107 protein-coding genes, 1 tRNA gene and 1 pseudogene (2 of these 109 cut by a window edge) are annotated in these 112,785 nt (G+C 72.4%); 72 read left to right on the top strand and 37 right to left on the bottom strand.

Annotation, left to right across the window (positions count from 1 at the left end; translation table 11 throughout):
* The 12 genes from murF to OOK31_RS23250 all read left to right on the top strand — a co-directional run.
* A protein-coding gene (gene murF / locus OOK31_RS23305) for a UDP-N-acetylmuramoyl-tripeptide--D-alanyl-D-alanine ligase (protein ID WP_267089245.1) crosses the window boundary here: on the top strand, positions 1-1,086 show its 3' portion. It extends 339 nt beyond the left edge of the window; only the last 1,086 of its 1,425 coding nucleotides appear in the window; its start codon lies off the left edge, out of view; it ends in the stop codon at positions 1,084-1,086.
* Entirely contained in the window at positions 1,083-2,153 is a 1,071-nt protein-coding gene (mraY, locus tag OOK31_RS23300) for a phospho-N-acetylmuramoyl-pentapeptide-transferase (protein ID WP_267089244.1), read from the top strand. The genes murF and mraY overlap by 4 nt, the downstream gene beginning before the upstream one ends.
* Entirely contained in the window at positions 2,135-3,583 is a 1,449-nt protein-coding gene (gene murD, locus OOK31_RS23295; RefSeq protein WP_267089243.1) for a UDP-N-acetylmuramoyl-L-alanine--D-glutamate ligase, read from the top strand. Before mraY ends, murD begins: the two co-directional genes overlap by 19 nt.
* Before the next feature lie 68 nt (positions 3,584-3,651).
* Complete coding sequence (ftsW, locus tag OOK31_RS23290) at positions 3,652-5,013, top strand: putative lipid II flippase FtsW (protein WP_267089242.1); 1,362 nt, start codon at positions 3,652-3,654, stop codon at positions 5,011-5,013.
* 6 nt (positions 5,014-5,019) lie between these two features.
* A complete protein-coding gene (gene murG, locus OOK31_RS23285; RefSeq protein ID WP_267089241.1) occupies positions 5,020-6,114 on the top strand; it encodes an undecaprenyldiphospho-muramoylpentapeptide beta-N-acetylglucosaminyltransferase in 1,095 nt (364 codons plus the stop codon).
* A gap of 16 nt (positions 6,115-6,130) precedes the next feature.
* Positions 6,131-6,970: an FtsQ-type POTRA domain-containing protein gene (locus OOK31_RS23280; protein WP_323188243.1), complete on the top strand. Its 840-nt coding sequence runs from the start codon at positions 6,131-6,133 to the stop codon at positions 6,968-6,970.
* 279 nt (positions 6,971-7,249) lie between these two features.
* A complete protein-coding gene (gene ftsZ, locus OOK31_RS23275) occupies positions 7,250-8,452 on the top strand; it encodes a cell division protein FtsZ (protein ID WP_267089240.1) in 1,203 nt (400 codons plus the stop codon).
* Entirely contained in the window at positions 8,449-9,180 is a 732-nt protein-coding gene (gene pgeF, locus OOK31_RS23270) for a peptidoglycan editing factor PgeF (protein ID WP_267089239.1), read from the top strand. Before ftsZ ends, pgeF begins: the two co-directional genes overlap by 4 nt.
* Positions 9,181-9,183: 3 nt before the next feature.
* On the top strand, positions 9,184-9,903 hold the full coding sequence (locus OOK31_RS23265) for a YggS family pyridoxal phosphate-dependent enzyme (RefSeq protein WP_267089238.1): 720 nt from the start codon (positions 9,184-9,186) through the stop codon (positions 9,901-9,903).
* A gap of 170 nt (positions 9,904-10,073) precedes the next feature.
* Positions 10,074-10,691 carry a cell division protein SepF gene (locus OOK31_RS23260; protein WP_267089237.1) on the top strand — a complete coding sequence of 206 codons (618 nt, stop codon included), beginning with the start codon at positions 10,074-10,076 and terminating at the stop codon, positions 10,689-10,691.
* A gap of 60 nt (positions 10,692-10,751) precedes the next feature.
* Positions 10,752-11,048, top strand: coding sequence for a YggT family protein (locus OOK31_RS23255; protein WP_267089236.1), 297 nt, complete (start codon positions 10,752-10,754; stop codon positions 11,046-11,048).
* An 82-nt stretch (positions 11,049-11,130) separates the two neighbouring features.
* On the top strand, positions 11,131-12,366 hold the full coding sequence (locus OOK31_RS23250) for a DivIVA domain-containing protein (RefSeq protein ID WP_267089235.1): 1,236 nt from the start codon (positions 11,131-11,133) through the stop codon (positions 12,364-12,366).
* A 365-nt stretch (positions 12,367-12,731) separates the two neighbouring features.
* Here OOK31_RS23250 and ileS read toward each other — a convergent pair whose 3' ends face one another.
* The gene (gene ileS / locus OOK31_RS23245) at positions 12,732-15,878 is read right to left on the bottom strand and encodes an isoleucine--tRNA ligase (protein ID WP_267089234.1); all 3,147 of its coding nucleotides are present in this window, start codon (positions 15,876-15,878) and stop codon (positions 12,732-12,734) included.
* A 555-nt stretch (positions 15,879-16,433) separates the two neighbouring features.
* Between ileS and OOK31_RS23240 the strand changes: the two genes are divergently transcribed.
* The 4 genes from OOK31_RS23240 (at position 16,434) to OOK31_RS23225 (ending at position 20,955) form a co-directional block, all read left to right on the top strand.
* Positions 16,434-17,216, top strand: a complete 783-nt coding sequence (locus OOK31_RS23240; protein ID WP_267089233.1) for a TraR/DksA family transcriptional regulator — start codon at positions 16,434-16,436, stop codon at positions 17,214-17,216.
* Positions 17,217-17,497: 281 nt separating this feature from the next.
* A complete protein-coding gene (gene lspA, locus OOK31_RS23235) occupies positions 17,498-18,064 on the top strand; it encodes a signal peptidase II (protein WP_267089232.1) in 567 nt (188 codons plus the stop codon).
* Positions 18,065-18,116: 52 nt separating this feature from the next.
* Positions 18,117-19,058 (top strand): RluA family pseudouridine synthase, encoded by a 942-nt coding sequence (locus OOK31_RS23230; protein ID WP_267089231.1) that lies wholly within the window; start codon positions 18,117-18,119, stop codon positions 19,056-19,058.
* A 304-nt stretch (positions 19,059-19,362) separates the two neighbouring features.
* On the top strand, positions 19,363-20,955 hold the full coding sequence (locus OOK31_RS23225) for a Na+/H+ antiporter (protein WP_267089230.1): 1,593 nt from the start codon (positions 19,363-19,365) through the stop codon (positions 20,953-20,955).
* Positions 20,956-20,988: 33 nt separating this feature from the next.
* Here OOK31_RS23225 and OOK31_RS23220 read toward each other — a convergent pair whose 3' ends face one another.
* The gene (locus OOK31_RS23220; protein ID WP_267089513.1) at positions 20,989-22,026 is read right to left on the bottom strand and encodes a mechanosensitive ion channel family protein; all 1,038 of its coding nucleotides are present in this window, start codon (positions 22,024-22,026) and stop codon (positions 20,989-20,991) included.
* 70 nt (positions 22,027-22,096) lie between these two features.
* On the opposite strand from OOK31_RS23220, the gene OOK31_RS23215 reads away from it, so the two are divergent.
* Positions 22,097-22,666, top strand: a complete 570-nt coding sequence (locus tag OOK31_RS23215) for a dienelactone hydrolase family protein (protein ID WP_267089229.1) — start codon at positions 22,097-22,099, stop codon at positions 22,664-22,666.
* 84 nt (positions 22,667-22,750) lie between these two features.
* On the opposite strand, the gene OOK31_RS23210 is transcribed toward OOK31_RS23215, so the two are convergent.
* From OOK31_RS23210 to OOK31_RS23190, 5 genes are all read right to left on the bottom strand, one after another.
* The gene (locus tag OOK31_RS23210; RefSeq protein WP_267089512.1) at positions 22,751-23,704 is read right to left on the bottom strand and encodes a zinc metalloprotease; all 954 of its coding nucleotides are present in this window, start codon (positions 23,702-23,704) and stop codon (positions 22,751-22,753) included.
* 223 nt (positions 23,705-23,927) lie between these two features.
* The gene (locus OOK31_RS23205; RefSeq protein WP_267089228.1) at positions 23,928-25,610 is read right to left on the bottom strand and encodes an alkaline phosphatase; all 1,683 of its coding nucleotides are present in this window, start codon (positions 25,608-25,610) and stop codon (positions 23,928-23,930) included.
* Positions 25,611-25,715: 105 nt separating this feature from the next.
* Complete coding sequence (locus OOK31_RS23200) at positions 25,716-26,510, bottom strand: DsbA family protein (RefSeq protein WP_267089227.1); 795 nt, start codon at positions 26,508-26,510, stop codon at positions 25,716-25,718.
* Positions 26,511-26,563: 53 nt separating this feature from the next.
* Positions 26,564-27,253, bottom strand: a complete 690-nt coding sequence (locus tag OOK31_RS23195) for a hypothetical protein (RefSeq protein WP_267089226.1) — start codon at positions 27,251-27,253, stop codon at positions 26,564-26,566.
* A 62-nt stretch (positions 27,254-27,315) separates the two neighbouring features.
* Positions 27,316-28,641, bottom strand: a complete 1,326-nt coding sequence (locus OOK31_RS23190) for a DUF2252 domain-containing protein (protein ID WP_267089225.1) — start codon at positions 28,639-28,641, stop codon at positions 27,316-27,318.
* A gap of 257 nt (positions 28,642-28,898) precedes the next feature.
* On the opposite strand from OOK31_RS23190, the gene dnaE reads away from it, so the two are divergent.
* Positions 28,899-32,441: a DNA polymerase III subunit alpha gene (gene dnaE, locus OOK31_RS23185; RefSeq protein ID WP_267089224.1), complete on the top strand. Its 3,543-nt coding sequence runs from the start codon at positions 28,899-28,901 to the stop codon at positions 32,439-32,441.
* Positions 32,442-32,530: 89 nt separating this feature from the next.
* Here the strand turns inward: dnaE and OOK31_RS23180 are convergent, their stop codons facing one another.
* Positions 32,531-32,701: a hypothetical protein gene (locus OOK31_RS23180; protein WP_267089223.1), complete on the bottom strand. Its 171-nt coding sequence runs from the start codon at positions 32,699-32,701 to the stop codon at positions 32,531-32,533.
* Positions 32,702-32,914: 213 nt separating this feature from the next.
* Between OOK31_RS23180 and OOK31_RS23175 the strand changes: the two genes are divergently transcribed.
* From OOK31_RS23175 to OOK31_RS23160, 4 genes are all read left to right on the top strand, one after another.
* On the top strand, positions 32,915-34,243 hold the full coding sequence (locus tag OOK31_RS23175) for an NYN domain-containing protein (RefSeq protein ID WP_267089222.1): 1,329 nt from the start codon (positions 32,915-32,917) through the stop codon (positions 34,241-34,243).
* 91 nt (positions 34,244-34,334) lie between these two features.
* Positions 34,335-35,309 (top strand): ABC transporter ATP-binding protein, encoded by a 975-nt coding sequence (locus OOK31_RS23170; RefSeq protein WP_267089511.1) that lies wholly within the window; start codon positions 34,335-34,337, stop codon positions 35,307-35,309.
* Entirely contained in the window at positions 35,306-36,070 is a 765-nt protein-coding gene (locus OOK31_RS23165; protein ID WP_267089221.1) for an ABC transporter permease, read from the top strand. Before OOK31_RS23170 ends, OOK31_RS23165 begins: the two co-directional genes overlap by 4 nt.
* Positions 36,071-36,104: 34 nt before the next feature.
* On the top strand, positions 36,105-36,740 hold the full coding sequence (locus tag OOK31_RS23160) for a hypothetical protein (RefSeq protein WP_267089220.1): 636 nt from the start codon (positions 36,105-36,107) through the stop codon (positions 36,738-36,740).
* A 13-nt stretch (positions 36,741-36,753) separates the two neighbouring features.
* Here OOK31_RS23160 and ybaK read toward each other — a convergent pair whose 3' ends face one another.
* From ybaK to OOK31_RS23145, 3 genes are read right to left on the bottom strand one after another with little or no spacing between them, the layout of a single operon-like run.
* Positions 36,754-37,248: a Cys-tRNA(Pro) deacylase gene (ybaK, locus tag OOK31_RS23155; protein ID WP_267089219.1), complete on the bottom strand. Its 495-nt coding sequence runs from the start codon at positions 37,246-37,248 to the stop codon at positions 36,754-36,756.
* An 11-nt stretch (positions 37,249-37,259) separates the two neighbouring features.
* The gene (locus OOK31_RS23150) at positions 37,260-38,000 is read right to left on the bottom strand and encodes an LON peptidase substrate-binding domain-containing protein (protein WP_267089218.1); all 741 of its coding nucleotides are present in this window, start codon (positions 37,998-38,000) and stop codon (positions 37,260-37,262) included.
* A 34-nt stretch (positions 38,001-38,034) separates the two neighbouring features.
* A complete protein-coding gene (locus tag OOK31_RS23145) occupies positions 38,035-39,624 on the bottom strand; it encodes an oxidoreductase (RefSeq protein ID WP_267089217.1) in 1,590 nt (529 codons plus the stop codon).
* A 125-nt stretch (positions 39,625-39,749) separates the two neighbouring features.
* On the opposite strand from OOK31_RS23145, the gene hisD reads away from it, so the two are divergent.
* Genes hisD through OOK31_RS23125 form a run of 4 tightly spaced genes read left to right on the top strand, consistent with a single transcriptional unit; the run spans position 39,750 to position 42,941 of the window.
* On the top strand, positions 39,750-41,072 hold the full coding sequence (gene hisD / locus OOK31_RS23140) for a histidinol dehydrogenase (protein WP_267089216.1): 1,323 nt from the start codon (positions 39,750-39,752) through the stop codon (positions 41,070-41,072).
* The gene (locus tag OOK31_RS23135) at positions 41,069-42,181 is read left to right on the top strand and encodes a histidinol-phosphate transaminase (RefSeq protein WP_267089215.1); all 1,113 of its coding nucleotides are present in this window, start codon (positions 41,069-41,071) and stop codon (positions 42,179-42,181) included. Before hisD ends, OOK31_RS23135 begins: the two co-directional genes overlap by 4 nt.
* The gene (hisB, locus tag OOK31_RS23130) at positions 42,178-42,771 is read left to right on the top strand and encodes an imidazoleglycerol-phosphate dehydratase HisB (RefSeq protein ID WP_030155936.1); all 594 of its coding nucleotides are present in this window, start codon (positions 42,178-42,180) and stop codon (positions 42,769-42,771) included. The genes OOK31_RS23135 and hisB overlap by 4 nt, the downstream gene beginning before the upstream one ends.
* A gap of 2 nt (positions 42,772-42,773) precedes the next feature.
* A complete protein-coding gene (locus OOK31_RS23125; RefSeq protein ID WP_267089214.1) occupies positions 42,774-42,941 on the top strand; it encodes a hypothetical protein in 168 nt (55 codons plus the stop codon).
* Positions 42,942-42,954: 13 nt separating this feature from the next.
* On the opposite strand, the gene OOK31_RS23120 is transcribed toward OOK31_RS23125, so the two are convergent.
* Positions 42,955-44,154: an RNA-guided endonuclease TnpB family protein gene (locus OOK31_RS23120; protein WP_267089213.1), complete on the bottom strand. Its 1,200-nt coding sequence runs from the start codon at positions 44,152-44,154 to the stop codon at positions 42,955-42,957.
* A gap of 163 nt (positions 44,155-44,317) precedes the next feature.
* Here OOK31_RS23120 and hisH point away from each other — a divergent pair, with 163 nt between their 5' ends.
* The 4 genes from hisH to hisF are packed head-to-tail and all read left to right on the top strand — an operon-like array spanning position 44,318 to position 46,840.
* A complete protein-coding gene (gene hisH / locus OOK31_RS23115) occupies positions 44,318-44,977 on the top strand; it encodes an imidazole glycerol phosphate synthase subunit HisH (RefSeq protein WP_267089212.1) in 660 nt (219 codons plus the stop codon).
* On the top strand, positions 44,977-45,705 hold the full coding sequence (priA, locus tag OOK31_RS23110; protein WP_267089211.1) for a bifunctional 1-(5-phosphoribosyl)-5-((5-phosphoribosylamino)methylideneamino)imidazole-4-carboxamide isomerase/phosphoribosylanthranilate isomerase PriA: 729 nt from the start codon (positions 44,977-44,979) through the stop codon (positions 45,703-45,705). Before hisH ends, priA begins: the two co-directional genes overlap by 1 nt.
* Positions 45,702-46,088, top strand: a complete 387-nt coding sequence (locus OOK31_RS23105) for a RidA family protein (protein WP_267089210.1) — start codon at positions 45,702-45,704, stop codon at positions 46,086-46,088. The genes priA and OOK31_RS23105 overlap by 4 nt, the downstream gene beginning before the upstream one ends.
* Positions 46,085-46,840 (top strand): imidazole glycerol phosphate synthase subunit HisF, encoded by a 756-nt coding sequence (gene hisF, locus OOK31_RS23100; protein ID WP_267089209.1) that lies wholly within the window; start codon positions 46,085-46,087, stop codon positions 46,838-46,840. The genes OOK31_RS23105 and hisF overlap by 4 nt, the downstream gene beginning before the upstream one ends.
* 372 nt (positions 46,841-47,212) lie before the next feature.
* Here the strand turns inward: hisF and OOK31_RS23095 are convergent, their stop codons facing one another.
* Positions 47,213-47,845: a TIGR03085 family metal-binding protein gene (locus OOK31_RS23095; protein ID WP_267089208.1), complete on the bottom strand. Its 633-nt coding sequence runs from the start codon at positions 47,843-47,845 to the stop codon at positions 47,213-47,215.
* 84 nt (positions 47,846-47,929) lie between these two features.
* Between OOK31_RS23095 and hisI the strand changes: the two genes are divergently transcribed.
* The 11 genes and pseudogenes from hisI to lgt all read left to right on the top strand — a co-directional run.
* Positions 47,930-48,295, top strand: a complete 366-nt coding sequence (gene hisI / locus OOK31_RS23090) for a phosphoribosyl-AMP cyclohydrolase (protein ID WP_267089207.1) — start codon at positions 47,930-47,932, stop codon at positions 48,293-48,295.
* 20 nt (positions 48,296-48,315) lie between these two features.
* A complete protein-coding gene (locus tag OOK31_RS23085) occupies positions 48,316-49,806 on the top strand; it encodes an anthranilate synthase component I (protein WP_267089206.1) in 1,491 nt (496 codons plus the stop codon).
* 14 nt (positions 49,807-49,820) lie between these two features.
* A complete protein-coding gene (locus OOK31_RS23080) occupies positions 49,821-50,459 on the top strand; it encodes a TIGR02234 family membrane protein (protein ID WP_267089205.1) in 639 nt (212 codons plus the stop codon).
* Positions 50,460-50,564: 105 nt separating this feature from the next.
* Positions 50,565-50,816, top strand: coding sequence for an HGxxPAAW family protein (locus OOK31_RS23075; protein ID WP_267089204.1), 252 nt, complete (start codon positions 50,565-50,567; stop codon positions 50,814-50,816).
* Between the two features lie 96 nt (positions 50,817-50,912).
* Positions 50,913-51,392 carry a DUF2752 domain-containing protein gene (locus OOK31_RS23070; RefSeq protein WP_267089203.1) on the top strand — a complete coding sequence of 160 codons (480 nt, stop codon included), beginning with the start codon at positions 50,913-50,915 and terminating at the stop codon, positions 51,390-51,392.
* Positions 51,393-51,575: 183 nt separating this feature from the next.
* The gene (gene trpC / locus OOK31_RS23065) at positions 51,576-52,385 is read left to right on the top strand and encodes an indole-3-glycerol phosphate synthase TrpC (protein WP_267089202.1); all 810 of its coding nucleotides are present in this window, start codon (positions 51,576-51,578) and stop codon (positions 52,383-52,385) included.
* 7 nt (positions 52,386-52,392) lie between these two features.
* Positions 52,393-52,602 carry a tryptophan biosynthesis modulator TrpM gene (trpM, locus tag OOK31_RS23060; protein ID WP_267089201.1) on the top strand — a complete coding sequence of 70 codons (210 nt, stop codon included), beginning with the start codon at positions 52,393-52,395 and terminating at the stop codon, positions 52,600-52,602.
* A 209-nt stretch (positions 52,603-52,811) separates the two neighbouring features.
* Positions 52,812-54,068, top strand: a complete 1,257-nt coding sequence (trpB, locus tag OOK31_RS23055; protein ID WP_267089200.1) for a tryptophan synthase subunit beta — start codon at positions 52,812-52,814, stop codon at positions 54,066-54,068.
* Positions 54,065-54,880, top strand: a complete 816-nt coding sequence (gene trpA, locus OOK31_RS23050; protein ID WP_267089199.1) for a tryptophan synthase subunit alpha — start codon at positions 54,065-54,067, stop codon at positions 54,878-54,880. The genes trpB and trpA overlap by 4 nt, the downstream gene beginning before the upstream one ends.
* A 95-nt stretch (positions 54,881-54,975) precedes the next feature.
* Positions 54,976-55,926: a thioredoxin domain-containing protein gene (locus OOK31_RS23045; protein WP_267089198.1), complete on the top strand. Its 951-nt coding sequence runs from the start codon at positions 54,976-54,978 to the stop codon at positions 55,924-55,926.
* 89 nt (positions 55,927-56,015) lie between these two features.
* A pseudogene (gene lgt, locus OOK31_RS23040) lies at positions 56,016-56,996 on the top strand (prolipoprotein diacylglyceryl transferase); the annotation flags it as partial.
* 366 nt (positions 56,997-57,362) lie between these two features.
* Here the strand turns inward: lgt and OOK31_RS23035 are convergent.
* The 7 genes from OOK31_RS23035 to OOK31_RS23005 are packed head-to-tail and all read right to left on the bottom strand — an operon-like array spanning position 57,363 to position 65,392.
* On the bottom strand, positions 57,363-58,172 hold the full coding sequence (locus OOK31_RS23035) for a CoA ester lyase (RefSeq protein WP_267089197.1): 810 nt from the start codon (positions 58,170-58,172) through the stop codon (positions 57,363-57,365).
* Complete coding sequence (locus tag OOK31_RS23030; RefSeq protein ID WP_267089196.1) at positions 58,169-59,395, bottom strand: CaiB/BaiF CoA-transferase family protein; 1,227 nt, start codon at positions 59,393-59,395, stop codon at positions 58,169-58,171. The genes OOK31_RS23035 and OOK31_RS23030 overlap by 4 nt, the downstream gene beginning before the upstream one ends.
* Positions 59,392-60,408 (bottom strand): ribokinase, encoded by a 1,017-nt coding sequence (gene rbsK, locus OOK31_RS23025; RefSeq protein WP_267089195.1) that lies wholly within the window; start codon positions 60,406-60,408, stop codon positions 59,392-59,394. The genes OOK31_RS23030 and rbsK overlap by 4 nt, the downstream gene beginning before the upstream one ends.
* Positions 60,405-61,937: an ADP-ribosylglycohydrolase family protein gene (locus tag OOK31_RS23020; protein WP_267089194.1), complete on the bottom strand. Its 1,533-nt coding sequence runs from the start codon at positions 61,935-61,937 to the stop codon at positions 60,405-60,407. The genes rbsK and OOK31_RS23020 overlap by 4 nt, the downstream gene beginning before the upstream one ends.
* Positions 61,934-63,079 carry an ADP-ribosylglycohydrolase family protein gene (locus tag OOK31_RS23015; protein ID WP_267089193.1) on the bottom strand — a complete coding sequence of 382 codons (1,146 nt, stop codon included), beginning with the start codon at positions 63,077-63,079 and terminating at the stop codon, positions 61,934-61,936. Before OOK31_RS23015 ends, OOK31_RS23020 begins: the two co-directional genes overlap by 4 nt.
* 7 nt (positions 63,080-63,086) lie before the next feature.
* Entirely contained in the window at positions 63,087-64,409 is a 1,323-nt protein-coding gene (locus tag OOK31_RS23010; protein WP_267089192.1) for an ADP-ribosylglycohydrolase family protein, read from the bottom strand.
* Positions 64,406-65,392, bottom strand: a complete 987-nt coding sequence (locus OOK31_RS23005) for an ADP-ribosylglycohydrolase family protein (RefSeq protein WP_267089191.1) — start codon at positions 65,390-65,392, stop codon at positions 64,406-64,408. Before OOK31_RS23005 ends, OOK31_RS23010 begins: the two co-directional genes overlap by 4 nt.
* Before the next feature lie 260 nt (positions 65,393-65,652).
* On the opposite strand from OOK31_RS23005, the gene OOK31_RS23000 reads away from it, so the two are divergent.
* From OOK31_RS23000 to OOK31_RS22990, 3 genes are all read left to right on the top strand, one after another.
* Complete coding sequence (locus OOK31_RS23000; RefSeq protein WP_267089190.1) at positions 65,653-66,384, top strand: VIT1/CCC1 transporter family protein; 732 nt, start codon at positions 65,653-65,655, stop codon at positions 66,382-66,384.
* Positions 66,385-66,779: 395 nt separating this feature from the next.
* On the top strand, positions 66,780-71,333 hold the full coding sequence (gene gltB, locus OOK31_RS22995; RefSeq protein ID WP_267089510.1) for a glutamate synthase large subunit: 4,554 nt from the start codon (positions 66,780-66,782) through the stop codon (positions 71,331-71,333).
* Positions 71,326-72,786, top strand: a complete 1,461-nt coding sequence (locus OOK31_RS22990; protein ID WP_267089189.1) for a glutamate synthase subunit beta — start codon at positions 71,326-71,328, stop codon at positions 72,784-72,786. Before gltB ends, OOK31_RS22990 begins: the two co-directional genes overlap by 8 nt.
* Positions 72,787-72,919: 133 nt before the next feature.
* Here OOK31_RS22990 and OOK31_RS22985 read toward each other — a convergent pair whose 3' ends face one another.
* Positions 72,920-73,333: a hypothetical protein gene (locus tag OOK31_RS22985; RefSeq protein ID WP_267089188.1), complete on the bottom strand. Its 414-nt coding sequence runs from the start codon at positions 73,331-73,333 to the stop codon at positions 72,920-72,922.
* A 44-nt stretch (positions 73,334-73,377) separates the two neighbouring features.
* Positions 73,378-74,340 carry a GlxA family transcriptional regulator gene (locus tag OOK31_RS22980; protein WP_267089187.1) on the bottom strand — a complete coding sequence of 321 codons (963 nt, stop codon included), beginning with the start codon at positions 74,338-74,340 and terminating at the stop codon, positions 73,378-73,380.
* Positions 74,341-74,452: 112 nt separating this feature from the next.
* Here OOK31_RS22980 and OOK31_RS22975 point away from each other — a divergent pair, with 112 nt between their 5' ends.
* Positions 74,453-75,403, top strand: a complete 951-nt coding sequence (locus OOK31_RS22975) for an NAD-dependent epimerase/dehydratase family protein (RefSeq protein WP_267089186.1) — start codon at positions 74,453-74,455, stop codon at positions 75,401-75,403.
* A gap of 359 nt (positions 75,404-75,762) precedes the next feature.
* Positions 75,763-77,181, top strand: a complete 1,419-nt coding sequence (locus OOK31_RS22970) for a DUF1906 domain-containing protein (RefSeq protein ID WP_267089185.1) — start codon at positions 75,763-75,765, stop codon at positions 77,179-77,181.
* Here OOK31_RS22970 and OOK31_RS22965 read toward each other — a convergent pair.
* Genes OOK31_RS22965 through OOK31_RS22950 form a run of 4 tightly spaced genes read right to left on the bottom strand, consistent with a single transcriptional unit; the run spans position 77,178 to position 81,141 of the window.
* The gene (locus OOK31_RS22965; RefSeq protein WP_267089184.1) at positions 77,178-77,693 is read right to left on the bottom strand and encodes a pyridoxamine 5'-phosphate oxidase family protein; all 516 of its coding nucleotides are present in this window, start codon (positions 77,691-77,693) and stop codon (positions 77,178-77,180) included. The two genes, OOK31_RS22970 and OOK31_RS22965, sit on opposite strands and share 4 nt — an antisense overlap.
* 36 nt (positions 77,694-77,729) lie before the next feature.
* On the bottom strand, positions 77,730-78,458 hold the full coding sequence (locus tag OOK31_RS22960) for a VWA domain-containing protein (protein ID WP_267089183.1): 729 nt from the start codon (positions 78,456-78,458) through the stop codon (positions 77,730-77,732).
* Positions 78,455-79,555: an acyl-CoA dehydrogenase family protein gene (locus OOK31_RS22955; RefSeq protein WP_323188242.1), complete on the bottom strand. Its 1,101-nt coding sequence runs from the start codon at positions 79,553-79,555 to the stop codon at positions 78,455-78,457. The genes OOK31_RS22960 and OOK31_RS22955 overlap by 4 nt, the downstream gene beginning before the upstream one ends.
* Entirely contained in the window at positions 79,552-81,141 is a 1,590-nt protein-coding gene (locus OOK31_RS22950; RefSeq protein WP_267089182.1) for a FadD3 family acyl-CoA ligase, read from the bottom strand. The genes OOK31_RS22955 and OOK31_RS22950 overlap by 4 nt, the downstream gene beginning before the upstream one ends.
* 127 nt (positions 81,142-81,268) lie before the next feature.
* Between OOK31_RS22950 and OOK31_RS22945 the strand changes: the two genes are divergently transcribed.
* Positions 81,269-81,904 carry a flavin reductase family protein gene (locus OOK31_RS22945; protein WP_267089181.1) on the top strand — a complete coding sequence of 212 codons (636 nt, stop codon included), beginning with the start codon at positions 81,269-81,271 and terminating at the stop codon, positions 81,902-81,904.
* On the opposite strand, the gene OOK31_RS22940 is transcribed toward OOK31_RS22945, so the two are convergent.
* Complete coding sequence (locus tag OOK31_RS22940) at positions 81,793-82,422, bottom strand: PadR family transcriptional regulator (protein ID WP_267089180.1); 630 nt, start codon at positions 82,420-82,422, stop codon at positions 81,793-81,795. The genes OOK31_RS22945 and OOK31_RS22940 overlap by 112 nt on opposite strands.
* Positions 82,423-82,533: 111 nt before the next feature.
* On the opposite strand from OOK31_RS22940, the gene OOK31_RS22935 reads away from it, so the two are divergent.
* The 3 genes from OOK31_RS22935 to OOK31_RS22925 are packed head-to-tail and all read left to right on the top strand — an operon-like array spanning position 82,534 to position 85,298.
* Entirely contained in the window at positions 82,534-83,685 is a 1,152-nt protein-coding gene (locus OOK31_RS22935) for an LLM class flavin-dependent oxidoreductase (RefSeq protein WP_267089179.1), read from the top strand.
* Positions 83,686-83,688: 3 nt separating this feature from the next.
* The gene (locus OOK31_RS22930) at positions 83,689-84,417 is read left to right on the top strand and encodes an SDR family NAD(P)-dependent oxidoreductase (RefSeq protein ID WP_267089178.1); all 729 of its coding nucleotides are present in this window, start codon (positions 83,689-83,691) and stop codon (positions 84,415-84,417) included.
* Positions 84,414-85,298, top strand: coding sequence for an alpha/beta hydrolase (locus OOK31_RS22925; protein ID WP_267089177.1), 885 nt, complete (start codon positions 84,414-84,416; stop codon positions 85,296-85,298). Before OOK31_RS22930 ends, OOK31_RS22925 begins: the two co-directional genes overlap by 4 nt.
* A gap of 1 nt (position 85,299) precedes the next feature.
* On the opposite strand, the gene OOK31_RS22920 is transcribed toward OOK31_RS22925, so the two are convergent.
* Positions 85,300-85,374 (bottom strand) — tRNA-Ala (locus OOK31_RS22920).
* Between the two features lie 65 nt (positions 85,375-85,439).
* Here OOK31_RS22920 and OOK31_RS22915 point away from each other — a divergent pair.
* From OOK31_RS22915 to OOK31_RS22905, 3 genes are read left to right on the top strand one after another with little or no spacing between them, the layout of a single operon-like run.
* A complete protein-coding gene (locus OOK31_RS22915) occupies positions 85,440-85,772 on the top strand; it encodes a hypothetical protein (protein WP_267089176.1) in 333 nt (110 codons plus the stop codon).
* A gap of 46 nt (positions 85,773-85,818) precedes the next feature.
* Positions 85,819-86,544: a class I SAM-dependent methyltransferase gene (locus tag OOK31_RS22910; protein WP_267089175.1), complete on the top strand. Its 726-nt coding sequence runs from the start codon at positions 85,819-85,821 to the stop codon at positions 86,542-86,544.
* Positions 86,545-86,600: 56 nt separating this feature from the next.
* Positions 86,601-86,957, top strand: coding sequence for a YrdB family protein (locus tag OOK31_RS22905; RefSeq protein WP_267089174.1), 357 nt, complete (start codon positions 86,601-86,603; stop codon positions 86,955-86,957).
* Here OOK31_RS22905 and OOK31_RS22900 read toward each other — a convergent pair.
* The 3 genes from OOK31_RS22900 to OOK31_RS22890 are packed head-to-tail and all read right to left on the bottom strand — an operon-like array spanning position 86,939 to position 89,912.
* Complete coding sequence (locus OOK31_RS22900) at positions 86,939-87,922, bottom strand: acyl-CoA dehydrogenase family protein (RefSeq protein WP_267089173.1); 984 nt, start codon at positions 87,920-87,922, stop codon at positions 86,939-86,941. The genes OOK31_RS22905 and OOK31_RS22900 overlap by 19 nt on opposite strands.
* Complete coding sequence (locus OOK31_RS22895; RefSeq protein ID WP_267089172.1) at positions 87,922-89,067, bottom strand: acyl-CoA dehydrogenase family protein; 1,146 nt, start codon at positions 89,065-89,067, stop codon at positions 87,922-87,924. The genes OOK31_RS22900 and OOK31_RS22895 overlap by 1 nt, the downstream gene beginning before the upstream one ends.
* On the bottom strand, positions 89,067-89,912 hold the full coding sequence (locus OOK31_RS22890; protein ID WP_267089171.1) for an enoyl-CoA hydratase: 846 nt from the start codon (positions 89,910-89,912) through the stop codon (positions 89,067-89,069). The genes OOK31_RS22895 and OOK31_RS22890 overlap by 1 nt, the downstream gene beginning before the upstream one ends.
* 96 nt (positions 89,913-90,008) lie before the next feature.
* On the opposite strand from OOK31_RS22890, the gene OOK31_RS22885 reads away from it, so the two are divergent.
* The 6 genes from OOK31_RS22885 (at position 90,009) to OOK31_RS22860 (ending at position 96,074) form a co-directional block, all read left to right on the top strand.
* The gene (locus OOK31_RS22885; protein ID WP_267089170.1) at positions 90,009-91,157 is read left to right on the top strand and encodes an acyl-CoA dehydrogenase family protein; all 1,149 of its coding nucleotides are present in this window, start codon (positions 90,009-90,011) and stop codon (positions 91,155-91,157) included.
* Entirely contained in the window at positions 91,154-91,939 is a 786-nt protein-coding gene (locus OOK31_RS22880; protein WP_267089169.1) for an SDR family oxidoreductase, read from the top strand. Before OOK31_RS22885 ends, OOK31_RS22880 begins: the two co-directional genes overlap by 4 nt.
* Positions 91,940-91,954: 15 nt before the next feature.
* The gene (locus OOK31_RS22875) at positions 91,955-92,605 is read left to right on the top strand and encodes a TetR/AcrR family transcriptional regulator (protein ID WP_267089168.1); all 651 of its coding nucleotides are present in this window, start codon (positions 91,955-91,957) and stop codon (positions 92,603-92,605) included.
* Positions 92,606-92,621: 16 nt separating this feature from the next.
* On the top strand, positions 92,622-93,779 hold the full coding sequence (locus OOK31_RS22870) for an acetyl-CoA C-acetyltransferase (RefSeq protein WP_267089167.1): 1,158 nt from the start codon (positions 92,622-92,624) through the stop codon (positions 93,777-93,779).
* Positions 93,780-94,059: 280 nt separating this feature from the next.
* The gene (locus OOK31_RS22865) at positions 94,060-94,263 is read left to right on the top strand and encodes a cold-shock protein (RefSeq protein ID WP_007502648.1); all 204 of its coding nucleotides are present in this window, start codon (positions 94,060-94,062) and stop codon (positions 94,261-94,263) included.
* Between the two features lie 131 nt (positions 94,264-94,394).
* Positions 94,395-96,074 (top strand): DEAD/DEAH box helicase, encoded by a 1,680-nt coding sequence (locus tag OOK31_RS22860; protein WP_267089166.1) that lies wholly within the window; start codon positions 94,395-94,397, stop codon positions 96,072-96,074.
* An 82-nt stretch (positions 96,075-96,156) separates the two neighbouring features.
* Here the strand turns inward: OOK31_RS22860 and OOK31_RS22855 are convergent, their stop codons facing one another.
* Genes OOK31_RS22855 through OOK31_RS22835 form a run of 5 tightly spaced genes read right to left on the bottom strand, consistent with a single transcriptional unit; the run spans position 96,157 to position 100,518 of the window.
* Positions 96,157-97,098: a tyrosine-protein phosphatase gene (locus OOK31_RS22855; RefSeq protein WP_267089165.1), complete on the bottom strand. Its 942-nt coding sequence runs from the start codon at positions 97,096-97,098 to the stop codon at positions 96,157-96,159.
* Between the two features lie 28 nt (positions 97,099-97,126).
* Positions 97,127-98,185: a nitronate monooxygenase family protein gene (locus OOK31_RS22850; protein ID WP_267089164.1), complete on the bottom strand. Its 1,059-nt coding sequence runs from the start codon at positions 98,183-98,185 to the stop codon at positions 97,127-97,129.
* A gap of 16 nt (positions 98,186-98,201) precedes the next feature.
* Entirely contained in the window at positions 98,202-98,924 is a 723-nt protein-coding gene (locus OOK31_RS22845; RefSeq protein ID WP_267089163.1) for a CoA-transferase subunit beta, read from the bottom strand.
* Positions 98,921-99,772: a CoA transferase subunit A gene (locus OOK31_RS22840; RefSeq protein ID WP_267089162.1), complete on the bottom strand. Its 852-nt coding sequence runs from the start codon at positions 99,770-99,772 to the stop codon at positions 98,921-98,923. The genes OOK31_RS22845 and OOK31_RS22840 overlap by 4 nt, the downstream gene beginning before the upstream one ends.
* Positions 99,769-100,518 carry an enoyl-CoA hydratase family protein gene (locus OOK31_RS22835; protein ID WP_267089161.1) on the bottom strand — a complete coding sequence of 250 codons (750 nt, stop codon included), beginning with the start codon at positions 100,516-100,518 and terminating at the stop codon, positions 99,769-99,771. The genes OOK31_RS22840 and OOK31_RS22835 overlap by 4 nt, the downstream gene beginning before the upstream one ends.
* Before the next feature lie 56 nt (positions 100,519-100,574).
* On the opposite strand from OOK31_RS22835, the gene OOK31_RS22830 reads away from it, so the two are divergent.
* The 11 genes from OOK31_RS22830 to OOK31_RS22780 all read left to right on the top strand — a co-directional run bounded on the left by OOK31_RS22830 (position 100,575) and on the right by OOK31_RS22780 (position 109,697).
* Positions 100,575-101,339, top strand: a complete 765-nt coding sequence (locus tag OOK31_RS22830; RefSeq protein ID WP_267089160.1) for an SDR family oxidoreductase — start codon at positions 100,575-100,577, stop codon at positions 101,337-101,339.
* A gap of 1 nt (position 101,340) precedes the next feature.
* Complete coding sequence (locus OOK31_RS22825; protein WP_267089159.1) at positions 101,341-102,249, top strand: SDR family oxidoreductase; 909 nt, start codon at positions 101,341-101,343, stop codon at positions 102,247-102,249.
* Positions 102,250-102,337: 88 nt separating this feature from the next.
* Positions 102,338-102,721, top strand: a complete 384-nt coding sequence (locus OOK31_RS22820; RefSeq protein ID WP_267089158.1) for a VOC family protein — start codon at positions 102,338-102,340, stop codon at positions 102,719-102,721.
* A gap of 268 nt (positions 102,722-102,989) precedes the next feature.
* A complete protein-coding gene (locus tag OOK31_RS22815; RefSeq protein WP_267089157.1) occupies positions 102,990-103,643 on the top strand; it encodes a DUF4360 domain-containing protein in 654 nt (217 codons plus the stop codon).
* Positions 103,644-103,690: 47 nt separating this feature from the next.
* Complete coding sequence (locus tag OOK31_RS22810) at positions 103,691-104,347, top strand: DUF4360 domain-containing protein (RefSeq protein ID WP_267089508.1); 657 nt, start codon at positions 103,691-103,693, stop codon at positions 104,345-104,347.
* Positions 104,348-104,497: 150 nt separating this feature from the next.
* A complete protein-coding gene (locus OOK31_RS22805) occupies positions 104,498-105,280 on the top strand; it encodes a 2-keto-4-pentenoate hydratase (RefSeq protein ID WP_267089156.1) in 783 nt (260 codons plus the stop codon).
* Positions 105,281-105,337: 57 nt separating this feature from the next.
* Positions 105,338-106,231, top strand: a complete 894-nt coding sequence (locus tag OOK31_RS22800; RefSeq protein ID WP_267089155.1) for an acetaldehyde dehydrogenase (acetylating) — start codon at positions 105,338-105,340, stop codon at positions 106,229-106,231.
* Complete coding sequence (gene dmpG / locus OOK31_RS22795) at positions 106,228-107,262, top strand: 4-hydroxy-2-oxovalerate aldolase (RefSeq protein WP_267089154.1); 1,035 nt, start codon at positions 106,228-106,230, stop codon at positions 107,260-107,262. The genes OOK31_RS22800 and dmpG overlap by 4 nt, the downstream gene beginning before the upstream one ends.
* A gap of 53 nt (positions 107,263-107,315) precedes the next feature.
* The gene (locus OOK31_RS22790; RefSeq protein ID WP_267089153.1) at positions 107,316-108,452 is read left to right on the top strand and encodes a Rieske 2Fe-2S domain-containing protein; all 1,137 of its coding nucleotides are present in this window, start codon (positions 107,316-107,318) and stop codon (positions 108,450-108,452) included.
* Entirely contained in the window at positions 108,452-108,682 is a 231-nt protein-coding gene (locus OOK31_RS22785) for a hypothetical protein (RefSeq protein ID WP_267089152.1), read from the top strand. The genes OOK31_RS22790 and OOK31_RS22785 overlap by 1 nt, the downstream gene beginning before the upstream one ends.
* Positions 108,675-109,697 (top strand): ferredoxin--NADP reductase, encoded by a 1,023-nt coding sequence (locus OOK31_RS22780; protein ID WP_267089151.1) that lies wholly within the window; start codon positions 108,675-108,677, stop codon positions 109,695-109,697. The genes OOK31_RS22785 and OOK31_RS22780 overlap by 8 nt, the downstream gene beginning before the upstream one ends.
* 91 nt (positions 109,698-109,788) lie before the next feature.
* On the opposite strand, the gene OOK31_RS22775 is transcribed toward OOK31_RS22780, so the two are convergent.
* Positions 109,789-110,658: an IclR family transcriptional regulator gene (locus OOK31_RS22775; RefSeq protein WP_267089150.1), complete on the bottom strand. Its 870-nt coding sequence runs from the start codon at positions 110,656-110,658 to the stop codon at positions 109,789-109,791.
* A 241-nt stretch (positions 110,659-110,899) separates the two neighbouring features.
* Between OOK31_RS22775 and hsaA the strand changes: the two genes are divergently transcribed.
* Both hsaA and hsaD read left to right on the top strand, forming a co-directional pair.
* Positions 110,900-112,069 carry a 3-hydroxy-9,10-secoandrosta-1,3,5(10)-triene-9,17-dione monooxygenase oxygenase subunit gene (gene hsaA / locus OOK31_RS22770; RefSeq protein WP_267089149.1) on the top strand — a complete coding sequence of 390 codons (1,170 nt, stop codon included), beginning with the start codon at positions 110,900-110,902 and terminating at the stop codon, positions 112,067-112,069.
* Positions 112,069-112,785, top strand: partial view of a 4,5:9,10-diseco-3-hydroxy-5,9,17-trioxoandrosta-1(10),2-diene-4-oate hydrolase gene (hsaD, locus tag OOK31_RS22765; protein ID WP_267089148.1) — the 5' portion only. It continues 147 nt past the right edge of the window; only the first 717 of its 864 coding nucleotides appear in the window; the start codon lies at positions 112,069-112,071; its stop codon lies off the right edge, out of view. The genes hsaA and hsaD overlap by 1 nt, the downstream gene beginning before the upstream one ends.

Below are 112,785 nucleotides of genomic sequence, written 5' to 3'. Positions count from 1 at the left end.
ACCTCCACCAAGGACCTGATCGCCCAGGTGCTCCAGCACCACGCACCCACCGTGTGGACTCCGGGCTCCCTCAACAACGAGATCGGCCTGCCGCTCACGGCCCTGAAGGCCACCGAGGACACCCGGCACCTGGTCCTGGAGATGGGCGCCCGAGGCATCGGGCACATCGCCTACCTGACCGGCCTGACCCCGCCGCGCATCGGCCTCGTCCTGAACGTCGGCACCGCCCACATCGGCGAGTTCGGCGGCCGCGAGGCCATCGCGCAGGCCAAGGGGGAACTGGTCGAGGCCCTGCCGTCCGAGGCCGACGGCGGGATCGCCGTACTCAACGCCGACGACCCGCTGGTGCGCGCCATGTCCGCCCGCACGAAGGCCCGTACGGTCCTCTTCGGTGAGGCCGCGGACGCCGAGGTACGCGCCACCGAAGTACGGATGACGCCCGGGGGACAGCCCGCCTTCACACTCCACACACCTACCGGGTGCGGCGAAGTGACCTTGCGGCTGTACGGTGAGCACCACGTGTCGAACGCGCTTGCCGCGGCGGCCGTCGCCCATGTACTGGGCATGTCCGCCGAGGAGATCGCCACCGCGCTCTCCGGGGCGGGCACGTTGTCCCGGTGGCGGATGGAGGTCACCGAAAGGGCGGACGGCGTCACGATCGTCAACGACGCCTACAACGCGAACCCCGAGTCCATGCGGGCCGCTCTGCGCGCACTCGCCGCGATGGGCGGCGCCGCACAGGCGAAGGGGGGACGTACGTGGGCGGTGCTCGGTCCCATGGCCGAGCTCGGTGACGCGTCGCTGGCAGAGCACGACGCGGTGGGACGGCTTGCCGTCCGGCTCAACGTGAGCAAGCTCGTAGCAGTCGGGGGCAGGGAAGCGTCCTGGCTGCAACTGGGCGCATATAACGAGGGTTCGTGGGGTGAGGAGTCGGTGCTCGTGTCCGACGCGCAGGCGGCGGTCGACCTGTTGCGCAGTGAACTGCGCCCGGGGGACGTCGTGCTGGTGAAGGCATCCAGGTCGATCGGCCTGGAGCGGATCGCGCAGGCGCTGCTCGACAGCGAGGGCGAGGTCGCCGGCCGATGAGGCAGATCCTGTTCGCGGGTGTCATCGGTATGTTCCTCACCGTCATCGGCACCCCTCTTCTGATCAAGCTGCTCGCCCGCAAGGGCTACGGCCAGTTCATCCGCGACGACGGCCCCCGCGGCCACGCCGGGAAGAAGGGCACGCCCACCATGGGCGGCATCTCCTTCATCCTGGCGACGGTCATCGCGTACGCCCTGACGAAGGTCATCACGGGCGAGCAGCCGAGCTTCTCGGGCCTGCTCGTGCTGTTCCTGATGGCGGGCATGGGCGTGGTCGGTTACCTCGACGACTACATCAAGATCGTCAAGCGCCGTTCGCTGGGCCTGCGGGCCAAGGCGAAGATGTCCGGCCAGCTGATCGTCGGCATCGCCTTCGCGGTGCTCGCGCTCCAGTTCAAGGACTCCCGCGGGCTGACCCCGGCCTCCGACAAGCTGTCGTTCGTCACGGACTTCGGCTGGTCGATCGGCCCGGTGCTGTTCGTGGTCTGGGCGCTGTTCATGATCCTGGCGATGTCCAACGGCGTGAACCTCACCGACGGTCTCGACGGCCTCGCCACCGGCGCCGCCGTGATGGTCTTCGGCGCCTACACCTTCATCGGTGTCTGGCAGTTCCAGGAGTCCTGCGCCAACGCGGTGACCCTGACCAACCCGAACGCCTGCTTCGAGGTCCGCGACCCGCTCGACCTCGCGGTCGTCGCCTCCGCCCTCATGGGAGCCTGCTTCGGCTTCCTGTGGTGGAACACCTCGCCCGCCAAGATCTTCATGGGTGACACGGGCTCGCTCGCCCTCGGCGGCGCGCTCGCGGGCCTCGCCATCTGCTCCCGTACGGAGTTCCTGATGGCCCTGCTCGGCGGCCTCTTCGTGCTCATCACGATGTCGGTCGTCATCCAGGTCGGCTCCTTCAAGCTGACCGGCAAGCGAGTCTTCCGGATGGCCCCGCTCCAGCACCACTTCGAGCTCAAGGGCTGGTCCGAAGTCCTTGTCGTGGTCCGCTTCTGGATCATCCAGGGCATGTGCGTGATCGTGGGCCTCGGTCTCTTCTACGCGGGATGGGCAGCAGACAAGTGACCTCCTGGCAGGACAGGAACATCACCGTCGCCGGCCTCGGCGTGAGCGGCATCAGTGCCGCCCGCGCCCTGGCCGGCCTCGGCGCGGTCGTGACGGTCGTCGACAACGGCGACGGCGACGCGCACCGCGCGCGGGCCGCCGAGCTCGCCGAGCTGGGAGTCGAGGTCCGCCTCGGCCTGCTGGACGACGGCGCGCGCGCCGGTGACGTCCTGCCCGAGGGCACCGACCTGGTGGTCACCTCGCCCGGCTGGAAGCCCGACAGCCCGCTCTTCGCGGCCGCCGCCACGGCCGGCGTGGACGTCGTCGGGGACGTCGAGATCGCCTGGCTGCTGCGCGGCGAGAACGCCGCCCCCTGGCTCGCGATCACCGGCACCAACGGCAAGACCACCACCACCCAGATGCTCGCCTCGATCCTGCGGGCGGCGGGCCTGAAGACCGCGGCCGTCGGCAACATCGGCACCCCGATCATCGACGTGGTCACCGGCGACGAGAAGTACGACGTCCTCGCCGTCGAGCTCTCCAGCTACCAGCTGCACTGGGCGCCCTCCGTACGCGCCCACTCGGCGGCCGTGCTCAACCTGGCCCCGGACCACCTCGACTGGCACGGCTCGATGGAGGCCTACGCCGCCGACAAGGGCCGCATCTACGAGGGCAACCAGGTCGCCTGCGTCTACAACGTCGCCGACAGGGCCACCGAGGACCTCGTCGTCGAGGCGGACGTCGAGGAGGGCTGCCGCGCCATCGGCTTCACCCTGGGCGCCCCCGGCCCCTCCATGCTCGGCGTCGTCGACGGCATCCTCGTGGACCGCGCCTTCGTGGAGAACCGGCAGAAGAACGCCCAGGAACTCGCGCACGTCGAGGACGTGAACCCGCCGGCCCCGCACAACATCGCCAACGCCCTCGCGGCGGCGGCCCTGGCCCGCGCCTTCGGCGTCGAACCGCGCGCCGTCCGCGACGGGCTGCGCGACTTCCGCCCCGACGCCCACCGCGTCGCGCACGTGGACGAGGTCGCCGGGGTCACCTACATCGACGACTCCAAGGCCACCAACACGCACGCCGCCGAGGCCTCCCTCGCGGCCTTCGAACCGGTCGTCTGGATCGCCGGCGGCCTCGCCAAGGGCGCGACCTTCGACGAGCTCGTGCGCAAGTCCGCGAAGCGGCTGCGCGCCGTCGTACTGATGGGCGCCGACCGGGCCCTGATCGCCGAGGCGCTCGCGCGACACGCGCCCGAGGTCCCGGTGAGCGACCTCGAACGGACCGACACTGGGGCGATGCTCGCAGCCGTCCGTGAAGCGGCCCGGCTCGCGGAGCCCGGCGACACCGTCCTCCTGGCGCCCGCGTGTGCCTCGATGGACATGTTCGCGAACTACAACAAGCGCGGGGACGCGTTCGCCGACGCGGTGCGCGAACTGGCCGCCGAGAGCGCCTAGGCCGATCCAGGGCAGGTTTCCTCCCCGACCCGGCTTCGCCCTCGCACGAGTGGAGGGGAAGATCACAGATGCCGGCGAAGCAAGTGCTGCCGGGGAGGCGGCCGTCCGCAGTGAAGCCACGGGGCCGGCTGCGCCCCGCCCCCGGCCCCCGGCGGCCCGCCCGGCGCGGGCCGCTGGAGCGGCTGCGGCGCACGCAGCGGCAGTTGCGCAAGGCCTGGGACCGCCCCCTCACCGCGTACTACCTGATCTTCGGCAGCTCCCTGCTCATCACCGTGCTCGGCCTCGTGATGGTCTACTCGGCCTCCATGATCAAGGCGCTCCAGCTCGGCCTGGGCGACGCGTACTTCTTCAAGAAGCAGTTCCTGGCCGCCCTGATCGGCACCGTCCTGCTCCTCGCCGCCTCCCGCATGCCCGTCAAACTGCACCGGGCGCTGTCCTACCCCGTGCTCGCCGGCACCCTGTTCCTGATGGTCCTGGTCCAGGTCCCCGGGATAGGGGTCTCGATCAACGGCAACCAGAATTGGATCTCCCTTGGTGGTCCGTTCATGCTCCAGCCCAGTGAGTTCGGCAAACTGGCGCTGATCCTGTGGGGCGCCGACCTGCTGGCCCGCAAGGGCGACAAGGGGCTGCTGAGCCAGTGGAAGCACCTTCTGGTGCCGCTGGTGCCAGTGGCCTTCCTGCTGCTCGGGCTCATCATGCTCGGCGGGGACATGGGCACCGCGATGATCCTCGGAGCGGTTCTGTTCGGGCTGTTGTGGCTGGCGGGCGCACCGACGAGGATGTTCGTGGGCGTGCTGGCCTTCGCTGGTGTGATCGTCGCACTACTGATCAAGACCAGCCCGCACCGTATGGACCGGCTCGCCTGCCTCGGAGCGACAGAACCGGGCAAGAACGACCTTTGCTGGCAGGCCGTCCACGGAATCTATGCCCTGGCCTCCGGCGGATGGTTCGGATCCGGCCTGGGTGCCAGTGTGGAAAAATGGGGGCAACTGCCCGAAGCCCACACGGACTTCATCTTTGCCATCACAGGTGAGGAACTGGGGCTGGCGGGGACGCTGTCGGTGCTCGCCCTGTTCGCGGCTCTAGGCTATGCGGGTATCCGCGTGGCCGGACGCACGGAGGACTCCTTCGTACGGTATGCCGCGGGAGGCGTGACAACCTGGATCACGGCACAGGCCGTGATCAACATCGGTGCGGTGCTCGGTCTGCTGCCGATCGCAGGGGTCCCCCTCCCGCTGTTCTCCTACGGAGGGTCCGCCCTGCTGCCGACCATGTTCGCGGTCGGACTGCTCATCGCCTTCGCGCGGGAGGAGCCGGCGGCGCGAGCGGCGCTCGCGATGCGTCAGCCGAGGTCCGGCTGGAAGCGGAGCGGGCCGATATGGAAGTCGATGAGACGGCGCGTCAAGAAGCGTCCGTCCGGAGAGCGGTGAATTTCGGTGCATGTCGTACTCGCCGGTGGGGGGACCGCCGGCCACATCGAGCCGGCGCTCGCCCTCGCGGACGCCCTGCGCAGGCAGGACCCGACCGTGGGCATCACCGCCCTCGGTACCGAACGCGGACTGGAAACACGGCTGGTCCCGGAGCGCGGCTACGAGCTGGGTCTCATCCCCGCCGTACCGCTGCCCCGCAAGCCCACGCCCGAGCTGATCACCGTCCCCGGACGGCTGCGCGGCACGATCAAGGCCGCGGAGGAGATCCTCACGCGGACCAAGGCCGACTGCGTCGTCGGCTTCGGCGGCTACGTGGCGCTGCCCGGCTACCTCGCCGCCAAGCGGCTCGGGGTGCCGATCATCGTTCACGAGGCCAACGCCCGGCCCGGACTGGCCAACAAGATCGGCTCCCGCTACGCGCACGCGGTCGCGGTGTCCACCCCGGACAGCAAGCTGCGCGGCGCCCGCTACGTGGGCATCCCGCTGCGCCGGTCCATCTCCACCCTGGACCGGGCCGCCGTCCGCCCCGAGGCGCGCGCCGCCTTCGGCCTGGACCCCAACCTGCCGACGCTGCTGGTCTCCGGCGGCTCGCAGGGCGCCCGCCGCCTCAACGAGGTCATCCAGCAGGTCGCTCCGGTCCTCCAGCGCTCCGGGATCCAGATCCTGCACGCGGTCGGCCCGAAGAACGAACTGCCGCGTGTCGACAACATGCCCGGGATGCCGCCGTATGTGCCGGTACCGTACGTGGACCGGATGGACCTCGCGTACGCCGCCGCCGACATGATGCTGTGCCGCGCGGGCGCGATGACCGTCGCCGAACTCTCCGCCGTCGGACTGCCGGCCGCCTACGTACCGCTGCCCATCGGCAACGGCGAACAGCGGCTCAACGCCCAGCCGGTGGTCAAGGCCGGCGGTGGCCTGCTCGTCGACGACGCGGAGCTGACCCCCGAGTGGGTCCTCGGCCAGGTCCTGCCGGTGCTGTCCGACCCGCACCGCCTGTACGAGATGTCCCGCGCCGCCTCCGAGTTCGGCCGCCGGGACGCCGACGACCTGCTCGTCGGCCTGGTCTACGAGGCGATCGCGGCCCGCGGTAACCGCTGACCCAGGAGGCACAGGAGTGGCCGGAGCGACGACGGCGCGGCGCGGCACGTCCGGCCGGGCGGGCCGGGGCGGCAAGGGCGCAGGCTCCACCGAGCCGCCCGGGCCCCCCAAGTCGTCGAAGAGGTCCGGCCCGCGGGGCCCCGGTGGCGGAAGATCGCGCCGGGTCCCCGTACTGGCCTCCCTGGCCGCCGCCGTGCTCCTCGCCGGCGGCGGCACCTGGGTGCTCTACGGCTCCTCCTGGCTCCGCGTCGAGAAGGTCACGACCTCCGGCACCGGGGTGCTCACCCCCGAGCAGGTCCTCACCGCCGCGGCCGTGCCCGTCGGCGCACCCCTGGTGGGCGTCGACACCGACGAGATCGCGGACCGGCTGCGCAGGCGGCTGCCCCGCATCGATTCGGTCGACGTCGTGCGGTCCTGGCCGCACACGATCGGGCTGAAAGTGACGGAACGCAAACCCGTCCTGCTCATCAAGAAGGACGCGGAGTTCGTCGAAGTGGACGCGTCGGGTGTGCGATTCGACACGGTGCGACAGGCGCCGGCCGGAGTCCCGCTCCTCGACATGGCCGCGGAGGGCTCGCCCAGCGCCCGCCGCTTCGACGCGCAGCGGCTGCTGCGCGAGGCCGTCGGCATCGCCGGAGCCCTTCCCGAGGCCGTGGCCAAGGAGACCGTGCAGGTCAAGGTGCGGTCCTACGATTCGGTCGTTCTGGAGCTCACGAAGGGCCGGACGGTGGTGTGGGGGAGCGGCGAACTGGGTGAGGCGAAGGGGCGGGCGCTGACCGCTCTGCTCAAGGCCGCGCCCAAGGCCGACCACTTCGACGTGAGCGTTCCCACCGCCCCTGCGGTGTCCGGGAGTTGACGTCGGGTCCAACACCGACGCACCCTGGTTGGCCACCGATACGGGTGATCACATAGGGTGAAAAGAAAAACGGGAGGTTCGGCGTGTTCGTTGAACACGCGCTACTTGTCGACTTAGTGTCCTGTTCGGAAGAGTCCAAGGAACAGACACACCCCTAACCCTAAACTTCAGGGTGAGGGTTCGGGTCGGCGCGTACGGACCGTCCCACTTTCGGCATCAGTCGTCGCAACGCAGGCCCGCGAGGCGGCGACACGTAACTCGAGGCGAGAGGCCTTCGACGTGGCAGCACCGCAGAACTACCTCGCAGTCATCAAGGTCATCGGTGTCGGCGGCGGTGGTGTCAATGCCATCAACCGAATGATCGAGGTCGGTCTCAAGGGCGTCGAGTTCATCGCCATCAACACGGACGCCCAGGCGCTGTTGATGAGCGACGCCGACGTCAAGCTCGACGTCGGCCGGGAACTCACCCGGGGCCTCGGCGCCGGAGCCAACCCGGCCGTCGGTCGCAAGGCGGCAGAGGACCACCGCGAGGAGATCGAGGAGGTCCTCAAGGGGGCCGACATGGTCTTCGTCACCGCCGGTGAGGGCGGCGGCACCGGTACCGGTGGCGCACCCGTAGTCGCCAACATCGCGCGCTCGCTCGGCGCCCTGACGATCGGTGTGGTCACCCGGCCGTTCACCTTCGAGGGCCGGCGTCGCGCGAACCAGGCGGAGGACGGCATCGCCGAGCTCCGCGAAGAGGTCGACACCCTCATCGTCATCCCCAACGACCGGCTGCTGTCCATCTCGGACCGCCAGGTCAGCGTCCTCGACGCCTTCAAGTCGGCCGACCAGGTCCTGCTGTCGGGCGTCCAGGGCATCACCGACCTCATCACCACCCCGGGTCTGATCAACCTCGACTTCGCCGACGTCAAGTCCGTGATGTCCGAGGCCGGCTCGGCCCTGATGGGCATCGGCTCGGCCCGCGGCGACGACCGCGCGGTGGCCGCGGCCGAGATGGCGATCTCCTCGCCGCTGCTGGAGGCCTCCATCGACGGCGCGCGCGGCGTGCTGCTCTCCATCTCCGGCGGCTCGGACCTCGGTCTCTTCGAGATCAACGAGGCCGCGCAGCTGGTCAGCGAGGCCGCGCACCCCGAGGCGAACATCATCTTCGGCGCCGTCATCGACGACGCGCTCGGCGACGAGGTACGCGTCACCGTGATCGCGGCCGGCTTCGACGGCGGACAGCCCCCGGCCCGCCGGGACAACGTCATCGGTGCAGCGTCCACCAAGCGCGAGGAGCCGGCCCCGGCACCCGTCCGCGCCCCCGAGCCGGTACGCCCGGCTTTCGGCGGACTCGGCACGGTCACCCCGCGTGAGGAGCCCCCGGCTCCGGTGGAGATCCCGGTCGAGGCCGCGGCTCCCGCGCCGCAGGTCCCGACGGCCCGGCCGTACCAGGACAGCCCGGCCGAGGAACTGGATGTCCCGGACTTCTTGAAGTGACACTGGGGCAGCACATCGAGAACGGCGCCCATTTCGCCTTCACCGACAGGTGGGGCGGAGTGAGCGCCGTTCCGTACGAGGAGCTCAATCTCGGCGGCGCGGTCGGAGACGACCCGGCCGCCGTTCGCGCGAACCGGGCCGCCGCGGCCGGGCAGCTGGGCATCGACCCGGACCTGGTCGTCTGGATGAACCAGGTCCACGGCCGTGACGTCGCGGTGGTGGACGGTCCCTGGGGGCCGGGCCAGGAGATCCCGGCGGTGGACGCGGTGGTGACCGCCCGTCGGGGGCTCGCCCTCGCGGTCCTCACCGCCGACTGCACACCGGTCCTGCTGGCCGACCCCGTCGCCGGGATCGCCGGAGCCGCCCACGCCGGGCGGCCGGGGCTGGTCGCCGGGGTGGTGCCGGCCGCCGTCGAGGCGATGGTGGCCCTGGGCGCGGACCCCGCGCGCATGGTCGCCCGTACCGGACCGGCCGTCTGCGGGCACTGCTACGAGGTGCCGGCGCAGATGCGGGAGGCGGTCGCCGAGGTGGTGCCGGCCGCGTGGGCCGAGACCAGCTGGGGGACACCCGCCGTCGACGTGGTCGCCGGGGTGCACGCGCAGTTGGCGGAGGCGGGGGTGGTGAACGGTCACCGCTCCCCGGTCTGCACACTGGAGTCGCGGGACCACTTCTCGTACCGCCGCGACCGGGTGACCGGGCGGCTCGCCGGATATGTCTGGTTGGACTAGGGAATGACAGAGCGTAAGTCGGAGCTCGCCGAGAACCTCGCGCGGGTGGAGGAACGTATCTCGTCCGCCTGCGCGGCCGCCGGCCGCCGGCGGGAGGAGGTGGCCCTGATCGTGGTCACCAAGACCTACCCGGCGAGCGACGTACGACTGCTGGCGGACCTGGGTGTCCGTCATGTTGCGGAAAACCGCGACCAGGATGCCGCCCCCAAGGCCGCGGCCTGCGCGGATCTGCCGCTCAGCTGGCACTTCGTGGGCCAGTTGCAGACGAACAAAGTCCGTTCCGTGGCGGGATACGCGCAGGTGGTGCAGTCGGTCGACCGGCCGAAGCTCGTCACCGCACTGTCGGCGGCCGCGGAGAGCCAGGGCCGCGAGATCGGCTGCCTCGTGCAGATCGCCCTCGACGCGGAGTCGGGGGAGCGCGGGAGCCGCGGCGGCGCGGCCCCCGATCTGCTGCCGGAGTTGGCGGACCTCCTGGCCGCCGCGCCGGGGCTGCGGATCGACGGCCTCATGACGGTGGCTCCGCTGTCCGGCCCCTACGCGGGACGCGAACAGGCTGCCTTCGAGCGGCTGATGGAATTGTCATCCGGCCTGCGCGCGGACCATCCGGCTGCCACGATGGTCTCGGCCGGAATGAGCGCGGACCTGGAACAGGCCGTGCTGGCGGGTGCGACACATGTACGCGTCGGCACTGCGGTACTCGGCGCGAGACCCCGGCTCGGGTAACGTCGCGAAGAAAGTCGGACCACAGCAGAAAATATGGTCATTTCCGCAGATGAGCGGACAGACCACGTGGATCGCGGGCAGTTGGTGACTTTGGTGACACAGCTAACTGGCTGACTGACACAGCGACACCTGCGACAGGGCGATCCACCACAGAGCGGAGGACTCGGAGAATGGCCGGCGCGATGCGCAAGATGGCGGTCTACCTCGGCCTCGTGGAGGACGACCGGTACGACAACCCGGGGTACGACCCCGATGACGAGTTCGAGCCCGAGCCGGAACCGGAGCGTCCGCGGGAGCGGGAGCGCCGGCAGCAGCCCGTGCACCAATCGCCCGTATCGGACGAACCGGTACGAATCACTCAGCCTCCGGCGCAGCGGGAGCCCCTCCCAATTCCGTCAGAAAACGGACGTCCCGCGCGAATTGCCCCCGTGGCATCCATCACACCTGACCGCACCAACCTGGAGAAGAACGCCCCCGTGATCATGCCCAAGGTCGTCTCCGAGCGGGAGCCGTACCGCATCACGACGCTGCACCCCCGGACCTACAACGAGGCCCGTACCATCGGGGAACACTTCCGTGAGGGCACTCCGGTGATCATGAATCTCACGGAGATGGACGACACGGACGCGAAGCGTCTCGTGGACTTCGCCGCCGGCCTCGTCTTCGGCCTGCACGGCAGTATTGAACGCGTGACACAGAAGGTGTTCCTGCTGTCGCCTGCTAACGTCGATGTCACGGCGGAGGACAAGGCCCGCATCGCGGAGGGCGGGTTCTTCAACCAAAGCTAGACCGATCCGTCAGATACGGGACCGGGAACAGAGCGGAAGCAGGGGAGAGGGAAGCGCGGGATGGGCGTCGCACTGCAAGTGGTCTACATCGCGCTGGTGTGCTTCTCCATCGTGCTGATCTTCCGACTGGTCATGGACTACGTGTTCCAGTTCGCACGTTCATGGGCACCCGGCAAGGCGATGGTGGTCGTTCTGGAGGCCACCTACACTGTCACCGATCCACCGCTCAAGCTTCTTCGGCGATTCATTCCGCCGTTGCGTCTCGGGGGCGTGGCACTCGACCTGTCCTTCTTCGTTCTGATGATCATCGTTTACATCCTGATCAAGCTCGTCGCCGTCGCTGCGAGCAGCGTGTGAACGACGAGCTTCCCCGCAGGCGCGGGGACAGTCCCGATACGGTCTTGCCGACTGCCGACGACTACGTAGAGGTGAAGAAGACATGCCGCTGACTCCCGAGGACGTGCGGAACAAGCAGTTCACGACCGTCCGCCTGCGAGAAGGCTATGACGAGGACGAGGTCGACGCCTTCCTCGACGAGGTCGAGTCCGAACTGACGCGCCTGCTGCGCGAGAACGAGGACCTGCGCGCCAAGCTGGCCGCCGCGACGCGTGCCGCCGCGCAGAACCAGCAGCAGCAGCAGCAGAACATGCGCAAGCCCGAGCCCCAGGACCAGCGCGGCCCGGGTGCCCCCGTGCCGGCGGCCATATCCGGCCCGCCGCAGCAGCAGCAGCCGCAGATGGGCCCGCCGCAGCTGCCGGGCGGCCAGCCGCAGCTGCCCCCGGGCCCCGGCGGACACGGACCTCAGGGTCCGGGCCCGATGGGCAACCCCATGCAGCAGCAGTCCATGGGCGGCCAGCAGTCCATGGGTGGCCAGAACCCGATGCAGCAGCAGATGGGCCAGCAGATGCAGCCCATGCAGCAGCAGCAGTCGATGGGTGGCCAGAACCCGCTCGGCCAGCCCATGGGGCAGCAGATGCAGCCGATGGGCCAGCAGATGCAGCCCATGGGTCAGCAGATGCAGCAGATGGGCCAGCCGCAGCTCCCGCAGCAGGGCCCCGGTGGCGACAGCGCCGCCCGCGTCCTGTCGCTCGCGCAGCAGACCGCCGACCAGGCGATCGCGGAGGCCCGTTCCGAGGCCAACAAGATCGTCGGCGAGGCGCGCAGCCGCGCCGAGGGCCTGGAGCGGGACGCCCGCGCCAAGGCCGACGCGCTGGAGCGGGACGCGCAGGAGAAGCACCGCGTCGCGATGGGCTCCCTGGAGTCCGCCCGCGCCACGCTGGAGCGCAAGGTCGAGGACCTGCGGGGCTTCGAGCGCGAGTACCGTACGCGACTGAAGTCCTACCTGGAGTCGCAGCTGCGCCAGCTGGAGACCCAGGCCGACGACTCCCTGGCGCCGCCGCGCGGGCCCTCCGGCCCGGCGCTGCCGCCGTCGCCGTCCCCGTCGATGGCGCCCGCCGGTGCGATGGGGCACTCCATGGGGGGTCCGTCCATGGGCGGCCCGTCCCCGATGGGTGGTCCCTCCCCGATGAACGGTGGCCCGTCCTACGGCGGCCAGCAGCAGATGTCCCCGGCGATGACGCAGCCGATGGCTCCGGTGCGGCCGGTTGCTCCGCAGCCGATGCAGCAGGCGCCGTCTCCCATGCGGGGCTTTCTGATCGACGAGGACGACAACTAAGCGCCGCCGCCGCGTCTGTCGGCAGTCTTACGGGCCGGGCCCGGGTTCCTTTGGGAACCCGGGCCCGGCCCGTTCCCGTACCCGGGTGGTACCGGTGCGTGCCGCTGCGCGGGCCCGTTCCCCTACCCGCCCTTCCACCGTTCCCTGGGGCTCCGCCCCAGACCCCGCGCCTCAAACGCCGGCGGGGCTGGATGTGGCCGGCGTAGCCGTTTCAGCCTCGCCGGCGTTTGAGGCGCGGGCGCGGAGCGCCGTGTCTTGAGCCGCGCCGGCGATTGAGGCGGGAACGGAGGAAGGGTGGGGCGGGGAGAAAGCAAAGCGGCCCGTACCCCCCTCGGAGGGAGGGGTACGGGCCGCTGGGCCGGGGGTTATGCCTTGCGGAGGCGGAAGGTCAGGGACAGGGGCTCGTCCGTGAAGGGGTCGCCGTAGGTCGCGTCGGCCTCGCCGGAGGCGAAGTCCGTGGACAGGACCTCGTCCGCGATCAGGGCCGCGTGGTCCGTCAGGGCCGTCACGACCTCCGGGTCCGCCGAGGACCACCGCAGGGCGATGCGGTCCGCGACGTCCAGGCCGGAGTTCTTGCGGGCCTCCTGGATCAGGCGGATCGCGTCACGGGCCAGGCCCGCGAGCCGCAGCTCCGGGGTGATCTCCAGGTCCAGGGCGACCGTCGCGCCGGAGTCGGACGCCACCGACCAGCCCTCGCGCGGGGTCTCCGTGATGATGACCTCCTCCGGGGTGAGGGTGACCGGCTCGCCGTTCACCTCCACGGACGCCTCGCCGGAGCGCAGGGCCAGGGACAGCGCCGCCGCGTCGGCCGCGGCCACCGCCTTCGCCACGTCCTGGACGCCCTTGCCGAAGCGCTTGCCCAGCGCACGGAAGTTCGCCTTCGCCGTCGTGTCCACCAGGGACCCGCCGACCTCCGACAGGGAGGCCAGGGAGGAGACGTTCAGCTCCTCCGTGATCTGCGCCTGGAGCTCCGGGGAGAGGGCGTCGAAGCCGACCGCCCCGACCAGCGCCCGCGAGAGCGGCTGGCGGGTCTTGACCCCGGATTCCGCGCGGGTCGCGCGGCCCAGCTCCACGAGGCGGCGTACCAGCAGCATCTGCTGGGACAGGGCCGGGTCGATCAGGGCGGGGTCCGGGACCGGCCACGTGGACAGGTGCACCGACTCCGGGGCCTCCGGGGTGACCGGGACGATCATGTCCTGCCAGACCCGCTCCGTGATGAAGGGGGTGAGGGGGGCCATCAGGCGGGTGACCGTCTCCACGACCTCGTGCAGGGTGCGCAGCGCGGCCGCGTCGCCCTGCCAGAACCGGCGGCGCGAGCGGCGCACGTACCAGTTCGACAGGTCGTCGACGAAGGAGGACAGGAGCTTGCCGGCGCGCTGGGTGTCGTACGCCTCCATCGCGTCCGTGACCTCGGTGACGAGGGTGTGGAGCTCGGACAGCAGCCAGCGGTCGAGGACCGTGCGGTCGGCCGGGGCCGGGTCCGAGGCCGACGGGGCCCAGTTCGCCGTACGGGCGTACAGGGCCTGGAAGGCCACCGTGTTCCAGTACGTGAGGAGGGTCTTGCGGACCACCTCCTGGATCGTGCCGTGGCCGACGCGCCGCGCCGCCCACGGGGAACCGCCGGCCGCCATGAACCAGCGCACCGCGTCCGCGCCGTGCTGGTCCATGAGCGGGATCGGCTGGAGGATGTTGCCCAGGTGCTTGGACATCTTGCGGCCGTCCTCGGCGAGGATGTGGCCCAGGCAGACCACGTTCTCGTAGGAGGACTTGTCGAAGACGAGGGTGCCGACCGCCATCAGGGTGTAGAACCAGCCGCGCGTCTGGTCGATGGCCTCCGAGATGAACTGCGCCGGGTAGCGCTTCTCGAAGATCTCCTTGTTCTTGTACGGGTAGCCCCACTGCGCGAACGGCATCGAGCCCGAGTCGTACCAGGCGTCGATGACCTCCGGCACGCGGACCGAGGTCAGGGAGCAGCCCTCGTGCGTGCAGGTGAAGGTGATGTCGTCGATGTACGGGCGGTGCGGGTCCAGGGCGGACTGGTCCTGCCCGGACAGCTCGCTCAGCTCGGCGCGGGAGCCGACGCAGGTGAGGTGGTTCTCCTCGCAGCGCCAGATCGGCAGCGGGGTGCCCCAGTAGCGGTTGCGGGACAGCGCCCAGTCGATGTTGTTGTTCAGCCAGTCGCCGAAGCGGCCCTGCTTGACCGAGTCCGGGAACCAGTTCGTCTTCTCGTTCTCCCGCAGCATCGCGTCCTTGACGGCGGTGGTGCGGATGTACCAGGACGGCTGCGCGTAGTAGAGCAGCGCCGTGTGGCAGCGCCAGCAGTGCGGGTAGCTGTGCTCGTAGGCGATGTGCTTGAAGAGCAGGCCGCGCGCGTCGAGGTCGGCGGTCAGCTTCTCGTCGGCCTTCTTGAAGAACACGCCGCCGACCAGCGGGACGTCCTCCTCGAAGGTGCCGTCGGGGCGGACCGGGTTCACGACGGGCAGGCCGTACGCGCGGCAGACCGCGAGGTCGTCGGCGCCGAAGGCGGGGGACTGGTGGACCAGACCCGTACCGTCCTCGGTCGTGACGTACTCGGCGTTCACGACGTAGTGGGCCGGCTCGGGGAATTCCACCAGCTCGAAGGGGCGCTGGTACGTCCAGCGCTCCATCTCCTTGCCCGTGAAGGTCTGGCCGGTGGCCTCCCAGCCCTCGCCGAGGGACTTCTCCAGCAGCGGCTGGGCGACGACCAGCTGTTCCTCGCCGTTCGTGGCGACGACGTAGGTGACCTCGGGGTGCGCGGCGACGGCGGTGTTGGAGACCAGGGTCCAGGGGGTCGTCGTCCACACCAGGAGGGCGGCCTCGCCCGCGAGGGGGCCGCTCGTCAGCGGGAAGCGGACGTAGACCGAGGGGTCCACGACCGTCTCGTAGCCCTGCGCCAGCTCGTGGTCCGAGAGGCCGGTGCCGCAGCGCGGGCACCAGGGGGCGACGCGGTGGTCCTGGGTGAGCAGGCCCTTGTTGAAGATCTCCTTCAGCGACCACCACACGGACTCGACGTACTCGGGGTCCATGGTGCGGTAGGCGTCGTCCAGGTCGACCCAGTAGCCCATGCGGGTCGTGAGCTCGGTGAACGCGTCGGTGTGGCGGGTCACGGACTCGCGGCACTTGGCGTTGAACTCGGCGATGCCGTACGCCTCGATGTCCTGCTTGCCGTTGAAGCCGAGCTCCTTCTCGACGGCGAGCTCGACGGGCAGGCCGTGGCAGTCCCAGCCGGCCTTGCGGGCCACGTGGTAGCCGCGCATGGTGCGGAAGCGGGGGAAGACGTCCTTGAAGACGCGGGCCTCGATGTGGTGCGCGCCGGGCATGCCGTTCGCGGTCGGCGGGCCCTCGTAGAAGACCCATTCGGGGCGGCCCTCGGACTGCTCCAGCGTCTTGGCGAAGGTCTTGCTCTCGCGCCAGAAGTCGAGGACTGCGTGCTCCAGGGCAGGCAGGTCGACCTGGGCGGGGACCGGGCGGTACTGCGGCGGTGTGGTCATGAGGCTGAACTCTTCCTCCGGCGGGGTGTCACTTCCGTCCGGAGGGACGAGAGCACTGACTGCTCCCGCGGTACCACCCTCCTTGGCCCCCCGGACGTGCCGGACGGCCCCCTCATTGGGGTGCGAAGCCGGTTCTACAGGCCCTACGGGGATCCGTACGGGCTTTCTTCCGGCGGCTCCGGGGTGATCCTTCGCATCGCGCTCGCCCCCGGGCTCTCACCGTCCCCGGGTCGCTCCTGGCTGCGTCCGACGCTACTCGTCCCCATCCATGCCTCTCGCTGCGCCCAGTGTACGGGCCGGGGCGCGGGACGGCAGACCGGTTTACGCCGACGGGGCCGGGGCGCGGAGGGCGTTCCCATATGACCCGAATGGTCTGATCGTTCCCTCCTGGATCCACTGGGGCGGGTGGGGCGGATTACCGGGCTTCCCGCTGGGCACAACGGATGCAGGTTGACCTCGCTGGACGCGTGCCCCGTTGCCGTCGGGTCGGCGCCGATTTATCGTTCCGGCACGATTCGCGAACAAGATCACAGTATGTGAAAAGGGGCCGCGGCCATGGTGGCGAAGAAGACGGCGACGCAGGAGGTGGCTGCTGTGCCAGGCTCCACGCCTGCCGCCAAACGGGCTGCTCCGGCCAAGAAGGCGGCGGCGAAGAAGGCCGCGGCGGCCGAGCGGACCCCGGCGGCGAAGAAGGCCCCGGCGAAGAAGGCCGTGAAGGCCGCTGCGAAGAAGGTCGCGGCGGCCGACGGGACGGCGGCGGCCGTGAAGAGCACCACGAGCAAGGCAGCGGCCGAGGCGGCCGGGGCCGAGGGGGCGGCCCCGGCCGCGCGGAAGACGGGAGCTCGGAAAGTGGTTGCCAAGAAGACTGCGGGTACGGCCAGGAAGACGGCGTCGGCCGGCGGCGGGCTCCCCAAGGCGCGGGGCGCCCAGGCCACGCCCCCCGGGGAGCTCGCCGTCCGTCCGGGGGAGGACCCCTGGACGGAGACGGAGGTCGAGGAGGCCCGTACGGAGCTGCTGTCCGAGGTGCTGCGGCTGCGCGCCGAGCTCGACGCGTCCGAGGTGGCCATCACCGGCCTGATGCGGGACTCGGGCGACGGCGCGGGCGACGACCAGGCCGACACCGGCACCAAGAACATCACCCGGGAGTCCGAGCTCGCCCTGGCGGCGAACGCGACCTCGATGCTGGAGCAGACCGAGCGCGCCCTGGAACGGCTGGAGGCGGGCACGTACGGCCTCTGCGAGAACTGCGGCCAGCCCATCGGCAAGGCGCGGATGCAGGCCTTCCCCCGGGCGACGCTCTGCGTGGACTGCAAGCAGAAGCAGGAGCGGAGGCACTAGGGCCTGTCGTCGAACTCGCGTCGTCGCCCGGAAGGCGGCCCCGCGGCGTCTGGTGCGTGCTCTCGGCGTGCCGGGCGGAAGCCCGCGTACCGGACGTACTCGGTCTTTCGCCCGGTGCGGCGAGAGCGCGTGCCAGGCGTCGAGGGGCAGACGGGAGTTTGACGACAGGCCCTAGGCGGGATGTGCGGACCCTGACGTACTCTCGTCGTGTCTCGTCAGGGTTCGAACCTGGCTGGGCTGATCGTCGGCAAGCTGGTTCGAAGATAGTTCGAGGGACTCACGTGGCAGAGGCGGAGCGCATCATCGGTACGCCGGAGGTCGGGGACGACGCCGAGCCCCAGTCGGAGCCGGCCGCGCCCAGGGGGCACCGGCGGATCGCCGCGCTGCTGGTGGTGGCGGTACTCGCGTACCTGCTCGACCTCGGCAGCAAGATGGTCGTCGTGGCGAAGCTGGAGCACCAGCCGCCGATCGAGATCATCGGTGACCTGCTGAAGTTCGAGGCGGTCCGCAATCCCGGCGCCGCCTTCGGCTTCGGCGAGGCCTTCACGATCATCTTCACCTGCATCGCGGCCACCGTGATCGTGGTGATCGTGCGGCTGGCCCGCAAGCTGTACAGCCTGCCGTGGGCGATCGCGCTCGGCCTGCTGCTGGGCGGGGCGCTGGGCAATCTGACCGACCGGATCTTCCGTTCTCCGGGCGTTTTCCGGGGGGCGGTCGTCGACTTCATCGCGCCCGCCCACTTCGCGGTGTTCAACCTGGCCGACTCGGCGATCGTGTGCGGCGGCATCCTGATCGTCCTGCTCTCTTTCAAGGGCCTGGACCCGGACGGCACCGTCCACAAGGACTGATCGCGCACTGATCGCGGGAATCGTCGGCGGTCGAGTCCTGCATACTCGACGGGTGAGTACGATTCCCGAGATCCGCACCCTGCCCGTTCCCGATGGCCTCGAAGGCGAGCGGGTCGACGCCGCAATCGCCCGTATGTTCGGTTTTTCCCGGACGAAGGCGGCCGAGCTGGCATCGGAGGGGAAGGTCTCGGTCGACGGCAGCGTCGTCGGCAAGTCGGAACGCGTGCACGGCGGCGCCTGGCTCGAAGTCGAGATGCCCGCCCCGCCGCGCCCGGTCGAGCTCGTCGCCGAGCCCGTGCCCGGCATGGAGATCGTCCACGACGACGACGACATCGTGGTCATCATGAAGCCGGTCGGCGTCGCCGCCCACCCCAGCCCCGGCTGGACCGGCACCACCGTCATCGGCGGCCTCGCCGCCGCCGGCTACCGGATCTCCACCTCCGGCGCGTCCGAGCGCCAGGGCATCGTGCACCGCCTCGACGTCGGCACCTCCGGCCTGATGGCCGTGGCCAAGTCCGAGCGCGCCTACACCTCGCTGAAGAACCAGTTCCGCGAGCGGGTCGTCGACAAGCGCTACCACGCGCTGGTGCAGGGCCACCCGGACCCGATGAGCGGCACCATCGACGCGCCGATCGGCCGCCACCCCAGCGCCGACTACAAGTGGGCCGTGACGCAGGAGGGCAAGGCCTCCGTCACCCACTACGACCTCATCGAGGCCTTCCGCGCGGCGTCGCTGCTGGACATCAAGCTGGAGACGGGGCGCACGCACCAGATCCGCGTGCACATGTCCGCGCACCGCCATCCCTGTGTCGGCGACCTCACCTACGGCGCCGACCCGACCGTCGCCAAGCGGCTCGGGCTGACCCGGCAGTGGCTGCACGCGGTGCGGCTCGGCTTCGAGCACCCGGGCGATGGGCAGTGGGTGGAGTTCGAGAGCACCTACCCGGCGGACCTTCAGCACGCGCTGGACGTGATCCGGGCCGAGAGCCAGTAGTAGCGCCTTCTGACGCGCCGCCGGTCCCGGTGGCTGGCGCCCGTCTGCCGTCTGCGGGTGTGTGCCGCTGCGCGGGGCTGGTCCCCTGCCCGCCCTTCCACCGTTCCCGCCTCAAACGCCGGCGCGGCTCACTACACGGCGCTCCGCGCCCGCGCCTCAAACGCCGGCGGGGCTGGGTAGATCCAGCCCCGCCGGCGTTTGAGGCGCGGGGTCTGGGGCGGAGCCCCAGGTCTTGAGCCGCGTCGGCGGTGCCGAGGGGCGCGTCAGGGGACGGCCTGGCGCAGCGGGCTGGCAGGGTGGGGGAGTGGATCAGCTTGCTCTGCTGTTCGTGCTGTTGCTCGGGGCCGTGGTGACCGTTCCGCTCGGGGACCGGCTCGGGCTGCCGGCGCCCGTGCTGATGACCATCGGCGGTGTGGCGCTGGCGCTGGTGCCGGCCGTGCCGAACGTCGACGTGCCGCCCGAGTACATCCTGCCGCTGGTGCTGCCCCCGCTGCTCTACGCCTCCGTACAGCGGACCTCCTGGCGGCAGTTCGCCGCCAATGTCCGGCCGATCCTGCTGCTCGCGGTGGCCCTGGTGTTCGTGACGACCGCCGCCGTCGCCGCCGTCGCGCACGCCGTCGTCCCCGGGCTGCCCGTGGCCGCGGCCGTCGCGCTCGGCGCGCTCGTCGCCCCGCCCGACCCCGTGGCCGCCACGGCCGTCGCCGGACAGCTGGGGCTGCCGCGCCGGATGGTGTCCATCCTGGAGGGCGAGGGGCTGTTCAACGACGTCACCGCCATCGTGCTCTACCACGTGGCCGTCGCCGCCGCCGTGAGCGGCAGCTTCTCCTGGCCGGACGCGCTCGGGGAGTTCGTGCTGTCCGCCGTGGTCGCGGTGGCCGTCGGGCTCGCGCTCGGCTGGGCCGCGAGCCGGCTGATGGGGCGGCTCGGCGACGCCACCCTCCAGATCGGGCTGACGCTGCTGGTGCCGTTCGTGGCGTACGTGCTCGCGGAGGAGCTGCTCGGGTCGGGGGTGCTGGCCGTGCTGACGACGGCCCTGTTCCTCGCCGAGTACGCCACCGACGCCGACGACGTGCTGGGCCGCCTCGCCGGGCACACGTTCTGGGAGGTCGTCGACACCCTGGTCACCGGTGTGGCCTTCGGGCTGATCGGGCTCGAACTGCACAACGTCTTCGGCGTGGCCGAGGGGCGGGCCTGGGAGATGGCGGGCTGGGCGGCGGTGGTGGTCGCGGTGGTGGTCGTCGTACGGCTGGTGTGGCTGCTGCCGGCGGGCTGGCTGGCGCAGCGGCTGCACCGGCGGCGCGACTACGACGAGGAGATCCCGCTGAGCTGGCGGGAGAGCGTGGTGATGTGGTGGGCCGGGATGCGCGGGGTGGCCTCGGTGGCGCTGGCGCTGGCCGTCCCGCTGCGGACGGACGCCGGTGAGCCCTTCCCCGCGCGGGACGAGATCATCTTCATCGCCTTCGCCGTGATCATGGCGACCCTGGTGTGCCAGGGCCTGACACTGCCGTGGCTGGTGCGGCGGCTGGGGGTGGAGGCGGACGCCGACGCCGGGCGCGAGACCGAACGGCAGCTGGCGGTGCGGGCCGCGAAGGCCGCCAAGCGACGCCTCAAGGAGATCGAGCAGGTCGAGGACCTCCCCGAGGACCTGGTGGAGACCCTCTACCGGCGGGCGTACGACGTGGGGGCCCGCATCAGCCCCGAGATGGTGGACGAGGAACGGCGCGAGGCGTACGCCCAGCGGGTGGAGCGGATCCGCGACGTCCAGCGGATCCAGCGGGAGATGATGTCGGCGGCCCGGCACGAGGTGCTGGCGGCGCGCAGCGAGCCGGGGGCCGACCCGGAGATCGTGGACCGGGTCCTGCGCCACCTGGACGTCCGCAGCCTGCGCAGCCCGTAGCCACGTACGTGGCCCCGTACCGCCCGCGTGCGCTCACGGACGGGGGTCGGTCTCCGAGGTGGTGACGCGGGGGAAGGCGTACGGGTGTTGCGCGGACAGCCAGACGATCAGCTGCTCGCGCACCGCGCAGCGCAGGGTGAACACCTCGTCGGCGTTCTTCGCGGTGACCACGGCCCGGACCACGATGGTGTTGGGGGTGGTGTCGGTGACGGCCAGGGAGCCGCTGCGGCCGTCCCATTCGGGGATGTCCTTGAGCAGCTCGTCGAGCTTGTCCCGCATGAGGGCGACGGGCGCCGAGTGGTCCAGGTGCCAGAAGACGGTGCCGGTCATCTCGGCCCCGCCGCGCGACCAGTTCTCGTAGGGCTTGCTGGTGAAGTACGACACGGGCATCGTGATGCGGCGTTCGTCCCAGGTGCGGACCACGAGGAAGGTCAGGGTGATCTCCTCGACGGTGCCCCACTCCTTGTCGACGACCACGGTGTCCCCGATGCGGACGGTGTCGCCGAAGGCGATCTGGAGTCCGGCGAAGAGGTTCCCGAGGGAGGACTGCGCGGCGATGCCGGCCACGATGCCCAGAACCCCCGCCGAGGCCAGCATCGAGGCCCCGGCCACCCTCATGGCGGGGAAGGTCAGCAGCATCGCGGCGACGGCCACCACCACCGCCACGGCGGTGAGCACCCGCTGGATCAGGGCGACCTGGGTGCGGACCCGGCGGACCCGGGGCTCGTCCGGGGAGGCGGCGGCATAGCGGGCGTACGCCGAGTCCACTATGGCCGTGGCGATGCGCACCAGCAGCCAGGACGTCGAGGCGATCATCACCAGGGTCAGGACGTGGCCCACCCCGGCGGAGTGGCCGGGCAGGATCCGGGCCTGCCGGTGCGAGCTCTGCAGCAGGGCCGTGGCCAGCACCAGCCGGAAGGGCGGTACGCAGCGGCGCAGCCGGCCCCACAGGGGGGTTTCGCGGTGCCGGGCGTCCGCCTTGCGCAGCAGCAGGTCGAGCAGCCACCCGGCGAGCAGGGTGATGACCAGTGTGGCGACGACGAACACCACGGGACGTACGACGTTCTCCATCTCCATACGGGAGAACGTAACCGCGCGGAGCCCTCGTATCCCTCTGTTCGGCGAATGGCACGATGGAGGGATGAACATCATGCTCTTCCACTCCACGTACGGGCTGCGGCCCGCGGTGCACGCGGCGGCCGACCGGCTGCGCGCGGCCGGGCACCAGGTGCAGGTGCCCGACCTCTTCGAGGGCCGTACGTTCGCGACGGTCGAGGAGGGGATGGCCTTCCAGGAGGAGACCGGCCGCGACGAGCTGCTCAAGCGGGCCGTCCTGGCCTCCGCGCCCCACTCCGACCAGGGCCTGGTCTACGCGGGCTTCTCCTTCGGCGGCTCCGTCGCCCAGCACCTGGCGCTGGCCGACGACAAGGCGCGCGGGCTGCTGCTCCTGCACGGTACGGCGGACCTCCAGGAGGACGCCTCGGCCGACGAGCTGCCGGTGCAGCTGCACATCGCGGACCCGGACCCCTTCGAGCCGGGCGACTGGCTGAACGCCTGGTACCTGCGGATGCGGCGGGCCGGGGCGGACGTGGAGGTCCACCGCTACCCGGGCGCCGGGCACATCTTCACGGACCCGGACCTGGACGACTACGACGCGGAGGCCGCCGAGGAGACCTGGCGGGCCGCGCTCGGCTTCCTCGACAGCCTGTAGGGCGGGGAGAAGAGCAGCGGAGAACAGCAGGGGCACGGTCCGGCGGGAGAGCGCCGGGCCGTGCCCCTGGTGCGTGGTGCGGGATCAGGCGCGGTACGCCGTCCACATGCTCTTCATCCGCGACACCTGGCCGGCGGTGAACTGGTACATGCAGGAGTCGTACGTGTAGTCCATGAAGTTGTGGATCGGGTCGACGCCCGCCTTGCTGGCGCAGGAGTCACGGCCCGTGGGGCACTCGAAGGCCGCGCTCTTCTCGGCCGGGGTGTCGGCGACGGAGTCACCGCTGCCCGTGCAGCCGCCCTGGAAGGTGTGGTAGAGGCCGAGCCAGTGGCCGACCTCGTGGGTGGCGGTGTCGCCCTCGTTGTAGTTGGCGGCGGAGCCGCCGGGCAGCGAGGAGTTGAGCAGGACGACGCCGTCCATCTTGGGCTGCGAGGCGTAGGAGCTGGGGAAGGTCGCCCAGCCGAGCAGGCCGCCGCCGAGGTTGGCGGTGTAGATGTTCAGCGCGTTCTTGTCACCCTTGCGCAGGGTGTTCTTCATGTCCTTCTCGGCCTGGGTGCCGTCGGAGACGTTGTACCAGGCCGAATTGTCGGTGTAGTCGGTACCGGCCAGGGAGAACTGGAAGCCGGAGTCGACGTTGCCGGTGCCCTGGCCCGCGTAGGCGGCGTTGAGGACCGAGATCTGGCTGTTGATCTGGGTGGCCGTCAGCTTGCCGGTGGTCCCGGAGTGGATGACGTGCACGTAGACCGGGATGGAGGTCGCGGCGGCGGCGCCGGCGACGCCCTCGGTCCGCTGCGGGGACAGCTGGAGCTCGCCGAGCTTCTTCTTCAGGTCGGCGTCCATGGCCTTGACCTGGGCCTCGCTGACCTCGTTGGGCTCGGCCGCGTGCTGGTCCTTGGGGCGGGCGACGCGGGCGTTGGCCGCGCCGGAGGACTCCTCGGCACAGACCTCGGCGCCGGTCTTGGCGGAGGCGGCGGCGGCGCCGGCGGGCGCCGTGAGGGGGGCGAAGGCCAGGGTGGACGCCAGGACTGCCGTGCCCATGAGGCGGCGGCGGAGAAGGGGGGATATGCGGGCAACAGCGCGCACGTTGACTCCTCGCGAAGCGTGGTGGGGGGTGAGGTATTTCCTCACGCTGGCCGGAATCTTACGTGTGCATGTCATTCAATTGGCAAGTACTCGTAGGTTAAAGATTTGTTGCCGATGATGCAGGAGGGGCCCCTGGTCTGCACCAGGGGCCCCTTCACGCAGGAAATTTGACGGACTGTCAGTAAACCGGACGGTCGGCCCGTTCCACCTTCTGCGTGCCGGTCAGAGTGCGGTAGGAGCGCGACCAGGAGGCGGTCGCGTCCTGCCGCCGCTTGTCCGAGACGACGTAGTAGTCCATCTGCGAGCGCTCGGCCGTCACGTCGAGCACGCCGTAGCCGTGCGCGTCCATGTCCAGCCACTTGACGTGCCAGTTCGCCGCCTTGATGGCCGATTCCGCGACCAGCGAGACGGTGTCCGGCAGCACGTGCAGCATGTCGTCGAGGTTGTCGGAGGTCACCGACGTGACCACGAACTCGGTCGCCGCCGTCCCCGAACCCGGGTACGTCGCCATGTTCACCGGGACCTCGTTCGCCCACGCCATGTGGATGTCGCCGGTCAGGAACACGGTGTTCTTGACGTTGCGGTCCTTCAAGTGGCCCAGGAGCTCCTTGCGATCGTCCGTGTACCCGTCCCACTGGTCCACATTGATCGCTATTCCGCCCTCGGGCAGGCCGAGCAGCTTGGCGAGCGGCTTCAGCAGGTGCGCGGGCAGCGAGGCGAAGGCCACCGGCGAGATCATCACCGAGGTGCCGACCAGCTTCCAGGTCGCGTCCGAGCCCGCCAGCCCGGCCTTGAGCCAGTCCAGCTGGGCGCGCCCGGTGATGGTGCGCTCCGGGTCGTCCACCCCGCCGTTGCCGACCTTGGACTGCTGCGAGCGGAAGGACCGCAGGTCCAGCAGGTGCAGATCGGCGAGGGTGCCGAAGCGCAGGCGGCGGTAGACGGTGCCGGCGATCGAGGTGCGGACGGGCATCCACTCGAAGTACGCCTGCTTGGCGGCGGCCGCGCGGGCCGCCCACGCGCCCTCGGCGTCCGGGGTGTGGTTCTCGGCGCCGCCCGACCAGGCGTCGTTCGCGAACTCGTGGTCGTCCCAGATCGCGACGATCGGGTGGGCCGCGTGCAGGGACTGGAGGTCGGCGTCCGTCTTGTACTTGCCGTGCCGGGTGCGGTAGTCGGCCAGCGAGACGATCTCGTGCTTCGGCTCGTGCTGGCGCACGACGTACTTCGCCTCCGGGTAACCCCCGCTCTGGTACTCGTATATGTAGTCGCCCAGGTGCAGGACCGCGTGCAGGTCGCTACGGGCGGCCAGGTGCCGGTACGCCGAGAAGTACCCCGACTCCCAGTTGGCGCAGGAGACCACACCGAAGCGGATCCCGGGCGTGGCCGCCTCGGTGGCCGGGGCGGTCAGGGTGCGCCCGACGGGGGAGACTGCGGAGCCGGCGGTGAACCGGTACCAGTACGGGGTCTGCGGGCGCAGGCCGCGCACGTCCGCCTTGACCGTGTGGTCGGAGGCGGTCGAGGAGGTGACCGAACCGCTCGCCACGACACGGGAGAAGGCCTTGTCCTCGGCCACCTCCCAGCCGACGGCGGTGGCCTGGCCGAGGCCTGAGCCCGGTACGGCCTCGGGAGCCGGGGTGACACGGGTCCACAGCAGGACCCCGTCGGGCAGCGGGTCGCCCGAGGCGACGCCGTGCAGGAAGGCGGGGGCCGCCTCCGCCGCGTGGGCGGCCGAGGAGCCCAGGGCGGAGATCGGCGCGAGCGCGGCCGTGGCGGCGGCGGCCAGGACGACCGTACGGCGGCGCGGGCGTGCCGGGCGCGCGGCGGAGCCGGCGGCTTCGGCAGAAGGGATGAGATGACTGGTCACGGATGGTCATATTACTGAGGGGTACGGGTTTGAGACAGTCTCGAAAAGACAACGGACGGGCGAACTCTGAGAGTTCGCCCGCCCGTCGGTCCGTCAGGGGGAGTGTCAGCCGGCGACGGCCTTGTCCACCGCCGCCGTGAACGCGTCCGCCGTCTGCGGGGTCTCTATCTTCTTGCCGTCCATCTTCAGCGTGGGAGTGCCCTTCACGTCCGACGCGTTGAAGGCCTTCGACATCTCCATCGCCCACCGGTCGTACGTACCGTCCTCGACGGCCTTCTTGAACTCGGCGTTGTCCTTGAGCGCCGGCACCGTGGCCGCGACCTTGAGCAGGTAGTCGTCCTTGGCGAAGGAGTCGACGGTCTCCTCCGGGTGCAGCTCCTTCGAGTACAGCGCGCCCTTGAAGTCGAGGAAGGCCTGCGGGCTCACGTTCAGCGCCGCGCCCAGCGCGCTCAGCGCGTTCTTCGAGCCCTCGCCCTTGGCCATGTTGTCGATGAAGGTGGCACCGAAGTAGCGGAGCTTGTACTTGCCCGCGTCCACGTCCTTCTTGACCTGCTCGCCCACCGCCTGCTCGAACTGGGCGCACGCCGGGCAGCGCGAGTCCTCGTACAGCTCGAGGGTCTTCTTCGCGTCGGCCTTGCCGATGACGACCGTGGTGCCGTTCTCGCCCTCGGTGTTCTTCGGCTTCACCAGGGCGGCCTCCTCGGCCTTCTCCCAGTAGCCGGGCTGGTTGGCCTGGACGACGGCGTAACCGACGCCGCCCGCCAGGGCCAGCACACCGACGACCGCGCCGGCCACGACCAGCTGCCGGCGGGCCCGGTCCTTCTTGGCCTGCTTCTCGCGCTCGGCGCGCAGCTTCTCGCGGGCCGCCTGCTTGTTGGCCTGGCTGTTGCGTGAACTCATGGTGATCTCCGTGGGAGGTGAAAGAGGGAAGAGGGGTGACTGCCGTACGCGTCTCAGGCGCTCGCGAGCGCCGTGCGTACGGGAGGTCCCCGCCGTCCCACGGAATGTGCCGGGAAGCGGGTACGGGCCCCCGCGCGCGCCAGGAGCGGACGCAGCGCCCGCCCGGCCCGGCCGGCGGGCACCGCCACCGAGGCCACCGCCAGCAGCAGCGGCCGGAACGCGCAGACGGCCGCCGCGCGCAGCAGCCGGGCCAGCGCCCGCTCGCCGTGGCGCAGCCAGGCGGCGGCCAGCAGTCCGACCGTGACGTGCCCGCCGAGCAGCAGCCAGGGCGTCCACGGCCCCGGCGCGGCCAGCAGCGCCGCCGGATCACCGGCGGGCCCGGCCACCCCGGGCAGCGAACCGCCCACCGGGGTCCCGCCGCACAGCTCGTCCAGCCCCATCGCGCGCAGCGGCCCGGAGACCGGGCCGCCCGCGGGGCCGTAACAGACGTGCTGCCCGGCGGTGAAGACGGTGTCGGCGGCGAGCTCCAGCGGAACGAGCAGCGCGGCGATCGGGCCGAAGCCCCGCTCCCGGCCGGCCAGCGCGAAGGAGAGCGCGAAGACCGTGGCGAAGGCCCCGCCGATCAGCGCGGGCGGCAGCGGCACCTGGGACATCAGCACGTGGGTGCCGGCCGAGAGCAGCACGACGAGCGCGCTGAACAGCGCGGCCCGCAGCCCCCTCAGCCCTGCCCCTGATATGTCCATCGCCGCGAGTCTGCCATGCCTCCCTGTGAAACCAGGGCCCAGGGTCTGGTACTCCCCGGGACCTACGGCGTGATCCGGCCGTTGCGGAAGAGGTCCACGAAGATCTGGTGGTCGGCCCGGGCCCGCGCCCCGTAGGCGTGCGCGAAGTCCACCAGCAGGCTGGGGAAGCCCTCCTCGTCGGCGGCGATGGCCGCGTCGATGGCGCGTTCGGTGGAGAACGGCACCAGGGACTGGCCGCTCTCCGCCGCGTCGGCCGCCGCGTGCATGGTGGCCGTGGCCCGGCCCAGGTCCGCGACCACCGCCGCGATCTCCTCAGGGTCGTCCAGGTCGGACCAGTCCAGGTCCACCGCGTACGGGGAGACCTCCGCCACCAGCTGCCCGGCGCCGTCCAGCTCGGTCCAGCCCAGCCACGGGTCGGCGTGCGCCTGCAGGGCCCGCTGGGAGATCACCGTGCGGTGCCCCTCGTGCTGGAAGTACTCGCGCACCGCCCGGTCGGTGACGTGCCGGGACACGGCGGGGGTCTGCGCCTGCTTGAGGTAGATCACGACGTCGTTCTCCAGGGCGTCGCTGTGCCCCTCCAGCAGGATGTTGTACGAGGGCAGGCCGGCCGAGCCGATGCCGACGCCGCGGCGGCCGACCACGTCCTTGACCCGGTAGGAGTCGGGGCGCACCAGCGACTCCTCCGGCAGGGTCTCCAGGTACCCGTCGAAGGCGGCCAGCACCTTGTAGCGGGTGGCCGCGTCCAGCTCGATCGCCCCTCCGCCCGAGGAGAAGCGGCGCTCGTGGTCGCGGATCTCGGTCATCGAGTCCAGCAGGGAGAAACGGGTACGGGAGCGGGCGTCGCGCAGGGCGGCCAGCAGCGGGCCGTCGGCGGTGTCGAGGGTGAAGGAGGGGACCTCCTCGTGCTTGGCCCCCGCGGCCAGGTGGTGGATGCGCTCCCGGTAGGCGCCCGCGTAGATCCGCACCAGCGCGCTGATCTGCTCGTCGCTGAGGGCCTTGGTGTAGCCGATCAGCGCGATCGAGGCGGCGAAGCGCTTGAGGTCCCAGGTGAACGGGCCGACGTAGGCCTCGTCGAAGTCGTTGACGTTGAAGACCAGCCGGCCGTTGGAGTCCATGTAGGTGCCGAAGTTCTCGGCGTGCAGATCGCCGTGGATCCACACCCGGCCGGTGCGCTCGTCCAGGTAGGGGCCGCCGTGCCGGTCGCGCTCCAGGTCGGCGTAGAAGAGGCAGGCCGTGCCCCGGTAGAAGGCGAAGGCGGAGGCCGCCATCTTGCGGAATTTGACCTGGAAGGCGGCCGGGTCTGCGGCGAGCAGCTCACCGAACGCGGTGTCGAACACGTCGAGTATCTGCTCGGCGCGCTGCTCGTCGGTGGTCTCGGGGACCGCCATGGGTGCCTCCTGGCGCTGGAACGGTAGCTGGGCCGGGACCCGTCCGCGCTGCCGCCGGTGCGGCGGGCGCGGGCAAGGGCCCCGCCCCTCCAGACGGCAGCCGGGGGGTTCCGGTTCTGTGCCCGTAGAAGGTATCGGGCCACGGCCGGAACGTGGCGGTCGACTTCGGCGCGGAGGCTCGCGAGGCCCGCGTCCGCAGCCGCTGAGACGTAGACTTCGAGGCTGCCCCCCTCACCCGCCGCCGGAGGTACCGCGCCGTGACCAAGACGCCGTTCACGCACCTGCACGTCCACACCCAGTACTCGCTGCTGGACGGTGCCGCGCGGCTGAAGGACATGTTCAACGCGTGCAACGAGATGGGCATGTCGCACATCGCGATGTCCGACCACGGCAACCTGCACGGGGCCTACGACTTCTTCCACACCGCCCAGAAGGCCGGGATCACGCCGATCATCGGCATCGAGGCGTACGTGGCCCCCGAGTCCCGGCGCAACAAGCGGCGCATCCAGTGGGGCCAGCCCCACCAGAAGCGCGACGACGTGTCCGGTTCGGGTGGATACACCCACAAGACGATCTGGGCGGCGAACGCCACCGGTCTGAACAACCTCTTCCGGCTGTCCTCCGACGCGTACGCCGAGGGCTGGCTCACGAAGTGGCCGCGCATGGACAAGGAGACCATCTCCAAGTGGTCGGAGGGCCTGATCGCCTCCACCGGCTGCCCCTCCGGCGAGCTCCAGACCAGGCTGCGCCTCGGCCAGTTCGACGAGGCCCTGAAGGCCGCCTCCGAGTACCAGGACATCTTCGGCAAGGGCCGGTACTTCCTGGAGCTGATGGACCACGGCATCGAGATCGAGCGCCGGGTCCGCGACGGCCTGCTGGAGATCGGCAAGAAGCTGGGGATCCCGCCCCTGGTGACGAACGACTCGCACTACACCTACGCCAGCGAGGCCGGCGCCCACGACGCCCTGCTCTGCATCCAGACCGGCAAGAACCTCTCGGACCCGGACCGGTTCCGCTTCGACGGCACCGGCTACTACCTGAAGTCCACGGAGGAGATGTACGCCATCGACTCCTCGGACGCCTGGCAGGAGGGCTGCGCCAACACCAAGCTGGTCGCGGACCAGATCGAGACCGAGGGCATGTTCCAGTTCCGGAACCTGATGCCGAAGTTCGACATCCCGGACGGCTACACCGAGGTCACGTGGTTCCGCGAGGAGACCATGCGCGGCATGCACCGCCGCTACCCCGGGGGCATCCCGGACGACCGGATGAAGCAGGCCGAGTACGAGATGGACACGATCATCTCGATGGGCTTCCCCGGCTACTTCCTCGTGGTCGCCGACTTCATCATGTGGGCCAAGAACCAGGGCATCGCGGTGGGCCCGGGCCGAGGCTCCGCGGCCGGCTCGATCGTCGCGTACGCCATGGGCATCACCGACCTCGACCCGATCACCCACGGTCTGATCTTCGAGCGGTTCCTGAACCCCGAGCGCGTCTCCATGCCCGATGTCGACATCGACTTCGACGAGCGCAGGCGCGTCGAAGTGATCAGGTACGTGACCGAGAAGTACGGCGCCGACAAGGTCGCCATGATCGGCACCTACGGCACCATCAAGGCCAAGAACGCGATCAAGGACTCCGCGCGCGTCCTCGGCTACCCGTACGCCATGGGCGACCGGCTCACCAAGGCCATGCCCGCCGACGTCCTCGGCAAGGGCATCCCGCTCTCCGGCATCCTCGACCCCAAGCACCCGCGCTACGGCGAGGCCGGCGAGATCCGCGGGATGTACGAGAACGAGCCGGACGTCAAGAAGGTCATCGACACCGCGCGCGGTGTGGAGGGCCTGGTCCGCCAGATGGGCGTGCACGCCGCCGGCGTGATCATGTCCAGCGAGACGATCACCGACCACGTGCCCGTCTGGGTGCGGCACACCGACGGCGTCACCATCACCCAGTGGGACTACCCGAGCTGCGAGTCGCTCGGCCTGCTGAAGATGGACTTCCTCGGCCTGCGCAACCTCACGATCATGGACGACGCCGTCAAGATGGTGAAGGCCAACAAGGGGATCGACATCGACCTCCTGGCCCTCCCGCTCGACGACCCCAAGACCTTCGAACTGCTCGGCCGCGGCGACACCCTCGGCGTCTTCCAGTTCGACGGCGGGCCCATGCGCTCCCTGCTGCGCCTGATGAAGCCCGACAACTTCGAGGACATCTCCGCCGTCTCGGCCCTGTACCGGCCGGGCCCGATGGGCATGAACTCGCACACGAACTACGCCCTGCGCAAGAACCTGCAGCAGGAGATCACCCCGATCCACCCGGACCTGGAGAAGCCCCTCGAAGAGGTGCTCGCGGTCACCTACGGCCTGATCGTCTACCAGGAGCAGGTGCAGAAGGCCGCCCAGATCATCGCCGGGTACTCCCTCGGCGAGGCCGACATCCTGCGCCGCGTGATGGGCAAGAAGAAGCCCGAGGAGCTGGCGAAGAACTTCACCATCTTCCAGGAGGGCGCCCGGAAGAACGGGTACACAGACCAGGCCATCCAGGCCCTGTGGGACGTCCTGGTCCCCTTCGCCGGCTACGCCTTCAACAAGGCCCACTCGGCCGCGTACGGCCTGGTCTCCTACTGGACCGCCTACCTCAAGGCGAACTTCCCGGCCGAGTACATGGCGGGCCTGCTCACCTCGGTCAAGGACGACAAGGACAAGTCCGCGATCTACCTGAACGAGTGCCGCCGCATGGGCATCAAGGTGCTCCCGCCGAACGTGAACGAGTCCGAGCCGAACTTCGCCGCCCAGGGCGACGACGTGATCCTCTTCGGCCTCACCGCCGTCCGCAACGTCGGCCAGAACGTCGTCGAGTCGATCATCAAGACCAGGAAGGCCAAGGGGAAGTACTCCAGCTTCCCCGACTTCCTGGACAAGGTCGAGGCCGTCGTCTGCAACAAGCGCACCGTCGAGTCCCTGATCAAGGCCGGCGCCTTCGACGAGATGGGCCACACCCGCAAGGGCCTGGTCGCCCACCACGAACCGATGATCGACAACGTGGTCGCGGTCAAGCGCAAGGAGGCCGAGGGACAGTTCGACCTCTTCGGCGGAATGGGTGACGAGGGCGCGAGCGACGAACCCGGCTTCGGGCTCGACGTGGAGTTCTCCGACGTCGAATGGGAGAAGTCCTACCTGCTCGCCCAGGAGCGCGAGATGCTCGGCCTGTACGTCTCCGACCACCCGCTCTTCGGCCTGGAGCACGTCCTCTCCGACAAGACCGACGCCGGGATCTCCCAGCTCACCGGCGGCGAGCACTCCGACGGCGCCGTCGTCACCATCGGCGGCATCATCTCCGGCCTCCAGCGCAAGATGACCAAGCAGGGCAACGCCTGGGCGATCGCCACCGTCGAGGACCTGGCCGGCTCCATCGAATGCATGTTCTTCCCCGCGACCTACCAGCTCGTCTCCACCCAGCTGGTCGAGGACACCGTCGTCTTCGTCAAGGGCCGCCTCGACAAGCGCGAGGACGTCCCCCGCCTGGTCGCCATGGAGATGATGGTCCCCGACGTGTCCAACGCCGGCACCAACGCCCCCGTCGTCCTCACCATCCCCACCGTCAAGGTCACCCCGCCGATGGTGACCCGACTGGGCGAGATCCTGCGCCACCACCAGGGCAACAGCGAGGTGCGGATCAAGCTCCAGGGGCCGCGCACCACCACCGTGCTGCGCCTCGACAAGCACCGGGTCAAGCCCGACCCCGCGCTCTTCGGCGACCTCAAGGTCCTCCTCGGGCCGTCCTGCCTGGCCGGATAACCCCGCCACCGCGTACGGAAGGGCTCGTCCGGCACCGCCGGACGAGCCCTTCCGTCTTCACCGCACGCGACGCGGCCGACCGGGTGGGGTCAGTTGTGGCCGAAGCGCTTCTGCTTGCTCTTGTGGGCCATGTCCAGCGGACTCGGCGACTGCGAGGTGCGCTCCTCGGGTGACGACTCCACCGAACCCTTCGACGTGTCCTGCCCGCCCGGACGCGGTTGCTGCTTCGCCGGCTGCTTCTGGTTCTTGTTCTTGGCCATGGAATGCCTCCGTGGGGGGTGTAGGGGCCAGGGCCGCCTTCACACTCACACACCACCATAAACCCCGCATTTTGGATCATTACTGCGTGTAGTGAAGGTCCCTTCACCGCGCCCGCGCGAGATCCGCCACGCCGATGATCGAGTTCCGGCCGTCAACACCCTTGTGGTCGGGCAGACTCGGGGAAAACCTTGAGTGGACCCCCAGGGAAGAGGGTGGAACGCGTGGACCGCTGCGTCGTCCTGGTGGACGCCGGATATCTGCTGGGCGCCGCCGCGAGCCTCCTCGCCGGAGAGCCCTCCCGCTCCCGCATCACCGTGGACCACGCCGCCCTCATCCAGGGCCTGCGAGAACGGGCCGAGGCCGACACCGAACAGCCCCTGCTGCGCATCTACTGGTTCGACGGCGCACCCGACCGGGTCCCGCAGCCCGAACACCGGCGGCTGCGCGTCATGCCCCGCGTGACCGTCCGCCTCGGCGCCCTGACCCGCAGCGACGGCCGCTGGGCGCAGAAGGGCGTGGACGCCGCCATGCACGCCGAACTCACCGAACTCGCCCGCAACCGGGCCTGCTCCGACGTGGTCCTCGTGACCGGCGACGGCGACCTGCTGCCCGGCCTGATGTCCGCCAAGGAACACGGCGTCGCCGTCCACCTCTGGGCCGTCCAGGCCGCCGACGGCGACTACAACCAGTCCGAGGACCTCGTCGCCGAGGCCGACGAACGCCGCGTCCTGGACCGCGCCTGGATCACCCGGGCCGTCCGCGCCAAGGACCTCACAGGACTGTGCTCCCCGCCGCCCGCACCCCGCCCCGAGATCGCCGCGATCCTCTCCGCGCCGCTGCCCGAGGCCGCCCTCGCCGAGGCCGCCCGCAACGGCAACGGCGGCCGGCCCGCCACCGGGAACCCCCCGAACGGAGCACCCGTACCGGCGCCCGCCACCGAAGCGGCCAAGCCCGTCCCCACCCCCAAGGACCTCGCCTCCCTGCGGGCCCCCGGCCAGAGCACCGCCATGGCCCCCGCCGGCGCCGCGCCCAGCGCCCACAACGGCCACGCCCCGGCCGGCAGCGCCCTGCGCTGGTCCTCCGACAAGGGCTGGATCGACCGCGCCGGCCCCCTCGGCGAACCGGCCGAGACCGCCTCCCTGCCCACCCTCGCCCAGCTCACCAGCGCCGAACAGCGCTGGGCGGACCGCGAGGAGGACATCACCACCGTCGGCGGTGACCCGTTCGAGGTCGGCCAGGTGTTCGCCCGCCGCTGGATGGAACGCCTCCCGGAGACCGTCCACCTCCAGAAACTGGCCACCATGTACCCGCGCGTCCCCCACCGCATCGACGGGGAGCTGCTGCGCTACGCCGCCCGCTTCGGGCTCCTCGCCCACAAGGACGACCAGATCGACGAACACGACCGCTACGCCATCCGCGCCGGGTTCTGGCGGGAGATCGACGTCCGCGCCGCCGCCGAACACGTCACGACCGCACCCGGCGGACCCGGCGCGGGGACCGGCTCCCCGCCCGCGACCCCGGCGACCCCGGCGGCCGAGTAGGGGCGGAAGCCGCGTAGGCTGCTCCCTCGTGAGTACGGGCACAGCACAGGCAGGGCACCCCACGGCAGCAGCCGCCGGAGCGGCTTCCGACGTGGTCTGCGCGGTGCGTGACCTGGTCAAGACGTACCCCGCCGTACGCGGCCGGCGCGGCGCCCCCGCCCTGCCCGAGACCCGCGCCAACGACGGCATCTCCCTGGACGTCCGGCGCGGTGAGATCTTCGGCCTCCTCGGCCCCAACGGCGCCGGCAAGTCCACCCTGGTCCGCCAGCTCACCGGACTGCAACGCCCCGACTCCGGCACCGTCACCCTGCTCGGCCACGACCTCGTACGCCACCCCGAGCGCGCGGCCCGGCTCCTCGCCTACCTCGGCCAGGAGTCCACCGCCCTCGACGAGCTCACCGTCTCCCTCGCCGCCGAGACCACCGGCCGGCTGCGCGGGCTCACCGCCCCGGCCGCCCGCACCGCCCGCGACGAGGTGCTGGAGGAACTCGGGCTGACCGGGATCGCCGCACGCCCCCTGAAGAAGCTCTCCGGCGGCCAGCGCCGCCTCGCCTGCTTCGCCGCCGCGCTGGTGGGGGAGCGGGCCGTACTCGTCCTCGACGAACCCACCACCGGCATGGACCCCGTCGCCCGGCGGGCCGTCTGGGAGGCCGTCGACCGGCGCCGGGCCCGGCACGGCGCGACCGTGCTGCTCGTCACCCACAACGTCATCGAGGCCGAGACCGTCCTCGACCGGGTCGCCGTCATCGACCAGGGCAAGGTCATCGCCTGCGACACCCCGGCCGGACTCAAGGCCACGATCTCCGACGAGGTCCGCCTGGAACTCGTCTGGCGCACCGCCCCGCCGCTGGAGGTGCCCGAGGTCGCGGCGCTGGCCCCGCTGGCCGACGGCTCCGGACGCCGCTGGGTGCTGCGGCTGGCACAGGACGAGGCCCGCGCGGCCGTCGCCGCCGTCACCGGGGGCCCGGCCTTCGCCGCCCTCGACGATTTCACGTTGGCCACCCCCAGCCTCGAGGACGTCTACCTCGCGCTGGGCGGCCGGATGAAGGGTCTGGTCAAGTCGTGACCACCGTTGGTGTCCTGGCCCCGCGGGCGCGGCTCTTCCCCGCCCTGGCCGCCGTCTACCGGGCGCAGCTGTCCCGGGCGCGGGTGGCGCGGATCCCGCTGCTGTTCGTGGCCACCTTCCAGTCCGTCGGGATCATGGTCCTCATGCGGGGCGTCGTGGACGGGGGCTCCGAGGCCCGGGCCGTCGTCGCGGGCTCCTCGGTGCTCGTCGTCGCCTTCGTGGCGCTGAACCTGCTCGCGCAGTACTTCGGGCAGCTGCGGGCCGGCGGCGGACTCGACCACTACGCCACCCTGCCGGTCCCGCCCGCCTCCGTGGTGCTGGGCGCGGCCGGCGCGTACGCCTCCTTCACCCTGCCGGGGACCCTGGTCACCGCCGTCTTCGGATGCGTGCTGTTCGGGCTGCCGATGGGCGGGCTGTGGATCCTGGCCGCCGTCGTACCGCTGGCCGGGGCCGCGCTCGCCGGGCTGGGCGCCGCGCTCGGGCTGCTCGCGCCGCGCCAGGAGCTGGCCACGCTGGCCGGGCAGCTCGGCATGTCGGCGGCGCTGCTGCTGGGCGTACTGCCGGCCGAGCGGATGCCGGACGTCGTCGTGTGGGCGCGGGACCTGCTGCCCTCCACGTACGGGGTGGAGGCCTTCGCGGAGACCTTCGCCCCGCACCCCGACTGGGCGGCGGTCCTCCTCGACCTCGGCGTGTGCGGGGCCGTCGGCGTCCTGTCGCTGGCCGTCGCCACCTGGGCGTACCGGCGGGCAGCGGTCCGCTGACGCCTCCGGCGCGCGCACCTGGCACGATGTGGGGGTGACCGAAGCCGTGACCCCGCCCCCGTCCCCCTTCGACGCGCCGCCGCTCCCCCCGGAGCCGGCCTCCGACGCGGGGACCAGCCCGGCGGACATCCGAGACGGAGCCGCCGTCGCCCTCGTGGTGGGGGTGGCCGGGGTGCTCCTCGGACTGCTGTGGGCCTGGCTCGCGCCGCGCGTGCAGTACGTGTCCAACGGGGAGGCCGTCTTCCTGAAGAACACCGAGAGCGAGGCGCGGATCGGCGCCGACGGCACCTTCTTCCTGCTGGCCCTGGGGCTCGGCGTGCTCAGCGCCGTCGGCGTGTTCCTGTGGCGCCGCCGCGGGGGCGTCGCGCTGGTGATCGGCCTGGCCGTCGGCGCGTGCTTCGCCTCCCTCGTCGGATGGCGGCTGGGCCTGTGGCTCGGCCCGGACGCCGACCTGGTGACGGCCGCGGGCAAGGCGGGCAAGGGAGTCGCCTTCGACGCCCCGCTCCAGCTGCTCGCGCAGGGGACGCTGCTGGTGTGGCCGATGGCCGCCGTCGCCGTCCACCTCGGCCTCACGGCCCTGTGGTCCCCCCGGGACCCGTCCCCGTCCACCGAGTGGTACGGCACCTACCCGCCGCCGCACGTCCACGCGGAGCCCTCGGAGAAGGCCTGACCGCCTAGACGGCCTAGCCCCGGCCGATGGGCGCCAGGACGGCGTCCGTGAGGGCCGCCAGGTCCGCCGGGGAGAGCTCGACCTCCAGGCCGCGGCGGCCCGCCGACACGCAGATCGTGGGATGGGCCGTCGCCGACGCGTCCAGGACCGTACGCAGCCGCTTGCGCTGCCCCAGCGGGGAGATCCCGCCCCGGACGTAGCCCGTGGTGCGCTCCGCCAGCGCCGGGTCGGCCATCGCCGCCCGCTTGCCGCCGGCCGCCGTGGCCAGCGCCTTCAGGTCCAGCGAACCCGACACCGGGACCACCGCCACCGTGAGGACCCCGTCGACCTCCGCGACCAGGGTCTTGAAGACCCGGTCCGGGGAGACGCCCATGGCCTCGGCGGCCTCCTCCCCGTACGAGGAATGGGCCGGGTCGTGCTCGTAGGCGTGGGTGGTGAAGGGCAGCCCGGCCGCCGTCAGGGCGACGATCGCCGGGGTGCCCGCCGTCTGCTGCTTCTTCTTCGCCATGCCGCTCCGGGTCAGTTGGGGCTCGTCGGGGCGCGGGTCAGGTCCACCGCCGGGAGCGACGGCAGGTGGCGGATCACCGCGGTCTCCGCGCGCAGCAGCTTCAGCTCCTCCGCGAGCCGGGTCGCGGTGTCCGGGGCCTGCAGGAGCCGCTGCTTCGCCGGGATGTCCAGCACCGCGGCCGCCGCCACCAGGTACGACACCACCGACGGCTCGTCCGGCAGGTCCGGAGCCGGAGCCAGCGTCCGCTCCCGGGCCCCCGCGAGGCGCTTCTGGTAGCTGCGGAAGGCCCTCAGCACCCCCTCCGACAGGGCGCCCGCGCCGTCGCCCGGGTCCTCGGCCAGCTCCTCCAGCTCCGCCACGAGGAACGGCCCCGACGCGTCGACCGACAGCAGCCGCACCCGGGTCGTGCCGGTGGCGAGGACCTCGAAACTGCCGTCCTCCCGCTCCCGGACCGTCGCCGCGTCCGCGATGCAGCCCACCCGGTGGAACGCCTGGATCGGGTCCGCGCCGAAGCCCGCGGCCGGGCCCCGCTCGGGCAGGGCCGTCTGGTCCGGCAGGCCGGGCGCGGTCGGGGCGACCTCCCGGCCGTCGCGGATCGCGACCACGGCGAAACGGCGCGGCTCGTCGTCACCGGTCTTCAGCAGCTCGCGCATCATGGCGCGATAGCGCTCCTCGAAGATGTTCAGCGGCAGCACGAGGCCCGGGAACAGCACCGAGTTCAGCGGGAAGAGGGGCAGGCGAACGGTGGTCACGAGGCACAGGGTAGTGGCCGGACGGCCGAAGCCGTCACCCCCGCCTCAGCAGCCGGGACGCCCCGGCCGCCACCGTCGTGGCCAGGATCCACCCCAGCAGCACCAGCGCCGCCGCGCCCCACTGCCAACCGCCGGACACGTCCCACTGGCCTTCCTGCCCGAGGTCGATCACCGGGAGCAGCAGGTCCAGCGCGTACAGAGCGGCACTCCAGTGAGGGTGTTCCCCCGGTTTGATGGGATCCGGCTGGTGGCGCAGGAACAGCAGGGTGCCCGCCGCCCACAGCACCGCCATCCACAGCGCCGCCCGCCCCGGCCGGTAGCCGTAGACCACCGTCCAGTCCTGGAGGTACCCCCAGGCCCGGGCCGCCGGAGCCAGCGTGGCCCGGCGGCGGCGCTGCTTGGCCAGCAGCACCCCGCGGGCGTCCGAGTCCTCACCGCCCGCCCGCAGCACGGCCGCGAGCCGCTCGTACGGCTCCGGCGAGTACTCGGGCGTGGCCGCCTCCACCCACTCCAGGCGGCGGGAGAGCGGGAAGTGGCCGCGGGGCGCGAGGTTCTCGTAGACGAAGCCCTCCATGGACACCTGGCCGCGGCCCGGCCAGCTCGTCGAGCGGTCGACGAGCTTGACCACCTTCGCCCCCGACAGCACCACCCGGCCCCGCTCCGGCGCCTCGCCCACGAACCTGAACTCGGGCGTCTGCATCCGGCGCAGCGATATCTCCTGGTCCGCCTGCAGCTCGAAGCGGGCCCCGTAGAAATCGACCGAATCCCCGAAGCGGCCGTCGTCGAGGCGCAGCCCGCCCCGGCACTCGAAGTGCTGCGTCGGCCCGCCGCGCGTGGGCGTCTGCCCCCAGTCGTACGCGCGGTTCGTGTCCCCCGTGGAGGGCGCCAGCGCGATCGAGGTCAGGTACAGGGTCCGTTCGACGGTCAGGGTCGGGGCGTTCAGGGCCCGGCGGCCGTAGGGGTTGAGCAGGCGCGCCCCGCGCATGCTCATCGACACGCCGACCTTCGCCCCGCGCAGGCTGACCTCCCCGTACGTCTCCAGCATGTCGGCCTGGAAGTCCTGCGCGACCGACATCCCGTCCCCGGCTATCGCCCGCCCCCGGTTGTCCCGCTGCACGACCGCATGGCTGACCAGCAGGTCCGTGCCGATCTGGGCATCGGTCAGCCGGATGCCGCGCGCGACCCGGCAGTGCGCGAGGTGCAGGTCCCCCTCCGTGTGCAGCCGGGCCCCCTCCAGCCGGGGCACCGCGCAGTTGTCCAGCCGCAGCGTGCCGAAGCGGGTCTCCGACAGCTGTATCTCACCGTCGAAACGGCACGAACGGATCTCCACGTACGGGCCCACCGTGCCCCCCGACAGGTCCAGGCGCCCGGTGATCCGTACGCCCCGCAGCTTCAGCGAGGCCACCCGGCCCGGGACCGGCGCCGGCCCGGCCAACAGCAGCAGCGCCACGACGTCCGCCCGGACGCTGCGCTCCGGGCCCCACACCTGGTCGGAGTGCGGATCGTCCTGCCCGGTGACCCGGGCGCTGAGGTCGCAGACGCTGCCCGTGCGGAACGCCTGCCACATGCGGTGCTCCGGATCGGTCAGATCACCCGGTCGTCCGTCCTCGTACGTCTCGGTCATGGCGGCCCCCCTCCGCGATCACTTGCGTGTAGGGGAACGCTAAGGGGAGCCACTGACATCCACGGCGTGTATCAGCCAGTGATACGGGCGGACGGTGGCGGGAGACGGTCTGAGAGAATTGGGAGGTGATCTCTCGTATCGACCTGCGCGGTGACGCCCTCCCCGAGGGTGGCGCCCTGCGCGATCTGCTGCCCCGTGCCGAGTTCGACGTAGAAGCTGCCCTGGAGAAAGTGCGGCCCATCTGCGAGGACGTCCATCATCGTGGCACGGCGGCACTGATCGAGTACGCGCGGAAGTTCGACGGCGTCGAGCTCACCTCGGCCCGTGTTCCCGCGGAGGCCATCACGGCCGCCCTGGAACAGCTGGATCCGGCCGTCCGCGCCGCCCTGGAGGAGTCCATCCGGCGCGCCCGGATCGTGCACCGCAACCAGCGCCGCAGCGAGCACACCACCCAGGTGGTCCCCGGCGGCACCGTGACCGAGAAGTGGGTTCCGGTCGAGCGCGTGGGCCTGTACGCCCCCGGCGGCCGCTCCGTGTACCCGTCGTCCGTCGTCATGAACGTCGTACCGGCGCAGGAGGCGGGCGTCGAGTCGATCGCGCTCGCGTCCCCGCCGCAGAAGGAGTTCGGGGGCCTGCCGCACCCGACGATCCTCGCCGCGTGCGCGCTGCTCGGCGTGGACGAGGTGTACGCGGCCGGCGGCGCCGTGGCCGTCGCGATGTTCGCGTACGGCACCGAGGAGTGCCTGCCCGTCAACATGGTGACCGGCCCCGGCAACATCTGGGTCGCCGCCGCCAAGCGCTACTTCACCGGGAAGATCGGCATCGACACCGAGGCCGGCCCGACCGAGATCGCCGTCCTCGCCGACTCCACCGCCGACCCGGTGCACGTCGCCGCCGACCTGATCAGCCAGGCCGAGCACGACCCGCTGGCCGCCGCCGTCCTCGTCACGGACTCCGCCGAGCTCGCGGACGCCGTCGAGCGGGAGCTGGAGCCGCAGGTCGCGGCCTCCAAGCACATCCACGACCGGATCAAGCCCGCCCTGGCCGGCAAGCAGTCCGCGATCGTGCTGGTCGACAGCCTGGAGGACGGCCTGAAGGTCGTCGACGCGTACGGCGCCGAGCACCTGGAGATCCAGACCGCCGACGCCGCCGCCTGGGCCGCCCGCGTCCGCAACGCCGGCGCGATCTTCGTCGGCCCCTGGGCCCCGGTCTCCCTCGGCGACTACTGCGCAGGCTCCAACCACGTCCTGCCCACCGGCGGCTGCGCCTGCCACTCCTCGGGCCTGTCCGTGCAGTCCTTCCTGCGCGGCATCCACATCGTCGACTACACCCGCGACGCCCTCGCCGAGGTCACCCACCACGTGGTGACCCTCGCCGAGGCCGAGGACCTGCCCGCGCACGGCGCCGCCCTGAAGGCCCGCTTCGGATGGAAGGTGCCGACCGTATGACCCGCATCGGCATCGACGACCTCCCCATCCGGGAGGAGCTGCGCGGCAAGACCCCGTACGGCGCCCCGCAGCTCGACGTGCCCGTCCAGCTGAACACCAACGAGAACCCGTACGAACTCCCCGAGGAGCTCGTACGGCGCATCGCCGAGCGCGTGGCCGACGCCGCCCGCACCCTCAACCGCTACCCCGACCGGGACGCCGTCGAGCTGCGCACCGAGCTGGCCGCCTACCTCACCCGTACGGCCAAGCACCCGGTCGCCCGCGAGAACGTCTGGGCCGCCAACGGCTCCAACGAGGTCCTCCAGCAGCTGCTCCAGACCTTCGGCGGGCCCGGCCGCACCGCGATCGGCTTCGAGCCCTCGTACTCGATGCACGCCCTGATCGCCCGGGGCACCGGGACGGGCTGGATCTCCGGCCCGCGCCGGGAGGACTTCACCATCGACGTGGAGGCGGCCGAGCAGGCCATCGCGGAGAACACACCCGACGTCGTCTTCATCACCTCGCCCAACAACCCCACGGGCACCGCGGTCGAGGCGGAGACGGTCCTGGCCCTCTACGAGGCCGCGCAGGCGGCGAAGCCGTCCCTGGTCATCGTGGACGAGGCGTACGTGGAGTTCAGCCACCGGGACTCGCTGCTGCCCCTCATCGAGGGCCGGCCGAACCTGGTGGTCTCCCGGACCATGTCCAAGGCCTTCGGCGCCGCCGGCCTGCGCCTGGGCTACCTGGCCGCGCACCCCGCCGTCGTCGACGCCGTCCAGCTGGTGCGCCTGCCGTACCACCTGTCGGCCGTGACCCAGGCGACCGCGCTGGCCGCGCTGGAGCACACCGACACCCTGCTCGGCTACGTCGAGCAGCTCAAGGCCGAACGGGACCGGCTCGTCACCGAGCTGCGCGCCCTCGGCTACGAGGTCACCGAGTCCGACGCGAACTTCATCCAGTTCGGGAAGTTCGACGACTCCCACACCGCTTGGCAGAAGATCCTCGACCAGGGCGTCCTGGTCCGGGACAACGGCGTACCGGGGTGGCTGCGCGTCACCGCCGGCACCCCGGCAGAGAACGACGCGTTCCTGGAAGCGGTTCGCGCACTGAAGAAGGAGCAGCAGGCATGAGCCGCATCGGACGGGTCGAACGCACCACGAAGGAGACCTCGGTCCTCGTCGAGATAAACCTCGACGGCACCGGCAAGGTCGACGTGTCGACGGGTGTGGGCTTCTACGACCACATGCTCGACCAGCTCGGCCGCCACGGCCTCTTCGACCTCACCGTCAAGACCGACGGCGACCTGCACATCGACAGCCACCACACCATCGAGGACACCGCGCTCGCGCTCGGCGCCGCCTTCAAGCAGGCCCTCGGCGACAAGGTCGGCATCTACCGCTTCGGCAACTGCACCGTGCCGCTCGACGAGTCCCTCGCCCAGGTCACCGTCGACCTCTCCGGCCGCCCCTACCTCGTGCACACCGAGCCCGAGAACATGGCGCCGATGATCGGCGAGTACGACACGACGATGACCCGGCACATCTTCGAGTCCTTCGTCGCGCAGGCCCAGATCGCCCTGCACATCCACGTCCCGTACGGCCGCAACGCCCACCACATCGTGGAGTGCCAGTTCAAGGCCCTCGCCCGGGCCCTGCGCTACGCCGCCGAGTTCGACCCCCGCGCCGCCGGGATCCTGCCCTCCACGAAGGGCGCCCTCTAGCCGTGAACGGCCTCAACACCATCCTGATCGTCCTCGGCCTGTTCCTCGCCGGAGGCGTCTACTCCTTCCAGAAGCAGAAGATGCCCAAGTCGGTCATCATCCTGCTCGCCCTCGGCTCCGCGATGTGCCTCGCCGCCGGAGTCCTGCGAATCCAAGGAATCTGGGATTGACCTCCTTCCCTCCCTAGCGGGAGGGAAGCCCCACCCTCACGGGTGGGGTTTCCTGCTTCACCACGGACTGCCCCGACCGAGAGGAGGACTCCCGATGAGGTCTTACACCCGTTCCACAGGCAGCAACCGCCAGCCCGGCGGCCAGAAGATTCACGGCGGCGTTCCCATCCCGGTCGTGGGTCGTCCCACAGTTCCCGCACGTCCACTCGCGGACGTGCAGTGGCATCGTGTCGGCCACGATCCCGCAGGCCGAGCACAGGCGTGTGCTGGGGAACCACCGATCGATGGTGATCAGCTCGCGTCCGTACCAGGCCGTCTTGTACTCCAGCATGGAGCGCAGCTCACGCCAGCCCGCATCGCAGATGGCCCGGGCGAGCGTGTGATTCCTGAGCAAGTTCTTGACGGTGAGGTCCTCGATCACGAGCGTTTGGTTTTCGCGCACGAGTCGAGTCGTGAGTTTTTGCAGGTGATCCCGGCGGCGGTCGGTGATCCGGGCGTGGATCCGGGCCACTCGGGTGCGGGCCTTGGCTCGGTTCCTGCTGCCCTTTTCCTTCCGGGCCAGCGCCCTTTGCGCACGCGCCAGCCGGTCGCGGTCCCTGCGCTCATGCCGGGGGTTGGGGATCTTCTCGCCGGTGGAGAGGGTGACCAGCACGGTCAGTCCGGCGTCGATGCCCACCGCGTTCGTGGTGGCGGGCATCGGGGCAGGGGTGTCCTCGCACAGAAGGGACACGAACCAGCGCCCGGCACTGTCCCGGGAGACCGTCACGGTGCTCGGTGTCGCCCCAGGCGGGAGGGAGCGCGACCACACGACATCCAACGACTCGGCCATCTTCGCGAGCGTCAGGTGGCCGTCGGCGTAGCGGAACGCGCTGCGCGTGTACTCGGCCGAGGCCCGGGACTTCCGCTTCGACTTGAAGCGGGGGTACTTCGCCCGCTTTCCCCAGAACCCCGCGAACGCACTCTGCAGATGCCGCAGTGCCTGCTGCAACGGCACCGAGGACACCTCAGCCAGATACGCCAGCTCCTCGGTCCGCTTCCACGCGGTGAGAAGCGCCGACGTCTGCCCGTACCCCATAGGCTCCTGGCGGGTCCAAGCATCCGCGCGGGCGGCCAGGGCCAGGTTGTAGACCTTCCGTACACACCCGAACGTCCGCGACAGCTCGGCTGCCTGCGCGTCGGTCGGATAGAAGCGGTACTTGAACGCCCGCTTCACCAGAGAAGAAGTTCCCACGCCCCGGACGCTAGGGTCGGTCACGATCCGAACACAAGTACAGGTCACGGCTTCACGCAACGGCACCGCGCCTGGGCGCGATCCCGAGCCGTGGACGCGTTCCCTACCCGGCTGAAGCCGGGAGTTTTCACGCAAGGAGGTTGGGATGAGCGCTTCTAGTCCCGCCAGACCGACCAAGAAGGTCGTGGTTTTCGACTACGGCTTCGGCAACGTCCGCTCCGCAGAGCGGGCCCTGGCTCGCGTCGGCGCAGACGTGGAGATCACCCGCGACTACGACAAGGCCATGGACGCCGACGGACTCCTCGTCCCCGGCGTCGGCGCCTTCTCCGCCTGCATGAAGGGCCTCAAGGAGGCCCGCGGCGACTGGATCATCGGCCGCAGGCTCTCCGGCGGCCGCCCCGTCATGGGCATCTGCGTCGGCATGCAGATCCTCTTCGAGCGCGGCATCGAACACGGCGTGGAGACCGAGGGCCTCGACGAATGGCCCGGCACCGTCGGCCCGCTCAAGGCCCCCGTCGTCCCCCACATGGGCTGGAACACGGTCGACGCCCCCGCCGACAGCCAGGCCTTCGCCGGCCTCGACGCCGACGCCCGCTTCTACTTCGTGCACTCCTACGCGGCGCACGAATGGAACCTGGAAGTCACCAACCCGGCCATCCGCGCCCCCCGCGTCACCTGGGCCACCCACGGCGAGCCCTTCGTCGCCGCCGTGGAGAACCGCGCCCTGTGGGCCACCCAGTTCCACCCCGAGAAGTCCGGTGACACCGGCGCCCAGCTGCTCACCAACTGGATCGAGACCCTCTGATGCCGAAGACACTCGAACTGCTCCCCGCCGTCGACGTCCGCGACGGCCAGGCCGTCCGCCTCGTCCACGGAGTCTCCGGCAGCGAGACCTCCTACGGCTCCCCGCTGGAGGCGGCCCTCGCCTGGCAGCGCTCCGGCGCCGAATGGCTGCACCTCGTCGACCTGGACGCCGCCTTCGGCACCGGCGACAACCGCGCCCTGGTCGCCGAGATCACCCGAGCCATGGACATCAAGGTCGAACTGTCCGGCGGCATCCGCGACGACGCCACGCTCGCCGCGGCCCTCGCCACCGGCTGCACCCGCGTCAACCTCGGCACCGCCGCCCTGGAGACCCCCGAGTGGGCCGCCAAGGCCATCGCCGAGCACGGCGACAAGATCGCCATCGGCCTCGACGTCACCGGCACCACCCTCAAGGGCCGCGGCTGGACCAGCGAGGGCGGCGACCTCTACGAGACCCTCGCCCGCCTGGACTCCGAGGGCTGCGCCCGGTACGTCGTCACCGACATCGGCAAGGACGGCACCCTCACCGGCCCCAACCTGGAGCTGCTGAAGAACGTCTGCGCCGCCACCGACCGGCCCGTCGTCGCCTCCGGCGGCATCTCCAGCCTCGACGACCTGCGCGCGCTCTCCGCGCTCGTACCGCAGGGCGTCGAAGGCGCGATCGTCGGCAAGGCCCTGTACGCCAAGGCCTTCACCCTGGAAGAAGCCCTGAAGGTGGTCTCCGCATGAGCAGCACTTCCGAGGTGCGCCGCATCTCCTCCGGAGGCGCCTACGAGGACGTCATCGGCTACTCCCGCGCCGTCCAGCTCCCGAACGGCCTCGTCCTGGTCTCCGGCTGCACCGCGGCCGACGCCAACGGCCCGTACGACCAGGCCATCGGTGCCTTCGGCGTCGCCTTCAAGGCCCTCGCCCAGGCCGGCCTCGGCCCCGAGCACGTGGTCCGCACCCGGATGTACCTCACCCACGCCCGGGACGTGGACGAGGTGGGCCGCGCCCACAAGGAACTCTTCGACGCGGTCCGCCCCGCCGCATCCATGATCATCGTCTCGGGCTTCGTCGACCCCAGCATGGTCGTCGAGGTCGAGGTCGAAGCGTACGGAGGTGCGGCATGAGCCTCGCCGTACGCGTGATCCCCTGCCTGGACGTGGACAACGGCCGGGTCGTCAAGGGCGTCAACTTCCAGAACCTGCGCGACGCCGGCGACCCGGTGGAGATGGCCAAGCTGTACGACGCCGAAGGCGCCGACGAGCTGACCTTCCTCGACATCACCGCCTCCTCCGGCAACCGCGAGACCACCTACGACGTGGTCCGGCGCACCGCCGAGCAGGTCTTCATCCCGCTGACCGTGGGCGGCGGCGTACGCACCGCCGACGACGTGGACAAGCTGCTGCGGGCCGGCGCGGACAAGGTGGGCGTCAACACGGCCGCCATCGCCCGCCCCGAACTGATCCAGGAGATCGCCGAGCGCTTCGGCCGTCAGGTCCTGGTCCTGTCGGTCGACGCGCGCCGCACCGCCGGCGGCTCCTTCGAGGTCACCACCCACGGCGGCCGCCAGGGCACCGGCATCGACGCCGTCGAATGGGCGCACCGGGCCGCCGAGCTGGGCGCCGGGGAGATCCTGCTGAACTCGATGGACGCCGACGGGACGAAGGACGGCTACGACACCGAGATGATCGCGGCCGTCCGCAAGCACGTCACCGTGCCGGTGATCGCTTCCGGCGGCGCCGGGCGGCTGGAGCACTTCGCGCCGGCCATTGCTGCGGGGGCGGATGCGGTTCTGGCCGCCTCGGTGTTCCACTTCGGCGACCTGCGCATCTCCGAGGTCAAAGCCACCCTTCGCGAAGCGGGCCACCCGGTCCGCTGACCCCTGCCCGGGCGGCCCCGGCCCCCGCCCGGGCGGTACCGGACGTGTCCCGCTGCGCGGGGCTGGTCCCCTACCCGCCCTTCCACCGTTCCCGCCTCAGAGCCGGCGCGGCTCAAACCCCTGGGGCTCCGCCCCAGACCCCGCGCCTCAAACGCCGGCGGGGCTGGATTCGACGTGAGGGGTCGGGGACGGGGTGGGGTGTCGTCCGGGATGTAAAACGTGATGTGTTGGCGCGCGGTACCGCCGCACCGACGGAGCTGCGGAACGGGCGCCATAAATCATGCCTATCCCGGACGGCACCCCACCCCGTCCCCGACCCCGGCCCGGGCAGACCCCGTCCCCGACCCCGCCCGGCCAGGGCAGCGGCAGCGGCTAGATGCCCAGGCGCGCGCCCGTCAGGCTGGTGATGGCTTCCTTCGAGCCGTCCAGTTCCACCGCGGCAGCGGCCTGGCGGCCGAAGCAGAACAGGGTCAGTTCGCCCGGTTCGCCCGTGACCGTCACCACCGGGGTGCCCTTGTGGGCGACCGCCGTGCGGCCGTCCGGGCGGCGCAGGACCAGGCCCACCGGCGAGCGGCGGCCCGTCAGCCGGGCCAGCTTCTCCAGCCGGGACCACAGCGCGTCCGAGAACACCCGGTCCAGCTCCCGCGGCGACCAGTCCGGCTGCGCCCTCCGCACGTCCTCCGCGTGGACGTAGAACTCCACCGCGTTCGCCGCCTCGTCGATCTGCTTCAGCGCGTACACCGACAGCTTCGGCGGCCCGGTCCTGATCAGCTGGACCAGTTCCTCGTACGGCTTGGCCGTGTACTCGGCCATCGCCGCGTCCAGCCGCCCCTTGAGCACGTTCAGCAGCAGACCGCCCGCCGCGTCCGGCCGCCGTTCCCGCACGACGACGTGCGCCGCCAGCTCCCGCGCGGTCCAGCCGTCGCACAGCGTCGGCGCCTCCGGCCCCACCGCTTCCAACAGGTCGGCCAGCAGCAGGCGTTCACGCTTCGCATGGGTAGACATGCCCGCAAGCGTACGGCCGGGCGGGCCCATCTGCCTGCCCATCAGGCGGACAGTGATCCGTACCCGCCCCCATCTCGCGGCACAATGGCACCCATGAGTACGTCCTCCCTCGATCCCGCCGTCGCCGCCCGCCTCAAGCGCTCCCCGGACGGCCTGGTTCCGGCCATCGCCCAGCAGTACGACACCGGTGAGGTGCTGATGCTCGGCTGGATGGACGACGAGGCCCTGCACCGCACCCTGACCACCGGCCGTTGCACGTACTGGTCGCGCAGCCGTCAGGAGTACTGGGTCAAGGGGGACACCTCCGGCCACTTCCAGCACGTGAAGTCCGTCGCGCTCGACTGCGACGCCGACACCGTGCTCGTCAAGGTCGACCAGGTCGGCGCCGCCTGCCACACGGGGGCCCGTACCTGCTTCGACGCCGATGTCCTGATCAGCGCAGCCGACTAGGTAGGTAGGGTTTCCGCCCCATGGATCTCGATACGTTCCGCAAGCTCGCGGTCGACCGCCGCGTCGTCCCCGTGAGCCGCAAGCTGCTCGCCGACGGGGACACCCCGGTCGGGCTGTACCGGAAGCTGGCCGCCGAGCGCCCCGGCACCTTCCTGCTGGAGTCCGCCGAGAACGGCCGGTCCTGGTCCCGCTACTCCTTCGTCGGCGTCCGCAGCGCCTCCACCCTGACCGTCCGCGACGGCCAGGCCCACTGGATCGGCACCCCGCCCGTCGGCGTCCCCACCGACGGCGACCCCCTCGAAGCCCTCCGCGCCACCGTCGAGGCCCTGCACACCCCCCGCGACCTCGCGGGCGGCATGCCCCCCTTCACCGGCGGCATGGTCGGCTACCTCGGCTACGACATCGTGCGCCGCCTGGAGCGCATCGGCGAGCACACCACCGACGACCTCCAGCTGCCCGAGCTGACCATGCTGCTCACCTCCGACCTGGCCGTCATGGACCACTGGGACGGCACGGTCCAGCTCATCGCCAACGCGATCAACCACAACGACCTCGACACGGGCGTGGACGAGGCGTACGCGGACGCGGTGGCCCGGCTCGACGCCATGGAGGCCGACCTCGCCCAGCCCGCCCCCTACGCGCCCGTCCCGCTGCCGGAGTCCGCGCTGCCCCCCTTCGACGCGCTGTGGGGCGGGGAGAAGTACCAGGTGGCCGTCGAGGACATCAAGGAGCGCATCCGGGCCGGCGAGGCCTTCCAGGTGGTGCCCTCGCAGCGGTTCGAGACCCCCTGCCAGGCCTCCGCGCTGGACGTCTACCGGGTCCTGCGGGCCACGAACCCGTCGCCGTACATGTACCTCTTCCGCTTCGAGAACGGCTTCGACGTGGTCGGGTCCAGCCCCGAGGCGCTGGTCAAGGTCGAGGACGGGCGGGCCATGGTCCACCCGATCGCCGGCACCCGCCACCGCGGCGCGACCCCGCAGGAGGACAACGACCTCGCCGAGGAGCTGCTCGCCGACCCCAAGGAACGCGCCGAGCACCTGATGCTCGTCGACCTGGGCCGCAACGACCTGGGCCGGGTCTGCGAGCCGGGCTCCGTCGAGGTCGTCGACTTCATGAGCATCGAGCGCTACTCGCACGTCATGCACATCGTCTCCACCGTCACCGGGCGCGTCGCCGAGGGCAAGACGGCCTTCGACGTGCTCACGGCCTGCTTCCCGGCCGGCACCCTCTCCGGTGCGCCCAAGCCGCGCGCCATGCAGATCATCGAGGAGCTGGAGCCCTCCCGCCGAGGCCTCTACGGCGGCTGCGTCGGCTACCTCGACTTCGCGGGGGACTCCGACACGGCCATCGCCATCCGCACCGCGCTGCTGCGCGACGGGACGGCGTACGTGCAGGCCGGCGCCGGGGTCGTCGCCGACTCGGTGCCCGAGCTGGAGGACCAGGAGTGCCGCAACAAGGCGGCCGCCGTGCTCCGCGCGGTGGGAGCGGCGAACCGCCTCCACCTCGGCTGAGGGCGTAGGGGATAGTGGGGTACGTGAGTGCCGTACCCCACCCCCGAAACGAAGCCGAGGCCGCCGAGAGCGGCGGCGGCCGGCGCAGCGTGGCCGTCGCCCTGCTGCTCGGCGCGCTCGGTGCCACCGTCGTCCTGCTGGCCTCCGGCCGGGTCTGGGCGCGGGGCAGCGCCGCCGTCGGCGGCGGCTCGCTCCCGCTGACCGCCGACGGCCGGGCCGTCACGGGCCTGCCCGCCGCCCTGGCGATCGTGGGACTCGCGGCCCTGGTCGCGGTGTTCGCCGTACGCGGCCGCAGCCGGCTGCTGGTGTCCGGGCTGCTGGCGCTGAGCGGTCTGGGCGCGGCCCTGGCCGCGGTGGCCGCCGCCGACGACCGCCGGGCGCTGGACGAGCGGGCCGCCACGGCGACCGCCGACACCGCCGCCCGGGTGGTCGAGCTCAGCCATACGGCGTGGCCGTACGTCACGGCCTCGGGCGCCGTGCTCATCCTGCTCGCCGGGCTGCTGGCGCTGCGCTTCGGCCGGAGCTGGCCCGCCATGGGCGGCCGCTACGAACGGGACGGCAGCCCCCGTACCCGCAGGCCCGCGGCGGTGGACCCGGACCGGCCGGAGGACCTGTGGAAGGCTCTGGACCGGGGCGAGGACCCCACCCGCTGAGGGCGGGCGAACACCCCACCCACTGCACGATCCCGCCGCCCGGTGCGGGACAATGAGACCGAGCGTGCGACACAGCACGCGCGACAGAGCAACGAGGAGCAACTCATGGCGGGCACGAGCCACGGACACACCCCGGCCGCCTGGACCGGTGTCGTCATCGCCTTCATCGGTTTCTGCGTCTCCGGTGCCTTCATGGTGCTGGCGAACCCGATCGGGTTCTGGGCCGGCCTCGTCGTGGTCGTGCTCGGCGGTGTCGTCGGCATGGCGATGCGGGCCGCGGGCATGGGCGCGCCGAAGGCCACCCACCGTGACCTCGCCGAGGTCATCGCCGCCAACCGGGTTCCCGCCAAGGTCTGAGCGCGGTTCCCGTGGTCCCGCCGTGCGCGGGACGCGGTTCGAAAGGCGCGGCCCCGTCGGGCTGCGCCTTTTGTCATGACCGGAGAGAATCAGCGGGTGGAAGCCTCTCGCACTCCTCCCGCTCCGGCGGCTCCCGCCGCCGGACCCCGGCAGCCGCCGCCCGCCCCGGCGCCGGTCTCCCGGGCCCGGCGGGCGGCCGCTCCGGCGCTCACCCTGGCCGGGGTGGTGGCCGCCTTCGCGTACGTGGGCGCCGTGGACCCCAACGAGCCGGGGCACTACCCGGTCTGCCCGATGCTGCGGCTGACCGGGATCCTGTGCCCGGGCTGCGGGGGACTGCGCAGCGCGCACGCCTTCGCCCAGGGGGACCTGGTGACGGCGCTGGGGGCCAATGCGGCCGCGGTCGCCGGCTACGTCGTCCTCGCCGGGTTCCTGGCGCTGTGGCTGGTGCGGGCCTTCCGCGGCGGGCCGGTGCCCAGGATCGTCCTGAGGCCGGTCTACTGGTGGGGCATCGGCGGGCTGGCGCTTATTTTCGCGATTGTCCGGAATCTCCCCTTCGGCTCCGCTCTCGCCCCATGAGGCCTGGTGGGGATCCATACCGGGCCTACGGGAGGGACATATTCCGACTGTCCAGTCAATGGGAAACCGCGAACTCCGTGCGGAGGCCGCGGCGACCTGCGGATACCATTTGAGTGCTGACCTTGCAGCGGTACCTGTCCGCAAGGCAGCCGACCGTCATCAACCCGGAAGGGGGCCGCTCGCGTGAGTGTGCTCGACGAGATCATCGAAGGGGTCCGCGAAGACCTTGCCGAACGGCAGGCCCGCGTCAGCCTCGACGAGCTCAAGGAGCGTGCCGCCAAGGCGCCCCAGGCCAAGGACGGTGTCGCCGCCCTGCGTGGCGACAGCGTCAAGGTGATCTGCGAGGTCAAGCGCTCCAGCCCCTCCAAGGGCGCGCTTGCCGCGATCGCCGACCCGGCCGGGCTCGCCGCCGACTACGAGGCCGGCGGTGCGGCGGTCATCTCCGTCCTCACCGAGCAGCGTCGTTTCGGCGGCTCGCTGGCCGACCTGGAGGCCGTCCGCGCCCGCGTGGACATCCCGATCCTGCGCAAGGACTTCATCGTCACGGCGTACCAGCTGTGGGAGGCCCGCGCCTACGGCGCCGACCTCGCGCTGCTGATCGTCGCGGCCCTGGAGCAGGAGGCCCTCGTCTCCCTCATCGAGCGGGCCGAGTCCATCGGCCTCACCCCGCTCGTCGAGGTCCACGACGAGGAGGAGATCGAGCGTGCCGTCGCCGCCGGCGCCAAGATCATCGGCGTCAACGCGCGCAACCTGAAGGACCTCAAGGTCGACCGCTCCACCTTCGAGCGGATCGTCGGAGAGATCCCGCCCCACATCGTGAAGGTCGCCGAGTCCGGCATCCGCGGACCCCACGACCTGATCGCCTACGCCAACGAGGGCGCCGACGCCGTCCTCGTCGGGGAATCCCTGGTCACCGGACGCGACCCGAAGGCGGCCGTGGCCGACCTCGTCGCCGCCGGCGCCCACCCCGCCCTGCGCCACGGCCGGAGCTGACACTCCCATGCCTCCTTCCCGCCCCTCCGTCCGCACCCGCTCGGGCCACGGCCCGTCCGGCGTGCCGACGGCGCACGCGCCCCTGGCGCGCGGCTGCCGCCCCCGCGGCTGCCGCGCCCCGGCCCGGCGCGTGCACGGGCGGCGGGTGCGCTACGTGATCGGCTCCGAGCCCGGTCAGGTCAACGGCATGCGATGGCGCGGCGGAGCCGCGCTGTAACGACGGCTGCCCCGGCCCGGTACGCGAGACGTACCGGGCGGGCGGTCGCGTACGGCCACGCGCCCCGGGCCCCAGGCTCCCGGCGCGGGCCGGTCCGTCCGTACGGCACCCCACCCCTCAGCGGGGTGCGCCCGCAGCGGACCGACGGCGCAATACGGTGCACCCGCCCCCCGTCGTCATCGCATTCCGCACCCGTAGGAGTAGTGGCCATGTCCACCAGCTCGTTCTTCATTCCGGACCCGGAGGGTCACGTCCCCAACGCCGAGGGCTACTTCGGTGACTTCGGCGGCAAGTTCATCCCCGAGGCGCTCGTCGCCGCCGTGGACGAAGTCGCCGTCGAGTACGAGAAGGCCAAGGGGGACCCGGCCTTCGCCGCCGAGCTCAACGAGCTCATGGTCAACTACACCGGCCGCCCCAGCGCCCTCACCGAGGTGCCCCGCTTCGCCGAGCACGCGGGCGGCGCCCGGATCTTCCTCAAGCGCGAGGACCTCAACCACACCGGCTCACACAAGATCAACAACGTGCTGGGCCAGGCGCTGCTCACCAAGCGCATGGGCAAGACCCGCGTCATCGCCGAGACCGGCGCCGGCCAGCACGGCGTGGCCACCGCCACCGCCTGCGCGCTCTTCGGCCTCGACTGCACCGTCTACATGGGCGAGATCGACACCCAGCGCCAGGCCCTCAACGTCGCCCGCATGCGCATGCTGGGCGCCGAGGTCATCGCCGTGAAGTCCGGCTCCCGGACCCTCAAGGACGCCATCAACGAGGCCTTCCGCGACTGGGTCGCCAACGTCGAGGAGACCCACTACCTCTTCGGCACCGTCGCCGGCCCCCACCCCTTCCCGGCCATGGTCCGCGACTTCCACCGAGTCATCGGCGTCGAGGCCCGCCGCCAGATCCTGGAGCGCGCCGGACGCCTGCCCGACGCCGTCGCGGCCTGCGTCGGCGGCGGCTCCAACGCCATCGGCCTCTTCCACGCCTTCATCCCCGACGCCGACGTCCGCCTCGTCGGCTTCGAGCCCGCCGGACACGGCGTGGAGACCGGCGAGCACGCCGCCACCCTCACCGCCGGCGAGCCCGGCATCCTGCACGGCTCCCGCAGCTACGTCCTCCAGGACGAGGAGGGCCAGATCACCGAGCCCTACTCGATCTCCGCCGGTCTGGACTACCCGGGCATCGGCCCCGAGCACTCCTACCTCAAGGACACCGGCCGCGGCGAGTACCGCGCCGTCACCGACGACGCCGCCATGCAGGCCCTGCGCCTGCTCTCGCGCACCGAGGGCATCATCCCGGCCATCGAGTCCGCGCACGCCCTCGCCGGCGCCATCGACCTCGGCAAGGAACTGGGCAAGGACGGCCTGCTCGTCGTCAACCTGTCCGGCCGCGGCGACAAGGACATGGACACGGCCGCACGCTACTTCGGCCTCTACGACGGAACCGACCAGACCGAGGGGGAGAACAAGTGAGCACGGGGAACCTGGAACTGCTGAGCACCACCCTCGCCAAGGCGAAGTCCGAGGACCGCGCGGCCCTCGTCGCCTACCTCCCGGCCGGCTTCCCGACCGTCGACGGCGCCATCGACGCCGTCAAGGCCGTCATCGCCGGCGGCGCGGACGTCGTCGAGATCGGCCTCCCGCACAGCGACCCGGTCCTGGACGGCGCGATCATCCAGACCGCCGACGACATCGCCCTGCGCGGCGGCGTGAAGATCGCCGACGTGCTGCGCACCGTCCGCGAGGCCTTCGAGGCCACCGGGGTCCCGATCCTGGTCATGACGTACTGGAACCCCATCGACCGCTACGGCGTCGAGCGGTTCACCGCCGAGCTGGCCGCCGCCGGCGGCGCGGGCTGCATCCTGCCCGACCTGCCGGTCCAGGAGTCCGCGCTGTGGCGCGAGCACGCGGCCAAGCACGGTCTCGCGACCGTCTTCGTCGTGGCCCCCAGCAGCCAGGACGCCCGCCTGGCGACCATCACCGCCGCCGGTTCCGGCTTCGTCTACGCCGCCTCCCTCATGGGCGTCACCGGCACCCGCGAGTCCGTCGGCAACGAGGCCGAGGAACTGGTCCGCCGCACCCGTACCACCACCGACCTGCCGGTCTGCGTGGGTCTGGGCGTCTCCAACGCCGTCCAGGCCAAGCAGGTCGCGCGCTTCGCCGACGGGGTGATCGTCGGCTCGGCCTTCGTGAAGCTGCTGCTGGACGCGCCGGACCTGCCCGCCGGGCTGGAAGCCGTGCGCGCGCTGGCGGGCGAGCTTGCGGAAGGCGTACGCAGGTCCTGACGCCGGACGGGCCCGGGACGGGGTTCTGTAGCCCGATCGGGTGGAAGTGGGAGCGGGGAGGCACGCGAGTGCCTCCCCGCTTCGTTTGGCGGAACGTGAGCGAGAAGAACGACGGTGCGAACCGCGATGCGACGAAACGATCGGCCCGGGAGCGACTCCAGCTGGAGCGCGAGCGGCAGAAGACCCGGGACAAGCGCCGGCGGACCCTCGTCGTGTCGGCGGCGGTGGTCGGCGTACTCGGCCTGGCGGCCGTCGTCGGCCTGATCGCCGCCAATGCCGGATCCGGGTCCAAGTCCGACAAGGCGGGCCCGGTGGTCGCGCCGTCGGGGGCCACCGGCAAGGACGCGCTCGCCATCCAGACCGGCAAGGGCGAGGCCAAGTCCCAGCTGACCGTCTGGGAGGACTTCCGCTGCCCGGCCTGCAAGTCCTTCGAGACCAACTACAAGGACACCATCCACGAGCTGGAGGCCAAGGGCCTGCTCAAGACCGATTACCACATCGTCACCCTGATCGACGGGAACATGGGCGGCACCGGCTCGCTGAAGGCGGCGAACGCCGCCGCCTGCGCGCAGGACGCCGGCAAGTTCACCGCCTACCACGACGTCCTCTTCCAGAACCAGCCGCAGGAGACGGACGACGCCTACGGGAAGAACGCCAAGCTGCTGGAGCTGGCCACCCAGGTCGACGGGCTCGACACCCCCGCCTTCCGCTCCTGCGTGGAGGACGGCACCCACAACAGCTGGGTCGGCAAGTCCCAGGACGCCTTCAAGGCCGGGAAGTTCCGCGGCACCCCGACGGTGCTCCTCGACGGCAAGGACATCTTCGCCGACCAGGCCGACCCGCTGACCCCGCAGAAGCTGAAGGCGAAGGTCGAGGCAGCGGCCGGGGCCGGGGCCGGGGCCTCCGGCGGTGCGGCGAAGGGGACCGGGAAGGGATCCGCCTCCGCCTCGCCCTCCGCCTCGTCGTCGGCGAAGTCGAAGGCGGCGGGGGGATCGGGCGGGTCCGGCACGTCCAGGGCCGGGTCCCAGGGCGCCGGGGAGGGCTGAGCGGCGCCGGTCGCCGTGTGTGGTTTTGGTTTCAGCTTGCCGGGCGGGTTGCGGTCGGTACCGCCCGGCAAGGTAGCGTCATGCCTGCCATGACCCTTGCCTATATCCCCAGTCCGTCGACCGGCGTGATCCATCTCGGACCGATCCCGCTCCGCGGCTACGCGTTCTGCATCATCATCGGCGTCTTCGTCGCCGTCTGGCTCGGCAACAAGCGGTGGATCGCACGCGGCGGAAAGCCGGGCACCGTCGCGGACATCGCCGTGTGGGCCGTGCCCTTCGGCCTGGTCGGCGGACGCCTCTACCACGTCATCACCGACTACCAGCTCTACTTCGGCGAAGGCCGCAACTGGGTCGACGCCTTCAAGATCTGGGAAGGCGGCCTCGGCATCTGGGGCGCCATCGCGCTCGGCGCGGTCGGTGCCTGGATCGGCTGCCGGCTGCGCGGCATCCCGCTGCCCGCCTGGGCCGACGCCCTGGCCCCCGGCATCGCCATCGCCCAGGCCTGCGGCCGCTGGGGCAACTGGTTCAACCAGGAGCTGTACGGCCGGGCCACCGACCTGCCGTGGGCGCTGGAGATCAGCGAGGGCCCCAACCGGGTCGCCGGCACCTACCACCCGACCTTCCTGTACGAGTCGCTGTGGTGCCTCGGCGTCGCCGCGCTCGTGATCTGGGCCGACCGCCGCTTCAAGCTCGGACACGGCCGGGCCTTCGCCCTGTACGTGGCCGCGTACTGCCTGGGCCGCGGCTGGATCGAGTACATGCGGGTCGACGAGGCCCACCACATCCTCGGCCTGCGGCTCAACGTGTGGACCGCGATCGTGGTCTTCGTGCTGGCGGTCGTCTACTTCGTGCTCTCCGCGAAGCTGCGGCCGGGCCGCGAGGCGGTCGTCGAACCGGCCGACCCGAAGGACGCGCTGCCCGAGGGCGACGCCGCCCGGGCGGCGAAGGACGCGGGGGCGAAGGATGCGGGCTCCAAGGACGCCGGGTCGAAGGACGCGGGCTCCAAGGACGCGGCTTCCAAGGACGCCGGGTCGAAGGACGCGGGCTCCAAGGACGCGGCTTCCAAGGCTGTGGCTTCCAAGGCTGTGGCTTCCAAGGACGTGGGCTCCGAGGACGCCGAGGTGAAGGCCGGTGCGTCGAAGGAAGCCGACGTGAAGGACGCCGGGCCGAAGGACGCCCCGGCCGCCGCCGACGCGGAGGACGCCGAGCCGGGCAAGCCCGCCAAGGCCGACCTGACCAAGGCCGCGCCCGCCGAGAGCGTGGCCCCGGAGGCCGGGAAGAAGTGACCCCGCCCGGTCCGGACGGGCCAGGGTGACAGGAGGCGTGCCGCGTACCGAGCGGCACGCCTCCCGTGCGTTCCGGGTACCGGCCCGCGGCCCCGGCGGGCGGTCGGGGTGCGGGCCCCGGGGGCCGAGTGGTGGGCGGGTTTGCGGTGGTCAGTTCGAGCGGCGGGACAGGGTCAGGGTGCGGTGGGCCGCCGCTACCACCGCCGGGTCGACGAAGCGGCCGTCGGGGAGGGCCAGGGCTCCCGGGGTGGCCCGGGCGGCCGTGACGATCTCCTCGGCGGCGGTGACCTCCTCCGGCCCGGGGAGGTAGGCCCGCTCGATCACCGGGAGCTGGCGGGGGTGGATCGCCGCCCGGCCGAAGAACCCCAGGGCCCGGCCGCGGGCACAGGAGACGGCCAGGGCCTCCAGGTCCCGGATGTCCGGGAACACCGACTGGGCCGGGGGCGCCAGTCCGGCGGCCCGGGCCGCGACCACCACCCTGGAACGCGGCCAGTCGAGCCCGGCCTCCGCGCTGACGCCGAGGTCGGCGCGCAGATCCGCCTCGCCCAGGGTCAGCCCGTGCAGGGCGGGGTGGGCGCGCGCGATCTCGTACGCCCTCTCCACGCCGAGGGCCGACTCCAGCAGCGCGTACAGGGCCACCCCGCCGGTGCGGTCGGCGACCCGGGCGACCTGCTCCGGGGCGTCGATCTTGGGCAGCCGCAGCCCGGCGAGCCCGCGCAGACCGGCCAGGGCCGTCAGGTCGGCGCCCGCCCAGGGGGAGCCGAGGGCGTTGACGCGGACGTGGACGGGCACCGGCGGGCGTTCGGCCAGAAGCTCGGCGGTGGCCGCGCGGGCGTACTCCTTGCGGGAGGCCGACACCGAGTCCTCCAGGTCCACGATGACGGCGTCGGCCCCCCGCTGGAGGGCCTTGGCCACCACCTCCGGGCGGTCCCCGGGTGCGTAGAGCCAGGTCAGGATCACAGAGCTCCCTCCGTGCGGAGAGCGGCGATCTCGGCGCCGGTCAGGCCGAGTTCGGTCAGGACGGCTTCGGTGTCCGCGCCGTGCGGGCGGCCCGCCCAGCGGATCCCGCCCGGGGTCGCGGACAGCCGGAAGAGGACGTTCTGCATGCGGAGCGGGCCCAGTTCCGGGTCCTCGACCTCCGTGACGGTGTCCAGGGCCGCGAACTGCGGGTCCGCCATCACGTCCCGGACGTCGTACACCGGGGCGACGGCCGCCTCGGCCTCCTCGAAGGCGGCCACCACCTCCTCCGCCTTGTGCCGGGCGATCCAACCGCCGACCGCCTCGTCCAGCACGTGCGCGTGCGCGGCCCGCCCCGAGCCGGTCGCGAACCAGGGCTCACCGGTCAGCTCGGGCCGCCCGACCAGCCGTACCAGCCGCTCCGCGACGGACTGCGCCGAGGCGGACACCGCCAGCCAGCGGCCGTCCGCGCTGCGGTAGGTGTTGCGGGGGGCGTTGTTGGCGGAGCGGTTGCCGGTGCGGGGCTGGACGTAGCCGAGCTGGTCGTACCAGAGCGGGTGCGGGCCCAGCACGGTGAGGATCGGCTCGATGATGGCCAGGTCCACGACCTGCCCCCGCCCGGTCCGGTCGCGGCCGGCCAGCGCGGTCATCACCGCGTACGCGGTCGTCAGCGCGGCGATGGAGTCCGCGAGCCCGAACGGCGGCAGGGTCGGCGGCCCGTCCGGCTCCCCGGTGATCGCGGCGAAGCCGCTCATGGCCTCGGCGAGGGTGCCGAAGCCCGGGCGGTGGGCGTACGGGCCCTGCTGGCCGAAGGCCGTGACGCGGGCCAGGACCAGCCGGGGGTTGACCGCGGACAGCTCCGGCCAGCCCAGCCCCCACCGCTCCAGGGTGCCGGGGCGGAAGTTCTCGACGACCACGTCGGCGGAGGCGGCCAGCCGCAGCAGGGTGTCCCGGCCGCCGGGCGTGGACAGGTCGAGGGTCATCGTCCGCTTGTTCCGGCCGAGCAGCTTCCACCACAGGCCGATCCCGTCCTTGGCGGGGCCGTGGCCCCGGGACGGGTCGGGGCGCAGCGGGTGCTCGACCTTGACCACCTCGGCGCCGAAGTCCCCCAGCAGGGTGGCGGCCAGCGGCCCGGCGAAGAGGGTGGCGAGGTCGAGGACGCGGAGCCCTTCCAGTGGCCCCGGCGTCCGGGCGGCGGCGGGGGCGGGCCCCGTGGCGGGTGTCACGAGCCGGTCCCGGGGGCGGGGCGCGGCCCGGCGGTGGCTGCGGCTCCGGGGGCGGGGACGGTGTGCGGGACGGCGTCCGGTTCCGGTTCCGGTTTCGGTTCCGGTTCCGGTTCCGGGCCGCGGGCGTCCGCGGGCCGGTCCACCTCGGCGCGGGTCGGCATCGAGTCCTGGGCGCCGGTCCGCTGCACGGACAGGGCGGCGGCGGACGCGGCCCAGGCGAGGGCCTCGGGCATCGGGCGGCCCTCGCCGAGCGCCACCGCGAGCGCCCCCACGAAGGTGTCCCCGGCCGCCGTGGTGTCCACGGCCCGTACGCGCGGCGCGGGCACGGTCAGCGGCTCCCGCCCGCGCGCCGCGTACAGGGCCCCGGCCGCGCCCAGGGTGACCACCACCTCCGGCACGTCGCGCAGCAGCGCCTCGGCCGCGCCGTACGGATCGGTGAAGCCGGTGAGGGCAGCGGCCTCGTGCTCGTTCGGCACCAGCAGGTCGACGAGTTCCAGCAGTTCGTGCGGCAGCGGGCGCGCGGGGGCCGGGGTGAGGACCGTACGGACCCCGTGCGCGCGGGCCGCTCGGGCTCCGGCGAGGACCGCCTCCAGGGGGAGTTCGAGCTGGAGGAGGAGGGAGTCGGCGGCGCCGATGCGGCTCTCGTCGCCCGGCTCCAGGCCCGTCACGCGGGCGTTGGCGCCGGGGACGACGACGATGCTGTTCGCGCCGTCGTCGTCGACGGTGATGTGCGCGGTGCCGCTGGCGCCCTCGACGGTGCGCAGGGCGGAGGTCTCCACCCCGGCGGCGGTGAGCGCGGCGCGCAGCCGCGTCCCGAACCCGTCGGCCCCGACCGCGCCGATCATCAGCACCTCCCCGCCGAGCCGGGCGGCGGCCACGGCCTGGTTGGCGCCCTTGCCGCCGGGGACGGTACGGAACTCCCGGCCGGTGACGGTCTCCCCGAGGCGGGGGGCCCGGGGCACGTAGGCGACGAGGTCCATGTTGGTACTGCCGAGCACGGCGATGGCCGTCATGAGTGGGCTGCCTCCTGGGCGGTGAGGTGGGCGAGGGCGTCGAAGCCGATGCCGTCGAAGCCGGGGACGGTGGTGGCGAGGCGGTTCTTGAGGGGGGCGGTCCAGCGGTGCGGGATCCGGTCGGGGGAGCCGGCCAGGAGCCCGGCGAGCGACCCGGCCGTGGCGCCGTTGGAATCGGTGTCCCAGCCGCCGGACACCGCGCGGCAGACGGAGTGGGTGAAGTCCCCGTCGGCGTGGGTGAGGGCGGCCGCGATCAGGGCGGTGTTGGGGAGGGCGTGCACCCAGTGGTAGTGGCCGTAGCAGGCGTGCAGCCGGTCCACGACGCGGTCGAAGTCGGCCTCGTCCGAGGCGGTACGGATCCCGAAGCGCACGGCGTCGGCGAGGCGCGAGCGGGGCGGTACGACGGCCAGCCCGGCCTGCAGCGCGGTGTGGACGTCAGCCCGGCCGGTGGCCGCCTCGGCGACGGCGGCGGCGGTGAAGAGGGCGGCGTAGAGCCCGTTCGCGGTGTGGGTGAGGGCGGCGTCCCGGTAGGCCTGGGCCGCGGCGGCGGCCGGGTCGCCGGGGTTGGTCCAGCCGTGGACGTCGGCGCGGATGAGGGCGCCGATCCATTCGCGGAAGGGGTTGTGGTGGGTGGCGGTGTCGGGGGGCTCCAGGCCCTGGAGGAGGTTCCGGTACGCGATCCGCTCGGCGGTGAAGGTGCGGCCGGCGGGGAGTTCGTCGAGCCAGAGCGCGGCCACGTCGGCGGTGGTGAAGCCCTTGCCGTGCCGCTGGAGGAGGAGCAGGCCGAGGAGGGGGTAGTTGAGGTCGTCGTCCTCGGGCGTGCCGTCGATGTTCTCGGCGAGGGAGGTGGGGGCGGAGCGGCGGTTCCAGGGGTACGCGGCCAGGAGCTCCGCCGGGACGCCGCGGGCGGTGAACCAGTCGCCCAGCGGCCAGTTGCCGGCGGCGCGGGCCAGGGCCCGGATCCCCTCCAGGGGGAGCTTCTCGACGGGCTTGCCGAGCACGCACCCGGCGGCCCGCCCGACCCACGCGGCCTCTAGCCTCCGGCACAGCATGACATCGACCCCGGCGCCCGGTCCGGCGCCCGGTCCGGCGCCCGGACCGGAGCCTGCCTCGGTGACCGGTCCGGGGTTCGGGTCGGTGAGCTGCCGGGCGGGTCGTCGGTGGGCCGGTTCGGGGGGCCAGGTGGCGCGGAGGGCCGGCCAGGGGGTGGGTTCCGTGGCGCTCGACGGGGTGGGGAGGGCCGCCAGGTCGTCGAGGAGGCGTAGCGCGAGGGTGCGGAGTTCCGGCGGGGCCGGGGTGGGGGAGGCCCCGGCCCGGGTGGGGGCCGGGCGCCCGCCCGCCGCCAGCCAGGCGCGCAGCACCGGCCCGGCGTCGCGGCCGTCCTCCGCCGCCTGTCGCAGCTCGTGCCCGATCAGGTCCTCGGGCTGCGCCCAGGACAGCCGTACGAGGGCCTCCGCGCCGGTGGCGGACGGCCCGGGTGCCTCCCGGCCGGGGGCCTCCCTGGGCGGGGGTTGCCGGGGGGTGGTCATCGGGGGGAGGTGAGGGTGGTGAAGGCCGTTTCGTGGGCGTGGCGGCGGGTCCGGTCCCGGGCGAAGACCTCCCGGGCCACCGCGGCCAGCGTCACGGCCGGGGCGTGCAGGTCGAGGCGGCTGGCCTCGGCGACCTGCTTGGCCCAGGCGGCCGGGACCGCGGCTTCGCCGCCCAGGGCGCCGGCGATCGCCCCCGCCATGGTGGCCGTGGAGTCGCAGTCCCGGCCGTAGTTGACGGCCCCGAGCACGGCGGTCTCGTAGGAGCCGTCCCCGATCAGCAGCATGCCGAGGGCGATCGGGAGTTCCTCGATGGAGTGCAGGCGCGAGGGGCGGCGGGCGCCGAGCGAAGGGGCGCGGTAGTCCGGGCCGACCGAGTCGTACGGGGCGACCGCCGCCCGCAGCGGGGCGAGCGCCGACTCGAAGTCCCGGTGCCGGACGGCCTCTTCGGCCACGGCGGCGATGGCCGCGCGGGTGCCGTCCTTGGCCAGGGACAGGGCGGTGTCCACGACCGAGGCGGCCGTCGCGCCCGGTACGCACGCCGCCGCCACGGCCGCCGCGAAGACGCCCGCCGCCTCCCGCCCGTACGAGGACTGGTGCGCGCCGGTGACGTCCAGCGCCTCGGCGTACGCGGCCGCGGGATGGCCGGCGTTGACCAGCCCGACCGGCGCCATGTACATCGCCGCGCCGCAGTTGACGATGTTGCCGGTGCCGGCCTCGCGCGGGTCGGCGTGCGCGTAGTGCAGCCGGGTCACGATCCACTTCTCGGCGAGGAACACCCGCTGGAGCGGCAGGGCCTCCGCCTCCAGTTCGGGGATCCAGCGGGGGACCGTCATCAGGTCCGGGACGAGGTGGTCGGCGACCGCGTAGGCGTCCAGGTGGTCGCGTACGGTCGCGTAGACCCGTACCAGCGCGTGCGTCATCAGGGTGTCGTCGGTGACGTGCCCGTCGCCCTTGTGGTACGGCGCGATGGGTCTGGCGGTGCGCCAGTCCTCGTACCAGGGGCCGACGATGCCGTGCACGCGGCCTCCGTGGCGTTCGAGGATCTGGTCCGGGGACCAGCCCTCCACCGGGCCGCCGAGGGCGTCGCCCACGGCGGCTCCGACGAGGGCCCCGGTGGCCCGGTCCTCCAGTGTGAGGGTCATGTCCGAATCATCCCTTGGGTGAGGTGAGTTCCGTACGGGTGAGGAGTGCGGCGAGTTCGACGAGGTCGGTTCCGGCGAGGCGCGGGAGGGCGCAGCCGGACAGGGTCCGGCAGGCCTCGCGCCAGGCGGCGGGCAGGGAGTCGCCGCCGCCGAGCGCGCCGGTGAGGGCGCCGGCGAGGGCGGGGGCGGAGTCCGCGACGCGGGAGAGGCAGGCGGCGGCGGGGACGGCCTCGCCGACGCGGCCGCGGGCGGCGGTGGCGAGGGCGAGGGCGACGGGGACGGTCTCGGCGGCGGCGATGCCGTAGCTGTAGACGTGGTCCACGATCTCGTGTTCGAGGGTGGGGACGATGGCGAAGGCCCCGCCCTCGGTGTGGGTACGGGCGAGTTTGACGGCGTGGCGGGCGTTGCGGCCGATCTCCGTGGTCTCGGGGAGCTGTTCGAGCGCGGCGTCGACGGCCGCGTCGACGCCGGCCCCGCCCAGGGCGGTGGCGAGGGCGGCGGCCATGGCGCGGGCGCCGTGGACCCCGTCGCCGTCCTGGGTGTAGCGGGCGTCGAACTCGGCGAGGTCCGCCGCCGCGCGGGGGTCTCCCGGGTGGACGACGGCGAGGACGCAGGCGCGGACGCAGGCGGCGTCGTCGAAGTAGTGCGGGTTGTCGTGGCCGGTGGCGGGCGGGCGCAGGCCGGCGGCGAGGTTGCCGAGGCCCGCGCGGACGGAGATCCGGGCGCGGAGCGGGAGCACGGCGGACTCGACCTCCGGCGCGCGTTCGGCTGCCGCCGCGACCTCGGAGGCCAGGGCGTTCCAGGCCAGGTCGATGGCGGCGCGCATCCTGCGGGAGCGGCTGAGGTCGCTGAGCAGCACCCCGGCGGCGGTGAGGACGGACTCGGCGGCGAAGGCCGCCCATTCGGCGTCGTCGGAGGGGCCGAGGCGCAGCGGCTCGGGGGGCTGGTTGAGGGCGATGGGGACGGGGAGGGTGGTGGTGGCGTTCTGCTCCGCGAAGGTGTCGAGCTCGCGGGTGAGGCGGCGGGTCCACTCGGGCATCCGGCTGGCCCGGTGCCGTGCGGCGGGCCACCCGGCCGCATCGCCCGCGGCGAGCCCGAGCAACAACCCCTCGATCCGCCGGGCCCCGTCCGGGGGCGGGGTACGGGGCTGCGCGAGCGCTCCCGCGGCCGGGGCGGCGCGGGTCCCGTCCGGGGGTGCGGCGGCCGTACGGGGCCGCGTGCGCGCGGGGTCGGGGGCGGTGAGGGCGCGGCCCGGGGCGGCGGGGCCCGGGGGCCGGGGCGGGGTCGGCGTGGCCGCCGTCTGTGCGGGCGGGGCCGGGTCCGGGGTCATCGGGGGGTCTCGGATTCGGGGGTGAGGAGGTCGGCGATGTCCAGGACGTGGTAGCCGCGCATCGACGGGAGGCAGCTGCCCCGGACCGGTCCGACGGCCGAGGCCCAGTCGGCGGGGATCGCCGGGGCCCCCGACAGGGCCCCGGACAGCGCGCCCGCCACCGCGGCCGTGGTGTCGGCGTCCCGGCCCATGTTCACGGCCGTCAGGACGGACGAGCGGAAGTCGCCCGCGCAGGCGGCGAAGGCCCCGAAGGCCAGGCCCACCGCCTCGGGGGCGAGGTCCGTCCACGGGTAGCCGCCGATGACCACCGCGGAGCGCACCGCCCGTTCCCCGCGCGGGGCGGCGGTGACCGCGCGGCGCAGGGAGCGGGCCGTCCAGGAGTCGGAGGGGATCACGGAGAGGGCCGCCGAGACCACCGAGGCGGGGGAGCCGCCCGCCATCGCCGCCGCGACCCCGGCGGCGACCGCCTGGCCGCCGTAGATGCCCTCGCCGTCGTGGCTGACGGTGCCGTCGATGGCGACGAGCCGGGCGGCCTCGGCGGGCCTGCCCGCGGCGAAGACCCCGAACGGCGCCGCCCGCATGGCGAGACCGTCCGACCAGGCGTGCCGGTGCTGTGCCGAGATGGGCGCGGCCAGGCCCCGGCGGAGGTTCTCCAGGGTGCCGCGCTCGGAGAAGCCGGCGCCCCGGAACGGGCCCTCGTCGAGGTCGGCGATCCAGTGGTGCCAGGCCCGTTCGACGTGCGCGACGGTGAGGGCCGATCCGTGCCGGGCCAGCAGCAGGCCGGAGAAGATCGCGTACTCGGTGTCGTCCGTGCCCGCCGGGTCCTCGGACACGAAGCCCTCGATCCGGCCCCACTTGGCCCGGATCTCCGACGGCTTCATGTTCTCCGCGGGGGCGCCCAGCGCGTCACCCACCGCGAGGCCGAGAAGCGCGCCCCTGGCCCGTTCGAGGAGGACCTGCGGATTGCATGCAATCAGCTCCATCGCGCGCCTCTCCACTTGAATGGGACTCATGATGAGCCCTTGGGGGATTTGTGCCACGGCATGAGGTTTGTCGCTCGCCGCGAAACGCCTCACGGAGCCCCCCGTCACCCGGTCGCCGAGGCGCGAAACCCCAGGTAAGTACGGCCTTCCTTGCTGGCGGGCGGCAAAAATCGTGCGTAGTTTCGAGGTGTTCAGGGGGAGTGGAAGTCCTGCGCGTCGCCTTCGCGTACCCACTCGTACGAAAAGGGGAGATACGCCGCATGTCCATCATCGACATCGAAGCACCGCTTCACACCGCCCACCGCGACAACCACACCCACCGCGACGTCAACGGCGGATGGCTGCGCCCGGCCGTGTTCGGCGCGATGGACGGGCTCGTCTCCAACCTCGCATTGATGACCGGTGTGGCCGGCGGTGCGGTCTCCCCGCAGACCGTCGTGATCACCGGTCTGGCCGGTCTCGCGGCCGGCGCCTTCTCGATGGCCGCCGGCGAGTACACCTCCGTCGCCTCGCAGCGCGAGCTGGTCCTCGCCGAGCTGGACGTGGAGCGCCAGCAGCTGCGCAAGCACCCGGTCGACGAGATGGAGGAGCTCGCCGAGCTCTACGTCTCGCGCGGCGTCGAGCCGGCGCTCGCCCGCGAGGTCGCGATGCAGCTGTCCCGCGACCCGGAGCGGGCGCTGGAGATCCACGCCCGCGAGGAGCTCGGGATAGACCCCGAGGACCTGCCCTCGCCGCTCGTCGCCGCCGTGTCGTCCTTCGGTTCCTTCTCGCTGGGCGCGCTGCTGCCCGTACTGCCCTACCTGCTCGGCGCGACCGCGCTGTGGCCGGCCGTGCTGCTGGCGCTCGTCGGGCTCTTCGCCTGCGGTGCGGTGGTCTCGCGGGTCACGGCCCGGTCCTGGTGGTTCAGCGGGCTGCGCCAGCTCGTCCTGGGTGGCGCGGCCGCCGGTGTGACGTACATCCTGGGAAGCTGGATCGGCAGCGCCGTAGGCTAACCGGCGCGGGAGTGAGACACTATGCAGTACGCAACATAAGTAGTCCGTTACCCGGCGGTTTCGATTCCGTGACCGCGGGGCATCAGACCAGGGCGCCGGGCAATGATGCCCGCATCGCGCCGGGACCTTCTCCCAGGGTTGCGCCCGCAGAAGTCGTGCAGAAACCCCTGCAACCTGCCTGAAGGTCCCTTTCATCTGCTTCGCGCTGTGTCCGCATGCTGGAATGCGATATCCGGTTCTCGGGATTGCCGTCATCATGTAACCTGCACGAAATTTCGCAGAGGGCCAACGTCGTCCCTCGGCTATGCACATATGCCACGACGACGACGGGAGAGCCGATGCGTTCCGCATCCACGCACTCCGCGACCGGCCTCAGCACCAACGCCTGGTCGCCCATGGACGGTCGCCCCGCCCAGCAGGGCATGTACGACCCGCGCAACGAGAAGGACGCCTGTGGCGTCGGTTTCGTGGCGAACCTCACCGGCGAGGCGACCCACACCCTCGTCGAGCAGGCGCTGACCGTACTGCGGAACCTTGAGCACCGGGGCGCCACCGGATCCGAGCCGGACTCGGGCGACGGCGCCGGAATCCTTTCCCAGGTGCCGGACGCGTTCCTGCGCGAGGTCACCTCCTTCGACCTTCCCGAGGCCGGGGCGTACGCCGTCGGCATCGCCTTCCTCCCCGCCGACGGCACCGCACAGGCCGTCGCCGTGGAGCAGATCGAGGCCATCGCCGCCCAGGAGAACCTCACGGTCCTCGGCTGGCGCGAGGTCCCGGTCACCCCGGACCTGCTCGGCAACGGCGCCCGCGCCACCATGCCGGCCTTCTCGCAGCTGTTCGTCAGCAACGGCAGCACCGGCATCGAGCTGGACCGCAAGGCCTTCGTGCTGCGCAAGCGCGCCGAGCGCGAGGCCGGGGTCTACTTCCCGTCGCTCTCCGCCCGCACCATCGTCTACAAGGGCATGCTGACCACCGGCCAGCTGGAGCCCTTCTTCCCGGACCTCTCCGACCGTCGCTTCGCGTCGACGCTCGCCCTGGTCCACTCCCGGTTCTCGACGAACACCTTCCCGTCCTGGCCGCTCGCCCACCCGTACCGCTTCGTCGCGCACAACGGCGAGATCAACACGGTCAAGGGCAACCGGAACTGGATGAAGGCCCGCGAGTCCCAGCTGGCCTCCGACGCCTTCGGCGACGGCGCCCTGGACCGCATCTTCCCGATCTGCACCCCCGACGCCTCCGACTCGGCCTCCTTCGACGAGGTCCTGGAGCTGCTCCACCTCGGCGGCCGGTCGCTGCCGCACAGCGTGCTGATGATGATCCCGGAGGCGTGGGAGAACCACACCTCCATGGACCCGGCCCGCCGCGCGTTCTACCAGTACCACTCCACCCTGATGGAGCCCTGGGACGGCCCGGCCTGCGTCACCTTCACCGACGGCACCCAGGTCGGCGCGGTCCTCGACCGCAACGGTCTGCGCCCCGGCCGCTACTGGGTCACCGACGACGGCCTCGTCGTCCTCGGCTCCGAGGTCGGCGTCCTCGACATCGACCCGGCCAAGGTCGTCCGCAAGGGCCGCCTCCAGCCCGGCAAGATGTTCCTCGTCGACACCGCCCAGAAGCGGATCGTCGAGGACGACGAGATCAAGAACGAGCTGGCCGCCGCCGCCCCGTACGCGGAGTGGCTGGAGACCGGCGAGATCGAGCTGTCGGACCTGCCCGAGCGCGAGCACATCGTGCACACCCACGCCTCGGTCACCCGCCGCCAGCAGACCTTCGGCTACACCGAGGAAGAGCTGCGCGTCATCCTCGCGCCCATGGCCCGCACCGGCGGCGAGCCGCTCGGCTCCATGGGTACGGACTCCCCGATCGCGGCCCTGTCCGAGCGCCCCCGGCTGCTCTTCGACTACTTCACCCAGCTGTTCGCGCAGGTCACCAACCCGCCGCTGGACGCCATCCGCGAGGAGCTCGTCACCTCGCTGCTGTCCTCGATCGGCCCGCAGTCCAACCTGCTCGAGCCGACCGCCGCGTCCTGCCGCAGCGTCACCCTGCCCTTCCCGGTGATCGACAACGACGAGCTGGCCAAGCTCATACACGTCAACGCCGACGGCGACATGCCGGGCCTGAAGGCCGCCACCCTCTCGGGCCTCTACCGGGTCTCGGGCGGCGGCGAGGCCCTCGCCGCGCGGATCGCGGAGATCCGCGCCGAGGCCGACGCGGCCATCGAGGCCGGCGCCCGCCTGATCGTCCTGTCGGACCGCCACTCGGACGCCGAGCACGCGCCGATCCCCTCGCTGCTGCTCACCTCCGCCGTGCACCACCACCTCATCGCGACGAAGCAGCGCACCCAGGTGGGTCTGCTCGTCGAGGCCGGTGACGTCCGCGAGGTCCACCACGTCGCGCTGCTCATCGGCTACGGCGCGGCCGCCGTCAACCCGTACCTCGCCATGGAGTCCGTCGAGGACCTGCTGCGCGCCGGTACCTTCCTGTCCGGCCTGGAGCCGGAGCAGGCCATCAAGAACCTGATCTACGCGCTCGGCAAGGGCGTCCTGAAGGTCATGTCCAAGATGGGCATCTCCACCGTCGCCTCCTACCGCGGCGCCCAGGTCTTCGAGGCCGTCGGCCTGAACGAGGACTTCGTCGGCACCTACTTCGCGGGCACCGCCACCAAGATCGGCGGCGCCGGCCTGGACGTCGTCGCCAAGGAGGTGGCCGCCCGCCACGCCAAGGCGTACCCGGCCTCCGGCATCGCGGCCACGCACCGCGCGCTGGAGATCGGCGGCGAGTACCAGTGGCGCCGCGAGGGCGAGCCGCACCTCTTCGACCCGGAGACGGTCTTCCGCCTCCAGCACGCCACCCGCAACCGCCGGTACGACATCTTCAAGAAGTACACGGACCGGGTGAACGAGCAGTCCGAGCGGCTGATGACGCTCCGCGGCCTCTTCGGCTTCAAGGCCGCCGAGGACGGGGGCCGTCCCTCGATCTCCATCGACGAGGTCGAGTCGGTCGCCGACATCGTCAAGCGCTTCTCCACCGGCGCCATGTCGTACGGCTCCATCTCCAAGGAGGCGCACGAAACCCTCGCCATCGCCATGAACCAGCTGGGCGGCAAGTCCAACACCGGTGAGGGCGGCGAGGACCCGGACCGCCTGTACGACCCGGCGCGCCGCTCGTCCATCAAGCAGGTCGCCTCCGGCCGCTTCGGTGTCACCAGCGAGTACCTGGTCAACGCGGACGACATCCAGATCAAGATGGCGCAGGGTGCCAAGCCCGGCGAGGGCGGCCAGCTGCCCGGCCACAAGGTCTACCCGTGGGTCGCCAAGACCCGGCACTCCACCCCGGGCGTCGGCCTGATCTCCCCGCCGCCGCACCACGACATCTACTCCATCGAGGACCTGGCTCAGCTGATCCACGACCTCAAGAACGCCAACCCGGTCGCGCGCATCCACGTGAAGCTCGTGTCCGAGGTCGGCGTGGGTACGGTCGCCGCGGGTGTGTCCAAGGCCCACGCGGACGTCGTCCTCATCTCCGGCCACGACGGCGGAACGGGCGCCTCCCCGCTGACGTCCCTGAAGCACGCGGGCGGCCCCTGGGAGCTCGGCCTCGCCGAGACCCAGCAGACCCTGCTGCTCAACGGGCTGCGCGACCGCATCGTGGTCCAGACGGACGGCCAGCTCAAGACCGGCCGCGACGTCGTCATCGCCGCGCTGCTCGGCGCCGAGGAGTTCGGTTTCGCGACCGCGCCGCTCGTCGTCTCCGGCTGCGTCATGATGCGCGTCTGCCACCTGGACACCTGCCCCGTCGGCATCGCCACCCAGAACCCGGTCCTGCGCGACCGCTTCTCCGGCAAGCCCGAGTTCGTCGTCAACTTCTTCGAGTTCATCGCGGAGGAGGTGCGCGAGCTCCTCGCCGACCTGGGCTTCCGCTCCATCGAGGAGGCCGTCGGCCACGCCGAGCTGCTCGACACCACGAAGGCCGTCACGCACTGGAAGGCGCAGGGCCTCGACCTCGAGCCGCTGTTCTACGTGCCCGAGCTGCCCGAGGGCGCGGTCCGCCACGCCCTGATCGAGCAGGACCACGGACTGGAGAAGGCCCTCGACAACGAGCTCATCGAGCTCGCGGCCGACGCGCTGAACGCCGACACCGCGGAGGCGGCCCTGCCGGTCCGCGCCCAGGTCGCGATCCGCAACATCAACCGGACCGTCGGCACCATGCTCGGCCACCAGGTCACCAAGAAGTTCGGTGGCGCGGGCCTGCCCGACAACACCGTCGACCTGACCTTCACCGGCAGCGCCGGCCAGTCGTTCGGCGCCTTCGTGCCGAAGGGCATCACCCTGCGGCTGGAGGGCGACGCCAACGACTACGTCGGCAAGGGCCTCTCCGGCGGCCGCATCGTGGTCCGCCCGGACCGCGCCGCCGACCACCTCGCCGAGTACTCCGTCATCGCCGGCAACACCATCGGCTACGGAGCCACCGGCGGCGAGATGTTCCTGCGGGGCCGCACCGGCGAGCGCTTCTGCGTCCGCAACTCCGGCGCCCTGGTCGTCTCGGAGGGCGTGGGCGACCACGGCTGCGAGTACATGACCGGCGGCCAGGCCGTCGTCCTCGGCGAGACGGGCCGCAACTTCGCGGCCGGCATGTCGGGCGGCGTCGCGTACGTCATCGACCTCGACCCGGACAACGTCAACGTCGGCAACACGGGCGCGGTCGAGACCGAGCTCTCCGACACCGACAAGCAGTGGCTGCACGATGTGGTGCGCCGCCACGAGGAGGAGACCGGCTCGACCGTGGCCGCGAAGCTCCTGGCTGACTGGGACGCCTCGGCGGCCCGCTTCAGCAAGATCATCCCGACCACGTACAAGGCAGTGCTCGCCGCCAAGGACGCCGCTGAGCTCGCCGGACTCTCGGAATCCGAGACCACGGAGAAGATGATGGAGGCGGCGACCCATGGCTGACCCGAAGGGCTTCCTCACCACCCCCCGCGAGACCGCCTGCTCCCGTCCTGTGGCTGACCGCCTCAAGGACTGGAACGAGGTCTACGTCCCGGGCTCGCTGCTCCCGATCATCAGCAAGCAGGCCGGCCGCTGCATGGACTGCGGCATCCCGTTCTGTCACAACGGCTGCCCGCTCGGGAACCTGATCCCGGAGTGGAACGACTTCGCGTACCGCGAGGACTGGACGGCCGCGTCCGAGCGCCTGCACGCCACCAACAACTTCCCGGAGTTCACGGGCCGCCTGTGCCCCGCTCCGTGCGAGTCGGCGTGCGTGCTCGGCATCAACCAGCCGGCCGTCACCATCAAGAACGTCGAAGTCTCGATCATCGACAAGGCCTGGGACAACGGCGACGTCACCCCGCAGCCGCCGGAGCGCCTCTCCGGCAAGACGGCCGCCGTCATCGGCTCCGGCCCGGCCGGTCTGGCCGCCGCCCAGCAGCTGACCCGGGCCGGCCACACCGTGGTCGTGTACGAGCGCGCCGACCGCATCGGCGGGCTGCTGCGCTACGGCATCCCCGAGTTCAAGATGGAGAAGGTGCACATCAACCGCCGCATCGAGCAGATGCGCGCGGAGGGCACCAAGTTCCGTACCGGCATCGAGATCGGCCGCGACCTGACGGCCACCGACCTGCGCAAGCGGTTCGACGCGGTGGTCATCGCGGCCGGCGCCACGGTCTCCCGCGACCTCCCGGTCCCGGGCCGTGACCTCAAGGGCATCCACTTCGCGATGGAGTACCTCCCCCTCGCGAACAAGGTCCAGGAGGGCGACTTCGTGGCGCCCCCCATCACGGCCGAGGGCAAGCACGTGGTCGTCATCGGCGGCGGCGACACCGGCGCGGACTGCGTGGGCACCGCCCACCGCCAGGGCGCGCTGTCCGTCACGCAGCTGGAGATCATGCCGCGTCCCTCCGAGGACCGGCCCACCGGCCAGCCGTGGCCGACCTTCCCGATGCTGTACAAGGTCACCTCGGCCCACGAGGAGGGCGGCGAGCGGATCTACTCCGTCTCCACCACCCACTTCGAGGGCGACGAGGACGGCAACGTCCAGGCCCTGCACCTGGTCGAGGTCGAGTTCGTCGACGGCAAGCTCGTCCAGCAGCCCGGCACCGAGCGCGTCCTCCCCGCGCAGCTGGTGACCCTGGCGATGGGCTTCACGGGCACCGACCAGGAGAACGGCCTGGTCCAGCAGTTCGGCCTGGCGATGGACGCGCGCGGCAACATCGAGCGCGACGCCGCCTACACGACCAACGTCGACGGCGTCTTCGTCGCCGGCGACGCGGGCCGCGGCCAGTCGCTCATCGTCTGGGCCATCGCGGAAGGCCGCTCGGCCGCCCGCGGCGTCGACCGCTTCCTGACCGGCTCCAGCGCCCTCCCGTACCCGGTCAAGCCGACGGACCGCTCGCTGATGGTGTAACACCCGGCAGCACCCCCGCCCCGCGAAGGGCGGGACCCCTCATACGGTCCGTACAACGAGGTGCGGAATTCTGACACAGCGCCCGTCATGTCCCCGACCAGGGATGGCGGGCGCTGTGGCGTGCCGGGGTGGGTTACTCGGGCTGGGTGACCGTGGCCGCCCAGCGTATGGACGGGGACGAGGTGGTCACCGTGGCGCCGAAGCCGCCCGTCAGGCCGGTGCCCAGGGGGACGGTGACGGCGGCCGGGGAACCGGCGGGGCAGTTCAGGGTGAAGGGGGCCGGGTCGCGGTCCGGGTGGTTGTCGAGGTGGAAGGTCACCTCGATGCTGCCGCCGCCCTCGCAGGCGAAGGTGGTGAAGGTGTCGAGCCTGGACCAGAGTCCGCCCGAGACGAAGCCGCTGGATCCCGTCACCTCGGGTACCCAGATCAGCCCGTCCGGGCCCGGGTGCGGGAGGAGTTCCTCCGCCGCCGCGGCCTGGCCCGCCCCGACCGTCATCGCCAGCGCCGCGCCCAGCGCCGCGACCGTCAACCCGCGTGTGTGCTTCATGACTTCCCCCTGTGGCTCGTGGTGATCCTTCGGCACCGCCCAGGCTAATCGCGGGCACTGACAGCGGCCGCGCGGTAGGCCGTCGGGGTGAGGCCCGTGCGGCGCAGGAGGTGGGTGCGGAGGGAGTCCGCGGTGCCGAGGCCGCTGCGGGCGGCGACCTGGTCCATGGGGAGGGTGGTGGTCTCCAGGATCTCCCGGGCCCGGTCCAGGCGTTGGTGCAGGAGCCACTGGAGGGGGCTCAGGCCCGTCTCGGAGCGGAAGCGGCGGGTCAGGGTGCGGACGCTCAGGCCCGCGTGCCGGGCCAGTTCGGCCAGGGTGGTCGGCTCGTCCAGGCGGGCCAGGGCCCAGGCGCGGGTCGCGGCGAGGGCGGTGCCGCGTTCGGGCGGGAGCGGGGTCTCGATGAACTGGGCCTGGCCGCCCGGGCGGACCGGGGCCGCCACCACCAGGCGGGCGGTGGCGTTCGCGACCGCCGAGCCGTAGTCGCAGCGCACCATGTGCAGGCACAGGTCGATCCCCGCCGACAGGCCCGCCGAGGTCAGTACCCTGCCGTCCTCGACGAACAGCACGCCGGGGACGAGGTCGACCTCGGGGAAGAGCCGGCGGAACTCCTCCGACATGGTCCAGAAGGTCGTGGCGCGGCGGGCGTCGAGGAGGCCGGCCTGGGCGAGGACGAACGCCCCCGTGCAGATCGACGTGATGCGGCGGCCCTCGGCGGCAGCCTTCCGCAGGGCGTCCAGTACGCGCGGGTCGGCGCTGATCCGGGAGCCCGTACCCGTGACCATCACGGTGTCCGCCCGCTCGACCGCCTCCAGTCCGTGCGTCACCACGATGTCGATGCCGATCGCGGCCTTGACCACGCCGGGGACCGGGGCGCAGACCGTCACCTCGTAGGCGGGTTCCTCCCCGACGTCCGTCGCACCGAAGACCACTTCGGGGATGGACAGGTCGAAGGTCGTCACCGGGGGGACCGCGATGACCGCCACGCGGTGCGGACGGGAAAGGGGCATGGCTCGAATCTCCGGGAGGCTGGCATTCGGGCCACTACTGTACGGCGTTCCGCCCGGCGAAAGTTGATCTGTCGAACCCAGGAACCCGCCACCTCAGTACGGGAGTACAGCCATGGCCCTGCACGTCATCACCGGCGCCGGCGCGATCGGTACCGCCACCGCCCGCCTGCTCGCGGACGCCGGGGAGAAGGTCCGCGTCATCACCCGCAGCGGCGGCGGCCCCCGGCATCCGCTCGTCGAGCGGGTCGCCGCGGACGTCACCGACGCCGCACGGATCACCCAACTGCTCGAAGGGGCGGAGGTCCTCTACAACGCCGCCGCCCCCGCCTACCAGGACTGGCGGACGCAGTTCCCGCCGCTCGCCGCCGCGCTGCTCACCGCCGCCGAACGGACCGGCGTCGGCTACGTGATGCTGGGGAACCTCTACGGGTACGGGGAAGTGACCGGCCCGCTGACGCCCGCACTGCCGATGCGGCCCACCTCCGACAAAGGACGGGTACGCGCCGCCCTGTGGGAGGAGGCCCTTGCGGCGCACCGGGCCGGGCGGGTACGGGCCGCGGAGGTCCGGGGCAGCGACTTCCTCGGCGCGGCCGCCGTCGGCCTCTTCCCCCTGATGGCGGCTCCGGCCGTGCTCGCCGGCGCGGAGGCGGTGCTCCCGGTCGGCCTGGACCGGCCGCACGCCTGGTCCTACGTGGACGACGTCGCACGCACCCTGATCGCCGTCGGCGCCCGGGACGACGCCTGGGGCCGCGCCTGGCACGTCCCCTCCACCTCCGAGCTGTCCCCGAGGGAGCTGATGGGGCGGCTCGCGCGGGCCGCGGGCGCGCCCGCCCCGAGGCTGCGGACCATGACCCCGCAGGAGCTGGCCGAAGCCGTCGCCGGGGACGCCGTCATGGCCGAGATCCCCGAGATGGCGTACACGTACGACCGGGAGCTGCTCGTCGACGCGTCCGACACCGAGCGCGTGCTCGGCGTACGGGCCACCGCGATCGACCACGTACTGGAGGAGATGCTGCCTCAGGGAGATGCCGCCGACCGGGCCGTCAGGGCGGCCGGCGCGTAGCCGGGGGTGCCGTGCCCGGGTGGGGGAGTGGCGGGGCGCCACGCCCGGGTGGGGCGGGGGTGGGGGACCACCCCTGCGGGCGATGCGTGGGTGGCGTCGCCGGGCGGGCCCTAGGGCCTGTCGTCAAACTCCCGTCTGCCCCGCGGCGCCTGGCGCGCGCTCTCGCCGCACCGGGCGAAAGCCCGAGTACGTCCAGTACGCGGACTTCCGCCCGGCACGCCGAGAGCACGCACCAGACGCCGCGGGGCCGCCCTCCGGGCGACGACGGGAGTTCGACGACAGGCCCTAGGCCGGACGGGCCATCTGGGCGGTGGATCGGCGCAGTTGGGAGGGGGTGGGGTCTGGTACCAGTGGGGCCCATGCCCTCCCGAACGCTGCTGCGCTGCCTGCTGGGCGCCGTCCTCCTCCTGCCCGTCGCCTCCCTGCCGCCCACCGCCACGGCCGCCCCGGCCGTCGGCCCCGGTGCTGCGGCTGCCCGCGCCACCGCTGCCGCGCCTGCTCTCGCAGTGGCCGTCGGCGCTGCCAGGGCCGCCGCCCCCGCCGTCAGAGCTGCCCCGGCCGGAGCCACCCCCGCCGGAGGCAGCGGCGTCGACTACCAGGGGCTGCGGCTGGTCCTCCCCGACGGGTGGCGGGTCGTCGACCTCGACCGGCACCCCGAGGCGTGTCTGCGCCTGGACCTGCCCACCCTCTACCTCGGGCACGCCGGCACCCAGGCGCAGTGCTCCGGACGCCGGGCCGTGCCCACCCGCGCCGACACCCTGCACCTGGAGCCCGTCGAAGGCGCCCCGCCCCGCGCCGACATCCCCACCCTCCCCGTCGACGGCACGGCCGGACTCCCGCCCGCCGAAGGGGACAGCGGTGAGGTGCGGTACGCCCTGCGCGACGCGGGGGTGATGGCCACGCTCTCGTACGGGGCGTCGCCCGACGCGGTGCGCAGCCTCCTCGCGCGGGCCGCCGGCACCCGGGCGGCGGACGCCCCCGCCGGGCCCCCGGTGATCGCCACGGCCGCGCCCGCCCCGCCCCGCACCGTCCAGTACGCCTTCGCCGGCCAGGGCTTCGACGCCTGCACCGCCCCGCCCCAGCGGTCCATGGACGCCTGGCGGGGCACGTCCCCCTTCGGCGCGGTCGGCATCTACATCGGCGGCCGGGCCCGTGCCTGCGCCCAGCCGCAGCTGACGGCCGGCTGGGTCCGCCGGCAGGCCGAGGCGGGCTGGCACCTGATGCCGATCTGGGTGGGCCCGCAGCCCTGGCACGACGCCGCCACCGGCCTGTCCACCGACCCCTCCAAGGCCAACGACCAGGGCCGGGCCGCCGCCGAGGGGGCCGTCGACGCGGCCCGCGCGCTGGGCCTCGCCGAGGGCACCCTGCTCTACAACGACCTGGAGAACTACAGCGACCGCGCCACCTGGGACGCCCCGGTCGTCGCCTACCTCACGGCCTGGACGGTACGGCTGCACGAGCTCGGCTACCGCTCCGCCGCCTACGTCGCCGCCAGCTCCGGCGTCAAGGCGCTGGGCGCGCACCACCACCAGGCCCCGCACGCCATGCCGGACGTGCTGTGGGTGGCTCAGTGGAACGGGGCCGCCTCCGTCACCGACAAGGACCTGGGCCTGCCCGCCGGCACCGCGATGTGGTCCGGGCCGCGCCGGGCCCACCAGTTCAGGGGGGACCACGACGCCTCGTACGGCGGGGTCACCCTCAACATCGACCGCAGCCACGTCGACGTCGACCCCACCGTCCTCACCCCGGTCGGCGCCCCCCTCTTCCCCCGCGGCTAAGCCGTCGCGGGCGGGTCCTCGCGCGGCGGTTCGTCGTCGTTGCCCCGGCGCAGGGTCCGCAGGCCGTGCGCCGGGGTCCAGGTGCGGACGACCAGGTCGTCGCCGTCCACGCCGATGTGGACGACCTCCGTCAGGTCGGCGTGGAAGAGGTGGAAGGGGTGCGGGGACTCGGTCTCCTCCGCGTACCGGTGCAGCTCGGGCGGGTCCACGATCTCCACGGCCCGCCCGGAGATCCGTACGTCCCCGTCGGGCATCGTCTCGCCCTCGCCCGGGTTGGTGTGCAGGGCGAAGCGGGGGTCGCGCTGGAGGTCCCGGGCCTTCATCGAGCCCGCCATCATGCCGAGCCACAGCTCGCCGCCCCGGAACTCGACGTTCAGCCCCGCCGCCCGGGGGGAGCCGTCCTTGCGGAGGGTGGCGAGGACGTGGTGCGGGTACTGCGCGAAACGGGCCCGGACGGCCGCCGCGAACTCCGGTTCCGCCTTCTCGAACGCTGCCCAGTTGTTCGTCGTCATACGTCCATCAAAGCGCGGGCCACCGGCCGCCGCCGCTCAGGCGCGCACGACACCGGCCCGGCGGGCCGCCGCCAGCCAGACCGGGAACTCCGCGACGAGCCGGTCGTACAGTTCGGCGTCGGGCACGGCCCGGGGGTCGGGGCCCGCGTGGAAGTAGCCCGCGTTGTCCACGACCCGCTTCGCCGGGACGGGCAGTTCGTCGAGCCGGCGCAGGAAGTCGAACTGGCTGCTGCGCGTGTTGCCGAAGCCGACGAACTGCCAGAACAGCGGTAGCCGGGCCGCCTTGCACAGGTACCTCTCCGCCGCGGTCTTGCTGGTCGGTCCGCCGTCCGTCTGGAAGACGACCAGAGCCGGGTCGGTGGCTCCCGAGTCCAGGTAGTGGTCGATCACCGCGTCCATCGCCGAGTGGTAGGCCGTCCGCCCCATATGGCCGAGGCCGGTGGCGATCTCGGTGACCCGCCCCTGGTGCCCGGCGAGGGACACCTCCACGATCGCGTCGACGTCCGTGGAGAAGAACACCACCGGAACCGTGCCGTCGTCGTCCAAGTGCGCCGACAGTCCCAGGACCCGGTCCGCAAGGGCCTGCACGCTGCCGTCGTCGTAGTACGGGCGCATGGAGCCGGAGTAGTCCAGCACCAGGTAGACCGCCGCCCGGCCGCCTTCCAGCCCGTGCTTGCGGAGCGAAACCGCGGCGCTCTTGTAGAGGCTCACCAGAGCCGGAGCGGTTTCTTCCATCTTGCGGAGGCTGATCGCACTGCCCGTCATGGCCCCGAGGGTACGAGGAAGCCCAGTGCGCGGGCCAGTCGCTCGCGGTGTGCGGCGGGGGTGCCGAACAGCTGTCCGCTGCCGTGGGCCCGTTTGAACCAGGTGTGGGCCTCGTGTTCCCAGGTGATGCCGATGCCGCCGTGCAGCTGGATCATCTCGCCCGCGACGTACGCGTACGCCTCCGAGCAGGCGGACCGGGCGGCCGCCGCCAGCTCCGGCGGGGCCCCGGCGGCGGCTGCCGCGAGGGCCAGGGCGCCGGCCGTCTCCACGGCGGTGTGCATGTCGGCGAGCCGGTGCTTGACGGCCTGGAAGGAGCCGATGGGCCGCCCGAACTGGCTGCGGTCCTTCGCGTGCCGGACCGTCACCTCCAGGGCCCGCCCGGCGGCGCCCGCCTGTTCGGCGGCCAGCGCGGTGCAGGCCCAGTCCCGGACGGAGGTCAGGACTCCGTCGCCGTCGGCCGACAGCAGCCGGGCGGGGGTGCGCGCGAGGGTCAGCTCCGCGAGGGGGCGGGTCGGGTCCATGGTGGCCCGTACGGTGAACCGCGCGGGCGGGGCCGTCAGTTCGTAGAGCCCCAGCCGGCCGGTGTCCGCCGCGCGGGCGAAGGCCAGCAGCAGGGCGGGCTCCACCGGGCCGGCGAGGACGTACCGCTTGACGCCCGTGAGCAGCCGGTCAGCACCGGTGCCCGCGCCCGGGACGGGCTCGGCCCGGGTGGTGAGGCCGTCCGCGTCCCAGCTGCCGCGCCCGCCGCCGGCGTCCTCCGCCCAGGCCAGCGCCCCCACCACCGACCCGTCCGCCAGCCCGGGCAGGTGCTCCGCGCAGGCCCGCCGGTCCCCGGCCGCCAGCAGGGCCCGTACGGTCAGGACCGCCGAGCCCAGGTACGGTACGGGGCTCAGCGCGCGGCCCAGCTCCGCCATGACGACGGCGACCTCGGCGGCCCCGCACCCCAGCCCCCCGTACTCCTCCGGCACGGCGAGTGCGGCCGCGCCGACCTGCGCGGTCAGCGGGGCCCAGGCGGTGTGGCCGGAATGCCGCGCGAGCACCGCCCGTACGGTGTCGCGCAGTTCCTCCTGCTCCGGTGTGGGCTCCAGGCCGCTCACGCCGACTCCTCTCGCGCCGCGCGGCGCAGCTCGGTCTTCAGCAGCTTGCCGCCCGCGTTGCGCGGCAGCTCCTCCAGCAGGGTGAACCGCCGGGGCACCTTGAAGTTGGCCAGCCGTTCCCGGGCCCAGGCGGTCAGCTCCCCGGCCGTGACGGGGCCGGTGGTGACCAGGTAGGCCACGCCGACCTCACCGAGCCGCTCGTCGGGGGCTCCGACGACGGCCGCGTCCACGATGGCGGGGTGGGTCAGCAGCACGTTCTCCACCTCGGCCGGGTAGGCGTTGAACCCGCCGACCACGTACATGTCCTTCAGCCGGTCGGTGATGGAGAGGTAGCCCCGCCCGTCCAGCACCCCGATGTCCCCGGTGCGCAGCCAGCCGCCGGGCAGGATCGCGTCGGCGGTGCTCGCCGGGTCGTCCAGGTAGCCGGGGGTGACGTGGTAGCCGCGCACCTGCACCTCCCCGGCTTCCCCGGCGGGCAGCACCTCGCCGAGCGGGCCGGTGATCCGTACCTCGGTGCCGGGCAGGGGCAGGCCGACGGTGTGGGCGACGGTCCAGGCGTCCGCGTCGGTGGGGCAGACGGACACGACCCCGCCGGACTCGGTCAGTCCGTAGGCGGTGAACACGTCGGGGGCGCCGAGCTCGCTGCGGATCTCCTCGACGAGGGAGGTGGGCACGGAGGCGGCGCCGGTGCCGGCGAGGCGCAGCGCGGACAGGTCGTGGGCGGCGCGGCCGGGGTGGCGGATCAGGCCGTGGAAGACGGTCGGGGGGCCCATCAGGCAGGTGACGCGTTCGGCGGCCATACGGGCCAGGATGCGGTCGGTGTCGTACAGGGCCTCGGGGAGCATGGTGACCCCGCGCAGCAGGCAGGCGAGGACGCCGGCCTTGTAGCCGAAGGTGTGGAAGAAGGGGTTGACCAGCAGGTACCGGTCGCCGGGGCGCAGGGTGACGAGCTGGGACCAGGAGGCGTACAGGCGCAGGGTCTGGCCGTGGGTGGTCATCACCCCCTTGGAGCGGCCTGTGGTGCCGGAGGTGTAGAGGATGTCGCTGAGGTCCTCGGGGCGTACGCGGGCGGCGCGGGCCGCCCGTTCCTCCTCCGGGACGCCCTTCCCGGCGGCGAGGTAGGCGGCGTAGGAGCCGGGGCCGTCGGCGCCGCGCAGCAGCACGGTGGAGGCGAGGGCGCCCAGGTCCTCGCCGGAGGCGTGCAGGTCACGGGCGTAGTCGGTGCCGAGGAAGCCGCGCTCGGTGAACAGCACGCGGGCGCCGCTGCGCCGGATGATGTCGGCGGCTTCGGCGGGCTTGTAGCGGGTGTTGACCGGGACGAGGACGGCGCCCACGCCGACCGCGCCGAGCGCGGCGGTGATCCACTGGCGGCTGTTGGGGGCCCAGAGCGCGACCCGGTCCCCGGGGCGGATCCCGTGCGCGACGGCGGCGCGGGAGGCGGCGGCGATCTCGGCGGCGAGCCGGGCGAAGGTCCAGCGGACCTCTCCGTCGGCGAGCGCCTCGCGCTCCCCGTACGCGGCGGCGGCGTACTCGGGGAGCCGGGCGAGGGTGGTGGGCGGCGGTGGTGGCATCGGACGGACCGGCATCGGACGAACCCTCCCTGCTTGACGAGCGAGCGTGGGCGGTATCCAATCACAGGTGTTTCTGTTAGGCATATACCTAGTAGGAACAAGGAAGAGATTCCCCGGAGTTCCCCGGATCCAGGAGGTTCCCATGTCGACCCTCAGCACCCGGCCCGCCGCCGGCCCGGACGTGGACGTGAAGCCGGACGTGGACGCGGGCGGGAAGGCGGACGCTGACATGAAGTCGGTCCTGTCCAGCTTCTGCACCGGAGTCGCCGTCGTCACGGCGTGCGGGAGCGACGGCCGCCCCGTCGCGATGGCCGTGCAGTCCTTCTCGTCCGTCTCCCTCGACCCGCCGCTGGTCTGCTTCTGCCCGGCCCGCACCTCGACGAGCTGGCCCGGGATCCGCGCGGCGGGCGCCTTCGCCGTCAACATCCTGGCCGCCGACCAGGAAGGGCTGTGCCGCCGCTTCGCCGTCACCGGCGGGGACAAGTTCGCCGGGGTGCCCTGGCGTGCGGGCGGGAACGGGGCGCCGCTGCTCGACGGGGTCCTCGCGACCGTCGAATGCACCCTGGAGGACGTGCTGGACGGCGGCGACCACGCCATCGTGCTCGGCCGCGTCACCGCCCTGGCGGCGCACCGGGAGGGCGCGCCGCTGCTCTACTTCCGCCGCACCTACGGGCGCTTGCCGCGCTCCGGGGCGCCGGAGCCCTCGGCGCCCGGCGGGACCGCCATTCCTTCCAGGTCCGAGAGCATGGCGGCCGCGAGGTCGCGCTCGGAGGCGTAGTACCGCTCCGCCCACTTGAGGGTGAGCGTGGGGTACGCCCACGCCGCCTCCTCCTTGGCGCCCTCCACGTCCGCCACCGCGCGCCGGCGCATCTTCTCCGCGAACTCCTGGTGCTGGACGAGGACTTCGCGCATCTGCTCCGGCTCCAGCAGGTGGCCCAGCCACAGCCGCAGCATCGGCCCGTGCTTGAGGACCGGCGGGTCGACCGGCGCCTCGCGCGCCCATTCCCGTACGGCGGCCATGCCCTCGCCGGTGATCCGGTACACCCGCTTGTCGCGCGTGCCGGTGTCCTGGGCGACCATCCGCGACGTGGCGTAGCCGGCCTTCTCCAGCCGCTTGAGCTCGCTGTAGATCTGGCTGAAGGAGGGGCTCCAGTAGAAGAAGCGCAGGGACCAGTCCGACCACTTCTTCAGGTCGTAGCCGGAGAGCTCCTCCCCGAAGGAGAGCAGCCCGAGCACCGCCCAGCTGGTCGCGGGGAGCGTGCGGGTGTTCGTTTCGCCTGCCTTCTCGTCTGCCACGCAGCGCAGTCTACGACCGGTCCCCGCGAGCCCTTCCCTCCGAGGGGTGTGACTGCTAGAAGTATTCCTATTCGAAATATCTGAGGGATTGCCGGATGGAGGGACCCCACCGTGAAGTTCTCGATGATCTTCGAGGCGCAACTCGTCGACCCCACCCCCGAACGTGAACGCCAGGTCATCCACGACTGCGTCGAACAGGCCGTCTTCGCCGAGGAGATGGGCTTCGACCGGATCTGGGCCGTGGAACACCACTCCCTGACCCAGTACGCCCACATGAGCGCCTCCGAGATCTTCCTGACCTGGGTCGCCGCCCGCACCCGGAAGATCCGCATCGGCCACGGCGTGGTCACCATGCCCTTCGGCTACCAGCACCCCGTCCGCGTCGCCGAACGCGCCGCCATGCTCGACGTCCTCTCCGGCGGCCGTGTCGACATCGGCGCCGGGCGCGGCGCCACCCGCCAGGAGATGTCCATGTACGGGGTCAGGCCCGAGGACACCTACCCGCAGATGGAAGAGGCGCTGCGGATCTTCTCCTCCGCCTGGAAGGAGCCCGTCTTCGAGTGGCACGGCTCGATCGACATCGGCCCCGGCGCGATCCTGCCCCGCCCGGTCCAGGACCCCCACCCGCCGCTCTTCATGGCCTGCTCCAAGCACGACACCCTCAAGCTCGCCGCCGAACTGGGCATCGGAGCCCTGGTGATGGGCTTCGCCGGCGCCGACGACGTCCGCGCGATGCGCAAGGTCTACGACGAGGCCATCGCCACCCGCACCGGCGGGCGCCTCGTCTCGGACCGGGCCAACGACCACCTCTCCGCCCTCTGCCCCACGATCGTCCTCGACGACGCCGACCGCGCACTGCGCCTGGGCACGCGCGGCCAGCGCTTCTTCGCCGAGTCCATCGCCCACTGGTACGGCAACGGCCCCGAACCCACCGGCCACGCCGAGGACGAGGACCACGTCGGAGCCCTCGACCGGGGCCGCGAGGAGCTCGTCGCCCGGCTGCACGGGGCGAACATCCCCGCCCGCCCCGTGGACACAGGCACCTACAACGCCGAGCACGCCTACGGCAGCGCCGAGACGGCCATCGCCTACGTGGAACAGCTCCGCGAGATCGGCGTCGACGAGGTGATGTGCCTGATCCAGATGGGCACCGTGCCGCAGGAGGCCTGCATGGAGACCATCCGGCAGTGGGGCGAGAAGGTCATCCCGCACTTCCGCGAGCTGGAACAGCGGGAAGCCGGGCAGCCGGGACAGGAGGCCTGAACCGTGATCTCCCTCGACGGAAAGGTCGTCGTCATCACCGGCGCCGGACGCGGCCAGGGCGCCGCCGAAGCCCGGCTGTGCGCGGAGGCGGGGGCGCGGGTCGTCGTCACCGACATCCGCGAGGAGGAAGGCCGGGCGGTCGCCGCCTCCCTCGGCGCGCAGGGCCTGTACGTGCGCCACGACGTCGCCGACGCCGACAGCTGGGCCGGTGTGGTCCGCGAGGCGGTCGCCGCCTTCGGCACCGTCTCGGCACTGGTCAACAACGCCGCCCTGTGGCGCACCGCCCACGTCGAGCAGCAGAGCGCGGAGGGCTTCGAGACCCTGCTGAGGGTCAACCTGCTGGGCCCCTTCCTCGGCATCCAGGCCGTCGCCCCGGTCCTGCGCGCCGCCGGCGGCGGCTCGATCGTCAACATCTCCTCCACCGCCGGACTCGTCGGGATACCGGGCCACGCGGCCTACGGGTCCACCAAGTTCGCCCTGCGCGGCCTGACCCGCTCCAGCGCCCTGGACCTCGCCGGGGACGGCATCCGGGTCAACTCGGTGCACCCGGGGGCCATCGACACGCCGATGGTCGCCGAGGCGGTCGCGGGCCGGGACTGGTCGCACGTACCGCTGGGGCGGATGGGGCGGCCGCGCGAGGTCGGGGAGCTGGTGCTGTTCCTGTGCTCGGACGCCTCCTCGTACGTGACGGGCACCGAGTTCGCCGTCGACGGCGGGATGACGGCCGGATGAGCGCCCTTTCCCCCGCCGCGCGGCGGCTGTGCGACGCCATGACGGCGGGCTTCCCCGGCCCCGGCGACGTGGACGCCCTGCGGGCCGCGGCCGAGGTGGCCGGCCCGCCGGGGCCGGAGGTGGCCTCCGTGTACGACACGGTCGCCTCGGGCGTGCCCGTACGGGTCTACGACCCCGCACCCGGGGCCGCGGGGCGGCCGCTCGCCGTGTACTTCCACGGCGGCGGGTGGGTGATGTGCGGGCTCGACACGCACGACGCCCTGTGCCGTGAACTGGCCGCGGCCTCGGGGGCGGTGGTCGTCTCGGCCGACTACCGGCTGGCCCCGGAACACCCCTGGCCGGCCGCCTGCGACGACGCGCTGGGCGTCCTGCTGTGGGCGCGGGCCGAGGCGCGGGCACTGGGCTGCGACCCCGGGCGCGTGGTGGTCGCCGGGGACTCCAGCGGCGGCAACCTGGCCGCCGTGACCGCGCTGCGGGCGCCCGGGCTCGTCGCCGGGCAGCTGCTGGCGTACCCGCCGCTGGACGCGTCCATGGGCACCGAGTCGGTGACGGCGTACGGGCGCGGGCACTTCCACACCGCCGCGCACATGGCCTGGTACTGGGACCAGTACGGCGGCGACCCGGCCCACCCGCACGTCTCGCCCGCCCGGGCCCCCGGCCTGTCGGGACTGCCGCGCACCCTGCTCCTCCTCGCCGACTGCGACCTGCTGCGCGACGAGGGGCTGGCCTACGCGCGCCGGCTGGGGGAGGCGGGGGTGGACTGCGAGGTCCGGCTCCACCCCGGCGTCTTCCACGGCTTCCTCGGCCTGCCACTGCCGGCCGCGCGCTCGGCACTGGCGGGCGCGGCGGCCTGGCTGGCCGGGACCGTGCGAAAGGAGTAAGGGCGGGGCGGCCGGATTCGAACCGGCGTCCTCCTCCATGCTGTGTAGGCGCACTACCTCTGTGCTACGACCCCGCTTGCGGTTGATCTTACAAACACCGGGACCGGGCGCGCACCGGGATTTCCCCGGCATGATGTGTGCATGCCTGGTTTCCTGGTGCGCGTCTGCCTGCTCCTCGCCTTGGAGTCCGCGGCCGTCCTGCTGCTGAGTGATGCCGGGGTGCCATGGATCCCCGTCCTGCTGGGGGTGTTCGTCCTCGGGTCGGCCGTTCCGCACGGTACCGCCGCGGAATTCGCCGGGCGCTTCCTCGTCGCCTGCGTGGCCGTGGGGGCCACCCTCGCGGGCGCCGCCGCCTGGGAGGCGTACGGGGAGCCGGTCACCGATCCCGGCACCTGGGCGGCCCGCGCCGCGACGGCCGTCCTGCTCCTCTTCCAGACGGCCACCCTCATGCGCCTCTCCCTGCGCCGCGCGTAGGGCACAAACGCTGTCCGGCGCCCGGGAGCTCGCGAACAATGGGCCCATGACGACGACACGCGCCCGTTCCTTCGACGCCGCCGCCGCGCAGTACCAGGCCTACCGGCCCGGATATCCGCCCGAACTCCTCGACACCGTCGAGGAACTCGCCGGCCGGCCGCTCGCCGGCGCCCGGGTGGCCGACGTGGGGGCCGGGACCGGGATCGCCACCGCCCTGCTGCACGCGCGCGGCGCGGACGTCGTCGCCGTCGAGCCCGGGGACGGCATGGCCGCCGAGTTCCGCCGGCACCACCCCCGGATCCCGCTCGTGCGCGGGGACGGCGACCGGCTGCCCCTGGCCACCGGCGGCTTCGACCTCCTCACGTACGCGCAGGCCTGGCACTGGACCGACCCCGCCCGCTCCGTCCCCGAGGCCCGCCGCGTCCTGCGCCCCGGCGGCGCGCTCGCCCTGTGGTGGAACGACCCGGACACCGCCGTCCCGTGGATCGCCGAGCAGGACGAGCGGCTCCGCACCTTCTTCGGGGCCACCGGGCTGCCCACCCGCGAGTCCCTGGAGGGCCTCGACGTCACTACCCGCGAGGTGCGGTGGTTCCGGCGGATCCCCCTCACCGCGCACCTCTCCAACCACGCCAGCCACTCGGCCTTCCTGCTGCTCGGCGAGGACGACACACGGGCCTTCCTCGACGCCGAACGCGCCAGGCTGGCGCCCCTCTTCCCGGACGGGACGGTCGAGGAGAGTTACGTGGTCACCCTGCGGGTCGTCGTCATGTGACAGGGAGGCTTCCCATCGGTGGACGCCTCCGGCCCGGGTCGGTGAGGTTGGGCCGTATGAATTCCACCCTGCGCTTCTTCTTCATAGTCAACGAGGGCCTCGCCTTCCTCCTGGAGCTCGGGGCCCTCGCCGCCCTGGCCCGGTGGGGCTGGACGCGGGACATCGGCAGAGTCTGGTCCATCGGGCTCGCGGTGGCCGCTCCGGTCGCCGCCGGCGTGCTGTGGGGTGCCTTCGCCGCACCCAAGGCCACCTACGCCGTTCCGCTCGTCGCCCAGCTCGCCGTCAAGGCCGTGGTGTTCGGGGCCGCCACCCTCGCGCTGTACGCGGTCGGGTGGCGGGCCGGGGCCCTGTGGTTCGGCGGGATCGTGCTGGTGAACACCGCCCTGGCGACCTACTACCGCACCCGCGGCTGAAGGACCTCCGCCCGGCAGGCCGACGGGGTGCCCCAGGCGTCGCGCAGGGGGCGGGACTTGCGCAGCCACAGGGAGAGGTCCAGTTCCTGCGTGTAGCCGACCGCGCCGTGCAGTTGGAGCGCCGTCAGCGCCGCCCCGTACGCCGCCTCGCCGGCGGTGAGCTTTGCCGCCGCCACCTCGCCCGGCTCCAGGGACAGCGCCGCCGCCCACAGCAGCGGCCGGGCGAACTCCAGGGCCAGCAGGGTGTCGGCCAGCCGGTGCTTGACCGCCTGGAAGGTGCCGATGGGCGTGCCGAACTGGGTGCGCTGCTTCGCGTACTCCACCGTCCGGGAGAGCAGGGCCTCGCCGACGCCCAGGCACTGGGCGGCCGTCAGCAGCCGCGCCCAGCGCAGGGCCGTTCCCGCCGCCGCCGTGACGGCCGGGCCCGCCGCGAGGAGTTCCCCGCCGGGCTGCGGGGTGCTCAGCCGGCGGGCCGGGTCGAGGGAGGCCAGGGGCTGCCCGCCGCCGGGTGCGAGGCGCAGTTCGCCCGCCGCCGACACCGTGAGGCGGTACGTCGCCGCGTCCGCGTCCAGGGCGTACGGGGATCCGTCCGGCAGGGTCAGCGTGGCCAGGGCCCCGCCCGCCAGCAGCCCGGGGAGGAAGCGTTTCGCGACCGCCCCGTCGCCGAGCGCCGCCAGCAGGACGACGGCCGCCGCGTGCTCCACCACCGGCCCCGGCACCCCGGCCCGCCCCAGCTCCACGAAGGCGAGGGCGAGTTCCACCGGGAGAGGGCCGAGGCCGTCGTGCTCCTCGGGCGCGGCCAGTGCGAAGAGGCCGGTGTCCGCGAGCCGGGACCACAGGGCCAGCCCGGGCGCGTGGTCGCCGTCCGCCCAGGCCCGTACCGTCGCCGGGACGTCGGCGGCGCCGAGCAGGGAGCGCAGGGTACGGGCGAAGTCCGACTGTTCCTCGGTCGGCTGGAAGCGCATCAGCGGCGGCCCTTCGGGAGGCCGAGCAGCCGCTCGGCGATGATGTCGCGCTGGATCTCGTTGGTGCCCGCGTAGATCGGTCCGGCCAGGGAGAACACCCACGGCTCGGCCCAGGGGCCCTCCGCGAGCTCGGCGTCGGCGCCCAGCAGGTCCAGGGCGGTCTCGTGCAGGGCGATGTCGTACTGGGACCAGAACAGCTTGTTCAGGCTGGACTCGGCGCCGATGGCCCCGCCCGCCGCGAAGCGGGTGGCGCCCGCCCAGGTGAACAGCTCGTAGGCGCGCGCCCCGACCACCGCGTCCGCGACCCGGTCGCGCAGCGCGGTGTCCGAGGGGTCCCCGGCGGCCTCCCACAGCGAGACGAGCCGGTCGGCGGCGGCCAGGAAACGGCCGGGGGAGCGCAGGGTCAGCCCCCGCTCGTTCCCGGTGGTCGACATGGCGATCCGCCAGCCCTGTCCGGGCTCCCCGATGACGTCCTCGTCCGGTACGAAGACCTGGTCGAGGAAGAGCTCCGCGAAGGCGGGCTTGCCGTCGAGCCGGCCGATGGGCCGTACCGTCACCCCGGGCGCCCGCAGGCCGAACATCAGGTACGTCAGGCCCTGGTGGGGTTTGGGGGTGTCCGGGTCGGTGCGGAAGATGCCGAAGGCCCGGTCGGCGAAGGCGGCCCGCGAGGACCAGGTCTTCTGCCCGGACAGCAGCCAGCCGCCGTCGGTGCGCACGGCCCGGGACTTCAGGGAGGCCAGGTCGGAGCCCGCCTCCGGTTCGGACCAGGCCTGGGCCCAGATCACCTCGCCGCTCGCCATGGAGGGCAGGACGCGGGCGCGCTGCTCGTCCGTCGCGTGGTCGAAGAGGGTGGGGGCGAGGAGGTTGATGCCGTTCTGCGAGACCCGGCCGGGGGCGCCCGCCGCCCAGTACTCCTCCTCGAAGACGAGCCACCGTTCGATGTCGACGCCCCGGCCCCCGTACTGCTCGGGCCAGGACACCGCAGACCAGCGGCCGGCGTGCAGCCGGGCCTCCCACTCGCGGTGGGCCTCGAAGCCCTCGGCCGTCTCCAGGGAGGGCAGCGGCCGGGGCGGCACGTGTGCGCGCAGCCAGGCGCGGGCCTCGGCCTGGAAGTCCTCCACGTCCTGAGCGTGGGCGAGGTCCATCAGCGGTTCGCCTCCTTCATGGCGGCGACGTCCACGCCGCCGAGCGGGTCGGACGCCGTTTCGGCGTTGTGCGCGTGCGCGAGGTGGTGCAGGCCGAACACCGAGTCCATGCCGGTGTGCAGGCCCTGGAGGTCCTCGGCCTGGTTGACGGCCCGCTTGGTCAGGGCCAGCCCGAAGGAGGGCATCTCGGCGATCCGCAGGGCCAGCAGCTCGGTGGCGGCCGCGAGTTCGCCCGGCTCGACGACCCGGTTGACCATGCCGATCTCGTACGCCCGCCGGGCGGGCATCCGGTCGCCGGTGTACAGGAACTCCTTGGCGATCCGGGGCGGCATGGCCCACGGGTGCGCGAAGTACTCGACGCCGGGGATGCCCATCCGCACCACCGGGTCCGCGAAGAAGGCGTCCTCGCTCGCCACGATCAGGTCGCAGACCCAGGCCAGCATCAGCCCGCCGGCCACGCACGCCCCCTGGACGGAGGCGATGACCGGCTTGGGCAGTTCCCGCCAGCGCCGGCACATCCCGAGGTACACCTCGGACTCGCGGGCGAAGCGGGATTCGGCGCCGGAGCGGGTGGAGTGGTCCCACCACAGTCCGGCGCGGCGTTCGAAGGGCAGGTGGGCGTCGCGCCCGGGGGTGCCGATGTCGTGGCCGGCGGAGAAGTGCGCGCCGGCCCCGGCGAGGACGACCACCTTCACCGCGGGGTCGTCGGAGGCCCGGTAGAAGGCCTCGTCGAGGGCGTAGGTCATCGCACTGTTCTGGGCGTTGCGGTAGCGCGGGCGGTTCATGGTCACGTGCGCGACGGGGCCGCGGCGTTCGTAGAGCACGGGGGGTGTGTCGTCGGACATGCGGCTTCCTCTGCTCCGGAGGCTGCCCCGTTCAGGGGGTTCCTCCACCCGGCAACATGGTTCCCTAACAAGTGTTTGGTAGGTTAACGTACGGCCATGAGCAGCGTCGAGGAGTTCCGTACCGAGATCCGCAGGTGGCTGCGGACCCACCTCACCGGCGAGTTCGCGGCCCTCAAGGGACGCGGCGGACCGGGCCGGGAGCACGAGGCCTTCGACGGACGCCTCGCCTGGGAACGGCACATGGCGGCCCACGGCTGGACCTGCGTCGGCTGGCCCGTCGAGCACGGCGGCCGCGGCGCGAGCACCGAGCAGCAGATCGCCTTCCACGAGGAGTACGCCCTCGCCGACGCCCCCGCCCGCGTGAACCACATCGGCGAACAGCTCCTCGGCCCCACCCTCATCGCCCACGGCACCGAGGAGCACAAACGCCGCTTCCTCCCGCCGATCCGGGCCGTGGAGGAGCTGTGGTGCCAGGGCTACAGCGAACCCGACGCCGGCTCCGACCTCGCCGCCGTCCGCACCCGCGCGACCCTCCGGGGCGGCGAGTGGACCGTCGACGGCCAGAAGATCTGGACCTCGCTGGCCCACGAGTCCCAGTGGTGCTTCGTCCTCGCCCGCACCGAACCGGGCTCGCGCCGCCACGCCGGCCTGTCCTACCTGCTCGTCCCCATGGACCAGCCGGGCGTCGAGGTCCGCCCCATCACCCAGCTCACCGGCACCTCCGAGTTCAACGAGGTCTTCTTCGACGGCGCCCGCACCGACGCCGCCCACGTCGTCGGCGCCCCCGGCGACGGCTGGGCCGTCGCCATGGCCACCCTCGGCTTCGAACGCGGCGTCTCCACCCTCGGCCAGCAGGTCGGCTTCCGCCGCGAACTCGAAGACCTCGCCGCCCTCGCCCGCAGCAACGGCGCCATCGCCGACCCGCTGGTCCGCGACCGCCTCGTGAAGGCCTGGATCGGCCTGGAGGCCATGCGCGCCACCGCCCGCCGCCCGGCCACCGCCCCCTCCACGGCCAAGCTGTACTGGGCCCGCTGGCACCGCGACCTCGGCGAACTCGCCATGGACGTGTGCGGCGCCCCCTCCCTCCTCGCCGCCGGCGCGCACGGGGACCCGTACGACCTCGACGACCGTCAGCGGCTCTTCCTCTTCTCCCGCGCCGACACCATCTACGCCGGCTCCGACGAGATCCAGCGCAACATCGTCGCCGAGCGGATCCTCGGCCTTCCCAAGGAGGTACGGGCATGACCACCCCGCCCGCGTACGTCCCCGCCCACGGCCTGCTCACCGACCGCACCGCCGTCATCACCGCGGCCGCCGGCGCCGGGATCGGCGGGGCCACCGCCCGCCGCTTCCTGGAGGAGGGCGCCCGGATCCTCGTCAGCGACGCCCACGCCCGCCGGCTGAAGGAGACCGAGGAGGCACTCGCCGCCGAGTTCGGCGCGGACCGCGTCACCGCCCAGCCCTGCGACGTCACCGACGAGGAACAGGTCCAGGCCCTCTTCGCCCGCGCCGAACGCCTCCACGGCGGCCTCGACATCGTCGTCAACAACGCCGGCCTCGGCGGCACCGCCGACCTCGTCGACATGACCGACGAACAGTGGGGCCGGGTCCTCGACGTCACCCTGAACGGCACCTTCCGCTGCACCCGCGCCGCCCTGCGCTCCCTGAAGGCCTCCGGGCACGGCGGCGTCCTCGTCAACAACGCCTCCGTCGTCGGCTGGCGCGCCCAGACCGGCCAGGCCCACTACGCCGCCGCGAAGGCCGGGGTGATGGCCCTGACCCGCTGCGCGGCGCTGGAGGCCGCCGAGTTCGGCGTACGCGTCAACGCGGTCGCCCCGAGCCTGGCCATGCACCCGCACCTGGTGAAGGTCACCAGTGAGGAGCTGCTCAGCGAACTCACCGCCCGCGAGGCCTTCGGCCGGTACGCCGAGCCGTGGGAGATCGCCAACGTCATCGTCTTCCTGGCCTCCGGCTACTCGTCGTACATGACGGGCGAGACGGTGTCGGTCAGCAGCCAGCGCGCGTAGCCGCAGAATGGGCCCGTGCCGACGAACAAGCCGAACGACAAGCCGAACGACAAGCCGACGCAGAAGAAGAAGCCGCAGGTGACGGCGTCACCCGAGCGGCGCCGCGAGCTCCTGGACACCGCCGCCGAGGTCTTCGCGGCCCAGGGCTACAACGCCACCACCGTCCGCAAGATCGCCGACGCCGCCGGCATGCTCGCCGGCAGCCTCTACTACCACTTCGATTCCAAGGAATCGATGCTCGACGAGATCCTCTCGGCCTTCCTGAACGAGCTGTGGGCGGGGTACGACACCGTCCTCGCCGCCGGCCTCGGCCCCAGGGAGACCATCGAGGCCCTCGTCACCGAGTCCTTCCGCGAGATCGACCGGCACCGCGCCGCCGTCGCCATCTACCAGAAGGAATCCCGGCACCTGTCCTCCCAGCCCCGCTTCCACTACCTCTCGGACTCGCAGGTGAAGTTCGAGAAGGCGTGGCTGGGGACGCTGGAGCGGGGGGTCGCCGCCCAGGTCTTCCGCGCCGACCTCGACATCCGCCTCACCTACCGCTTCGTACGCGACACGGTGTGGGTCGCGGCCTCCTGGTACCGGCCCGGCGGACAGCACAGCCCCGAGGAGATCGCCCGCCAGTACCTGTCGATGGTGCTGGACGGGATCGCCGTACGCACGTAAACGAAGAGGAGTCCCGATGCCCGAGGCCTACATAGTCGACGCGGTACGCACCCCCGTGGGGCGGCGCAAGGGCGGCCTCGCCGCCGTCCACCCCGCTGACCTCGGCGCGCACGTCATGAAGGCCCTCGTCGAGCGGACCGGGATCGACCCGGCCGCCGTCGAGGACGTCGTCTTCGGCTGCCTCGACACCGTCGGGCCGCAGGCCGGGGACATCGCCCGGACGGCCTGGCTGGCGGCGGGCCTCCCGGAAGAGGTGCCGGGCGTCACCGTGGACCGCCAGTGCGGCTCCTCCCAGCAGGCGGTGCACTTCGCCGCGCAGGGCGTGCTCTCCGGCACCCAGGACCTGGTCGTCGCGGGCGGCACCCAGAACATGTCGATGATCCCCATCGCCTTCGCCTCCCGGCAGGCGGCGGAACCGCTCGGCTTCACCGAGGGCCCCTACGCCGGCTCGGCCGGCTGGCGCGCCCGGTACGGGGACGCGCCCGTCAACCAGTTCCACGGGGCGCAGCTCATCGCCGAGAAGTGGGGCATCACGCGCCGCGACATGGAGGAGTTCGCCCTGCGCTCCCACCAGCGGGCGCTGCGCGCCATCGACGAGGGCCGCTTCGAGCGGGAGACCGTCCCGTACGGGGAGGTCCGCGTGGACGAGGGCCCCCGCCGGGACACCACCCTGGAGAAGATGGCCACCCTCAAGCCGGTCGTCGAGGGCGGCACCATCACCGCGGCCGTCTCCTCCCAGGTCTCCGACGGCGCGGCGGCGATGCTGATCGCCTCCGAGCGGGCGGTACGCGAACACGGCCTGCGCCCGCGCGCCCGCATCCACCACCTGTCGGTGCGCGGCGAGGACCCGATCCGGATGCTGTCCGCGCCGATCCCCGCGACGGCGTACGCCCTGAAGAAGACCGGCCTGTCACTGTCCGAGATCGACCTCGTCGAGATCAACGAGGCCTTCGCACCGGTGGTCCTGGCCTGGCTGAAGGAGACGGGCGCGGACCCGGCCCGGGTCAACGTCAACGGCGGCGCGATCGCCCTGGGACATCCGCTGGGGGCGACCGGCGTGAAGCTGATGACGACGCTCCTGCACGAACTGGAACGCACCGGCGGCCGCTACGGCCTCCAGACGATGTGCGAGGGCGGCGGCCAGGCCAACGTGACGATCATCGAACGCCTCTGACCCCCGCCTTGCGCCGGGCGGCCTCGACCGCCCGGCCCCGGCCCCGGGCCAGGTCGCGCGGCCCGGGTGCGGTTCGGGAGGGTGCTCCGGACGGGCTCCTGACGAAGGTCACAGACTCGGGGCAGCGCGCTCCGACCGACGTGTGCTAGCTTTGGACGCGTTGCAGTTGTGGTACCCATGAACTTTATGTGCGCCTGACGGGAATGCTCCGACAGGCGCTTTAATTGTTTTTACCGGGATCTCCGGATGGGGCCCTTGCCGCCTATTCAGGAGATTCAAAATGGCACAAGGCACCGTGAAGTGGTTCAACTCGGAAAAGGGCTTCGGCTTCATCGAGCAGGACGGTGGCGGCCCGGACGTCTTCGCCCACTACTCGAACATCGCCACCCAGGGCTTCCGTGAGCTCCAGGAGGGCCAGCGCGTGTCCTTCGACGTGACCCAGGGCCAGAAGGGCCCCCAGGCGGAGAACATCGTTCCCGCCTAATTTCTTCAGCATGCCGGGGTCCGCACCGCGAGGTGCGGGCCCCGGCTTGTCTGCTGTTTCGACCGCGTTCGCCTCGAACGCGTCTGTTCGACCGCGTTCTACCTTGCCGGTATCAGGAGGGCTCTTTCCGCATGACCAGCTCCAGCTCCGCACGACCCAGCCGCCGCCCCACCCGGGGTCGAGGTGCGGCCCAGGGACGTCCGAAGGCTGGCGCGGGACGGCAGAAGTCCGCCCCCGTTGCCCGGCCCCAAGAATTCACCATGCCCGAACCGCTGACCCCGGCCCTCCCGCCGGTGGACGCGTTCGCGGACATGGGCATGCCCGAAGCGCTGCTGAAGACCCTCGCGGCGCAGGGCGTCACCGAGCCCTTCCCGATCCAGGCCGCGACGCTGCCGAACTCCCTCGCCGGCCGTGACCTGCTCGGCCGCGGCCGCACCGGCTCCGGCAAGACGCTGGCCTTCGGCCTGGCGCTGCTGGCCCGCACCACCGGCCGCCGCGCCCAGCCGAAGCAGCCGCTCGCGCTGGTCCTCGTACCGACCCGCGAGCTCGCGCAGCAGGTCACCGACGCCCTGGCGCCGTACGCCACGTCGGTCAACCTGCGCATCGCGACCGTCGTCGGCGGCATGTCGATCAACCGGCAGTCCGGCGCCCTGCGCCGCGGCGCCGAGGTGCTCGTCGCCACCCCCGGCCGTCTGAAGGACCTCATCGACCGCGGTGACGCCGACCTCTCGCAGGTCTCCATCACGGTCCTCGACGAGGCCGACCAGATGACCGACATGGGCTTCATGCCCCAGGTCACCGCCCTGCTCAAGCAGGTCGAGCCCGAGGGTCAGACCATGCTGTTCTCGGCGACCCTCGACAAGAACATCGACAAGCTCGTCAAGATGTTCCTGCACGACCCGGTCGCCTTCTCCGTCGACCCGTCCGCCGGTGCGGTCAGCACGATGGAGCACCACGTCCTGTACGTCATGGACGAGACCGACAAGAAGGCCGTGGCGACGCGTATAGCCGCTCGCGACGGCCGGGTGATCATGTTCGTCGACACCAAGCGCGGGGTCGACCGCATGGTCAAGAAGCTCCTCGCGGACGGCGTACGCGCCTCCGGCCTGCACGGCGGGCGCTCGCAGCCGCAGCGCAACCGGACCCTCGACTGGTTCAAGACGGGCGAGGTCACCGCGCTGGTCGCCACCAACGTGGCCGCGCGCGGCATCCACATCGACGACCTCGACCTCGTCGTCAACGTGGACCCGCCCACCGACCACAAGGACTACCTGCACCGCGGCGGCCGTACCGCCCGTGCCGGTGAGTCCGGCAGCGTGGTCACCCTGGTGCTGCCCGACCAGAAGCGGGACATGACCCGCCTGATGTCGGACGCCGGGATCTCCCCGCGCACCGCGCAGATCAAGTCCTCCGACGAGGAGCTGGCCCGCCTCACCGGCGCCAAGGAGCCCTCGGGCATCCCCGTGGTGCTGGAGGTCCCCGTGGCCACCCCGCCGAAGCCGCGCAGCGGTTCCGGCTCCGGTTCCTCGCGCCGCCGCTCCGGCGGTCCCCGTACCCCCTCCGCCACGGGCGGCGCCCCGACGGGCGGCGGCCGCGGCCGCCGCGGCGGTTCCGGTGCCTCCGGGCAGGCGCCCGCGTCCGCGTCGGGCCAGGCCCGTCGCGGTCAGGGCGGCGGCCAGGGCGGCGGGGCCACCGGCTCCGCGGGCCAGGGCCGGCGTACCGGCGGGGGCTCCGCCGGCGGCGGCGCCGCCGCGGCCTCCGCGCGCAGCCGGGTCGGTTCCGGCGGGCAGGGCCGCCGCCGCGCGGTCTGATCCCCACCTTTCGGCACGACGGAGCCGGGCGGCGCGCACCAGCGCACCGCCCGGCTCCGTCGCGTTCCGGGGCGCCCGCCCGCTAGCGGACCAGCTTGGTCTGGAGCTTCGCGAGCGTCCGCAGGTCCAGGCCGAGGCCGTCCGTCAGGTAGCCGTAGAAGCTGCCGTAGTCGGCCTCCATCCGGGTGGTCGCGGCGTCCAGGTAGTCCTGACGGACCTCCTGGAGCGGGATCAGCAGGTCCGGGTTCTGCATCCGCCCCGACTGCTTGAGGCCCGCCCGCACCTGGGCGTCGTAGGCCCCCCGGAAGGTGTTCGAGGCGAGGTAGTCGCTCTCGGCGGTGGCCTCGGGTACGGCCAGCGAGCGCAGCAGGACGTAGCTCATCCAGCCCGTACGGTCCTTGCCGGACGTGCAGTGGTAGAGCAGCGGGCCCTGCTGGCCGTCCGCGATCTCCCGCAGGGTGGCCGCGAACTGCGCCCGGTTCTCGGGGCTGGTCACGAAGGTGCGGTAGATGTCGCGCATGTAGGCCTCGGCGCGGCCGCCGCCGAGCATCTGCTCCTGCTTGACGGGGTCGCCGCTGGAGATCGCGCCGACGAGGGTGCCGTACAGGCCCAGGTCGCTGACCGGGCGGGAGGTGGGGGTGAGCCCCTGCGGCAGCTTGTCGGCGCCGTCGTACTGGAGCTCCATCGGAATGCGGAAGTCGACGACCTTCGTGAGGCCGAGACCGGAGACGGTGGTGATGTCCGCCGCGGTCAGCTTGCTCAGTGCGTCGGAGCGGTAGACCAGCCCCTGGCGGACCTGACCGCCGGTGTACGTGCGGTAGCCGCCGATGTCACGGACGTTGACGGCGCCCTGGAGCGGGATCTGACGGATCGTTTCTGCTTGCTGGTGCAGCGGGTGGGTCCAGTGCCGGGCACTGGCTCCCGCTGCGGGCGCCGCCGCCGCGTGGGCGGCGGCCGGCAAGGCTGCGACGACGAGGGCGGCGGCGGCAGCCGCGGTCGCCAGTCGGATTCGGGCACGGCTCATGGGCGACTCCTGTGGCGGAGAAGGGGGATCACCCTGGTGGTGGCAGGGTGCCGAGCGTGAGCAGTACTGCGTGTGCCTCGGCCATGACGCGGTCGACGAGCTCCGCACAGGACGGCAGATCCTCGATCACCCCCGCGACCTGGCCGGATGCCATGACTCCGAGGTCCGTACGGCCCTCGACCATGGACGCCTTGAGGAGCATGGGGGTGTTCGCGGCGAGCAGGACCTGGCTCCAGGACAGGTCCTTGCCGTGTTTCATCGCCAGCCCGTCGCGCACCATCCGCGACCAGGACAGGCCCGACAGCTGCTTGAAGCCCGCCGCGTGCCGGACGGCGCGGGCCAGCGCCCTGGCCCGCCCCGACCGCTCCAGGGCCTCGACCAGCTCGGTGCGCAGCATCCGGTGCGGGAGCCCGTCGACGGCCGTGGTGACGGTGACGTCCTTCACGCCGGCCTTCAGGTACTCGGCCTTGACGGCGTCCGGGACGGTGGAGTCGGAGGTCAGCAGGAAGCGGGTGCCCATGGCGATGCCCGCGGCCCCGTAGGCGAGGGCGGCGACCAGGCCGCGGCCGTCGTGGAAGCCGCCCGCCGCGACCACCGGGATGTCCACGGCGTCGACCACCTGCGGCAGCAGCACGGTCGTGGCCACGTCCCCGGTGTGCCCGCCGCCCTCCCCGCCCTGCACGATCACCGCGTCCGCGCCCCAGGCCGCCACCTTCTCGGCGTGCCGGCGCGCCCCGATCGAGGGGATCACCACCACGCCCGCGTCCTTGAGGCGGGCGATCAGCTCCTTCGAGGGGGCCAGGGCGAAGGAGGCCACCCGTACGCCCTCGTCGATGATCAGCTGGGCGCGCTCGGCCGCGTCCCCGGCGTCCGCCCGCAGGTTGACGCCGAACGGGGCGTCGGTGCGGGACTTGACCTCCTGGACGGCCGTGCGCAGCTGGTCCAGGGTCATCGTCGCCGAGGCCAGGATGCCCAGCGCCCCCGCGTTCGCCGCGCCGGACACCAGGCGCGGTCCGGCCACCCATCCCATGCCCGTCTGCACGATCGGGTGGCGGACCCCGACCAGCTTCGTGAACGCCGTCTCCATACCGGTCCCCCTCACCTCAGGCCCGTACTTCCCGCTCGCGCAACCCCTTGGGGTCGATGACCTCGCGGATCAGCCGCAGCTCCTCTTCCGTGGGCTCGCGGGTGTACGGGACCTCTTCCGCCACCGCCAGCTCGAAGCCGGTCGCCGCCCGGACCCGGTCGAGGGTGACGCCCGGGTGCAGGGAGGCCAGGCGCATGGAGTGCCCCGGGCCGGTGAAGTCGAACACCCCGAGGTCGCTGACCACGCGGGGCAGCCGGTGGAAGCGGGTCACCCCGGCCGCCTCGGCCCGGTCGTACCCCACTCCGCTGACCATGTCGACGCGCTCGACGAAGACCCGGGGCGAATGCCTGGGCACCCAGTAGCTCACCGGGTTGTTGAGGGTGTTGACCGGCGCCCCGCGCACCCCGAGGAGCTGGCGGGAGGGGCGTTCCCAGTCGCCGATGCAGGAGATGTTCTGGTTGCCGTACCGGTCGATCTGGCTGGCGCCCATCATCACGTGCCGCCGCCCGCCGGTGACCATCGCCAGGTGCCGGCGGTACGGGAGCCAGCCCTCGGGCGTGCCGTCGAGGCCGACCAGCATCGCCTCGCCGTCGGTGAGCAGCAGGTCGGGGGAGAAGGTGCGCTTGGCGAGCCGGGCCCCGAAGGAGGGGATCAGGCCCATCGGGCTGGCGAGGACCTCGCCGTTGTCGCGCCAGGCCTCGGCGCAGGCGATCACGCAGTACTCCGCACGGCTGATCACTTCTGCTCCTCGTGCCAGGTCCGGACGGCGGACTGGTAGTCGTGCTCGCTCCCGCCGGACAGGAAGCGCGCGGCGAACTCGGGCCAGGGGGTGGAGGCGTAGAGCTTCTGGAAGGGCTCGTCGCGGTCGTAGTCGGGCGCGCAGGAGGTGAAGTGCGCGCCGTTCGGGGTCTCCACGACCCCGGTGACGGAGTGCCGGCTGACCAGGAGGGACTGGACGGGGCCCGCCTTGGAGAACTCGGCGGTCTCGACGAGCTGCTCGCAGGAGACGTACGCGGTGTCGGCGGCCTCGCAGAACAGGTCGTCGAAGTACGGGTCGGGTCCCAGGTACTGGGCGTTGCCGAGGCGGTCGGCGCGGCCCAGGTGGACCAGGGCCGCGTCCATGCGCAGGGCGGGGACGGCGACGAACTCCTCGCCGTCGGCGTAGGGGGAGGTGACGGTGCGCAGTTCCGGGTTGACCCGCATCACGTCGGAGCCGAGGCCGGCGCGGACGGGCAGGAAGGGCAGGCGGTTCGCGGCGGCGTGCAGGCCCCACATGAACATGGCCTCGTCGAGTTCGGTGAGGGTGAGGGCGCCGCTCTCCCGGGCGGCCCGGAAGTGCGGCTCCAGCGGGATCGAGTCGAGGGTGACGAAGGGGGCGACGAGCCTGCGGATCCGGCCGGCGGCGGCGAGGAGGCCGACGTCGGGGCCGCCGTACGAGATCACGGTCAGATCGGTGATCTCGGACCGGAGCAGTGCTCTCACCAGGGCCATCGGCTTGCGCCGCGCGCCCCAGCCGCCGATGCCGAGGGTCATGCCGCTGCGCAGCCGCCCGACCACCTCGTCGGGGGTCATGGTCTTGTCGGTCAAGGGGTCTCTTCCTTCCCGAAGGTGTCGCGGACCCGGTCGGCCACCCCGCTGAGGTTGGCCTCGAAGGTGAAGCCCTGCTCGAAGCGGTAGCTGCGGCGCACGTCGACGGGGTCGATGCCGTTGATGGCGGCCTTGGCCAGCCGGATCAGGTAGCCGTCCTTCTTCGCGATCTCGGCGGCCAGCGCGAGGGCGGCGCCCCGCAACTCCTCGCGCGGGACCACCTGCCAGACGGAGCCGTGCGCGTGCAGTTCGGCGGCGGTGGCGGTGCGCGAGGTGTAGTAGAGGGTGCGCATCAGGTGCTGGGGGACGAGCCGGGCCAGGTGGGTGGCGGCGCCGAGGGCGCCCCGGTCCAGCTCGGGCAGGCCGAAGACGGCGTCGTCGGAGGCGACGATCGCGTCGGCGTTGCCGACGAGGCCGATGCCGCCGCCCAGGCAGAAGCCGTTCACGGCGGCGACCACCGGGACCTCGCACTCGTAGACGGCGGCGAAGGCCTCGGAGCAGCCGCGGTTGGCGCCGATGAGGGAGGCGTGCCCGGTGTCGCGCTGCATCTCCTTGATGTCGACCCCGGCGTTGAAGCCGCGGCCCTCGGCGGCCAGCACCACGCAGCGGACCTCGGGATCGCGGCCGGCGGCGCGCAGGGCGTCGGCGAGGTCGTACCAGCCCTGCACCGGGAGGGCGTTGACGGGCGGGAAGTCGACTGTGACGAGTGCGATGCCCTTGTCCGGGCTGGAGGTGGAGACACCCATGAGCGGATCAGCTACCTTTCCACCAAACATTTGTTAGGTGAGGAAGGTAGCAGCCGATGGAGCTCAATGGGAGGGTTGTCGTCGTCACCGGCGGAACCCGGGGGGTGGGCGCCGGAATCGCGCGCTCCTTCCTCACGGCCGGGGCGCGGGTCGTCGTCTGCGCCCGGCGGCCGCCGGAGGAACCGGTGACGGCCGGCGGCCGGGAGGCCGCCCACATCCCCGTCGACCTGCGCGACCCGGAGGCCGTCGGCGCGTTCTTCGAGGAGGTCGCCGAGCGGTACGGGCGGCTCGACTGCCTGGTCAACAACGCGGGCGGCACCCCGTACCGGCTCCTGGAGGAGGGTGGGCCCCAGCGGCACGCGCGGGTGCTGGAGCTCAACCTGATCGCCCCGCTGACGGCCTCGCTCGCCGCCTATCCGTCACTGCGGGCCTCCCGCGGCTCGGTGGTGATGATCGGCAGCGTCAGCGGCACCCGGCCCTCGCCCGGCACCGCGGCCTACGGGGCGGCCAAGGCGGGACTGGAGAACCTGGCCCGGTCGATGGCGGTGGAGTGGGCGCCCGAGGTCCGGGTCAACTCCCTCGTCCTCGGCATGGTGCGCACCGAACTGTCCCACCTGCACTACGGGGACGAGGCCGGCCTCGCGGCCGTCGGGGCGACCGTCCCGCTGGGGCGGCTCGCCGAACCCTCCGAGGTGGGGGAGGCGGCCGTGTTCCTGGCCTCCGACCGGGCGGGGTACGTCAGCGGCGCGAGCCTGCTGGTGCACGGGGGCGGGGAGCGCCCGGCGTTTCTGGATGCGGCAACTGTCAACAAGGAGGACTGAGATGGGTATCGCCGAAGGTCGTGTGGTCGTCGTGACGGGTGCCGGGCGCGGACTGGGCCGGGCGCACGCCCTGGCCTTCGCGGCGGCGGGGGCGCGGGTCGTCGTCAACGACCTGGGGGTGGGCCTCGACGGGCAGCCCGGGCCCGACAGCCCGGCCGAGCTCGTCGCCCGGGAGATCCGGGCCGCGGGCGGGCAGGCCGTGACGCACGGCGGGGACATCGCCACCGCCGAGGGGGCGGCCTCCCTGGTGGACCGCGCGGTGGCGGAGTTCGGGCGCCTGGACACCCTGGTCAACAACGCGGGCTTCCTGCGGGACCGGATGCTGGTCAACCTGGACGAGGACGACTGGGACGCGGTCGTACGGGTCCACCTCAAGGGCCACTTCCTGCCCCTGAAGTACGCGGCGGCCTGGTGGCGGGCCGAGGCCAAGGCCGGCCGGCAGGCCGCGGCCCGGGTGGTCAACACCTCCTCCGGCGCCGGACTGCTGGGCTCCGTCGGCCAGGGCAACTACAGCGCGGCCAAGGCCGGCATCCTCGGCATGACCCTGGTCGCGGCGGCCGAGATGGGCCGGTACGGGGTCCAGGTCAACGCCATCGCCCCGGCGGCCCGGACCCGCATGACGGAACAGGCCTTCGCGGAGTCGATGGCCGCGCCGGGCGAGGGCGCCTTCGACGCGATGGCCCCGGAGAACGTGTCCCCGCTGGTGGTGTGGCTCGGCTCCGACGCCTCGGCCGGGGTCACCGGCCGGGTCTTCGAGGCGGAGGGCGGCCGGATCACGGTGATGGAGGGCTGGCGCCCGGGCCCGACCACCGACCGCGGCGCCCGCTGGACCCCGGCCGAGGCGGGCGAAGCGGCGGCGAAACTCCTCGCGGAGTCCGAGCCCCCGCAGCCGGTCTACGGGGCGCGCTAGGACAGGCCCTGGGCCGTAGGCCGTGTCGTGGTGAGCGGGTGCATCAACCCGGTGGCGTCCGGAGGGGAAGTGGGGAAGGCTCACACGCATGTTTTCGGTAGTGCAGAACGTAGCGATCGACTGTACGGACGCCTTTGAACTGGCCCGGTTCTGGAGCGGGGTGACCGGCCGTCCGCTGGATCCGCAGGACAAACCGGGAGACCGGGAGGTCCGGGTGCAGCTGGCGGAGGGCCCGGCGCTGTACTTCAACCAGGTGCCCGAGCCCAAGAACGGCAAGAACCGGATCCATCTGTGTCTGCGCCCCGAGAACTCGCGGGAGCAGGAGGTGGAACGGCTGCTGGGCCTCGGCGCAACCCTCGTCGGCGATCACCGCAATCCCGACGGCTCCGGCTGGGCGGTCCTCGCCGACCCCGAGGGCAACGAGTTCTGCGTCCTGCGCAGCGACTCCGACTGGGCCGCGACGCCTTCCTGACGCTCGCGGACGGCCTGGGCGCCCAGCGGGGGGCGGGGTTCTGGACATCCCCGCCCCGCGGACGCCCGCCCCGGCCCGCCGGGGCGGGGCGGCGGGGCTGATGGGCCGCCGTCGGCCCGGTGACGGCCTCGCCGGTTCCGGCCAGGGGGCGGGGGCCGGGCCCGGGGGCGGGGCGCTTGTCCGGTACGCGTCCCTCCCCGGCACCCCCGGCCGTGATGGCATGTGCATGCCCAACCCTCATCCGGTCCGACGGACGGAGAACCAGGACATGCACGTACGCAGACTCGCCTTCGGGGCCGCCACCGTCGCCCTCGCGGCCATGGCCGCCCCCGCCCCCGCCCAGGCCGACACCCCCACCGTGCCGCCACCGGGCCGCGTCACCGTCGACGTGGTCGGGGTGAACGGCTCCGGGTGCCCCCAGGGAACCACCGACGTCGCCGCCGCCTCCGACAACACCGCCTTCACCGTCACCTACAGCAACTACCTCGCCCAGACCGGCGCCGGCTCCGGCGGCACCGAGTTCCGCAAGAACTGCCAGCTCGCCCTGCGCGTCCACGTCCCCCAGGGGTTCACGTACGCCATCGCCCGCGCCGACTACCGCGGCTTCGCCCACCTCCAGCGCGGCGCCTTCGGCCAGGAGCGCGCGAACTACTACTTCCAGGGCTCCGCCCAGACCGCCCGCAGCACCCACCAGGTCAACGGCCCCCACTCCGACAACTGGCAGGCCAGCGACCAGACCGGCTACACCGACCTGGTCTGGGCCCCCTGCGGCGAGGAACGCAACCTCAACGTCAACACCGAACTGCGGGTCTACGGCGGCACGTCCAGCCCCTCGGCCCTCAGCTTCATGAGCATGGACTCGACCGACGGCAGCGTCAGCACCGTCTACCACTTCGAGTGGAAGGAATGCCCCGCCGCCTGACAGCGCACCGCGCGTACACAGAAGGAGTGACAACGATGTCTCGTCCCCTGTCCCGCACCCTGCTCGTCAGCGGCGCGGCCGCCGCCCTGATCGCCACCGCCGCCCCGGCGCAGGCCACCGCCCCGCAGATCACCGTCCCGCCCGACAAGATCGTGATCGAACTCGCCACCGTGAACGGCTCGGGCTGCCGCGAGGGCACCGCCCAGGTCGCCGTGGCCCCCGACAACACCGCCTTCACCGTCACCTACAGCGAGTACATGGCCCAGGTCGGCCCCGGCGCCCCGCCCACCGCCTTCCGCAAGAACTGCCAGCTCAACCTCAAGGTCCACGTGCCCTCCGGCTTCACCTACGCGATCGTCCAGGCCGACTACCGCGGCTTCGCCTTCCTCCAGCCCGGCGCGAGCGGCGTGGAACGGGCCAACTACTACTTCCAGGGCATGCCGCAGACCTCCCAGCGCACCCACCAGTTCAACGGGCCCCTCAACGACAACTGGCAGTCCACCGACAGGACCGAGTACGCCGACCTGGTCTGGGCGCCCTGCGGGGAGAAGCGCAACTTCAACATCAACACCGAGCTGCGCGTGAACGCCGGCACCTCCAACCCCCAGACGTCCACCAGCTTCATGGCCATGGACTCCACCGACGCCAGCGTCAGCACCCTCTACCACATCGCCTGGCAGGTCTGCCCGGCCCCGAGGACGTAACGGCGAAGCGCGGCGGCACGTACGGGCCGGGCCCCCGCGGGGGCCCGGCCCGCAGTCTTTCCCGCTCAGCGGGAACACGCCCTCCCGCCCGCGACCGCCCCCCGCCTACCGTCTGCGGCACCACACACCACCGCGGCCGGGAGGACCCCCATGCTGAACGACCGGCTCCGGCGCGAGGCCGCCGAGCTGCTGCGCACGGCGGAGCGGGAGCGGGCCCCCGTACCGCCGCTGACCGAGCTGTTCGAGGGGATCGGCACGCAGGACGCGTACGAGATCCAGCTCCTGGGCATCCGTCGGCGCACCGGGGACGGCGCCTGCGTCACCGGGCACAAGGTCGGCCTGTCCTCGCCCGTCATGCAGGCCATGATGGGCGTCGACGAACCCGACTACGGCCACCTCCTCGACGCCATGGAGCTGCGCCCCGACACCCCCGTGCGGGCGGCCGCGTACTGCGCGCCCCGCGTCGAGGTGGAGGTCGGCTTCGTCCTCGGCGCCGACCTGCCCGGCGAGGGCTGCACCGAGGCCGACGTCCTGGCCGCCACCGAACGGGTCGTCCCCGCCCTGGAGCTGATCGACAGCCGCATCGCGGACTGGCGCATCACCATCGCCGACACCATCGCCGACAACGCCTCCTCCGCCGGCTACGCCGTCGGCGAGGGCCGCGACCCCCGCGAGCTGGACCTGAAGGCCATCGAGGCCCGCCTCGGCAGCGGCGGCAACACCCTCGCCGAAGGCCGCTCCGACGCCGTCCTCGGCGACCCCGCCACCTCCGTCGCCTGGCTGGCCCGCACCGTCGCCCGCTTCGGCGTCCCGCTGCGCAAGGGGCACCTGATCCTGCCCGGGTCCTGCACCCGCGCCGTGGACGTGTCCGCCGGCCGGACCTACACCGCCGAGTTCACCGGGCTCGGCTCCGTGTCCCTCACCTTCGCCTGAGCCGCCCGGCCACCCGGCCGTGAAGCCCGCGACCCAGGCCCCGTACGGGAGTACCGCATGAAGAAAGCCACCGCCGCCATCGTCGGCTCCGGCAACATCGGCACCGACCTGCTCCACAAGCTCCTGCGTTCCCCGCACATCGAGCCCCGCTGGATGATCGGGGTCGACCCCGACAGCGAGGGCCTGGCCCGCGCCCGCCGCGCCGGACTCGACGCCTCCCACGAGGGCGTCGACCGGCTCCTGGCCCGCGGTGAACTCCCCGACCTGGTCTTCGAGGCGACCTCCGCATCCGTGCACCGGGCCAACGCCCCGCGCTACGCCGAACTCGGCATCAAGGCCGTCGACCTGACCCCGGCCGCAGTCGGCCCCGCCGTCGTCCCGCCCGCGAACCTCACCGCCCACCTCGACCGGGCCAACGTCAACATGATCACCTGCGGCGGCCAGGCCACCATCCCCATGGTCTACGCCGTCTCCCGCGTGGTGCCCGTCGCCTACGCCGAGATCGTCGCCTCGGTCGCCTCCGTCTCGGCCGGCCCCGGGACCCGCGCCAACATCGACGAGTTCACCCGCACCACCGCCCGCGGCATCGAGGAGATCGGCGGCGCCGCCCGCGGCAAGGCCGTCATCATCCTCAACCCGGCAGACCCGCCGGTCATCATGCGCGACACCGTCTTCTGCGCGATCCCCGAGGACGCCGACCGCGAGGCGGTCACCCGCTCCGTCAAGCAGGTCGTCGAGGACGTCGCCTCCTACGTCCCCGGCTACCGGCTGCGCGCCGAGCCGCAGTTCGACGACCCCTCCCCGCTGAGCGGCGGCACGGCCCGGGTCGCGATCTTCCTGGAGGTGGAGGGCGCGGGCGACTACCTGCCGCCCTACGCCGGAAACCTCGACATCATGACCGCCGCCGCCACCAAGGTCGGCGAGGAGTTCGCGAAGGGGATCACCGCGTGAGCACGAAGGCGACGTACTCGGACACCCTCGACATCCGGATCACCGACTCCTCCCTGCGGGACGGCTCGCACGCCGTACGCCACCAGTTCACGGCCGAGGACGTCCGGTCGGTGGTGACCGCCCTCGACGGCGCGGGCGTCCCCGTCATCGAGGTCGCCCACGGCGACGGACTCGGCGGCTCCTCCTTCACCTACGGCTTCTCCAAGACCCCCGAGCAGGAACTCATCAAGGCCGCCGCCGAGACGGCGCGGAACGCGAAGATCGCCTTCCTGATGCTGCCGGGGCTGGGCGTGAAGGACGACATCCGCGCCGCGCACGCGGGCGGCGGGCAGATCTGCCGGATCGCCACCCACTGCACGGAGGCCGACATCTCCGTCCAGCACTTCGGCCTCGCCCGCGAGATGGGCCTGGAGACCGTCGGCTTCCTGATGATGTCGCACGCCACGAGCCCCGAGAACCTCGCCCGCCAGGCCCGGATCATGGCCGACGCCGGCTGCCAGTGCGTCTACGTCGTCGACTCCGCGGGCGCCCTCGTCATGGACCAGGTCACCGACCGGGTCGCGGCGCTCGTCGCCGAGCTGGGCGACGACGCGCAGGTCGGCTTCCACGGCCACGAGAACCTCGGCCTCGGCGTCGGCAATTCGGTCGCCGCCGTCCGCGCGGGCGCCCTCCAGATCGACGGCTCCACCCGCCGCCTCGGCGCGGGCGCCGGCAACACGCCCGTCGAGGCCTTCGCCGCCGTCTGCGAGCGGATGGGCATCCGTACCGGCATCGACGTCCTCACGATCATCGACGCCGCCGAGGACGTGGTGGCGCCCGTCATGGACGAGGAGTGCCGCCTCGACCGGATGTCCCTGCTCATGGGCCACGCCGGCGTCTACTCCAGCTTCCTCAAGCACGCCTACCGCCAGGCCGAGCGCTACGGGGTCTCCGGCGCGCAGATCCTGCTGCGCGCGGGCGAACGCCGCCTCGTCGGCGGCCAGGAGGACCAGCTCATCGACATCGCCGTCGAACTCGCCGGCGAGCGCTGACCACACCGCCCCCTGCCCCCGCACCACACCACAACGAAGTGGAGGGCCACCCCGTGACCTCAACCGACGAATCCCCCCGAGTCATCGAGGCGGGCACCGTACCGGCCCGGTTCGCGCGCGGCTGGCACTGCCTCGGCCTCGCCGCCTCCTTCAAGGACGGCGCCCCGCACGAGGTGGAGGCCTTCGGCACCCGGCTGGTCGTCTTCCAGGGCGAGGACGACGCCGCGCTGCACATCCTCAACGCCTACTGCCCCCACATGGGCGGCAACCTCGCCCACGGCACGGTCAAGGGCGACACCGTCGCCTGCCCCTTCCACGACTGGCGCTGGTCCGGCGACGGCCGCTGCGCCGCCATCCCCTACGCCCGCCGGGTCCCGCCCCGCGCCAGGACCCGCGCCTGGACCTCCCTGGAACAGAGCGGCCAGCTCTACGTCTGGCACGACCCCGAGGGCAACCCGCCGCCCCCCGAGGTCACCGTCCCCGAGATCGAGGGCTACGGCAGCGACGGGTGGAGCGACTGGAGCTGGAACTCCCTGCGCGTGGAGAACTCCAACTGCCGGGAGATCGTCGACAACGTCGTCGACATGGCCCACTTCTACTACGTGCACTACGCCTTCCCGCACTACTTCAAGAACGTCTTCGACGGGCACGTCGCCACCCAGTACATGGAGTCCACCCCGCGCGGCGACATCGACCTCGGCACCCTCTCCACCGGCGGCGGACTGCGCTCCGACGCCTCCTACTACGGCCCCTCCTACATGATCGACCGGCTGTGGAGCGACGTCGGCGGCGGCCTGGAGATGGAATCCGTCCTGATCAACTGTCACTACCCCGTCGACGAGAACAGCTTCGTCCTGATGTACGGGGCCATCGTCAAGAAGCTCCCCGGCATGAGCGACGCGCAGGCCGCCGACGCCGCCCGCCTCACCGCCGAGGGCCTCGCCGTCGGCTTCGAGCAGGACGTGGAGATCTGGAAGAACAAGACCCGCATCGACAACCCCCTCCTCACCGAGGAGGACGGCCCCGTCTACCAGCTCCGCCGCTGGTACGAGCAGTTCTACGTGGACGCCGCCGACGTCAAGGACGAGATGGTCCGCCGCTTCGAGTTCGAGATCGACACCACCCGCGCCACCGCCGCCTGGAAGGCCGAGGTCGCCGAGAACCTGGCCCGCCGGGCGGGGGAGCGGTGATGCGGCCCGTCGCCTGCGGGGTGTGCGGAAACCAGGTGCTCTGCGAGAAGTTCAGCCCCGCCCACACCCAGGTCCAGTGGACCGCGGAGGCCGCCGCGGCCTGCCCCCGGATCGCCGAGGCCGTCACCCGCGGGGAGCTCAGCGCCCGCGTCCGCTCCTGCGCGGCGCTGCGCGACAGCATCGAGGCGGCCGTCCGGGAGGGCCGCCTGGAGGTGCCCGCCGATGCCTGAGCAGGCGGGCCCCGGCCCGCTGAAGGTCCGCGTCCTGGAGCGGGTCCAGGAGACCGCGGACGCCGTCTCCCTGGTTCTGGACGCCGAACTTCCCTACGCCCCCGGCCAGTTCCTCACCCTGCGGATACCCGGCGGAGCGGCCCGCTGCTACTCCCTGGCCAGCTCCCCGCACACCGGCGAGCCGATGCGCATCACCGTCAAACGGGTCCCCGGCGGGCGCGGCTCCGGCTGGGTCTGCGACACGGTGGCCGCCGGGGACGAGCTGGAGGTCCTGGCGCCCGCCGGCACCTTCACCCTCGGCCCCGGCGGCCTCGACGGGGACCTGCTGCTCGTCGCGGGAGGCAGCGGGATCACCCCCGTGCTCTCCCTCGCGAAGTCGGCCCTGGCGGCCGGGCGGGGGCGGGTCGCGCTGCTGTACGCCAACCGCGACCCCGGCTCGGTGATCTTCCGGGGCGAGCTGCGGGGCCTGGCCGAGGAGCACCCCGGGCGGCTCGCCGTCGTGCACTGGCTGGAGAGCCTCCAGGGGCTGCCGACCGCCGGGCGGCTCGGGGCGCTCGTGGCCCCGTACGTCGGCCGTGACGCCTGGCTGTGCGGGCCGGGCCCGCTGATGGACGCCGCCGAGAGCGCCCTGCGCGCGGCCGGGGCGCCGGGCGGCCGGATCCACCGCGAGCGCTACTTCTCGCTGAGCGGCGACGTCTTCGCCCCCGCCGGGCTCCCGGCGCCGGTCCCTCCCGCCGGGGGCGGGGCCCTCGCCGAGGTGGAACTCGACGGGAGCGTCCACACCGTCGCCTGGGAACGGGGGACCCCGCTGCTCGACGTCCTGCTCGCGGCCGGGGTCGCGGCCCCGTACTCCTGCCGCGAGGGCGCCTGCAGCGCCTGCTGCTGCCGGGTGGTGGAGGGCGAGGTCACGATGGCCCGCAACGAGGTCCTGGACGGCCAGGACCTGGCCGAGGGGTACGTCCTCGCCTGCCAGGCGCTCCCGCTGACCGACCGGGTCCGCCTCAGCTACGGGTGAGGCCGGCGGGGTGCGAAAAGGCTCCGGGCCCGGCCCCCTGGCGAGGGGTCGGGCCCGGAGCCCCACTCGTGCGATGGCAGATGACTACCCGCTACATCCACTCGCTGAACCGCAACCAGCCCATCATGTTGTCCATCGCCCGCGCGGACACCGCCGGCTCCTGGTCCTGCGGCGGCGCGCCCGCCGCCCGCCCCGCCCGCCCCGGCCCGTACAGCTCCCGCCACACCGCCCGCGCGCAGGCCAGTACGGCGGGCGCGAGGCGCGCCAGTTCCCGTTCGCCCCGGCAGGACGACACCGACACCGCGGCGATCGCCCGCCCGGCGCCCCGCAGCGGCGCGGCGACGCAGCAGATGCCGCGGAAGCTCTCCTCGCGGTCGTGGGCGATCCCGCGCTCGCGGGTCGCGGCCAGCTCCGAGCGCAGCGCGAGCGGCCGGACCAGGGTCCGGGGCGTGCGCGGGCGCAGCCCCTGCGCGAGGACCCGCTCGACGGTGTCCGGGTCGCTGAACGCGAGGATCGCCTTGCCGCTCGCCGTGGAGTACGCGGGCATCCGGCCGCCGACCCGGGAGGGCACGGTGGTGGCCTCCGAGCCGCCGATCCGCTCCAGGCAGACCACCTCGGCCCCGTCCAGCACGGAGAGGTGCACCAGCTGGCCCGTCTGCTCGTGCAGGGCGTGCAGCAGCGGCAGGGCGGCGCGGCGCAGCCGGTTGTGGTGGGAGGCGAGCGCGCCGAGCTCCAGCATCCGCATGCCCATGCGGTAGTCCCGGCCCTCCCGGTCCAGCCAGCGCAACTGCACGAGCTGGTCGAGGATCCGGTGGGCGGAGGAGCGCGGGATGCCGGAGCGGCGCACCACTTCGGTGAGCGAGAGCCGTGGCTCCGCGCCTTCGAAGGCACCCAGTACTTTCGCGGCCTTCTCCAACAGCGACAGCGGCGCCGGCTCGGTCTCCATGACCTGGTCGAGCACGAGGAACCCCCTGCGTGAGGCGTTGGGGCGACCCTGCCACGCGCCCCCGGGCGCAGGGAAGCACCCGGAAGCATGTATTTCATTCAGTAATACTCCTGATAGTCGGATGGAGACCTCCGGCCGGACCGGAACGACCCCGCCGACCGCGTTCCCACTCAGCGGGAACGCCGCATTCCTCGCCCCGGACCCCCGGGCGTACGTTCACCGCACCCCGAAGCCGACACCCCCCGAAAGGGACACCATGAGCGACGAAGACGTCCTCGACGCAGTCCGCGCCCTCGCCCCGGCCCTGCGCGAACGCGCCGCCGAGGCGGAGGCCCAGCGCAAGGTCCCCGAAGCGAGCGTCAAGGAACTGACGGACACCGGCTTCTTCCGCCTCCTCCAGCCCCGCGCCTACGGCGGACGCGCCGCGGACCCCGCCGTCTTCTACGCCGCCGTCAAGGAGATAGCCAAGGCCTGCGGCTCCACCGGCTGGGTCTCCTCCGTCGTCGGCGTCCACCCCTGGCACGTGGCCCTCTACGACCCCCGCGCCCAGGAGGAGGTCTGGGGCGCCGACCGCGACACCCGCATCTGCTCCTCGTACGCCCCCACCGGCAAGGTCACCCCCGTCGACGGAGGCTTCACCCTCAGCGGCCGCTGGCACTTCTCCTCCGGCTGCGACCACGCCGACTGGGCCCTGCTCGGCGGACTCGTCACCGACGCCGAGGGCCGGCCCGTCGACATGCGGACCTTCCTGATCCCCCGCTCCCAGTACCGCATCGACGACGTCTGGGACACCGTCGGCCTGCGCGGCTCCGGCTCCAACGACATCGTCGTCGACCCGGTCTTCGTCCCCGACCACCGCGCCCTCAGCTTCGGCCCGGTCACCGCCCTCCAGGTCCCCGGCCACGCCGTCAACCCCGAGCCCGTCTACCGGCTCCCGTACGCCTCCGTCTTCACCACCACCATCTCCACCCCCGTCGTCGGCATCGCCGAGGGCGCCTACGAGGGCTACGTCGCCGCGACCCGCGAGCGCTTCCGGATCTCCTACGGCCAGCAGGTCGCCGAGGACCCCTTCGCCCAGGTCCGCATCGCCCGCGCCGCCAGCGACATCGACGCCTCCTGGCTCCAGCTGCGGCGCAACATCGCCGACCTGTACGCCCTCGCCGAACGCGGCGAACCCCTGCCGACCGCCCTGCGCACCCGCGCCCGCCGCGACCAGGTCCTCGCCACCGAACGCTGCGTCGCCGCCGTCGACCTGCTGATGGAGAACGCCGGCGGCAGCGCCATGCGCACCGGCGCCGGCCTCGTCCAGCGGGCCTGGCGCGACGTGCACACCGGCCGCGGCCACGCCGCCAACGACCCCGAACGGGCACTCGTCCTCTTCGGGCAGGGAGCCCTCGGCCTCGACATCCAGGACACGATGCTCTGATGCTCACGTACGAGAGCACCTCGCGCACCGTCAAGGCCGGCGCCCTGAACCTCCATTACCACGAGGCCGGCCCGGCCGACGGCCCCGTCGTGATCATGCTGCACGGCGGCGGCCCCGGCGCCTCCGGCTGGTCCAACTTCGGCGGCAACCTCCCCCACTTCGCCACGCGCTTCCGCACCCTGCTGCTCGACCAGCCCTGCTACGGCCGCTCCGACAAACCCGAACCCGACCGCGACTACTTCAGCTTCAGCGCCCTGGCCACCATCGCCCTGATGGACGGACTCGGCATCGGACGCGCCCACTTCGTCGGCAACTCCCTCGGCGGCGGCACCGCCACCCGCATCGCCCTCGACCATCCCGGCCGCGTCGACCGGCTGCTCCTCATGGGCCCCGGCGGAATCTCCCTGAACCTCTTCTCCGCCGACCCCACCGAGGGCATCAAGCGGCTCTTCGAGTTCAGCTCCGCCCCCGAGCCCACCCGCGCGCAGATGCGTACCTTCCTGACCACCCTCGCCCACGACCCGGCCGTCGTCACCGACGCCCTCGTCGAGGAGCGCTACGCCCAGGCCACCGACCCCGAGGCCCGCCTCGGGGCCGCCCGGATGGCGGCCTCCTTCGCCAGGTGGCCCGAGGACACCATGCTCTGGCGCGAGGCCCACCGCATCAGCTGCCCCGTCCTGCTGACCTGGGGCCGCGAGGACCGGGTCAACCCCGTC

It is taken from the genome of Streptomyces sp. NBC_00249, assembly GCF_026342355.1.
Lineage (GTDB): Bacteria > Actinomycetota > Actinomycetes > Streptomycetales > Streptomycetaceae > Streptomyces.
This window is presented reverse-complemented; position numbering and strand designations above follow the sequence as displayed.

Excerpts from the sequence above, each read along its gene's own strand:
- mraY (WP_267089244.1), top strand. The coding sequence starts at position 1,083 with ATGAGGCAGATCCTGTTCGCGGGTGTCATCGGTATGTTCCTCACCGTC.
- murD (WP_267089243.1), top strand. The coding sequence starts at position 2,135 with ATGGGCAGCAGACAAGTGACCTCCTGGCAGGACAGGAACATCACCGTC.
- ftsW (WP_267089242.1), top strand. The coding sequence starts at position 3,652 with ATGCCGGCGAAGCAAGTGCTGCCGGGGAGGCGGCCGTCCGCAGTGAAG.
- OOK31_RS23265 (WP_267089238.1), top strand. The coding sequence starts at position 9,184 with ATGACAGAGCGTAAGTCGGAGCTCGCCGAGAACCTCGCGCGGGTGGAG.
- OOK31_RS23260 (WP_267089237.1), top strand. The coding sequence starts at position 10,074 with ATGGCCGGCGCGATGCGCAAGATGGCGGTCTACCTCGGCCTCGTGGAG.
- OOK31_RS23255 (WP_267089236.1), top strand. The coding sequence starts at position 10,752 with ATGGGCGTCGCACTGCAAGTGGTCTACATCGCGCTGGTGTGCTTCTCC.
- OOK31_RS23250 (WP_267089235.1), top strand. The coding sequence starts at position 11,131 with ATGCCGCTGACTCCCGAGGACGTGCGGAACAAGCAGTTCACGACCGTC.
- ileS (WP_267089234.1), bottom strand. The coding sequence starts at position 15,878 with ATGACCACACCGCCGCAGTACCGCCCGGTCCCCGCCCAGGTCGACCTG.
- OOK31_RS23240 (WP_267089233.1), top strand. The coding sequence starts at position 16,434 with ATGGTGGCGAAGAAGACGGCGACGCAGGAGGTGGCTGCTGTGCCAGGC.
- OOK31_RS23220 (WP_267089513.1), bottom strand. The coding sequence starts at position 22,026 with ATGGAGAACGTCGTACGTCCCGTGGTGTTCGTCGTCGCCACACTGGTC.
- OOK31_RS23215 (WP_267089229.1), top strand. The coding sequence starts at position 22,097 with ATGAACATCATGCTCTTCCACTCCACGTACGGGCTGCGGCCCGCGGTG.
- OOK31_RS23210 (WP_267089512.1), bottom strand. The coding sequence starts at position 23,704 with ATGGGCACGGCAGTCCTGGCGTCCACCCTGGCCTTCGCCCCCCTCACG.
- OOK31_RS23200 (WP_267089227.1), bottom strand. The coding sequence starts at position 26,510 with ATGAGTTCACGCAACAGCCAGGCCAACAAGCAGGCGGCCCGCGAGAAG.
- OOK31_RS23195 (WP_267089226.1), bottom strand. The coding sequence starts at position 27,253 with ATGGACATATCAGGGGCAGGGCTGAGGGGGCTGCGGGCCGCGCTGTTC.
- OOK31_RS23190 (WP_267089225.1), bottom strand. The coding sequence starts at position 28,641 with ATGGCGGTCCCCGAGACCACCGACGAGCAGCGCGCCGAGCAGATACTC.
- OOK31_RS23180 (WP_267089223.1), bottom strand. The coding sequence starts at position 32,701 with ATGGCCAAGAACAAGAACCAGAAGCAGCCGGCGAAGCAGCAACCGCGT.
- ybaK (WP_267089219.1), bottom strand. The coding sequence starts at position 37,248 with ATGGCGAAGAAGAAGCAGCAGACGGCGGGCACCCCGGCGATCGTCGCC.
- OOK31_RS23145 (WP_267089217.1), bottom strand. The coding sequence starts at position 39,624 with ATGACCGAGACGTACGAGGACGGACGACCGGGTGATCTGACCGATCCG.
- OOK31_RS23135 (WP_267089215.1), top strand. The coding sequence starts at position 41,069 with ATGACCCGCATCGGCATCGACGACCTCCCCATCCGGGAGGAGCTGCGC.
- hisB (WP_030155936.1), top strand. The coding sequence starts at position 42,178 with ATGAGCCGCATCGGACGGGTCGAACGCACCACGAAGGAGACCTCGGTC.
- hisH (WP_267089212.1), top strand. The coding sequence starts at position 44,318 with ATGAGCGCTTCTAGTCCCGCCAGACCGACCAAGAAGGTCGTGGTTTTC.
- priA (WP_267089211.1), top strand. The coding sequence starts at position 44,977 with ATGCCGAAGACACTCGAACTGCTCCCCGCCGTCGACGTCCGCGACGGC.
- OOK31_RS23105 (WP_267089210.1), top strand. The coding sequence starts at position 45,702 with ATGAGCAGCACTTCCGAGGTGCGCCGCATCTCCTCCGGAGGCGCCTAC.
- hisF (WP_267089209.1), top strand. The coding sequence starts at position 46,085 with ATGAGCCTCGCCGTACGCGTGATCCCCTGCCTGGACGTGGACAACGGC.
- OOK31_RS23095 (WP_267089208.1), bottom strand. The coding sequence starts at position 47,845 with ATGTCTACCCATGCGAAGCGTGAACGCCTGCTGCTGGCCGACCTGTTG.
- hisI (WP_267089207.1), top strand. The coding sequence starts at position 47,930 with ATGGCACCCATGAGTACGTCCTCCCTCGATCCCGCCGTCGCCGCCCGC.
- OOK31_RS23085 (WP_267089206.1), top strand. The coding sequence starts at position 48,316 with ATGGATCTCGATACGTTCCGCAAGCTCGCGGTCGACCGCCGCGTCGTC.
- OOK31_RS23075 (WP_267089204.1), top strand. The coding sequence starts at position 50,565 with ATGGCGGGCACGAGCCACGGACACACCCCGGCCGCCTGGACCGGTGTC.
- trpM (WP_267089201.1), top strand. The coding sequence starts at position 52,393 with ATGCCTCCTTCCCGCCCCTCCGTCCGCACCCGCTCGGGCCACGGCCCG.
- trpB (WP_267089200.1), top strand. The coding sequence starts at position 52,812 with ATGTCCACCAGCTCGTTCTTCATTCCGGACCCGGAGGGTCACGTCCCC.
- rbsK (WP_267089195.1), bottom strand. The coding sequence starts at position 60,408 with ATGACGGCCATCGCCGTGCTCGGCAGTACCAACATGGACCTCGTCGCC.
- OOK31_RS23020 (WP_267089194.1), bottom strand. The coding sequence starts at position 61,937 with ATGACCACCCCCCGGCAACCCCCGCCCAGGGAGGCCCCCGGCCGGGAG.
- OOK31_RS23015 (WP_267089193.1), bottom strand. The coding sequence starts at position 63,079 with ATGACCCTCACACTGGAGGACCGGGCCACCGGGGCCCTCGTCGGAGCC.
- OOK31_RS23010 (WP_267089192.1), bottom strand. The coding sequence starts at position 64,409 with ATGACCCCGGACCCGGCCCCGCCCGCACAGACGGCGGCCACGCCGACC.
- OOK31_RS23005 (WP_267089191.1), bottom strand. The coding sequence starts at position 65,392 with ATGGAGCTGATTGCATGCAATCCGCAGGTCCTCCTCGAACGGGCCAGG.
- OOK31_RS23000 (WP_267089190.1), top strand. The coding sequence starts at position 65,653 with ATGTCCATCATCGACATCGAAGCACCGCTTCACACCGCCCACCGCGAC.
- gltB (WP_267089510.1), top strand. The coding sequence starts at position 66,780 with ATGGACGGTCGCCCCGCCCAGCAGGGCATGTACGACCCGCGCAACGAG.
- OOK31_RS22990 (WP_267089189.1), top strand. The coding sequence starts at position 71,326 with ATGGCTGACCCGAAGGGCTTCCTCACCACCCCCCGCGAGACCGCCTGC.
- OOK31_RS22985 (WP_267089188.1), bottom strand. The coding sequence starts at position 73,333 with ATGAAGCACACACGCGGGTTGACGGTCGCGGCGCTGGGCGCGGCGCTG.
- OOK31_RS22980 (WP_267089187.1), bottom strand. The coding sequence starts at position 74,340 with ATGCCCCTTTCCCGTCCGCACCGCGTGGCGGTCATCGCGGTCCCCCCG.
- OOK31_RS22975 (WP_267089186.1), top strand. The coding sequence starts at position 74,453 with ATGGCCCTGCACGTCATCACCGGCGCCGGCGCGATCGGTACCGCCACC.
- OOK31_RS22970 (WP_267089185.1), top strand. The coding sequence starts at position 75,763 with ATGCCCTCCCGAACGCTGCTGCGCTGCCTGCTGGGCGCCGTCCTCCTC.
- OOK31_RS22965 (WP_267089184.1), bottom strand. The coding sequence starts at position 77,693 with ATGACGACGAACAACTGGGCAGCGTTCGAGAAGGCGGAACCGGAGTTC.
- OOK31_RS22960 (WP_267089183.1), bottom strand. The coding sequence starts at position 78,458 with ATGACGGGCAGTGCGATCAGCCTCCGCAAGATGGAAGAAACCGCTCCG.
- OOK31_RS22950 (WP_267089182.1), bottom strand. The coding sequence starts at position 81,141 with ATGCCGGTCCGTCCGATGCCACCACCGCCGCCCACCACCCTCGCCCGG.
- OOK31_RS22945 (WP_267089181.1), top strand. The coding sequence starts at position 81,269 with ATGTCGACCCTCAGCACCCGGCCCGCCGCCGGCCCGGACGTGGACGTG.
- OOK31_RS22925 (WP_267089177.1), top strand. The coding sequence starts at position 84,414 with ATGAGCGCCCTTTCCCCCGCCGCGCGGCGGCTGTGCGACGCCATGACG.
- OOK31_RS22915 (WP_267089176.1), top strand. The coding sequence starts at position 85,440 with ATGCCTGGTTTCCTGGTGCGCGTCTGCCTGCTCCTCGCCTTGGAGTCC.
- OOK31_RS22910 (WP_267089175.1), top strand. The coding sequence starts at position 85,819 with ATGACGACGACACGCGCCCGTTCCTTCGACGCCGCCGCCGCGCAGTAC.
- OOK31_RS22905 (WP_267089174.1), top strand. The coding sequence starts at position 86,601 with ATGAATTCCACCCTGCGCTTCTTCTTCATAGTCAACGAGGGCCTCGCC.
- OOK31_RS22900 (WP_267089173.1), bottom strand. The coding sequence starts at position 87,922 with ATGCGCTTCCAGCCGACCGAGGAACAGTCGGACTTCGCCCGTACCCTG.
- OOK31_RS22895 (WP_267089172.1), bottom strand. The coding sequence starts at position 89,067 with ATGGACCTCGCCCACGCTCAGGACGTGGAGGACTTCCAGGCCGAGGCC.
- OOK31_RS22890 (WP_267089171.1), bottom strand. The coding sequence starts at position 89,912 with ATGTCCGACGACACACCCCCCGTGCTCTACGAACGCCGCGGCCCCGTC.
- OOK31_RS22885 (WP_267089170.1), top strand. The coding sequence starts at position 90,009 with ATGAGCAGCGTCGAGGAGTTCCGTACCGAGATCCGCAGGTGGCTGCGG.
- OOK31_RS22880 (WP_267089169.1), top strand. The coding sequence starts at position 91,154 with ATGACCACCCCGCCCGCGTACGTCCCCGCCCACGGCCTGCTCACCGAC.
- OOK31_RS22870 (WP_267089167.1), top strand. The coding sequence starts at position 92,622 with ATGCCCGAGGCCTACATAGTCGACGCGGTACGCACCCCCGTGGGGCGG.
- OOK31_RS22865 (WP_007502648.1), top strand. The coding sequence starts at position 94,060 with ATGGCACAAGGCACCGTGAAGTGGTTCAACTCGGAAAAGGGCTTCGGC.
- OOK31_RS22860 (WP_267089166.1), top strand. The coding sequence starts at position 94,395 with ATGACCAGCTCCAGCTCCGCACGACCCAGCCGCCGCCCCACCCGGGGT.
- OOK31_RS22855 (WP_267089165.1), bottom strand. The coding sequence starts at position 97,098 with ATGAGCCGTGCCCGAATCCGACTGGCGACCGCGGCTGCCGCCGCCGCC.
- OOK31_RS22850 (WP_267089164.1), bottom strand. The coding sequence starts at position 98,185 with ATGGAGACGGCGTTCACGAAGCTGGTCGGGGTCCGCCACCCGATCGTG.
- OOK31_RS22835 (WP_267089161.1), bottom strand. The coding sequence starts at position 100,518 with ATGGGTGTCTCCACCTCCAGCCCGGACAAGGGCATCGCACTCGTCACA.
- OOK31_RS22830 (WP_267089160.1), top strand. The coding sequence starts at position 100,575 with ATGGAGCTCAATGGGAGGGTTGTCGTCGTCACCGGCGGAACCCGGGGG.
- OOK31_RS22825 (WP_267089159.1), top strand. The coding sequence starts at position 101,341 with ATGGGTATCGCCGAAGGTCGTGTGGTCGTCGTGACGGGTGCCGGGCGC.
- OOK31_RS22820 (WP_267089158.1), top strand. The coding sequence starts at position 102,338 with ATGTTTTCGGTAGTGCAGAACGTAGCGATCGACTGTACGGACGCCTTT.
- OOK31_RS22815 (WP_267089157.1), top strand. The coding sequence starts at position 102,990 with ATGCACGTACGCAGACTCGCCTTCGGGGCCGCCACCGTCGCCCTCGCG.
- OOK31_RS22805 (WP_267089156.1), top strand. The coding sequence starts at position 104,498 with ATGCTGAACGACCGGCTCCGGCGCGAGGCCGCCGAGCTGCTGCGCACG.
- OOK31_RS22800 (WP_267089155.1), top strand. The coding sequence starts at position 105,338 with ATGAAGAAAGCCACCGCCGCCATCGTCGGCTCCGGCAACATCGGCACC.
- OOK31_RS22785 (WP_267089152.1), top strand. The coding sequence starts at position 108,452 with ATGCGGCCCGTCGCCTGCGGGGTGTGCGGAAACCAGGTGCTCTGCGAG.
- OOK31_RS22780 (WP_267089151.1), top strand. The coding sequence starts at position 108,675 with ATGCCTGAGCAGGCGGGCCCCGGCCCGCTGAAGGTCCGCGTCCTGGAG.
- hsaA (WP_267089149.1), top strand. The coding sequence starts at position 110,900 with ATGAGCGACGAAGACGTCCTCGACGCAGTCCGCGCCCTCGCCCCGGCC.